The sequence below is a fragment of the Jiella flava genome, assembly GCF_017349315.1.
GTDB lineage: Bacteria > Pseudomonadota > Alphaproteobacteria > Rhizobiales > Rhizobiaceae > Jiella > Jiella flava.
In genome coordinates, this window is sequence record NZ_JAFMPP010000012.1 from 1 (window position 1) to 115,343 (window position 115,343).

Annotated in this window: 97 protein-coding genes and 1 pseudogene (1 of these 98 running past the window's edge); 59 read left to right on the top strand and 39 right to left on the bottom strand. The window is 64.2% G+C overall.

Annotated elements, in window-relative coordinates:
* On the top strand, window positions 1-433 hold a 433-nt coding region (locus tag J1C48_RS13520), incomplete at its 5' end, for a transposase (RefSeq protein WP_207258441.1).
* A 176-nt stretch (window positions 434-609) separates the two neighbouring features.
* On the opposite strand, the gene J1C48_RS13525 is transcribed toward J1C48_RS13520, so the two are convergent.
* The 4 genes from J1C48_RS13525 to J1C48_RS13540 all read right to left on the bottom strand — a co-directional run bounded on the left by J1C48_RS13525 (window position 610) and on the right by J1C48_RS13540 (window position 7,383).
* Complete coding sequence (locus J1C48_RS13525) at window positions 610-2,289, bottom strand: formate--tetrahydrofolate ligase (RefSeq protein WP_207258442.1); 1,680 nt, start codon at window positions 2,287-2,289, stop codon at window positions 610-612.
* Between the two features lie 356 nt (window positions 2,290-2,645).
* Window positions 2,646-5,789 carry a bifunctional proline dehydrogenase/L-glutamate gamma-semialdehyde dehydrogenase PutA gene (putA, locus tag J1C48_RS13530; RefSeq protein WP_207258443.1) on the bottom strand — a complete coding sequence of 1,048 codons (3,144 nt, stop codon included), beginning with the start codon at window positions 5,787-5,789 and terminating at the stop codon, window positions 2,646-2,648.
* A gap of 140 nt (window positions 5,790-5,929) precedes the next feature.
* On the bottom strand, window positions 5,930-6,310 hold the full coding sequence (locus J1C48_RS13535; protein ID WP_207258444.1) for a thioredoxin family protein: 381 nt from the start codon (window positions 6,308-6,310) through the stop codon (window positions 5,930-5,932).
* Between the two features lie 161 nt (window positions 6,311-6,471).
* The gene (locus tag J1C48_RS13540) at window positions 6,472-7,383 is read right to left on the bottom strand and encodes a class I fructose-bisphosphate aldolase (protein ID WP_207258445.1); all 912 of its coding nucleotides are present in this window, start codon (window positions 7,381-7,383) and stop codon (window positions 6,472-6,474) included.
* 436 nt (window positions 7,384-7,819) lie between these two features.
* Between J1C48_RS13540 and J1C48_RS13545 the strand changes: the two genes are divergently transcribed.
* The 16 genes from J1C48_RS13545 (at window position 7,820) to J1C48_RS13620 (ending at window position 29,028) form a co-directional block, all read left to right on the top strand.
* The gene (locus J1C48_RS13545; protein WP_207258446.1) at window positions 7,820-9,265 is read left to right on the top strand and encodes a homospermidine synthase; all 1,446 of its coding nucleotides are present in this window, start codon (window positions 7,820-7,822) and stop codon (window positions 9,263-9,265) included.
* 194 nt (window positions 9,266-9,459) lie between these two features.
* Window positions 9,460-9,831, top strand: a complete 372-nt coding sequence (locus J1C48_RS13550; protein WP_207258447.1) for an Omp10 family outer membrane lipoprotein — start codon at window positions 9,460-9,462, stop codon at window positions 9,829-9,831.
* A gap of 357 nt (window positions 9,832-10,188) precedes the next feature.
* Window positions 10,189-11,250 carry a ferrochelatase gene (gene hemH / locus J1C48_RS13555; RefSeq protein WP_207258448.1) on the top strand — a complete coding sequence of 354 codons (1,062 nt, stop codon included), beginning with the start codon at window positions 10,189-10,191 and terminating at the stop codon, window positions 11,248-11,250.
* 109 nt (window positions 11,251-11,359) lie between these two features.
* Complete coding sequence (locus J1C48_RS13560) at window positions 11,360-12,409, top strand: SPFH domain-containing protein (RefSeq protein WP_207258449.1); 1,050 nt, start codon at window positions 11,360-11,362, stop codon at window positions 12,407-12,409.
* On the top strand, window positions 12,406-12,867 hold the full coding sequence (locus J1C48_RS13565) for an NfeD family protein (protein WP_207258451.1): 462 nt from the start codon (window positions 12,406-12,408) through the stop codon (window positions 12,865-12,867). The genes J1C48_RS13560 and J1C48_RS13565 overlap by 4 nt, the downstream gene beginning before the upstream one ends.
* A gap of 195 nt (window positions 12,868-13,062) precedes the next feature.
* On the top strand, window positions 13,063-14,508 hold the full coding sequence (puuE, locus tag J1C48_RS13570; RefSeq protein WP_207258453.1) for an allantoinase PuuE: 1,446 nt from the start codon (window positions 13,063-13,065) through the stop codon (window positions 14,506-14,508).
* Entirely contained in the window at window positions 14,505-15,524 is a 1,020-nt protein-coding gene (gene alc, locus J1C48_RS13575) for an allantoicase (RefSeq protein WP_207258455.1), read from the top strand. The genes puuE and alc overlap by 4 nt, the downstream gene beginning before the upstream one ends.
* Window positions 15,524-16,054 carry an ureidoglycolate lyase gene (locus tag J1C48_RS13580; protein ID WP_207258456.1) on the top strand — a complete coding sequence of 177 codons (531 nt, stop codon included), beginning with the start codon at window positions 15,524-15,526 and terminating at the stop codon, window positions 16,052-16,054. Before alc ends, J1C48_RS13580 begins: the two co-directional genes overlap by 1 nt.
* Before the next feature lie 221 nt (window positions 16,055-16,275).
* A complete protein-coding gene (locus J1C48_RS13585) occupies window positions 16,276-16,515 on the top strand; it encodes a hypothetical protein (RefSeq protein ID WP_207258457.1) in 240 nt (79 codons plus the stop codon).
* A gap of 426 nt (window positions 16,516-16,941) precedes the next feature.
* A complete protein-coding gene (gene pgi / locus J1C48_RS13590; RefSeq protein WP_207258458.1) occupies window positions 16,942-18,588 on the top strand; it encodes a glucose-6-phosphate isomerase in 1,647 nt (548 codons plus the stop codon).
* Window positions 18,589-21,075: a glycogen/starch/alpha-glucan phosphorylase gene (locus J1C48_RS13595; RefSeq protein WP_207258459.1), complete on the top strand. Its 2,487-nt coding sequence runs from the start codon at window positions 18,589-18,591 to the stop codon at window positions 21,073-21,075.
* Window positions 21,076-21,432: 357 nt separating this feature from the next.
* Window positions 21,433-22,704 carry a glucose-1-phosphate adenylyltransferase gene (glgC, locus tag J1C48_RS13600; protein WP_207258461.1) on the top strand — a complete coding sequence of 424 codons (1,272 nt, stop codon included), beginning with the start codon at window positions 21,433-21,435 and terminating at the stop codon, window positions 22,702-22,704.
* A 7-nt stretch (window positions 22,705-22,711) separates the two neighbouring features.
* Window positions 22,712-24,157, top strand: coding sequence for a glycogen synthase GlgA (gene glgA / locus J1C48_RS13605; RefSeq protein WP_207258463.1), 1,446 nt, complete (start codon window positions 22,712-22,714; stop codon window positions 24,155-24,157).
* An 8-nt stretch (window positions 24,158-24,165) separates the two neighbouring features.
* Window positions 24,166-25,794 (top strand): alpha-D-glucose phosphate-specific phosphoglucomutase, encoded by a 1,629-nt coding sequence (locus J1C48_RS13610; RefSeq protein ID WP_207258465.1) that lies wholly within the window; start codon window positions 24,166-24,168, stop codon window positions 25,792-25,794.
* Between the two features lie 47 nt (window positions 25,795-25,841).
* Complete coding sequence (gene glgX / locus J1C48_RS13615; RefSeq protein WP_207258466.1) at window positions 25,842-27,890, top strand: glycogen debranching protein GlgX; 2,049 nt, start codon at window positions 25,842-25,844, stop codon at window positions 27,888-27,890.
* A gap of 172 nt (window positions 27,891-28,062) precedes the next feature.
* The gene (locus tag J1C48_RS13620; RefSeq protein ID WP_207258467.1) at window positions 28,063-29,028 is read left to right on the top strand and encodes an AEC family transporter; all 966 of its coding nucleotides are present in this window, start codon (window positions 28,063-28,065) and stop codon (window positions 29,026-29,028) included.
* Here J1C48_RS13620 and gluQRS read toward each other — a convergent pair.
* A complete protein-coding gene (gene gluQRS / locus J1C48_RS13625) occupies window positions 28,997-29,935 on the bottom strand; it encodes a tRNA glutamyl-Q(34) synthetase GluQRS (protein WP_207258468.1) in 939 nt (312 codons plus the stop codon). The genes J1C48_RS13620 and gluQRS overlap by 32 nt on opposite strands.
* A gap of 54 nt (window positions 29,936-29,989) precedes the next feature.
* Between gluQRS and J1C48_RS13630 the strand changes: the two genes are divergently transcribed.
* Both J1C48_RS13630 and J1C48_RS13635 read left to right on the top strand, forming a co-directional pair.
* Window positions 29,990-30,742, top strand: coding sequence for a DNA-3-methyladenine glycosylase family protein (locus J1C48_RS13630; RefSeq protein ID WP_425523506.1), 753 nt, complete (start codon window positions 29,990-29,992; stop codon window positions 30,740-30,742).
* 94 nt (window positions 30,743-30,836) lie between these two features.
* The gene (locus J1C48_RS13635; RefSeq protein ID WP_207258470.1) at window positions 30,837-31,397 is read left to right on the top strand and encodes an HNH endonuclease; all 561 of its coding nucleotides are present in this window, start codon (window positions 30,837-30,839) and stop codon (window positions 31,395-31,397) included.
* A 132-nt stretch (window positions 31,398-31,529) separates the two neighbouring features.
* Here the strand turns inward: J1C48_RS13635 and J1C48_RS13640 are convergent, their stop codons facing one another.
* From J1C48_RS13640 to J1C48_RS13650, 3 genes are all read right to left on the bottom strand, one after another.
* The gene (locus J1C48_RS13640; RefSeq protein WP_207258472.1) at window positions 31,530-32,933 is read right to left on the bottom strand and encodes a cytochrome P450; all 1,404 of its coding nucleotides are present in this window, start codon (window positions 32,931-32,933) and stop codon (window positions 31,530-31,532) included.
* Entirely contained in the window at window positions 32,930-34,153 is a 1,224-nt protein-coding gene (locus J1C48_RS13645; RefSeq protein WP_207258474.1) for a hypothetical protein, read from the bottom strand. The genes J1C48_RS13640 and J1C48_RS13645 overlap by 4 nt, the downstream gene beginning before the upstream one ends.
* Before the next feature lie 203 nt (window positions 34,154-34,356).
* The gene (locus J1C48_RS13650; RefSeq protein ID WP_210345402.1) at window positions 34,357-35,757 is read right to left on the bottom strand and encodes a cation:proton antiporter; all 1,401 of its coding nucleotides are present in this window, start codon (window positions 35,755-35,757) and stop codon (window positions 34,357-34,359) included.
* A 269-nt stretch (window positions 35,758-36,026) separates the two neighbouring features.
* On the opposite strand from J1C48_RS13650, the gene J1C48_RS13655 reads away from it, so the two are divergent.
* Window positions 36,027-36,485 carry a DUF4112 domain-containing protein gene (locus J1C48_RS13655; RefSeq protein WP_207258477.1) on the top strand — a complete coding sequence of 153 codons (459 nt, stop codon included), beginning with the start codon at window positions 36,027-36,029 and terminating at the stop codon, window positions 36,483-36,485.
* Between the two features lie 7 nt (window positions 36,486-36,492).
* Here J1C48_RS13655 and J1C48_RS13660 read toward each other — a convergent pair whose 3' ends face one another.
* Entirely contained in the window at window positions 36,493-37,713 is a 1,221-nt protein-coding gene (locus tag J1C48_RS13660) for an alanine racemase (protein ID WP_207258479.1), read from the bottom strand.
* Window positions 37,714-37,881: 168 nt separating this feature from the next.
* Here J1C48_RS13660 and J1C48_RS13665 point away from each other — a divergent pair, with 168 nt between their 5' ends.
* Complete coding sequence (locus J1C48_RS13665) at window positions 37,882-39,159, top strand: amidase (protein WP_207258480.1); 1,278 nt, start codon at window positions 37,882-37,884, stop codon at window positions 39,157-39,159.
* A gap of 761 nt (window positions 39,160-39,920) precedes the next feature.
* Here the strand turns inward: J1C48_RS13665 and metF are convergent.
* Both metF and J1C48_RS13675 read right to left on the bottom strand, forming a co-directional pair.
* A complete protein-coding gene (metF, locus tag J1C48_RS13670; RefSeq protein WP_207258482.1) occupies window positions 39,921-40,832 on the bottom strand; it encodes a methylenetetrahydrofolate reductase [NAD(P)H] in 912 nt (303 codons plus the stop codon).
* Window positions 40,833-40,843: 11 nt separating this feature from the next.
* Window positions 40,844-41,857: an ArsR/SmtB family transcription factor gene (locus J1C48_RS13675; protein WP_207258484.1), complete on the bottom strand. Its 1,014-nt coding sequence runs from the start codon at window positions 41,855-41,857 to the stop codon at window positions 40,844-40,846.
* A gap of 139 nt (window positions 41,858-41,996) precedes the next feature.
* Between J1C48_RS13675 and J1C48_RS13680 the strand changes: the two genes are divergently transcribed.
* The 6 genes from J1C48_RS13680 to J1C48_RS13705 all read left to right on the top strand — a co-directional run bounded on the left by J1C48_RS13680 (window position 41,997) and on the right by J1C48_RS13705 (window position 49,818).
* The gene (locus J1C48_RS13680) at window positions 41,997-42,491 is read left to right on the top strand and encodes an SAM-dependent methyltransferase (RefSeq protein WP_231081793.1); all 495 of its coding nucleotides are present in this window, start codon (window positions 41,997-41,999) and stop codon (window positions 42,489-42,491) included.
* Window positions 42,492-42,500: 9 nt separating this feature from the next.
* A complete protein-coding gene (locus tag J1C48_RS13685) occupies window positions 42,501-42,875 on the top strand; it encodes a DUF2293 domain-containing protein (protein ID WP_207258487.1) in 375 nt (124 codons plus the stop codon).
* Window positions 42,876-43,452: 577 nt separating this feature from the next.
* A complete protein-coding gene (locus J1C48_RS13690) occupies window positions 43,453-44,616 on the top strand; it encodes a M20 aminoacylase family protein (protein ID WP_207258491.1) in 1,164 nt (387 codons plus the stop codon).
* Between the two features lie 307 nt (window positions 44,617-44,923).
* On the top strand, window positions 44,924-46,537 hold the full coding sequence (locus J1C48_RS13695) for an OpgD/OpgG family glucan biosynthesis protein (RefSeq protein ID WP_207258493.1): 1,614 nt from the start codon (window positions 44,924-44,926) through the stop codon (window positions 46,535-46,537).
* A 469-nt stretch (window positions 46,538-47,006) separates the two neighbouring features.
* On the top strand, window positions 47,007-48,398 hold the full coding sequence (locus tag J1C48_RS13700; RefSeq protein WP_207258495.1) for a protoporphyrinogen/coproporphyrinogen oxidase: 1,392 nt from the start codon (window positions 47,007-47,009) through the stop codon (window positions 48,396-48,398).
* 250 nt (window positions 48,399-48,648) lie between these two features.
* On the top strand, window positions 48,649-49,818 hold the full coding sequence (locus J1C48_RS13705) for a CobW family GTP-binding protein (RefSeq protein WP_207258497.1): 1,170 nt from the start codon (window positions 48,649-48,651) through the stop codon (window positions 49,816-49,818).
* Between the two features lie 15 nt (window positions 49,819-49,833).
* Here the strand turns inward: J1C48_RS13705 and J1C48_RS13710 are convergent, their stop codons facing one another.
* On the bottom strand, window positions 49,834-50,058 hold the full coding sequence (locus tag J1C48_RS13710; RefSeq protein WP_207258498.1) for a sulfurtransferase TusA family protein: 225 nt from the start codon (window positions 50,056-50,058) through the stop codon (window positions 49,834-49,836).
* Between the two features lie 105 nt (window positions 50,059-50,163).
* On the opposite strand from J1C48_RS13710, the gene J1C48_RS13715 reads away from it, so the two are divergent.
* The 3 genes from J1C48_RS13715 (at window position 50,164) to aroQ (ending at window position 52,906) form a co-directional block, all read left to right on the top strand.
* Window positions 50,164-50,718: a DUF924 family protein gene (locus J1C48_RS13715; RefSeq protein WP_207258500.1), complete on the top strand. Its 555-nt coding sequence runs from the start codon at window positions 50,164-50,166 to the stop codon at window positions 50,716-50,718.
* A gap of 284 nt (window positions 50,719-51,002) precedes the next feature.
* Window positions 51,003-52,229: a GNAT family N-acetyltransferase gene (locus J1C48_RS13720; protein ID WP_207258501.1), complete on the top strand. Its 1,227-nt coding sequence runs from the start codon at window positions 51,003-51,005 to the stop codon at window positions 52,227-52,229.
* A 224-nt stretch (window positions 52,230-52,453) separates the two neighbouring features.
* Window positions 52,454-52,906 carry a type II 3-dehydroquinate dehydratase gene (gene aroQ / locus J1C48_RS13725; protein WP_207258504.1) on the top strand — a complete coding sequence of 151 codons (453 nt, stop codon included), beginning with the start codon at window positions 52,454-52,456 and terminating at the stop codon, window positions 52,904-52,906.
* Window positions 52,907-52,951: 45 nt separating this feature from the next.
* Here the strand turns inward: aroQ and J1C48_RS13730 are convergent, their stop codons facing one another.
* From J1C48_RS13730 to hemC, 6 genes are all read right to left on the bottom strand, one after another.
* Window positions 52,952-53,713 carry a glutamine amidotransferase gene (locus tag J1C48_RS13730; protein ID WP_231081794.1) on the bottom strand — a complete coding sequence of 254 codons (762 nt, stop codon included), beginning with the start codon at window positions 53,711-53,713 and terminating at the stop codon, window positions 52,952-52,954.
* A 167-nt stretch (window positions 53,714-53,880) separates the two neighbouring features.
* Complete coding sequence (locus J1C48_RS13735) at window positions 53,881-54,345, bottom strand: tellurite resistance TerB family protein (protein WP_207258506.1); 465 nt, start codon at window positions 54,343-54,345, stop codon at window positions 53,881-53,883.
* A gap of 104 nt (window positions 54,346-54,449) precedes the next feature.
* Complete coding sequence (locus tag J1C48_RS13740; protein ID WP_207258508.1) at window positions 54,450-56,099, bottom strand: heme biosynthesis protein HemY; 1,650 nt, start codon at window positions 56,097-56,099, stop codon at window positions 54,450-54,452.
* Window positions 56,100-56,115: 16 nt separating this feature from the next.
* Window positions 56,116-57,804: a COG4223 family protein gene (locus J1C48_RS13745; RefSeq protein ID WP_207258510.1), complete on the bottom strand. Its 1,689-nt coding sequence runs from the start codon at window positions 57,802-57,804 to the stop codon at window positions 56,116-56,118.
* A gap of 388 nt (window positions 57,805-58,192) precedes the next feature.
* Complete coding sequence (locus J1C48_RS13750) at window positions 58,193-58,900, bottom strand: uroporphyrinogen-III synthase (protein WP_207258511.1); 708 nt, start codon at window positions 58,898-58,900, stop codon at window positions 58,193-58,195.
* A 16-nt stretch (window positions 58,901-58,916) separates the two neighbouring features.
* Window positions 58,917-59,852, bottom strand: coding sequence for a hydroxymethylbilane synthase (gene hemC, locus J1C48_RS13755; RefSeq protein ID WP_207258513.1), 936 nt, complete (start codon window positions 59,850-59,852; stop codon window positions 58,917-58,919).
* A gap of 271 nt (window positions 59,853-60,123) precedes the next feature.
* Between hemC and tsaD the strand changes: the two genes are divergently transcribed.
* The 5 genes from tsaD to J1C48_RS13780 all read left to right on the top strand — a co-directional run bounded on the left by tsaD (window position 60,124) and on the right by J1C48_RS13780 (window position 63,389).
* On the top strand, window positions 60,124-61,242 hold the full coding sequence (tsaD, locus tag J1C48_RS13760) for a tRNA (adenosine(37)-N6)-threonylcarbamoyltransferase complex transferase subunit TsaD (protein ID WP_207258514.1): 1,119 nt from the start codon (window positions 60,124-60,126) through the stop codon (window positions 61,240-61,242).
* On the top strand, window positions 61,239-62,219 hold the full coding sequence (locus tag J1C48_RS13765) for an NAD(P)H-dependent glycerol-3-phosphate dehydrogenase (RefSeq protein WP_207258515.1): 981 nt from the start codon (window positions 61,239-61,241) through the stop codon (window positions 62,217-62,219). The genes tsaD and J1C48_RS13765 overlap by 4 nt, the downstream gene beginning before the upstream one ends.
* 108 nt (window positions 62,220-62,327) lie before the next feature.
* Window positions 62,328-62,618 carry a YciI-like protein gene (locus J1C48_RS13770; RefSeq protein ID WP_207258516.1) on the top strand — a complete coding sequence of 97 codons (291 nt, stop codon included), beginning with the start codon at window positions 62,328-62,330 and terminating at the stop codon, window positions 62,616-62,618.
* Between the two features lies 1 nt (window position 62,619).
* The gene (locus J1C48_RS13775) at window positions 62,620-63,057 is read left to right on the top strand and encodes an EVE domain-containing protein (protein ID WP_207258517.1); all 438 of its coding nucleotides are present in this window, start codon (window positions 62,620-62,622) and stop codon (window positions 63,055-63,057) included.
* A gap of 104 nt (window positions 63,058-63,161) precedes the next feature.
* The gene (locus J1C48_RS13780; RefSeq protein WP_207258519.1) at window positions 63,162-63,389 is read left to right on the top strand and encodes a DUF3072 domain-containing protein; all 228 of its coding nucleotides are present in this window, start codon (window positions 63,162-63,164) and stop codon (window positions 63,387-63,389) included.
* 32 nt (window positions 63,390-63,421) lie between these two features.
* Here the strand turns inward: J1C48_RS13780 and rpe are convergent, their stop codons facing one another.
* The 9 genes and pseudogenes from rpe to J1C48_RS13825 form a co-directional block, all read right to left on the bottom strand.
* Window positions 63,422-64,108, bottom strand: coding sequence for a ribulose-phosphate 3-epimerase (rpe, locus tag J1C48_RS13785; protein ID WP_207258521.1), 687 nt, complete (start codon window positions 64,106-64,108; stop codon window positions 63,422-63,424).
* Window positions 64,105-65,166, bottom strand: coding sequence for a CbbX protein (gene cbbX / locus J1C48_RS13790; RefSeq protein ID WP_207258523.1), 1,062 nt, complete (start codon window positions 65,164-65,166; stop codon window positions 64,105-64,107). The genes rpe and cbbX overlap by 4 nt, the downstream gene beginning before the upstream one ends.
* Before the next feature lie 233 nt (window positions 65,167-65,399).
* A complete protein-coding gene (locus tag J1C48_RS13795; protein WP_207258525.1) occupies window positions 65,400-65,822 on the bottom strand; it encodes a ribulose bisphosphate carboxylase small subunit in 423 nt (140 codons plus the stop codon).
* Between the two features lie 88 nt (window positions 65,823-65,910).
* Window positions 65,911-67,368 carry a form I ribulose bisphosphate carboxylase large subunit gene (locus tag J1C48_RS13800; RefSeq protein ID WP_207258526.1) on the bottom strand — a complete coding sequence of 486 codons (1,458 nt, stop codon included), beginning with the start codon at window positions 67,366-67,368 and terminating at the stop codon, window positions 65,911-65,913.
* Window positions 67,369-67,555: 187 nt separating this feature from the next.
* Window positions 67,556-67,717, bottom strand: a complete 162-nt coding sequence (locus tag J1C48_RS19275; RefSeq protein WP_207258527.1) for a hypothetical protein — start codon at window positions 67,715-67,717, stop codon at window positions 67,556-67,558.
* A gap of 108 nt (window positions 67,718-67,825) precedes the next feature.
* Window positions 67,826-67,965 (bottom strand): annotated as a pseudogene (locus J1C48_RS19280) (fructose-1,6-bisphosphate aldolase); the annotation flags it as partial.
* 109 nt (window positions 67,966-68,074) lie between these two features.
* Window positions 68,075-70,084 (bottom strand): transketolase, encoded by a 2,010-nt coding sequence (gene tkt / locus J1C48_RS13815; RefSeq protein ID WP_207258529.1) that lies wholly within the window; start codon window positions 70,082-70,084, stop codon window positions 68,075-68,077.
* Between the two features lie 28 nt (window positions 70,085-70,112).
* Window positions 70,113-70,988 carry a phosphoribulokinase gene (locus J1C48_RS13820; protein ID WP_207258530.1) on the bottom strand — a complete coding sequence of 292 codons (876 nt, stop codon included), beginning with the start codon at window positions 70,986-70,988 and terminating at the stop codon, window positions 70,113-70,115.
* Between the two features lie 204 nt (window positions 70,989-71,192).
* On the bottom strand, window positions 71,193-72,230 hold the full coding sequence (locus J1C48_RS13825) for a class 1 fructose-bisphosphatase (protein ID WP_207258531.1): 1,038 nt from the start codon (window positions 72,228-72,230) through the stop codon (window positions 71,193-71,195).
* 128 nt (window positions 72,231-72,358) lie between these two features.
* Between J1C48_RS13825 and J1C48_RS13830 the strand changes: the two genes are divergently transcribed.
* Complete coding sequence (locus J1C48_RS13830; RefSeq protein WP_207258532.1) at window positions 72,359-73,324, top strand: LysR family transcriptional regulator; 966 nt, start codon at window positions 72,359-72,361, stop codon at window positions 73,322-73,324.
* A 103-nt stretch (window positions 73,325-73,427) separates the two neighbouring features.
* Here J1C48_RS13830 and fni read toward each other — a convergent pair whose 3' ends face one another.
* A complete protein-coding gene (gene fni, locus J1C48_RS13835; protein ID WP_207258535.1) occupies window positions 73,428-74,501 on the bottom strand; it encodes a type 2 isopentenyl-diphosphate Delta-isomerase in 1,074 nt (357 codons plus the stop codon).
* 324 nt (window positions 74,502-74,825) lie between these two features.
* Between fni and J1C48_RS13840 the strand changes: the two genes are divergently transcribed.
* Both J1C48_RS13840 and J1C48_RS13845 read left to right on the top strand, forming a co-directional pair.
* Entirely contained in the window at window positions 74,826-75,740 is a 915-nt protein-coding gene (locus tag J1C48_RS13840) for a polyprenyl synthetase family protein (RefSeq protein WP_207258538.1), read from the top strand.
* Between the two features lie 77 nt (window positions 75,741-75,817).
* Window positions 75,818-76,354 carry a sterol desaturase family protein gene (locus tag J1C48_RS13845; RefSeq protein WP_231081795.1) on the top strand — a complete coding sequence of 179 codons (537 nt, stop codon included), beginning with the start codon at window positions 75,818-75,820 and terminating at the stop codon, window positions 76,352-76,354.
* 33 nt (window positions 76,355-76,387) lie between these two features.
* Here J1C48_RS13845 and J1C48_RS13850 read toward each other — a convergent pair whose 3' ends face one another.
* The 6 genes from J1C48_RS13850 to J1C48_RS13875 all read right to left on the bottom strand — a co-directional run bounded on the left by J1C48_RS13850 (window position 76,388) and on the right by J1C48_RS13875 (window position 84,376).
* Window positions 76,388-77,362, bottom strand: coding sequence for a phytoene/squalene synthase family protein (locus J1C48_RS13850; protein WP_207258540.1), 975 nt, complete (start codon window positions 77,360-77,362; stop codon window positions 76,388-76,390).
* 4 nt (window positions 77,363-77,366) lie between these two features.
* Complete coding sequence (locus J1C48_RS13855) at window positions 77,367-78,878, bottom strand: phytoene desaturase (protein ID WP_207258543.1); 1,512 nt, start codon at window positions 78,876-78,878, stop codon at window positions 77,367-77,369.
* Window positions 78,875-80,047, bottom strand: coding sequence for a lycopene beta-cyclase CrtY (gene crtY, locus J1C48_RS13860; protein WP_207258545.1), 1,173 nt, complete (start codon window positions 80,045-80,047; stop codon window positions 78,875-78,877). The genes J1C48_RS13855 and crtY overlap by 4 nt, the downstream gene beginning before the upstream one ends.
* Window positions 80,048-80,066: 19 nt before the next feature.
* Window positions 80,067-81,314 carry a nucleotide disphospho-sugar-binding domain-containing protein gene (locus J1C48_RS13865; protein ID WP_207258548.1) on the bottom strand — a complete coding sequence of 416 codons (1,248 nt, stop codon included), beginning with the start codon at window positions 81,312-81,314 and terminating at the stop codon, window positions 80,067-80,069.
* A gap of 34 nt (window positions 81,315-81,348) precedes the next feature.
* On the bottom strand, window positions 81,349-82,926 hold the full coding sequence (locus J1C48_RS13870; protein ID WP_207258551.1) for an ATP-binding protein: 1,578 nt from the start codon (window positions 82,924-82,926) through the stop codon (window positions 81,349-81,351).
* 157 nt (window positions 82,927-83,083) lie between these two features.
* The gene (locus J1C48_RS13875; RefSeq protein WP_207258554.1) at window positions 83,084-84,376 is read right to left on the bottom strand and encodes a glycerate kinase type-2 family protein; all 1,293 of its coding nucleotides are present in this window, start codon (window positions 84,374-84,376) and stop codon (window positions 83,084-83,086) included.
* Between the two features lie 922 nt (window positions 84,377-85,298).
* On the opposite strand from J1C48_RS13875, the gene J1C48_RS13880 reads away from it, so the two are divergent.
* Window positions 85,299-85,439, top strand: coding sequence for a hypothetical protein (locus J1C48_RS13880; RefSeq protein WP_207258557.1), 141 nt, complete (start codon window positions 85,299-85,301; stop codon window positions 85,437-85,439).
* A 27-nt stretch (window positions 85,440-85,466) separates the two neighbouring features.
* Here J1C48_RS13880 and J1C48_RS13885 read toward each other — a convergent pair whose 3' ends face one another.
* Both J1C48_RS13885 and J1C48_RS13890 read right to left on the bottom strand, forming a co-directional pair.
* Complete coding sequence (locus tag J1C48_RS13885) at window positions 85,467-86,114, bottom strand: DNA-3-methyladenine glycosylase I (RefSeq protein ID WP_231081796.1); 648 nt, start codon at window positions 86,112-86,114, stop codon at window positions 85,467-85,469.
* 72 nt (window positions 86,115-86,186) lie between these two features.
* Entirely contained in the window at window positions 86,187-86,381 is a 195-nt protein-coding gene (locus J1C48_RS13890; protein WP_207258559.1) for a hypothetical protein, read from the bottom strand.
* Window positions 86,382-86,875: 494 nt separating this feature from the next.
* Here J1C48_RS13890 and J1C48_RS13895 point away from each other — a divergent pair, with 494 nt between their 5' ends.
* The 9 genes from J1C48_RS13895 (at window position 86,876) to J1C48_RS13935 (ending at window position 97,278) form a co-directional block, all read left to right on the top strand.
* Window positions 86,876-87,607, top strand: a complete 732-nt coding sequence (locus J1C48_RS13895; protein WP_207258560.1) for a L,D-transpeptidase — start codon at window positions 86,876-86,878, stop codon at window positions 87,605-87,607.
* Between the two features lie 241 nt (window positions 87,608-87,848).
* Entirely contained in the window at window positions 87,849-88,568 is a 720-nt protein-coding gene (locus tag J1C48_RS13900; protein WP_207258562.1) for a L,D-transpeptidase, read from the top strand.
* Window positions 88,569-89,028: 460 nt separating this feature from the next.
* A complete protein-coding gene (gene cpaB / locus J1C48_RS13905; protein WP_207258563.1) occupies window positions 89,029-89,865 on the top strand; it encodes a Flp pilus assembly protein CpaB in 837 nt (278 codons plus the stop codon).
* Between the two features lie 11 nt (window positions 89,866-89,876).
* Complete coding sequence (locus J1C48_RS13910) at window positions 89,877-91,493, top strand: type II and III secretion system protein family protein (protein WP_207258565.1); 1,617 nt, start codon at window positions 89,877-89,879, stop codon at window positions 91,491-91,493.
* Between the two features lie 19 nt (window positions 91,494-91,512).
* Window positions 91,513-92,220, top strand: coding sequence for a CpaD family pilus assembly protein (locus J1C48_RS13915; protein WP_207258567.1), 708 nt, complete (start codon window positions 91,513-91,515; stop codon window positions 92,218-92,220).
* Between the two features lie 14 nt (window positions 92,221-92,234).
* Window positions 92,235-93,497, top strand: a complete 1,263-nt coding sequence (locus tag J1C48_RS13920; protein ID WP_207258570.1) for a CpaE/TadZ family protein — start codon at window positions 92,235-92,237, stop codon at window positions 93,495-93,497.
* A 135-nt stretch (window positions 93,498-93,632) separates the two neighbouring features.
* The gene (locus J1C48_RS13925) at window positions 93,633-95,126 is read left to right on the top strand and encodes a TadA family conjugal transfer-associated ATPase (RefSeq protein WP_207258572.1); all 1,494 of its coding nucleotides are present in this window, start codon (window positions 93,633-93,635) and stop codon (window positions 95,124-95,126) included.
* A 4-nt stretch (window positions 95,127-95,130) separates the two neighbouring features.
* Entirely contained in the window at window positions 95,131-96,138 is a 1,008-nt protein-coding gene (locus J1C48_RS13930) for a type II secretion system F family protein (RefSeq protein ID WP_207258575.1), read from the top strand.
* 153 nt (window positions 96,139-96,291) lie between these two features.
* Complete coding sequence (locus J1C48_RS13935; protein ID WP_207258576.1) at window positions 96,292-97,278, top strand: type II secretion system F family protein; 987 nt, start codon at window positions 96,292-96,294, stop codon at window positions 97,276-97,278.
* On the opposite strand, the gene J1C48_RS13940 is transcribed toward J1C48_RS13935, so the two are convergent.
* The 3 genes from J1C48_RS13940 to J1C48_RS13950 form a co-directional block, all read right to left on the bottom strand.
* Entirely contained in the window at window positions 97,235-99,280 is a 2,046-nt protein-coding gene (locus J1C48_RS13940; protein WP_207258577.1) for a sensor histidine kinase, read from the bottom strand. The two genes, J1C48_RS13935 and J1C48_RS13940, sit on opposite strands and share 44 nt — an antisense overlap.
* Window positions 99,281-99,382: 102 nt before the next feature.
* Window positions 99,383-100,099: a response regulator gene (locus tag J1C48_RS13945; protein WP_207258628.1), complete on the bottom strand. Its 717-nt coding sequence runs from the start codon at window positions 100,097-100,099 to the stop codon at window positions 99,383-99,385.
* Between the two features lie 5 nt (window positions 100,100-100,104).
* Window positions 100,105-101,823: a sensor histidine kinase gene (locus J1C48_RS13950; protein ID WP_207258578.1), complete on the bottom strand. Its 1,719-nt coding sequence runs from the start codon at window positions 101,821-101,823 to the stop codon at window positions 100,105-100,107.
* A gap of 691 nt (window positions 101,824-102,514) precedes the next feature.
* Between J1C48_RS13950 and J1C48_RS13955 the strand changes: the two genes are divergently transcribed.
* From J1C48_RS13955 to J1C48_RS14005, 11 genes are all read left to right on the top strand, one after another.
* A complete protein-coding gene (locus tag J1C48_RS13955) occupies window positions 102,515-103,324 on the top strand; it encodes a polysaccharide deacetylase family protein (protein WP_207258579.1) in 810 nt (269 codons plus the stop codon).
* 3 nt (window positions 103,325-103,327) lie between these two features.
* A complete protein-coding gene (locus J1C48_RS13960) occupies window positions 103,328-104,197 on the top strand; it encodes a GNAT family N-acetyltransferase (protein ID WP_207258580.1) in 870 nt (289 codons plus the stop codon).
* A gap of 34 nt (window positions 104,198-104,231) precedes the next feature.
* Entirely contained in the window at window positions 104,232-104,414 is a 183-nt protein-coding gene (locus tag J1C48_RS13965; protein WP_207258581.1) for a hypothetical protein, read from the top strand.
* Between the two features lie 357 nt (window positions 104,415-104,771).
* Window positions 104,772-106,028: a glycosyltransferase family protein gene (locus J1C48_RS13970; protein WP_207258583.1), complete on the top strand. Its 1,257-nt coding sequence runs from the start codon at window positions 104,772-104,774 to the stop codon at window positions 106,026-106,028.
* A complete protein-coding gene (locus tag J1C48_RS13975; protein ID WP_207258585.1) occupies window positions 106,025-107,197 on the top strand; it encodes a glycosyltransferase family 4 protein in 1,173 nt (390 codons plus the stop codon). The genes J1C48_RS13970 and J1C48_RS13975 overlap by 4 nt, the downstream gene beginning before the upstream one ends.
* On the top strand, window positions 107,197-108,336 hold the full coding sequence (locus J1C48_RS13980) for a glycosyltransferase family protein (RefSeq protein ID WP_207258587.1): 1,140 nt from the start codon (window positions 107,197-107,199) through the stop codon (window positions 108,334-108,336). Before J1C48_RS13975 ends, J1C48_RS13980 begins: the two co-directional genes overlap by 1 nt.
* A 145-nt stretch (window positions 108,337-108,481) precedes the next feature.
* Window positions 108,482-110,464: an ABC transporter ATP-binding protein gene (locus tag J1C48_RS13985; RefSeq protein ID WP_231081797.1), complete on the top strand. Its 1,983-nt coding sequence runs from the start codon at window positions 108,482-108,484 to the stop codon at window positions 110,462-110,464.
* On the top strand, window positions 110,461-113,163 hold the full coding sequence (locus J1C48_RS13990) for an ABC transporter ATP-binding protein/permease (protein ID WP_207258591.1): 2,703 nt from the start codon (window positions 110,461-110,463) through the stop codon (window positions 113,161-113,163). Before J1C48_RS13985 ends, J1C48_RS13990 begins: the two co-directional genes overlap by 4 nt.
* A gap of 193 nt (window positions 113,164-113,356) precedes the next feature.
* Window positions 113,357-113,827: a cyclic nucleotide-binding domain-containing protein gene (locus tag J1C48_RS13995; protein ID WP_207258592.1), complete on the top strand. Its 471-nt coding sequence runs from the start codon at window positions 113,357-113,359 to the stop codon at window positions 113,825-113,827.
* The gene (locus tag J1C48_RS14000) at window positions 113,824-114,648 is read left to right on the top strand and encodes an MBL fold metallo-hydrolase (protein ID WP_207258593.1); all 825 of its coding nucleotides are present in this window, start codon (window positions 113,824-113,826) and stop codon (window positions 114,646-114,648) included. Before J1C48_RS13995 ends, J1C48_RS14000 begins: the two co-directional genes overlap by 4 nt.
* Before the next feature lie 367 nt (window positions 114,649-115,015).
* On the top strand, window positions 115,016-115,343 hold the 5' portion of the coding sequence (locus J1C48_RS14005; RefSeq protein WP_207258594.1) for an adenylate/guanylate cyclase domain-containing protein. The gene runs 899 nt beyond the window's last position; only the first 328 of its 1,227 coding nucleotides appear in the window; its start codon is at window positions 115,016-115,018; its stop codon lies off the right edge, out of view.

Genomic DNA, 115,343 nt, shown 5'->3' on the forward strand with positions numbered 1-115,343 from the left:
GCGGGCCGATGCGCCATTCGGCAAATGGCAGACCCAGACCTTCGTGGCGGGCCTGCGCTGCCATGAACTTGTCGCACCATGGGTCATCGACGGCGCCATGGATGGCGAGGCGTTCGATCTCTACGTGTGCACGCAACTGGCGCCGTGTCTTTCGCCCGGTGACGTGGTGATCATGGACAATCTCAATGTCCACAAGAGCCCCCGGGCGGCCAAGGCGCTCGCCGAACGGGGCGCCTGGCGCCTGCTCTTGCCGAAATACTCGCCCGACCTCAATCCCATCGAAATGGCTTTCGCCAAGCTCAAGGCCCTTCTGCGCAAAGCCAAAGCCCGGACCACCGACGACCTCTGGCGAGCCCTCGGCGATATCTGCGACCTCTTCGAGCCCGACGAATGCTGGAATTATTTCAAGACCGCAGGATATGTTGCCGATTAATCGCCCGACGCTCTAGAGCGGGATGCGCCCGACAGGACGTCCACTCTGATTGATCCGACGCATCGTGGGTTGCAGAAAATCGAATCCGATTTCCGGCCGATGCTGGAGGGCGGCGCAGAGCCGCTCTTCAAAGCGATGATGCGCCTGACGAGCGGCGGCGCGTTCGCCCTCGCGGGTCAGAACAGCCCTTCGATCTCGCCTTGCCCGTTGAGATAGATCGCCTCGGCCGCCGGCTGCGACGGCAATCCGGGCATGGTCATGATCTGACCGCAGATCGCGACGACGAAGCCCGCGCCGGCCGAAAGCCGCACCTCGCGCACATGCACGATGTGTCCGTCCGGCGCGCCGCGCAGCGTCGGATCAGTCGAAAAAGAATACTGAGTCTTGGCCATGCAGACCGGCAGGTCGCCGTAGCCGGCATCCTCCCAGGCGGCCAGCTGGTCTAACACCGCCTGATCGGCGGTCACCGCGGCGCCGCGATAAATCTTCCGGACCACCGTCTCGATCTTCTCGAACAGGCGCATCTGATCCGGATAGATCGGCTTGAAATCGGCCGTCCCGCCATCGGCGAGGGCCACCACCTTCTCGGCAAGATCGGTGATGCCGCTCGAGCCTTCGGCCCAGTGGCGGCAGAGGATGGCCTCCGTCCCCAGCCCCGCCGCATAATCCTTGACCGCCTGGATCTCGGCTTCGGTGTCATTGACGAAGTGGTTGATGGCGACGATGACCGGCACGCCGAAGCTCTTTACGTTCTCGACATGGCGGCCGAGATTGGCGCAGCCGGCCTGAACCGCCTCGACGTTTTCCGCGCCCAAATCGGATTTGGCGACTCCGCCATTCATCTTCATCGCTCGGACCGTCGCGACGACGACGGCGGCTGCTGGCTTCAGCCCGGCCTTGCGGCATTTGATGTTGAAGAACTTTTCCGCTCCGAGATCGGCGCCGAAACCGGCCTCGGTCACGACATAGTCAGCAAGCTTCAACGCCGCGCGAGTGGCGACCACCGAATTGCAGCCATGGGCGATATTGGCGAAGGGACCGCCATGGACGAAGGCCGGATTGTTCTCCAGCGTCTGCACCAGATTGGGCTTGATCGCGTCCTTGAGCAGCACGGTCATCGCGCCGTCGGCCTTGAGATCACGGGCGGTGATCGGCGTCTTGTCCCGGCGATAGGCGACGATGATGTCGCCGAGGCGTTTTTCCAGATCGGCGAGGTTCTCGGCGAGGCACAACACCGCCATCACTTCCGAGGCGACGGTGATGTCGAAGCCGGTTTCGCACGGAAAACCATTGGCGACGCCGCCGAGCGCGGTGGTGACGTGGCGCAGCGCCCGGTCGTTCATGTCGAGCACCCGCCGCCAGGTGATCCGGCGGGAATCGATCTGCAGCTCGTTGCCCCAATAAAGGTGGTTGTCGATCATCGCGGCGAGCAGGTTATGCGCCGTGGTGATCGCGTGGAAATCGCCGGTAAAATGGAGGTTCATGTCCTCCATCGGCACGATCTGGGCATAGCCGCCGCCGGCCGCACCGCCCTTGACGCCGAAACACGGGCCAAGCGAGGCCTCGCGGATGCAGATCAGGGCGTTTTTGCCGATCGCGTTCAGCCCGTCGCCGAGGCCGACGGTCGTCGTCGTCTTGCCCTCGCCGGCCGGTGTCGGATTGACCGCCGTCACCAGGATCAATTTGCCGTCGGGGCGTCCAGCCAAGGCGCTTAAAAACGGGGCGGAAATCTTCGCCTTGTCATGGCCATAGGGGATGATGTCGTCTTCGGCCAAGCCGAGACGCGCGGCGATATCCTTGATCGGCTTCTTTTTGGCAGCCCGGGCAATGGCGATGTCGGAGTTGAGGTCGCTCAAGGTTTTCTCCCTATGATGGACTGTTTTGTGGGCAGCATACGCAAGCCGCGAAATCATGGCCACAAAGACCCTCACGGCCGGAGATTCGCAACCGCCACACGACACGGAAACGATTTACGCGAGGGATGCCAAGAAAAATGGGAGAAGAGAAGCCCGGCGAGGGAGGACGCCGAGCTTCTCAACACTCAGATTTCCGATCGGCGGGCGCCAGGAGGAGGACACCCACACCCCGGTTCGTCACGTCCTCGAGGCGAGCAGCGATTCCCCTGGGAGACGCGGAACCGACCGCCATTCCAAACCTCGACTTGACGAAATAACCCTAGCACATTTTTCGCGTTTAAGCTGTGACCTCGACGCTACGAGTCCATTGCAATCAGGCTGGCATTGCCACCCGCTGCCGCCGTGTTGACCGAGACCACCTGCTCTCTGGCAAAACGTGCAAGATAGTTGGGCCCGCCCGCCTTCGGCCCGGTCCCGGACAGGCCGGAACCGCCGAAGGGCTGCGAGCCGACGGTCGCACCGATGATGTTGCGGTTCACATAGACGTTGCCGACCGACAGCCTTGCGATCACCTTATGCGCGGTCTCGTTGATGCGGCTGTGGATGCCGAGGGTCAGGCCGAAGCCGGTCGCGTCGATGGCATCAAGGAGCGTGTCGAAATCCTTGGCCTTCCAGCGCACGACATGGAGAATCGGACCGAACACCTCGCGCTCGAGCGCTTCGGGGCGATCAAGCGCGACGATGTGGGGCGCGAAATAGTGCCCCTTGCCGACGAGATCGGCCGGCACTTCGCCACGGTAGCGGACGGTCTGTTCCCGCTCCATGCGAGCAATGTGGTCGCGGAGCATGGCGAGCTGCTCGGCATCGATGACCGGCCCGATATCGGTCGCGAGGTCGCGCGGATCGCCGACCGTCAGCTCCTGGGCCGCGCCGGCGATCATCTCGAGAATCCGGTCGGCGACGTCCTCCTGCAGAAACAACAGGCGCAGCGCCGAGCAACGCTGGCCGGCCGACCGGAAGGCCGACATCACCACGTCGTCGGCGACCTGCTCCGGCAGTGCCGTCGCATCGGCGATTAAGGCGTTGATGCCGCCGGTCTCGGCGATCAGCGGCGCGATCGGGGCATTGCGGGCCGCGAGTGCCCGGTTGATCGCAAAGGCGGTTTCGGTCGAACCGGTGAAGGCGACGAGCGCCGTCGCCTCATGGGCGGTCAGCGCCGCGCCGGTCCGCCCGTCGCCCGGCGCGAGATAAAGATGCTGTTTGGCAAACCCCGCCGCGTGCAGGATCTCGACGGCGAGGGCCGCGATCAGCGGCGTCTGTTCGGCCGGCTTGGCGATCACGACGTTGCCGGCCGCAAGTGCCGCGGCAACCTGTCCGGTGAAGATCGCCAGCGGAAAATTCCAGGGGGAGATCGCCACGGCGACCCCGCGCGCGCGATAGGTCAGGCGGTTTTCCTCGCCAGTCGGCCCCGGCAACTCGCAGGGAGCCGAAAAAAGACGCATCGCCTCGTCGGCGTAAAAGCGCAAGAAATCGACGGCCTCACGCAGCTCGGCCACGGCATCGTCGAGGGCCTTGCCGCCTTCGACCGTGAGCACGGCCAAGAGGTCGGCGTCCCGGCTTTCCATCAAGGCTGCCGCCTTGCGCAGCGCCTCCGCACGTTTTGACGCCGGCACGGCTTCAGCCGCGCGGACATGGCGAGCCGCCTCGGCGACGAGGGCGCGAGTCGCCGAGGCGGAGAGATGATAGCTGGTGCCGAGCGACGCGCCATCGACCGGCGAGTGGATCGCGACCGCCTCGCTGGCGCCGGCGGCTTGCGCGGTCGTCGCCCCGCAACGCGCCTTCAGGCCTGCAACCTTCACCCTGCTGCGCTCGGCAATCAGCTCGGCCAGTGCCTGCCGCTCGCCAGTCTCGATCCCGGCGGAGTTTTGGCGCGGCGAGAACAGATCCTTCGGCAGGCCGATCTTCGGATGACGTGCCGGCCCCGTTTCGAGGATCGCGCGTGGACGCTGGAGAAGCTGCTCAACCGGGATGTCTTCGTCGCCGACCATCGCCACGAAGGACGAATTGGCACCGTTTTCAAGAAGCCGGCGCACGAGATAGGCGAGGAGATCGCGATAGCCGCCGACCGGCGCATAGATGCGGCAGGCGATGGGCGTCTTCGCCGCGCCGCGCCGCAGCGTCTCGTAAAGCGCTTCGCCCATGCCGTGCAGGCGCTGGAACTCAAAGCCGGTCAGGTCGCGGCCGGCCATCTCCAGGATCGTCGCGACGGTCAGCGCATTGTGGGTGGCAAATTGCGGATAGATCCGCGCCCGGCGGTCAAGCAGCGCCTTGGCGCAGACGAGATAGGACAAGTCCGTCGCCGGCTTGCGGGTATAGACTGGATAGCCCTCGAGCCCCTTTTCCTGGGCGCGCTTGATCTCGGTGTCCCAGTAGGCGCCTTTGACGAGACGCACCATCATTCGAATGCCGGCGGCCGCAGCCAGCGCGTCGACGTGTTCGATCACCGCCAAAGCGCGCTTCTGATAGGCCTGGACGGCGAGACCAAAACCCTGCCAGCCCTTGAAGTCGAAGCGTTGGACGAACGCGTCGATGACGTCGAGTGATAGCTCCAGCCGTTCGGCTTCCTCCGCATCGATCGTCAGATTGAGATCGTAGCGTCGCGCTTTTTCCGCGAGAGCCTCGACCTTCGGCAATAGCTCAATCAGAACCCGCTCGCGATGCAGCGGATGATAGCGCGGATGCAACGCCGACAGCTTCACCGAGATGCCCGGACGATCCGGCAGCGCCTTGTTGCCGGCCTTGCGACCGATCTTTTCGATCGCGTCCGCATAGGAGCGGTAATAGCGCTCGGCATCCGCCATGGTGCGGGCGCCCTCGCCCAGCATGTCATAGGAGTGGCGATAGCCCTTTGTCTCGAAACCGCGCGCCCGCTCGAGCGCGTCCTCGATGGTTTCGCCAAGCACGAAATGCCGGCCGAGGAAGCGCATCGCCTGGCGCGTCGCCTGACGCACCGCGGGCCCACCGATCCGTTTGACCAGCCCCGCCATCACGCCCTGCGGCGTCTCGCCCGGCCGGATGATCCGGGCCGAGATGCCGAGCGCCCAGGCCGACGCCGCCGTCAGCATGCGGTCTTCGCCGCCTTCGTGATGGACCCAATCGCCGGCCCCGATCTTTTCTTCGATCAACCGATCCTGGGTGGCGGAATCGGGGACGCGCAACAAGGCCTCGGCGAGGATCATCAGCGCCAGGCCCTCGCGGCTCGACAGGCCGAATTCCCGCAAGAAATCCTCGACACCGCCGATCCCGCCGGAAGCCTTGCGGATGCCGGCGATCAGCGCGCGGGCACGGGCATCGACCTTCTCATCATCGAGCTCCCAGCGCCCGGACGCCTTCAAAAGCGCCGTGACGGCCGCCTGATCGTCCGGCGCGAAGGGCTGCGAAAAGGATTGCGGAAAGGCGGCGGCCGCGAGCGTTGAGGCGGCGTTCACAGAAGCGGACATGACATCTCCAGCGCGTCGGCGAGGGGAAAACGTAGCGTTGAAATTGCTGAAGGTACGGAGCTTTCCGGTGCTCCGCAATGCCAGACTTTCGTTCCCCCATCATGCCCAAATGCGCGTCGGCCAAAGCCGAGCAGAGGGGCTCAAGGACGAGATAAAAGCGGCGGTTCGGATCGCTTCGGGGTATCGGCCTTGATGCGGCCGGCCGCCTGATCGCGATCGAAAGGGCGGCGCTTCAGAAGCTGTTCGATCTCCGGATAGAACCAGCGACGGCCGGGATAGCCTTCCAGCCGGCCAATCTCATGGCCATCGTCACCGATCAGGACGAAGGTCGGCGTGAAGACGGCCGGCGTCAGCCCGGCAATCCCCCCACGCCGATCGGCGAAAATATTCACCCGCCGCAGCGGCGCGATCTTGCCGATCCGGCTGTTCGGATAGTCAGGCGCGATTTCGGTATCGAATTTGCGGCAGAACGGGCACCCGGCCTGTTCGAACATCAACAGTTCGGCGGAGAAAGCCGGCATGGCGGCAGAAAAACCCGCAAGACAGAATGCGGCGGCGATCCCCAACCGCCGCATTGCCCGTGTGAGAAGCCGCCATGTCGCCATGACGACACAATAGCATGTCCGCAGCACGTCCGGCGGTCTGCAGGGTCCGCCGCGACGTTTCGCGCCAAAGCACGGGATCAGGCGTAGATGTCCATCACTTCGTTGAGAAGCGCGATGGCCTCTTCCTTGGAGCGCTGAAAGGAGTTGCGGCCGATGATCGAGCCGTTCCCGCCGCCGTCGCGGATGCCTTGCACCTCGTCGAGCAGTTCCTGACGATTCTTCGCCGCGCCGCCGGAGAAGACCACCAGACGCTTGCCGGCAAAAGCCGCTTGCATGATGTGGCGGACACGATCAGCCGCCGTCGCCGTGGCGATGCCGTTCTGCTCGTAGACCGGCTTGGCGGCGTCGAGATCGACATGGGCGGTCGGCAGCTTGACCTTGATGATCGTCGCCCCCATCAGCGCGGCCATGTGCGCGGCGTAGGCGATAATGTCGAAGCCGGTCTCGCCGTCCTTGCTCACCTTACCGCCCCGCGGATACGACCAGACGACCGAGATCAGGCCGCGCGACTTTGCCTCGTGGCTGATTTCGCGCAGCTCCTCGATCATGTCGTAGGAGCTGTCTGCGCCCGGATAGATGGTGAAGCCGACGCCGACGCAGCCGAGGCGCATCGCGTCCTCGACCGTGCCGGTGATGGCCTGATCCTGGTTGGAGACCAGCGAGTTACCGCTGTTGACCTTGAGGATCAGCGGGACCTCGCCGGCATAGGTATCGGCGCCCTGCTCAAGCAGACCGAGCGGCGCGGCGTAACCGGAAACTTTCGATTCGATCGCAAGCTCGTAGAGATAATGTGGATCATAAGCCACCGGGTTGGCGGCAAACGAGCGTGCCGGCCCGTGCTCGAAGCCCTGGTCGACCGGCAGGATCACCATCCGGCCAGTTCCCCCCAAGCGTCCATGCATCAACAGCCGAGAGAGATTACTTTTCAGTCCCGGTGTCTCTCCTTCGTACCAGGAGAGGATGTTCCGCACGACCTCAGTTCTGAGCATGATAACGATGTCCTTCGGCAAACGACAGGGAAAAGCTCGGCGATGCCGATGCTTCTGATTTCTTTTGTAGGCATCGCGAGCGAAGGTCCAGCCGTCAGGCCGTGTCCGAATCGATTAAATTTCATTCGCTTTGCTCAAAACTTTGAAAAAATCTTCTTGACCGCCGCAGCAAGAGCAGTCTGGCCGCAACGGAAGCCTGAAGGCGGCACGCTCTCGTGCTGACGAGAGGCAGGCCTGCAACGCCGCCCGCGCGATCAGCAACAGCGCCCCTCACGCGGGCTGTCGCCGCGCGAAAGATCGGCTAATTTCGGGTGGAATCTGACAATCGGCTTTTATTTGACACGGAAACGGTCTAGCGCCGCGCCATCCATCTCACGTCCCAGTGGCGACGGAATGTTCCTCACGCACTCATGCGCCCAAGGAGTTGAAAACGAACATGGCTGAAAACGAGCATCCGATTCACGCCAAAATTACCGGACCCGTCGTGATGATCGGCTTCGGCTCGATCGGCAAGGGAACACTGCCCCTGATCGAGCGCCATTTCGATTTCGACCGTTCGCGCTTCGTCGTCGTCGACCCGGACGATTCGAGCCGGTCGCTGCTCGACGAACGCGGCATCCGCTTCGTTCACGAGGCGGTGACCCGCAAGAATTACGAGGAGCTGCTGACGCCGCTTCTCACCGAAGGTGAAGGCCAGGGGTTCTGCGTCAACCTGTCGGTCGACACCGGCTCGCTCGACCTCATCAAGCTCTGCCGCGAGCTCGGCGTTCTCTATATCGACACGGTCGTCGAGCCCTGGCTCGGCTTCTATTTCGATCAGAACATGTCGAATGCCGAACGCACCAATTACGCGCTGCGCGAGACGGTGCGCAAAGAGAAGAAGAAGAACCCCGGCGGCACCACGGCGGTTTCCTGCTGCGGCGCCAATCCGGGCATGGTCTCCTGGTTCGTCAAGCAGGCGCTGGTCGACATCGCCCGCGACACCGGCATGGAGTTTTCAGAACCCGCCTGGGACGATCGCGCCGGCTGGGCGAAGTTGATGAAGAAGGCCGGCGTCAAAGGCGTCCACATCGCCGAGCGCGATACCCAGCGCGCCAAGACGCCAAAGCCGATGAACGTGTTCTGGAACACGTGGTCGGTCGAGGGCTTCCTCTCCGAAGGCATGCAGCCGTCAGAGCTTGGCTGGGGCACCCATGAGAAATGGATGCCGAAGAACGCCAGCCGCCACAAGAAGGGCTGCCAGGCCGCAATCTTCCTGGAACAGCCGGGCGCCAACACGCGAGTGCGCAGCTGGTGCCCGACGCCGGGGCCGCAATATGGTTTCCTGGTGACCCACAACGAGTCGATCTCGATCGCCGATTACTACACGCACACCAACAAGGACGGCGAGGTCACCTACCGCCCGACCTCGCACTATGCCTATCATCCGGCCAACGATGCGGTGTTGTCGCTGCACGAGCTGTTCGGCGCGGCGGGCAAAATCCAGCCGGAGCTGCACGTCCTCGACGAGACCGAGATCGTCGACGGCATCGACGAACTCGGCGTGCTGCTCTACGGCCATGCCAAGAACGCTTACTGGTACGGCTCGCAGCTCTCCATCGAGGAGACCCGGCAGCTCGCCCCGTATCAGAACGCCACCGGGCTGCAGGTGACATCGGCGGTTCTGGCCGGCATGGTCTGGGCGCTGGAAAATCCCGAGGCCGGCATCGTTGAGGCCGACGAGATGGACTATAAGCGATGCCTTGAGATTCAGATGCCCTATCTCGGACCCGTGAAGGGCTACTATACTAACTGGACCCCATTGGTGGATCGGCCGGGCCTCTTCCCCGAGGATATCGACGAAAAGGATCCTTGGCAGTTCAAGAACATTCTCGTCCGCTGAGCGTGCTCGAACCAACACATCGTCGAACCTCTCCTAACGGATACCGGGGAAAAGCGTTGACTGACCGGTCTTTTCCCCTTGACCGCCGGCCCTGCCCGTTCTGAATCATTGAACGATGTTTGGACGGGCGGGAGGCATCATTCGCTCAGACATGCCGTTTGTTCCGCCGATGATGACAAAACGAGGATTTGACGATGGTGACAGGTAAAACGCCGATCCTAGCGGCGATGATGGCCCTCGCTTTAACGGCGTGCCAAAGCGACGACGACGTGCGGATGGCGGCCGCGCCCCGGCCGGTGGGCGTGGAGGGGCAATGGAGCGCCATTGGCGGCCCGCTGGCCTATACCGCAACCTTTAACAACGGCCGCTTCGCCTCGGTCGAGACGGCCACCGGCGGCGTTCTTGCCACCGGCACTTATCGCAATCTCGGCCCGGGCCAGATCAACATTCTCTACACCTCGCGGCTGAAGAACACCGAGCAGTCGGCGAACTGCAATCTGGTGCGGGCCAACCGCCTTGCCTGCGCGGCGTCGAACGGAACGCGTTTCGAATTCGCCCGCTCCTAACCTTCTACGTTAAGTCGGACTGAGGCTGGATCGACCCCAGAGACCGCCGGGAGCGCGACCGCTCGGCCAATTCCCGGGCGGTCTTTTTATTAGACGCATTCAAATCGATGCCGAATCCCTTATATCGAGACCTGCTGCTCGCGGGATCGGTGCGTGGCGCGGCGTTCCTAGGCATCGGCCGGAAAATCGGAATCGATTTCGAAAAGCACGATGCATAAGATCAACAAGATTGCGCGTCTTCCGGGCGTCCGATCGGACGCCCGGCGGCTCGCGCAACGTTGATCGCGGAGCGGTGTCACTGGCCTCTCCGCCTGCAACGGAGACGATTGAAACACAAGCTGTACTCGGGATGGCAGGATGAACGCCCTTTCCAAGACGGTCGCCGAACGCGTGACCGGCCCGCTTCCAGCCGATCATCCCCCGGTCAAGGCATCGAAGATCGGCGTGCTCCTGGTCAATCTCGGAACGCCGGATGGCACCGATTTCAAATCGATGCGGCGGTATTTGAAGGAATTCCTGTCCGACAAGCGGGTCATCGAATGGCCGCGCATCGCCTGGTATCCGATCCTCTACGGCATCGTTCTCAACACCCGGCCAAAGAAATCCGGCGCCGCCTATGCCGAGATCTGGAACACCGAGCGCAATGAGTCGCCGCTGCGTACCTTCACACGATCGCAGGGGGAAAAGCTGGCGATGCGCCTGGCCGGCCACGGAGACATTGTCGTCGACTGGGCGATGCGCTACGGTAGCCCGTCGATTGCCGAGCGCAGCGACTACCTGATGACACAAGGCTGCGACCGCATCCTGGTCTATCCGCTCTACCCGCAATATTCGGCGTCGACGACGGCGACGGTGAACGACAAGTTCTTCGAGCACATGACGGGCCAACGCTGGATGCCGGCAGTGCGCACCGTTCCCCCGTATCACGACGAGCCGGTCTATATCGATGCCCTTGCCCGTTCGATCGAAGCCCATCTTGCGACCCTCGACTTCGAGCCCGAGCACGTCATCGCGTCCTATCACGGCATCCCGCAGAGCTATTTCCGCAAAGGCGACCCCTATCACTGCCACTGCCAGAAGACCTCGCGGCTCCTGAACGAACGGCTTGGCTGGCCGACGGGCCGGCTGATCACCACCTTTCAGTCCCGCTTCGGACCGGAGGAGTGGTTGCAGCCCTATACCGACGAGACGGTCGAAAAACTGGCAAAGGACGGCGTGAAGGCGATCGCGGTGCTCAATCCGGGATTTGTCTCCGACTGCCTGGAGACCCTGGAGGAAATCGCCGGCGAGGCGGGCGAAATCTTCCGCGAGGCGGGCGGGGAGAACTTCACTCACATCCCCTGCCTCAACGATTCCGACGCGGGGCTGGACGTCATCGAGGCAATGGTGCGGCGCGAGTTGCGCGGCTGGATCGACTGAGACCATCCCGAGCTCGGCTTGCTTTCAGCGAAAAGGACACGATAGTCGGGCGGACGACATCTCAACGCCCCGACGTCGATCCGATGCAGGCCCAATCTGGGAGATCGCAATGCTGACGCCAGACACCATAACGTTCACACCCGGTATTATCCTTGTGATCGTCCTGCTGGTCTTCGGCATCGTCGTCCTCGTCTCGACGATCAAGATCGTACCGCAGGGCTATAACTACACCGTCGAAAGCTTCGGTCGCTATACCCGGACCCTAACGCCCGGCCTCAACATCCTGGTGCCCTTCATCCAGCGCGTCGGACGCCAGATGAACATGATGGAGCAGGTGCTCGACATTCCGACCCAGGAGGTGATCACCCGCGACAACGCATCCGTCGCCGCGGACGGGGTCGCCTTCTACCAGATCCTCGACGCCAAGTCGGCAGCCTATGAGGTATCAGGTCTCGACAATGCCATCCTCAACCTGGTGATGACCAATCTGCGCTCGGTCATGGGCTCGATGGATCTCGACGATCTCCTGTCGAACCGCGACACGATCTCGGAAAGGATCCTGCGGGTCGTCGATCAGGCCTCGCATAGCTGGGGCATCAAGATCACCCGCATCGAGATCAAGGATATCAACCCACCCAAAAACCTCGTCGACGCCATGGCGCGGCAGATGATGGCCGAACGCGAGAAGCGGGCCGAGATCTTAGAGGCGGAAGGGGCCCGCAACGCGGCGATCCTGCGCGCCGAGGGCGAAAAGCAGTCGCAGATCCTGCAAGCGGAGGGCAAACGCGAGGCGGCCTATCGCGAGGCCGAGGCCCGTGAGCGCCTGGCCGAAGCCGAGGCGACGGCGACACGGCTCGTCTCCGAGGCGATCGCGGCCGGCGATGTGCAGGCGATCAACTACTTCGTCGCGCAAAAATACACCGAGGCACTCGGCAAGATCGCCCAGGCGCCGAACCAGCGCGTCGTTCTGATGCCCCTCGAAGCCTCTTCGCTGATCGGTTCGGTGAGCGGCATCGCCGAGATCGCCCGCGCGGCCTTCGGCCCCGATCGCGGCGACGGCGCCCCGCCGAGCCCGCCGCGCCCACGGCCGGAGCGACCAAGCTTCCGGGTGCCGGATAGCAAAACCGGCGCCCCCTGGCAGGGCGGCGGATCGTCATGAACGCCCTCGCCCAAACCGTCGTCGACTACGGCTGGTGGCTGACCGGTCTGATGATGCTGATGCTCGAAGTGGTGGTGCCCGGCGTTTATCTGGTGTTCTTCGGCATCGCGGCGCTGATCGTCGGAACCAACGCCTTTCTCCTCGCCCAGACGGGCTGGTTCGGCTTCGGCCAGCAGGTCATCGCCTTCATCGTCCTGTCGGCGGTCTGCATCTATCTCGGCCGGCGTTGGTACGGATCGAACGACGGCATCGCCGGGGACACCTCACCCCTCAATCGCCGCACCAGCCGGCTGATCGGCCGCGAGGCGCGGCTGAGCGACGCGATCGTCGACGGCCGCGGCCGGATCGCGCTCGAAGATTCCTGGTGGAGCGTCGCCGGACCGGACCTCCGTGCCGGGACCCGGGTAAGGATCACCGGCGCGGACGGCGCAGTGCTCAAGGTCGAGCCGATCGAGTGAGCGGACGCGCCGTTCCCGATTGATCCCAAGCCCATCTGCCGCTACCCCTACAGTATCGGGCTTTGCGGAAAATCGGAATCGCTTTTCGGCAGAGCCCGATGCGTCGAATCAATCAGAGTGCGCGTCCCATGTGCGTCCTGTCGGACGTACGATGCGCCAGCCGGTCCGCATGTTTCCTCACGAAGTGACTGATCCATGACAGAGCGCTATCCCCGCGATCTCCTCGGCTATGGCCGCCATACGCCGGATCCGAAATGGCCCAATCCCACCGGTGACGGCCACGCCAAGATCTGCGTGCAATTCGTGATCAATTACGAGGAAGGCGGCGAGAACGCCATCATCCACGGTGATGCCGCCTCCGAGGCGTTTCTGTCGGAAATCGTCGGCGCGGCAGCCTGGCCCGGCCAGCGCCACATGAACATGGAGTCGATCTACGAATACGGCTCCAGGGCCGGCTTCTGGCGCTTGTGGCGGCTGTTTACCAGCCGCGACATGCCGGTCACCGTCTATGGTGTGGCGACCGCGCTTCAGCGCAATCCCGAAGCCGTCGCCGCCATGCAGGAGGCCGGCTGGGAGATTGCCTCGCACGGGCTGAAATGGATCGAGTACAAGGACTTTTCGGCCGAGGCTGAACGCGAGCACATGCGCGAGGCGATCGCTCTGCATACGGCGATCACCGGCGAGCGGCCGCTTGGCTGGTATACCGGCCGTTCCTCGCGGCACACGCTGGAGCTCGTCGCCGAGGACGGCGGGTTCCTCTACGCCTCCGACGCCTATGCCGACGACCTGCCCTATTGGCAGGAGACGCAGTCCGACCCGCTGCTCATCATTCCCTATACGCTCGACACCAACGACATGCGGTTCGCGACGCCGCAAGGCTTCAATTCGGGCGAGCAGTTCTTCACCTATCTGAAGGACGCTTTCGACACGCTCTATCACGAGGGCGTCGAGGGCCGCGCGAAGATGCTGAATGTCGGCCTGCACTGCCGGCTGATCGGGCGCCCGGCCCGGGTCGCGGCGCTGGCCCGATTCCTCGACTATCTGCAGTCCAAGCCCGACGTGTGGGTCGCCCGCCGGATCGACATCGCCCGTCATTGGCGCGATCACTTCCCCTACCGCGACAGTTTTCGGCCAAGCCGGATGGGGATCGCCGACTTCATCGCGACCTTCGGCGCCGTGTTCGAGCACTCGCCCTTCATCGCCGACCGGGCCTTTCTGCATGGCCTGCACGACGCCCATGATTCTCCGGCCGGTCTTGCCGGGGCGATGGTTCGGGCGTTTCGCGAGGCGAGCGAGCGAGAACGCCTCGGCATTTTGAAAGCCCATCCCGACCTCGCCGGCAAGCTCGCCCTCGCCGGCGATCTGACCGAACAGTCGCGCAGCGAACAGGCCGGCGCCGGCTTGACGCAGCTTTCGCCCGAGGAACTGGCCCGCTTCACCAGGCTCAATGAAACCTATAAGGAGCGCTTCGGGTTTCCCTTCATTATCGCTGTCAAAAGCCTCGATAAAACAGCGATCCTCTCGGCTTTCGAAGCTCGTTCAAAGAACGAGCCTGCGGCCGAGTTCGCCACCGCTTGTCGCGAAGTCGAACGGATCGCGCGGCTCCGTATTCAATCAATCTTCCAAGAGACGTGCCGATGAGCTTTGAACGCTTCATCACCGCCCCTGCCCTTCCCGAAGCCGCCGAGCTGACGCGGCGCTTCGTTGATCTTGCCCAGCCGCGGCTCGGCACGGACGTGATTTTTGCCACCGATGATTTCTTCGCCGATAAGGCGCGGATGATCGATCCCGCCCTGCCGGTTTTCTATCCCGACCGCTTCGATGATCACGGCAAATGGATGGACGGCTGGGAGTCCCGCCGCAAGCGCGTGCCCGGCCATGACCACGCGGTCATCCGCCTCGGCCAGCGTGGCCGCGTCGCGGCGATCGACGTCGACACCGCCTTCTTTACCGGCAACTTTCCGCCCGAAGCGATGATCGAGGCGGCCGACACCGCGGACGAGCCAAGCGACGATGCGTGGCGCACCATCGTGCCGCGCGCCGCCTTGAATGGCAATTCGCACAATCTCTTCACCGTCGACGACGACACGCCGGTGCGCTGGCTGCGGCTTCACATCTATCCCGATGGCGGTGTCGCTCGGCTGCGTGTCTTCGGCACAATCGAAAAGGATTGGAACGAGGTGGCGAGCGACGAGCGGATCGACCTCGTCGCCATGGAAAATGGCGGCACGGCGGTCGCCTGGAACGATGCCCATTACGGCCATCCGGCCAACATGCTCGCGCCCGGCCGGGCGCCGGTGATGGCCGACGGCTGGGAGACCGCCCGGCGCCGGGTGCCTGGTAATGATTGGTGCGTCCTCAAGCTCGGCACCGCCGGCATGATCGAGCGGATCGCCATCGACACCCATCACTTCAAGGGCAACTATCCCGACCGCGTCACCCTGCGCGGCGGCCAGCTCAATGGCGAGACGACGACGGCGGCGATCGATGCGGCAAGCCAGAGCTGGCCGCTGATCGTCCGCGAGACCAAGCTGCAGGCCGATCACGTGGCGAAATTCTCCGCCGATCCGCTCGGCGCGCCGATCACCCATGTCCGGCTCGACATCTTTCCCGATGGCGGCGTTTCACGGTTGCGGCTTTACGGCAAAAAAGCCTGATGGCCGGGAGCGTTCTGCGGCCGCAGCCGCTGACCAAAGCGGCCTTCGCCCGCTTCGGCGACGTCATCGAGATCGACGGCGCCGAGGAGCGATTGATCAATCAGGGCACCACTCGGCGCTTTCACGATCTCGCCGCGGTGGCGGTCGCGAAAGACGGTGGCCATCCGCTGATCTCGATCTTCCGCGGCAGCGCGTTTGCCTTGCCAATCACGATCGCGATGTTCGAGCGCCATCCGCTCGGCAGTCAGGCCTTCTTCCCCCTGAATGGCCGGTCCTGGCTGGTGGTGGTGGCCACCGACGACGGCGGGCGCCCCGGCGAGCCGACGGCCTTTCTGGCGACAGGCTGTCAGGGCGTGAATTACGCGCCCGGCGTCTGGCATCACCCGCTGCTTGCCTTGCATGAGAGTTCGGACTTCCTGGTCGTCGATCGCGGCGGCGGCGGCATCAATCTGGAAGAGGTCACGCTCGACCAGCCCGTCATCGTCGAGGGCTACAGCATCGGCCCGAAAATCGGAATCGATTTTCGGTAAGCAAGACGCGTCGATTGAGAGAGTGAGAGCGCCATGCATCCGATAAGACGCAGGGCGCTCAAACTGCCGCCGACCGGTCGCGGCACCGATCCTTCCCCTTCCGCAGCGAAACCATGCCGGCCTTCGCCCGTTACCCGCAGCATGATCCGCTTCGTATGCGCAGCGACCGAGGCGGTGCGCCGTAACCGGGTATGTTTGACATACGGAAGGGAGTTTCCATCATGGCCACTGATGCGATGCGCTACGCGCGTTTCGACCACCCGAAACACGGAACCTACGACCATCCGGAAAAGGTGTTGAAGGACGAGGCATTGTCCGAAAGCGAAAAGCAGACGGTCCTTGAGGACTGGGCAGCCTCGCTGAAGCACATCCTTGCCAACGATCCGCATGCATCGGATGCCCAGGCGACCAAGGAGTCGCTCGACGAGGTGATCGAGAGGCTCGCCGCCGGCCGCACCTGACGCGATCAGGCAAGACGACGATCCGATGGCGGCGGCTGACCGAGCGGCCATCCTGGGCGCGGATGACGGCGTCCGCTCCACCCCCGTCAGCGGCGTCAAACGCTCGAGCGACGCCGTGAATTCTCGGCGGAGAGGTTCCACGCCGTCATAAACCCCAAGATCGTGACCGTCGGCTGAGCGATCCGAACGCGCCGACGGATGAGATCCGATTTCGCCTGGTGGACCGACCCGAAACGCCTGATGAGAATTCGACAAATTCTCGTCAACGTCGGTAAAAAGACCAATTTGGCGGCAGACTTGCCGGCTGCCTCTCCCGAGGCATAGGAGAGAAAGCGTCGTCGTCCTTGCCCTTCGACTGATCGTCGAATTAAAGCGGTGACGAGATCCGGCCGAGGCGGCCGAATGTGTGAATGGAAACGGCAGATCATGACGACCCAACAGCAAGCATCCGAGACGAAAACCACCCTTGAGACGCGCGCAGCGGCGGCACAAGAGGTCGGCATCAAGCGCCTGTTCGCCAATGATCCGGCGCGCTTCACGGACTTCTCGGCAAGCGCCGCGGGCTTGCTGCTCGACTACTCGAAGACGGCGATCGACGCGACCACGCGCGCGGCGTTGTTTGCCCTTGCCGAGGAAGCCGAGGTCGAAGCCAAGCGCGACTCAATGTTCGCCGGCAAGCGGATCAACATCACTGAAAACCGCTCAGTCCTGCATGTCGCCCTGCGCGCCGAGCCGGCCGACGGCTATCGCGCCGACGGTGACCCGGTCAGTGCCGAGGTGATGGACGTTCTGAACGCCATGGCGAATTTTTCCACCAAGGTGCGTAACGGCGAGATCACCGGCTCGGGCGGCGACCTGATCACCGACGTCGTCAATATCGGCATCGGCGGCTCCGATCTCGGCCCGGTAATGGCGACGCTGGCGCTCGCGCCCTATCACGACGGACCGCGCACGCATTTTGTCTCGAATGTCGACGGTGCCCATTTAGCCGACACGCTGAAGGGATTGGAGCCGAAGACGACGCTGTTCATCATCGCCTCGAAGACCTTCACCACCATCGAGACAATGACCAACGCCGAGACGGCGCGGCAATGGATCGTCTCGGCGCTCGGCGAAGCCGCCGTCGGCGATCATTTCGCCGCGGTTTCGACAGCCCTCGACAAGGTCGACGCTTTCGGCATCGCCAGCGATCGGATCTTCGGCTTCTGGGAATGGGTCGGCGGGCGCTATTCGATCTGGTCGGCGATCGGCCTGCCCTTGATGCTGGCGATCGGGCCGGACAATTTTCGCGCCTTTCTCTCCGGCGCGCGCGAGATCGATCAGCATTTCAAGTCGGCGCCGATGGATCAGAACCTGCCGATCCTGCTGGGCCTCGTCGGCTACTGGCATCGGGCCATGATGGACTATCCGACCCGTGCGATCATCCCTTACGATCAGCGGCTGTCGCGCTTTCCTGCCTATCTCCAGCAGCTCGACATGGAATCGAACGGCAAGGGTGTCGGCCTCGACGGCAAATTGGTGCCGATCAGCGGGCCGGTGGTCTGGGGTGAACCCGGCACCAACGGCCAGCACGCCTTCTTCCAGCTGATCCATCAGGGCACGGAAATCATTCCGATCGAGTTCCTCGTCGGCGCCAGAGCCCATGAAGGCAGCGGCATGGCCATGCACCAGACGCTCCTGCTTGCCAACTGCCTCGCCCAGAGCGAGGCGCTGATGAAGGGCCGCAGTCTCGACGAGGCCCGCCAGCAGTTGCTCGAGGCCGGCAAGAGTGCCGACGATGCCGAGCGCATCGCGCCCCATCGGGTGTTTTCCGGCAATCGTCCGTCGGTCACGATCCTGTATGCCAAGCTCGATCCGAAGACCCTCGGTGCGCTGATCGCGCTCTACGAACACCGGGTCTTCGTCGAGGCGCAGCTCTTCGGCATCAACGCCTTCGATCAGTGGGGCGTCGAACTCGGCAAGGAGCTGGCCAACAATCTCGTCCCGGTCGTCACCGGCGAAGCATCGGCCGACGATCGCGATGCCTCGACGAAGGGGCTTGTCGCCGCCATCCAATCTCTGAGGAGCGCCTGAATGTCAGCCACGCCCAAGATCGAACCCCGCGGCGCGACCGTCCCCGAGCCTCGCCAGAACGACCCGGACACGCTGGCTCGCCAGATTCTCGAAAAGCTGACCTACTCGATCTGCAAACATCCCGAGCAAGCGCGCAAATATGATTGGTTGCGGGCGACGACCCTCGTTGTACGCGACCGGATCATCGACCATTGGTTCGCCTCGGCCAACAAGACCCGCGATACCGGCGACAAGCGGGTCTATTACCTGTCGATGGAGTTTCTGATCGGCCGCCTGCTGCGCGATGCGATCAACAATCTGCAGCTCACCGGCCCGATCCAGGAAGCGCTGAAGCGCTATAATGTCGATGTCGAGCTGGTCGAGATGCTCGAACCGGACGCCGCCCTCGGTAATGGCGGCCTCGGCCGCCTCGCCGCCTGTTTCATGGAATCCATGGCCTCGACCGGCGTTCCGGGCATCGGTTACGGCATTCGCTACGTGCATGGCTTCTTCCGCCAGGAAATCGCCGAAGGCGCCCAGGTGGAGCTGCCCGAGACGTGGCTCATGCACGGCAATCCGTGGGAGTTCGAGCGCCGCGATTCGACCTATGAAATCGGCTTCGGCGGCAAGGTCGTCACTCAGAGCGAGCCGGGCAAGCCGCCCCGTCAGGTCTGGCGCCCGACCGAGCGCGTGCTCGCCGTCGCCTTCGACACGCCGATCGTCGGCTGGCGCGGCGAGCAGGTGAACACGCTGCGCCTGTGGAGCGCCCAGGCGATCGATCCGATCCTGCTCGACGCCTTCAATTCCGGCGATCACATCGGTGCCTTGGTGGAATCGAACAAGGCCGAGGCGATCACCCGCGTGCTTTATCCGGCCGATTCCCACCAAGCGGGCCAAGAGCTGCGTCTGCGGCAGGAATATTTCTTCTCCGCCGCCTCGCTGCAGGACATCATTCGCCGGCACGTCCAGGAACACGGAACCCTCGACACGCTCGCCGACAAGGTGGCGATCCAGCTGAACGATACCCATCCGGCGGTCTCCGTCGCCGAGTTGATGCGGCTTCTCGTCGACGTCCACGGCTATGAATGGGACAGGGCCTGGCAGATCACCCGCGCGACCTTCGGCTATACCAACCACACGCTTCTGCCCGAGGCGCTCGAACACTGGCCGGTCAATCTCTTCGAACGGCTGCTGCCGCGCCAGATGCAGATCATCTATCAGATCAATGCCGGCATCATCCGCGAAGCCTCGCAGGACAAGGGCTTCGACGACACGCAGATCGCCGCGATCTCGCTGATCGATGAGGGTCATGGCCGCCGCGTCCGCATGGGGCAGCTCGCCTTCGTCGGGAGCCATGCGATCAACGGCGTCTCGGCGCTTCATACCGAGCTGATGAAGCAGACGGTGTTTCGCAATCTGCACGAGCTCTATCCCGAGCGGATCCAGAACAAGACCAACGGCGTCACCCCGCGCCGCTGGCTGATGGAGTGCAATCCCGGCCTGACCAAGCTGTTGACCGAAGCGATCGGCCCGGCCTTTCTCGACGACATCGAAAAGCTGAAGGACGCCGATAAGCTTGCCGACGACGCTGGGTTCCGGGAGAAGTTCGCCGCCGTCAAGCGGGCCAACAAGATGCGCCTCGCCGATCTGATCTCGGATCGGCTGGCGATCACGCTCAATCCGGATGCGATCTTCGACATCCAGGTAAAACGCATCCACGAATACAAGCGCCAGTTCCTCAACATCATCGAGGCCATCGCGCTCTACAATCAGATCCGCGCCCATCCCGAGCGGGACTGGACGCCGCGGGTCAAGATCTTCGCCGGCAAGGCCGCGCCAAGCTATGTGCAGGCCAAGGAGATCATTCATCTCGCCAACGACGTGGCGCGGCTGATCAATGGCGATCCGGCAGTGCGCGACCTTCTGAAGGTGGTGTTCGTCCCGAACTACAATGTCAGCCTCGCCGAAATCATCATGCCGGCGGCCGATCTGTCGGAGCAGATCTCAACGGCCGGCCTCGAAGCATCGGGCACCGGCAACATGAAGTTCGCGCTGAACGGCGCGCTCACCATCGGCACGCTCGACGGCGCCAATGTCGAGATGCTCGAGCATCTCGGCGAAGAGAATATCTTCATCTTCGGTCTGAAGGCCGACGAAGTTGCCCAGCGGCGGCGCAACGCCCATAGTGGAAGGTCGATCATCGAGCGCACGCCGCTTTTACGTGAAGCGCTCGATGCCATCTCATCCGGCGTCTTCGCGCCCGACAACCCGGCGCGCTATCACAATCTGGTCTCGAACCTCTACAACAACGATTGGTGGATGATCTGCGCCGACTTCGACGCGTATTGGAAGACCCAGCGTCAGCTCGACGTCTTGTTCCTCGATCAGACGGCTTGGCACAGCAAGGGCGTGCACAACACCGCACGTATCGGCTGGTTCTCCTCCGACCGCTCGATCCGCGAATATGCCAAGGACATCTGGCAGGCCGGCCCTGGACAGAATGCCTGATCCAAGGCGCGGCGCCAGTGCGTTGACACTGCGGTTTCGCGGGGCATCGGTTTTTCCGATACGGCAAGGCCTGGCCCTCCAGCATCGGCCCGACAATCGGAATCGATTTTCGGGCCGATGCGTCGATTCAAAGGGTGAGAGCGACCTTTCTGCGTCCGATAGGACGCAGGGCGCTTTAACGCGGCGCAACCGCCACGCTTGTCGTAAAAGTCGCGGGGCGAAGGCGAAGCCCGCATCCTCTTTGACGCAGACTGCCCTATCTTTGTTGTCGTAATCGCGGAAGCAGACAACGCGATGGCGCCAACGACCTCACGATGCTTGAGGATCGAAACGGCAGCCGTCGCCCTGGGAGGACGAATGCCCGATTCACGATCGATCGCGCCGCTGGCGCGCGATACCATGGCGTATGTGCTCGCGGGCGGACGCGGGAGCCGGCTCCTCGAAATGACCGATTCCCGGGCCAAGCCTGCGGTCTATTTCGGCGGCAAAACCCGCATCATCGACTTCGCCCTGTCGAACGCGATCAATTCCGGCATCCGGCGAATCGGCGTCGCCACCCAGTACAAGGCCCACAGCCTGATCCGCCATCTGCAAAATGGCTGGAACTTCCTGCGACAGGGCCGCAACGAGAGCTTCGACATCCTGCCGGCGAGCCAGCGCGTGTCGGAAGACCAGTGGTATGCCGGCACCGCCGACGCGGTCTATCAGAACATCGACATCATCGAAGCCTACGCACCGAAATACATCGTCATCCTGGCCGGTGATCACATCTATAAAATGGACTACGAGATCATGCTCCAGCAGCATGTCGACGCCGGCGCCGACGTGACCGTGGGCTGCCTTGAAGTGCCGCGAATGGAGGCGACCGGCTTCGGCGTGATGCATGTCGACGAAAGCTTCCAGATCACCGAATTCGTCGAAAAGCCGAAAGATCCGCCGTCGATCCCCGGCCGGCCCGACGTCGCGCTGGCCTCGATGGGCATCTATGTCTTCGAAACCAACTTCCTGATGGATCAGCTGCGCCGCGACGCCTCCGATCCCCATTCCCAGCGCGACTTCGGCAAGGACATCATCCCCCATATCGTGCGGCACGGCAAAGCCGTCGCCCATCGCTTCAACCGTTCCGTCGTGCGTTCGGCGATGGAGCCGGATACCGAAGCGTATTGGCGCGACGTCGGGACGATCGACGCTTATTGGCAGGCCAATATCGATCTGACCGACGTGGTGCCACCGCTTGACATCTATGATCGCGATTGGCCGATCTGGACTTATGCGGAAATCGTGCCGCCAGCGAAATTCGTACATGACGAGGATGGGCGGCGTGGGATGGCGATTTCGTCGCTCGTTTCCGGCGACTGCATCATCTCCGGTGGCTCGTTGCACCGCTCGCTGCTGTTCACCGGGGTGCGCGTCCATTCCTATTCGCAGCTAGACCATGCGGTCGTGCTTCCCCAGAGCCACATCGGCCGCAGCGTCCGCATCCATAACGCGATCATCGATCGTGGCGTGCACATTCCGGATGGGCTGGTGATCGGTGAGGATCCCGAGCTCGACGCCAAGCGCTTCCGCCGAACCGAAAGCGGCATCTGCCTCGTCACCAAGCCGATGATCGACCGGTTGAGTTACTGAATTCTCCATGCGCGTTCTCTCGATTGCTTCGGAAGTCTTTCCGCTGATCAAGACCGGCGGGCTCGCCGACGTCGCCGGCGCCCTGCCCTTTGCCCTCACCGACCATGGCTGCGAGGTCACCACGATGCTGCCGGGCTATCCGGTGGTGATGCGCGCGCTCGACCGGGCGAAGGTGACAATCGAGACCCATCGGCTCGATCGGGTGCTCGGCGCCAACGCGCAGATTCTGTCCTGTACTCTTGATAGCTTGCGGCTGTTCGTGCTCGACATGCCGGACCTCTACGATCGGCTCGGCGGCCCCTACACTGATGCCGAAGGGCACGACTACGCCGACAACTGGATGCGCTTTGCCGCCCTCGCCAAGGCCGGCGCCATGGTGGCGCAAGGCGCGGTGGCAGGCTTCGAGCCGGAGATCGTTCACGCCCATGACTGGCAGGCGGCGCTGACGCCGGTCTATCTTGCAGCGTCCAATCGGCCGCGGCCGAAGACCGTACTGACGATCCACAACCTCGCATTTCAGGGCAACTATCCGGCGGCGATCTTTCCGCAGCTCGAACTGCCGGCGGCCAGCTGGTCGATCGAGGGCGTCGAATATTATGGTAATGTCGGCTTCCTGAAAGGCGGCCTGCACGCCTGCGACGTGGTCACCACCGTCAGCCCGACCTATGCCAAGGAGATCGTCACCGACGGCGGCGGCATGGGGCTCGATGGCCTGCTGCTCGGTCGCGGCACGCGGCTCGTCGGCATTGTCAACGGCATCGATACGACGATATGGGATCCGAAGACCGATAGGGAGATCGCCGCGCCCTATTCGGCGACGGCGCTCAAGCCGCGAACCCACAACAAGCGCGCCCTCGAAGGCGAATTCGGGCTGCGGCGCGAGGACGGGCCAATCTTTGCCGTGGTCAGCCGCCTGACCTGGCAGAAGGGGCTCGATCTCGTCGCTGGCCTTTGCGACGAGATCGTCGCGCGCGGCATTCGCCTGGTCGTGGTCGGGACCGGCGAAGGCATTATCGAAGGCGCCTTCCAGGCCGCTCATGCCCGGCATCCGGACCGGATCGGCGTGCGGATCGGCTATGACGAACCGCTCTCCCACCGAGTGCAGGCGGGCGCCGACGCGATTGTTATCCCCTCCCGCTTCGAGCCCTGCGGCCTGACGCAGCTCTACGGCCTGCGTTATGGCTGCCTGCCGATCGTCACCCAAGTCGGCGGGCTTGCCGATACGGTGGTCGACGCAAATTATGCTGCCGTGAGCGCCGGGGCGGCGACGGGCGTGATCTTTTCGCCGCCACAGCGCTCCGCGCTGTTGGCGGCCATTGATCGCACGCTCGACCTTTACAGCGACGTCGGCCTCTGGCGGAAAATGCAGACGGCCGCCATGAAAGCGGACGTTTCCTGGGCCAAAAGCGCTCGGCTTTATGCGAAGCTCTACCGGGATCTGACAGAAGAGTAGACGAGACGATGATCGAGACGATCACCACCACCCCATACGACGATCAGCAACCCGGCACGTCGGGCTTGCGCAAGAAGGTCCCGCATTTCCAGCAGCCGAACTACGCCGCCAACTTCATTCAGTCGATCTTCGATGCGCTGCCCCTGGATGGCGGCGAAACGCTGGTGATCGGCGGCGACGGCCGCTACTACAATCGCGAGGTCATCCTGATGGCCATTCGGCTCGCCGCCGGCAATGGCTATGGCCGGGTGATCGTCGGCAAGGACGGCATCCTGTCCACCCCGGCAGCCTCAAATCTCATTCGCCAGCGCAAGGCCTCGGGCGGTATCATTCTTTCGGCGAGCCACAATCCCGGCGGCCCGAAGGGCGATTTCGGCATCAAATACAATGTCGGCAATGGCGGCCCGGCGCCGGAGCGGGTCACCAGCGCCATCTTTGAAAAATCCAAGACGATCAGCCGCTACCGGGTGTGGACCACGCCGGCGCCGGATATTTCAAAGCTCGGCGAGACCAAGCTCGGAGACATGATTGTCGAAGTGATCGATCCGGTCGCGGACTACGCGGCGCTGATGGAGACACTCTTCGACTTCGAGAAGATTCGCGCCCTGATCGCCTTGGGCTTTCGCCTGCGCTTCGACGCCATGCATGCCGTCACCGGCCCCTATGCGCGGGAGATTTTCGTCAACCGTCTCGGCGCGCCGGCCGACTGCGTGGTCAATGCCGAGCCGAAGGAGGATTTCGGAGGCGGGCATCCGGATCCAAACGCCGTCCACGCCGCCGATCTGATCGCCCGGCTGATGGCCGAGGACGGGCCGGACTTCGGCGCCGCCTCCGATGGCGATGGCGACCGCAACCTGATCGTCGGCAAGGGCATCGTCGTCTCGCCTTCGGATTCGCTGGCGGTGCTCGCAGCCAACGCCCATCTCGCGCCGGCCTATGCCAAGGGGATTGCCGGCGTCGCGCGCTCGATGCCGACCAGCCAGGCCGCCGACCGGGTCGCGCAAAAGCGCGGCATCGGCATCTATGAGACGCCGACGGGCTGGAAATTCTTCGGCAATCTCCTCGATGCGGGCAAGGTGACGATCTGCGGCGAGGAATCGGCCGGCACCGGCTCCGACCATGTGCGGGAAAAGGACGGCGTCTGGGCCGTGCTGCTCTGGCTGAATGTCCTGGCCGAACGGCGTGAGAGCGTCGCCGCCATTTTAGAAAAGCACTGGGCGGAATTCGGCCGCAACTTCTATCAGCGCCACGATTATGAGGAGATCGATTCCAAGGCCGCCAACGGCCTGATGGAATCCCTGCGCGACCGTCTCGCCTCGATGGCCGGCCAGCGCTTCGGCACGCTCGTCGTGTCCGAGGCGGACGACTTTTCGTATCAGGATCCGATCGACGGCTCGATCGCCACCAGCCAGGGCGTGCGGATCGTCTTTTCCGGCGGCTCGCGGATCGTCTACCGCCTCTCCGGCACCGGCACAAAGGGCGCGACGCTGCGGGTCTATATCGAGCGGTTCGAGGCCGATCCGGCCAAGCATTCGCTGCCGCCGGAAGAGGCGCTGAAGGAGCTGATCGACACCGCCGACGTCATCGGCGAGATCAAGAAGCGCACCGCCCGCAGCGAACCCGACGTCGTCACATGAGCCCGGAATCGATTCCGCTTCTCAGGCCGATCCTGTAGCACCGGGGCATGAGCGTTTCGATCACCTCAGAGCGCGGTCTGCCGAAACGACTTGGCGCGACACCGACAAAGCGCGGCGTGGAGTTTGCCGTCACCTCCGAAAACGCCGATTGGATCCACCTCTGCCTGTTCGACGAGAGCGGCACGCGGGAGGTCCAGCGCCTGCGCCTGCCGGGGGCCGCCGACGGCGTGCGCTTCGGCTTCGTGCCCGATCTGAAACCCGGCGCGCGCTACGGACTGCGGGCCGAGGGGCCTTTCAATCCGGCGGCCGGGCATCGCTTCGATCCCTCGAAGCTGCTGGTCGATCCCTATGCCATCCGGCTCGACCGGCCTTTCATCTACCACCCCGTCCTCGCCGCTCCGGCAGATCAGCGGCTGGACAGCGCGCCCTATGTTCCCCGCGCGATCGTCTGCGATCCTGAGCGGCATGCCGCACCGCTGGCCTCGTCGACGCCGGGCTTTGTCTACGAGCTGCATGTGCGCGGTTTTTCCCAGCGCCACCCGGCCGTGGCGGATCCGATCCGTGGCACGCTTGCCGCCCTGTGCGAACCGGCGCTGCTCGACCACATCGCCGCGCTCGGTGTCGACACCGTCGAGCTGATGCCGATCGCCGCCTGGATCGACGAACGTCATTTGAGCCAGCTTGGGCTGACCAATGCCTGGGGCTACAATCCGATCACCCATATGGCGCTCGATCCGCGCCTTGCTCCCGGCGGCCCCGGCGACCTTCGGCGGGTGGTCGACGGGTTTCATCATCGCGGCATCCGCGTGCTTCTCGACGTCGTCTTCAACCACTCCGGGGAAGGCCCGGCCGAGGGGCCGACGCTCAGCTATCGCGGCCTCGACAACGCGCTCTACTATCGCCACGCCGAGGACGGCGCGCTGATCAACGACACCGGCTGCGGCAACACCTTTGCCTGCGATCGCGAGCCGGTCGCCCGGCTCGTCCTCGACACCCTTCGTCATTTCGTCGAGACGGCCGGGGTCGATGGCTTTCGCTATGATCTCGCGCCGGTCCTTGGCCGCGACGCCGAAGGCTTCTCGCCGGCTGCGCCGCTGTTGCGGACGATCGCCGACGATCCGCTGCTGAAGGATTGCATCCACATCGCCGAATCCTGGGATATCGGCCCCGGCGGCTACCGGGTCGGCGAATTTCCACCGCCCTTTTACGAATGGCAGGATCGCTTCCGCGACGACGTGCGTCGATTCTGGCGCGGCGATCCGGCGATGGTCGGCGATTTGGCGACGCGCCTGGCCGGCTCGGCGGACATTTTCGGCGGTGCCAGGCGCCGGCCGTCGGTCGGCGTCAACATGATCGCGCCCCATGACGGCTTCTGCCTTGCCGATCTGACCGCCTTTGTCGACAAGCACAACGCGGCGAATGGCGAAGACAATCGCGACGGCCACGGCGAAAATTTCAGCTGGAACCAGGGCGTCGAGGGGCCCGTCGCCGACCACCAGATCCAAGCGCGACGTCAACGCGACGTCCGCGCGCTGCTCGCCACGCTCTTCGTCTCGCGCGGCAGTCTGATGATCGTCGCCGGCGATGAAATCGGCCGCACCCAGCGCGGCAACAACAACGCCTATTGCCAGGACAACGAGACGCTCTGGCTCGACTGGGCGGCCGCCGACCTGTCACTCGCCGCCTTCGTCGCCAGGCTGGCCAGGCTGCGCCGGGACCATCCGGCGCTGTCGGCCGACCGGTTTCTCACCGGTAATATTGTTGAGGGCGATGTCGAAGATGTCGTCTGGCTGACCGAAGCCGGCACGCCGATGCGCGACGTTGATTGGCACGATCCGACCCGTCATTGCCTCGCCATGAGCGTCTATGCGCCGCGCCGCAGCACGGACGATAATAGCGAGCGGGCGTTGATCTATCTCAACGCCGCCGCCTCGTGCGTCGAGGTGCGCCTGCCGGCGGCTCGGCCCCGCCATCGCTTCACGCTGTTTCTCCGGTCCGACGAGCCCGGCGCCGAGACCCTGCTGTTGCCCGCCGACGGCACGCTCACGATCGCCCCACGCGCGGTCTATGTGATCCTTGAACAGCACGGCGGATAGGGCACGGCAGATCGGACGCTGCGGCACGCACGCACTGGACGCCCTTGCCGGGCGGCGCTACGACGCGTAGCAGGAAGACGCGATCAGGCGACCGGTGACAGATGGCGCGTGGCCGCCTTTGCCCTCATTTCAACGGCCCATCCTTCTCGGGTCAGCCATCCCGCCCGCCTTTATGCAAACCATCTTTAATATCATTGTCCCGATCTTCAGCATGATCGCCCTTGGCTATGCCGCGGCGCGCACCGGCCTATTGTCGGAAGCGGTCGGCGATGGGCTCGCCCGCTTCGTCTTCGTCATCGCCGTGCCGGTTCTTCTGTTCCGCACGCTGGCGACGATGAGCTTCGGCAGCGCCAATCCGCTGGCCCTCTGGATCGCCTATTTCGGCGGTGTGGCGGTCTCCTGGACCCTCGGCACCCTGACGATGCGCAAAATCGCCCGCACGGATCATCGCACCGGCGTCATTGCCGGCATCTCGGCGAGCTTTGCCAACACGGTCTTTGTGGCGATCCCGACGCTGCAGCGCGCCTTCGGCGATGCCGGGTTGCAGCCGCTGCTGTTGATCATTTCGATCCATCTGCCGGTCATGATGATCACCTCGACCCTTTTGATCGAACGAGCGGCCGCGCTCGATGCGGCCGTCGGCTCGCCGCTCGCCCGCGAGCCGATCCCATTGTCGCGCATGGCGCGACGGATGGCGGTCAATCTCCTGACCAATCCGATCGTCGTCGGCATTCTGATCGGCCTGTGCTGGCACGGCCTCGGCTTACCGCTCGAAGGGGCCGTCGACGAGATCACGAAGCTCCTCGGAGGGACAGCGGGCGGGTTGGCGTTGTTCGCCCTCGGCATGTCACTGACCCGCTACGGGCTTCGTGGCGACCTTCTCGCCTCGTCGCTGATCACCGTCCTGTCGCTGGTGGTGATGCCGCTCTGCGTCTGGCTGTTCGCGACGCAACTCGGCCTGCCGCCGCTTTGGCTGAAGGGCGCGGTCATCACGGCGGCGGCGCCGGCCGGCATCAACGCCTATCTCTTAGCGACCTATTTCAAGGCCGGCGCGAAACTCGCTGCGACGACCATTCTGATCTCAACCATTGCCTCGGTTGTGACGCTCAGCGCCTGGCTGAAGATCCTCGGGGTATAGTGGCGGTCTTGGCGGCGCTGCGACCGGCAAGACCGACCATCCGGCGCAGATCCTCCGCGGTCATCCCTGCCTCGCGCAGCGCCCGGATCGCGGTGTCGCCAGCGCTTTTCGACAGCTTGCGGCCGTCCTCGCCGAGAATTAGAGCGTGGTGATGGTAGCGCGGCACCGGCAGCCCGAGCAGTGCCTGCAACAGGCGGTGAATGCTGGTCGCGTAGAACAGGTCGCGGCCGCGCACCACGTCGGTGACGCCCTGAATGGCATCGTCGACCACGACCGACAGATGATAACTCGCCGGGATATCCATTCGGCCGAGCACGACATCGCCCCATTCCAGCGGCCGGGCGACGATCTTGCCGCTCTCGCCGAGCGGTGAGGCCCCATATTCGTCCCAGCTGAGCGCCGGGACCATCTCGATCGCCCGCTCGACATCGAGCCGCCAGGCGAACCGTTCGCCCTCGCTCATCCGGTGTTCGCGTTCCGCCGTGCTGGCATGGCGATCAAGCCCCGGATAAAGCGGCGCGCCATCCGGATCGCGAGGCCACGGGCGCCCCTCCTCAGCCTCGTAGCGCTCGACATACGCTTTCACCTCGCCGCGGGTCATGAAAGCCGGATAGACGATTTCCTCGGCCGCCAGCGCCTCCAGCGCAGCGCCGTAATCGGCCATGTGCTCGGACTGGCGCCGGGGCGGACCGTCCCAGTCGACACCGAGAAAGTTGAGATCGTCCTCGACCTGCCGCTCGAAGGCCGGCGTGCACCTTGTCGTGTCGATGTCCTCGTGTCGCAGCAGGAAGGTCGCGCCAGCTGAATGGGCCATCTCGAAATTGACCAGCGCCGAAAAGGCGTGGCCGAGATGCAGCTCGCCGTTCGGACTGGGCGCGAAACGGAAGACGGCGTCGTTTCGAGACATGATCGGCGATTCCCTCGTTGGCCCATCCTGCTATGGTTCGATTGCGAGAGGAAAATGACGAAGGCGGCCGCAATCATGATCCGAACCGAAGCCGATATCGCCGCAGCGCTCGACGCTCTCTTGTCGGCCGATGCGCGCCTGGTCGCAATCCTGAAAGCCGCCGGCACCGTGCCACTGCGGCGCTCGCGCGCCGGCCTCGAGGGGCTGATTGCGATCATCGTCGCCCAGCAGGTCGCGAAGGCCAGCGCAGACGCGATTTTCGGCCGTCTCGCCACAGCCGTTGATCTGCGCGATCCCGATGCGATCCTTGCCGCGGACGAAGAAACCTTGCGCGGCGCCGGCCTGTCGCGGCCGAAATATGCGACGATCCGCACGCTCGCATCGGCGATCGCCGAGGGTCAGGTCGATCTTCAACGATGCGAGAACGCCCCCGCCGAAGCCGCCATCGCCGAACTCGTGGCGCTGCGCGGCATCGGCATATGGACGGCCGAGTGCTATCTGTTGTTTTGCGCCGGCCATCGCGATATTTTTCCCGCCGGCGATCTGGCGCTGCAGGCTGCCGTCGGTCACGCCCTTGAACACGAATCACGCCCCTCCGCCAAAACCGTTGCAACGATCGCCGAAACCTGGCGACCGCATCGTTCCGTCGCCGCCCGCCTGTTCTGGGCTTACTATGCAGCTATCCACAGCCGCGAAGTGGTTCCGGCGGCCGATGCGATCAAGCCGTCAACGCCGCAAATTTCCACAGCAAAAGCCGGCCGGGCGAAGCGAAAGCCGCGGCCAAGCGCCGCCAAGTCCCTGTCATGACTGGCTTCAGGCTTCACAAAGGCGACATGTTAGAGCACGATAGTCCGCACCGACGCATGGCGACTTGAATAGGCGAAAGCCTAAGGAGAATGCGGTGACGATCGCGGTCAGTCAGGACTTATCCCCAGCCCTTGTCCTCAACGCCGACTTCCGGCCGTTGAGCTACTACCCTCTCTCGCTCTGGTCTTGGCAGGACGCCATCAAGGCCGTGTTTCTGGACCGTGTGACGATCCTCGCCGAATATGAACGGGCGGTGCGAAGTCCGACCTATTCGATGCGCCTGCCCTCGGTCGTCTGCCTCAAGACCTACGTCAAACCCGCGAGAAACCCGGCCTTCACCCGCTTCAACGTCTTCCTGCGCGATAAATTCCAGTGCCAGTATTGCGGCTCGCCGCACGAACTGACCTTCGACCACGTCATTCCCCGCTCCAAAGGCGGTCTCACCACCTGGGAAAATGTCGTCGCGGCCTGCTCGCCTTGCAATCTGAAGAAGGGTGGCCTGATGCCGAAGCAAGCCGGTATGATCCCCACGCAGACGCCTTACCAGCCGAGCGTCCACGATCTGCACAACAACGGCCGGCTGTTCCCGCCGAACTATCTGCACGACAGCTGGCTCGACTATCTCTACTGGGATTCCGAACTCGATCCGGAGTGATCAAGGCGGCACGCGCCTGCTCGAATTCGGCCCCCGACGAGAACCCTCGGCCAATCCGCCGCTCGGCCGTGCCCTGTCTGCCGCACGACCCGGCGACAGTTCGGGGGCAATCCCACTTCTCCCGCCCCGCCTTCAGCGCGCCGAATTCACGAAAAGCTGGATGCCGTTGTCGGAGCGCACCGTCAGCCGCGACACCGGCTGCGGGTCGTGACCAGGGACAGGGGCGACCTCAAAACGCCGCATGATCTCGGCAAGGACCAATACCGCTTCCTGCAGGGCGAAGGCTGCCCCGACGCAGACCCGCGCACCCATCGAGAACGGCATATAGGCGCAGCGCTGCGCCTGGCGCGTCTCGGGCCGTTGAAACCGATCCGGCTGAAACTCGTGCGGGCACTTCCAATATTCGGTGTGGCGATGCATCAACCAGATCGGCACGACGACCGGCGATCCGCTCGGGATCTCGTCTTCGCCGAGCTTTTCGGGCTTGTCGGTATCGCGCGAGAGATAGGCGATCGGGGGATAGAGCCGCAGCACCTCGCGAAAAACGTTGCGGGTGCGATCGAGCCGCTTCATGTCGGAAAATTTCGGCGCGCGCTCGCCGAGCACCGTCTGCGCCTCGCAATGCAGCTGCTTTTGGACGTCCGGCCGATGGGCAAGGCAGTAAAGCGCCCAGGCCAGCCCCGCAGCCGAGGTCTCATGGCCCGCCAGAAATAGCATGGCGATCTGATCGAGCAGTTCCCCGCCCTCGAACTTGGTCCGGGTCACCGGATCTTCAGCGGTCATCAAAACCGATAGAATGTCGTTCTTTGGGACCTCGCGGCCCTCACGGACGGCCTTCAACCGACGCTGCAGCGGACCGTTCAAGACGTCGCGGATCTCCCGCGCCATTTTGCGGGCCCGGCGGTTCGACCAGAGCCAGTGGATGGGGACGCCGACGAGGCCGATCATGCCTTGCGCAAAGGCGATCGCCTGAAACTCCTCAAAGGCGGTGAAGATGCGCCGCGCATCCTCGGTCGACATCGGCTCGGAAAAGATTGTGCGAAAGATCACGTCGCCGGCGAAATGCGTCATCTCGGCGTCAATGGCGACGGGCTTGCCGCTGTCTGCCTCGGCGGCGAGGCGGGCGATACTGGCATCGCAAGCGTCGCGCATGAGCGTGAAGACGTTGCGCACTCCGGCCTGGCCGAACGCCTGATCGACGATCCGGCGATGCCGCTCCCACGCCTCACCGTTGGAGACGAAGATGGAATAGCCGGAGAGCTTACGCATCATCCGTTCCATCAGCTTGCCCTTCGGAAACTCGGCAAAGCGGCGGACCAGAATCTCGCGAATGAGCTCAGGATCGCGAACGTTGTAGAGCGTGCGCGGCTTCATCAACGGCAAGCTCGGGATGCGGTGGCGGCTGATGCCGATAAAACCATAGCTGCCCTTCAAGAACAGGCCGAGGCTTGATCGGAGATGGCCCCGGATCCGCTCCAGCGGACCGGGATGGCCGTCCTGCGCCAAAGGGAGGACGGGGCGGAAGTCTTCGCTCATGGTTGGGCGATGCTCGTTTCGATCGGTCTTGGCCGGGTGACGAGTTCGAAATAGTCGAAGCCGGCACCACGTTCGGACGGTTTGAGATACTGAAAATGAAAGTCGAGGGGGCGCATGCGAATGTGACGGAAGGTCTCGGCTTCGAGACTGTCGTGGAAATCCGGCTCCCGGCTGATCACTCGTGAGGGCTCGCCGCGAAGATCGATGCCCTCGATGAGCGGAATCCGGCAGCTCGATCCGGGGTCGGAGCCGGAGGTGACATCGAGAAACCGCACGCACTCGCTCGTCGCGAGCGCGGCCAGATCCTGCCGGAATCCCTCGTCCCCGCCGAGAAGCGTGTAGAGCGGAACGGTGTGGCCGAGCGCCAAAAGGACGATGTTCGGCCCCCTTTTCCCCTCCGGCAGCCGCTGCAACAACCGCGCGCCGGCACGCACTAGAAAAATTGCCCCAAGGCTGTGGCCGACGATCAAGATCTCGTCGACCGCCCCCGTTCGCCAGATGGCGAAGATTCTTTCGGCAAAGGCTTGCGCCCTCGCCTCGTCACGGTCGAAGCGTCCATCGGCGAGGCCGCGCAGATAGCCGAGAAAGCGCGTCACCCACCAGATGTTCAACCACGCCTTCAGGCGCCGCCATCCGCGCGCCAAGACCCACAGCATGATCACGGCCGCGCCCGCAGCGATCGCCAGCGCGACATTCTGAGCGGCGCCGAGTTCGGCGACCAGAGCCAAGACCACACGGACGGTCAGAAAAACGGCAAGCGCGGCGACGAGCGCCGCCGTCACGACGAGTGCCGGGGTCATCAAGATCGCCACATAAAGGGCCCAAGCCGGCCGGCGGAACCGCTTCAAGATACCGAGGCGCCATGTGGTGAACGCGAAGCGGAAGGATTCGAGCGCCAATCGCAACTGCTGGCCGGGAAACCAGTAGCGGCGGACGATGTCGGTCCATAACAACATCTCATAGCGGGTGACGACGCGGCCACCGCTGGCCTCATCGTCGGCCGTCACCGTCCAAGCGGCAGCAGCGAGCGCTTCGGTCTCCGTCTCAGTGATCGCGAGTTTGCGGGACCACCGCCGACTGGCCGCATCCAGCCCGTCGCGAAAATGCCCGTGATAGATCCCCGCGCCCCGCGGATCGAAACCATGCAGATAGAAGACGTGGCGCCGGAAATCGGAAGGGCGGTTCGTCTCGCACCGCTCCTGATCTTCCGTCTGCGTCATCGACTGCGTGTCTCCGGTTCGAGGCGTGGCCGGCCCGATCTGCACAGACCGCCGCCATTCAAGGCGACGCGACGCCGCTTGAAAAGGTCGTCGTCAAAACCCGCGTCGGCCGCCGCGGACTATGCCAAGGAGGCGTGCGGAATCAAGGTATGAAAAGGAAACGGCGAAGATGGGTCGCAAGGCGTATGAGGTCGGCGAGGCCGTTACTCGCCCGCAGAATCTCTGTCGGGCGGGCGTTCCAATGCCACCTTGTCATGCGCCTCGGTCTTGTCACGGCGCGCCACGGCCCTCAGCGCACGGCGTCGCCGAAACGCCCGGCGGAGCGCGCGGCCGCGCACCCGCAGCCAGAAGCCGAGATCCTCGACCGTCTCGACCTGACCTTCGTAGATTTCTGCCAGGGCCTCGCGGAACTCGTGATAGCCGAACCGTGCCTCGCCTTCGAGCCGGCGGGTCAGCGCCATCCAGGCGGGCGAAACGAGTAGCGTGATTGCGGTGACGGCGAGCGCCAAACGATAGACGTCGGTGCCGATCGCGCCCGACGCGAAGGCCGCCGCCGCGAGCACGAAGGAGAACTCGCCGATCTGCGCCATCGAAAGCCCCGCCTCGACCGCCGTCTTGTGCGGCAGCCCCGCCAAGCGAATCAGCAGCACATTGAGAAAGGTCTTGGCGAGAACGACGACGATCGCGGCGATGAGCACAAGGCCCCAATTGTCGACGATGTAGTCGAGATCGATCAGCAGGCCGATCGACAGAAAGAACACCACCAAGAGGATGGACTGGATCGGCTCGACCACGTGGATCACCGGCGAGCGGAGCGTCGAGGCGCCAACCACCAGCCCGGCGATAAACGCGCCATAGGCCGGCGACAAGCCGACAAGCCCCGAAATCGATGCGGCCGCGAAACAGAAGGCGAGCGAGCCGAGGGCGAGGATTTCCACGTTATCCTCGATCGCCGCCGCAAAGGACGGTTTCAGCTTCGGCCGGCGGCCAAGATACCAGAGCAGGCCGGCCAGGACCGCCACCGCGACGACGATCTTCATCACCAAGCTCACCCAATCGACCTTTTCGGTGCCGCCGAGCGAGGTCGAGATGATCAGCATCGGCACCACCGCGAGATCTTGGGCGATCAGCACGCCGACCGCGATCCGCCCCGGCTCGGTGCGCAATTCGCCGATATCCTCCAGCATCTTCATCGCGACGACCGTCGACGACAATGCGATGATGAAGCCGAGAATGATCGCTTCGGCGAGGGTCGCGTTGGAGATCAGCTTCAGGCCGAAGGTGATCGCCATCGCGGCCGCGAGCTGTCCGCCGGCGATCTTCACCGCCGGCTTCAGCGTCGCGACAAAGGCCTTCAGAGACAGCTCCATGCCGATGAAGAACAAAAGCATCAACACGCCCATCTCGGCGAGCATGGTGACATTCTCGTCGGAGGTGGAGACAACGCCGAGGCCCGAAGGACCGAGCAGCACGCCAGCCAGAATGAAGCCGACCAGCGGCGGCTGTTTCAGACGCATCAGCCCGAGACCGGCAAGCACCGCGACGAGAATGACGAAGGCGATGGCGGTCAGGTCGCCGGCATGTCCGGCTGCAGTCTCTTGCAACGAAGCTCTCCAGTCCCAGTCAGTCTGCCATAACTGTCACCGACGCCCCTGGCGATGATCGATCGCCATGATCCGCCGACAATCCATTTTGCCATTTTGCGGTCCCGTGGCCGCCCGGCGCAACGGCACGGCGGAGTTCGAAAAGGCGCCGGCTTCTTTCCTTAACGGTAACGGGATCTTTTTCCCGAGAAATCACGCCCCCATATGACATGTCGAGAGCGCACTTCGCCGTCTCTCGCCGTGACCTTGCAGGAAGGCCGATTGCACCCATGAGCACCACCTATGCCGAAAACCGCGCTTTTGCCGGCAGTTTCGACGATGCTGATCGTCTTCGACGGCTGCGGCGCATTTCGAAGGTCGCCCGCCTGATGGACACGGCGATCCGCATTCCCGGCACCGGCATCAGCTTCGGCGGCGATTCGATCGTCGGCCTCGTTCCCGGCATTGGTGATGCCGGCGCCGCGCTCGTCTCGCTGTGGATCGTCAACGAAGCCCGCCGGCTCGGCATGCCCACGCGCAAACTGGTCAAGATGCTCGCCAATGTCGGCATCGACACGTTCGGCGGTGCTGTGCCGATCGTCGGCGACATCTTCGACGTGTTCTTCAAAGCCAATCGGAAGAACCTCGCCATCATCCTCGAGCACTTTGACGAAGACGTCGCTCTCGACGAAAGCGACGAACCACGGCCGATGAAGGACATCACACCCAACGCCCGCCGGGCTGCCTAAGCCGTCGTTAGTCGGCCATGGTTTCAAGGCTGGCATAGCCCTCGGCCGCCTCGCCCTCGTGGAACGGGGTGGTCACCTCGACGAAGGTGTCCGGATAAAAGCCGTTGAAGCGCGTTCGCAGCGACAGCGAATAGGCGCCGATATGGCCGATCTCGATCCAATCGCCGGTGTCGACCGTCTCGGGTAGCCAGAACGGCCGCGACAGGATATCGACGGAATCGCAGGTGGCGCCGCAAACCTTGAACGCGCCGATCTTGGCGGCGTTGCCGCTGCGATTGATTCGGGCAGGATCGGGAATGAAACGCGCCGGCAGGGTGATCTTGCCGGTCCACGAATCCGACAGCGACGCCCAGATGCCGTCATTGATGTAGAGCCGCCGGCCCTTCCTCAGCAGCACCCGCACGATCAGCGAGAAGGCCCGCGCGACGATCACCCGGCCGGGCTCGGCAACCAGCGGCAAGTCGCCGAAACCCCATTCTTCGAGATCCGCCGTCAGCCGCGCCATGATTTCCGAGCTCTTCGGCATGTCGCGCTGCTTGCGCCGCGGATCGGCACCATATTCGGCCGGAAATCCCCCGCCGACGTCGAGCCCGGCCAAGGGCACATCGGCGCGATTGCGGACCCAGTCGGTCGAGGCGAGTGCCCGCTCGTAGGTGTCGGGATCCTCGATCTGCGAGCCGACGTGAAAGCAAATCCCGACCTTGAAGCCAACCCGATGGCAGCGCTGCAGCAACTCGACGGCATGGGCGGGCGCCGCTCCGAACTTCTTCGACAATTCGTAGGCGGCATGTCCCTTGGTCTGGATGCGGATGAACAGGGTGACCGTCGCCGGATCGATGTCGAGCGCGCGCACGACGCGCAGGATCTTGGCGACCTCGTCCTCATGGTCGAGGGACAACGTGCGGATACGATAGGTTTCCAGCGCGAGCCGGATGTCGGATTGTGCCTTCACCGGATGCATATAGAGCATCTCGGCATCCGACTTTGCCGCGCGCACCGCCGCGAACTCCCCGGGCGAGGCGACGTCGAAGATCGAGATACCGGCCTTGGCCAGCGTTTCGAGCACCATCGGCTCGCCATTGGTCTTGACCGCATAGGCCGTTTTTCCGGGAAATGCCGAAACGAAAGCCTTGGCATCGGCCGTGAGAACCGCCGGGCGAAAACAATAGACCGGCGCGTCTGGACGAAGGGACAGGGCGGCATCCTTGGCCGTCGCAAAGCTCTGCAAGCTGATGTCTCCCGCAAGGTGGCGGGGCAGAACATGGGGCACAGGGCCGAAAGGTCGAATAAGACACCCAGTAAGCAGGAGATGGTTTGCGCTTGCGGATACCGTCACGCCGACGCAACCTGGTGACGGTGCCGCCTTCCGCCGCGATCAGATCGAAAGGAATCGGCCATGCTCGACCGGCATCCGCTCGCACCGATTTCGCTGCGCCGCATCCTTGCCGCCCTTCAAGCAGGCACAAGCACCCCGGCGGGCGAAATCAGCGCCGCCAAAGGCCGGATCGCAACGGGTGACGGTCCCGTCCGCGCCTTTCTGCGCCTGGCGCCGGAGGCATCGCTCGCAGACGCCGCCACGGCGAAAGGCCCGCTGGCGGGAATCGCGATCGGGGTGAAGGACATTTACGACACCTTCGACATGGCGACCGAACACGGCTCACCGATCTATCGCGACCATCGTCCGGTCACCGATGCAGCGCTCGTCTCGCTGGCTCGGCATGCCGGCGCGGCGATCATCGGCAAGACGACGACCACCGAATTTGCCAGCCTCGATCCGACACCGACGCGCAATCCGCGCCATCTGGATCACACGCCCGGCGGCTCGTCTGCCGGCTCGGCCGCGGCGGTCGCGGCCGGCATGGTCCCCCTCGCCTTCGGATCGCAGACCGGCGGATCGGTGATCCGCCCGGCCTCCTTTTGCGGCGTCGCCGGCTTCAAGCCGAGCTTTCGGCTGCTGCCGACGGTCGGCATGAAGACCTTCGCCTATACCCTCGACACCGCAGGACTCTTCGCCGCCCGCGTCGAGGATCTGAACCTCGCCGCGTCGCTGATCACAAACCGGATCTTTGCCGAATCCGATCGCGCCGATGCATGGGGCCTCACCGTCGGCCTTTATCGCAGCAGCGTCGACGGCGCGGTGGATGAGGCGATGACCGTCGCCGTCGACGAGGCTGGGCGGCTGTTTGAAGCCTCCGGCGCCCGGCTCATCGACGTCAGCGAACCGGCAGCGCTATCCGCGGCCCGCGAGGCCCATGCGAGCGTTGAGGGCTTCGAAGCGGTGCTGGCGCTTTCGGGCGAATATCGCCAGCACCGACAACAACTCGGCCCCAAGGTCGGCGCGATCCTCGATCAGGGGGCCGCGATCGAGGTGTCGGCCTATGACCGCGCCCGCCGCACCGCCCGGATCGGCCGCAAGGCGGCGTCGGAACTGTTTGAAACCGTCGACGTCCTGATCGCGCCCTCGGCGCTGGGGCCCGCCCCCGCAAGTCTCCGCAGCACCGGCGACGCCCAGATGAACAAGCTTTGGACGCTGACCGGCAATCCCGTCGTCACCGTTCCCGGCTTTGCAACCAGGAGCGGTCTACCGCTCGGCGTGTCGGTGATTGCGCGCTTCGGCTGCGACGCCAAAGCGCTTTCGGCCGCCGCGCTGCTGCAAAGGCTGATTTGCGCCTGATCGGGACCAGACCCGCCATCGCGAAGAAAGCCGCCGCGCAAATCTGTCCAGAATTGGGACCAAGCGGCAAAATAATTGCGGCGGTCTTCGCGCTTGCATCGCCTGTGTTGCAAGCGGTCAACATTTTTGCGCCGATTGTATCCCGCGCTGCAGCGACGATTGTGCCTTTACGGCGCGCCGTCTTCCGTTAACCTCCATCGCGGAATGCAACGAGGAGCCTCAAATCATGCAACTCACGCGTTCACTCAACCTCATCATGATGTGCGCGGCCTTTGCCTTCCTCGCAGCCATGGTGGCGGGTTACATGCCCTAGCGTGCCGTGCGTCCGAAAGGACGCGCCACAGCATTCAAGTGGCGCATCGTGCTTTTCGAAAATCGATCCCGATTTTCAAGCCGATGCGTTAGAGCATGGTGCCGAAAAGTTGCATGACTTTTCGGGTCACATCATGCGGCAAAACAATGGCTTAGAGCGGAATGGCGATTCCAGTTTATCGCATTCCGCTCTAGAGTGCACCTGATCCGGCGCTGCCGCAAAAGCCGACGGAGGGCTGCGGAACGGGCGGATCGAACGGTTCCTGCCTTCGACGCAGGCGAAGAGACGAAAGGCCGGGAGCGATCCTGGCCTTTCTTCGCTTGTGCCGCCACGATGTGATCGAGGGTGGCGCGCGTCGACGGGTCGCACGGATGGTGTTGAGCCAACGCATTGGCGCGAAAATCGATACCAAATTTCGGGCTGATGCTGGAGAGGCCGCCGCCCCGCCTCAGGCGGCTGCGGCAGCCGGTGTTCCTTCCGCCGGCCGCACCGCGCGCAGCCCGAGAATGTGGCAGATCGAATAGACCAGATCGGCGCGATTCATGGTATAGAAGTGGAAATCGCCGATGCCGCGCCGGGTCAGGTCGATCACCTGCTCGGCACAAAATGCGGCGGCGACATGCGAGCGGGTCTGCGCATCGTCCTCCAGACCGTCGAAGCGCCGTGCTAGCCAGTTCGGAATGCTTGTGCCACATGCGCCGGCAAAGCGGGCGATCTTGGTGAAGTCGTGGATCGGCGCGATGCCCGGGACGATCGGGATGTAGATCCCGGCCTTGCGGACGCGCTCGACATAGCGTTCAAAAATATCGTTGTCGAAGAAGAACTGGGTGATCGCCCGGGTGGCGCCGTTATCGACCTTGCGCTTCAACAGATCGATGTCGGTCGCAAAATCCGGACTTTCGGGATGCTTCTCCGGATAGGCCGACACGGAGATCTCAAAATCGTCGATCGCCTTCAGCCCGGCAACCAGCTCCACCGCGTTACGATAGCCGTCCGGGCGCGCGACATATTTGCCGCCGACGCCGCTCTGGCTGTCGCCGCGCAAAGCGACGAAATGCTTCACGCCGGTGTCACGATACTGCCGCACGACCTCGTCCACCTCCTCGCGGGACGCGTCGACGCAGGTCAGATGCGCCGCCGGCAAAAGCCTCGTCTCGTTGAGGATCCGCTCGATCGTATGGTGGGTGCGCTCACGGGTGGAACCGCCGGCACCATAGGTCACCGACACGAATTTCGGCTGCATCGGCGCCAGCCGCTCGATCGATAGCCACAAATTCTCCTCCATCTTGTCGGTCTTCGGCGGGAAGAATTCAAAGGAGACGTTGATGCCGGTGTTCGACAGGGCGTTGACTTGACTCATGACCGCATTCCTCAACTTGCAATTGATGTTTCCACACGATCGTCGTCCGCGACGAGGCGCCGCGTATCTTCGGCGATGACGATCGTGACGGTCAGGCCGGCCGCATCGGCGGCCTTCGATTCCAGATGGACGAGCGACGCGACTTTTAAGCCTGCGGCATCCACGTAGGATTTCAGCGCATCGTTCGAAAAACCAAGCCGCAGATGCGCGTATTCGCTGCGCAGAAACTCCAAGTCATGGGGGGCGAAATCGATGATGGCGAGCCGCCCGCCCGGCGCCAGCGCAGCCGCCGCCTCGCGGACCGCCCGGCCGGGCTCGTCGAGATAATGCAGCACTTGGTGAATGACCACGAGATCGAAGCCGCCCCGCTCGATCGGCAGATGGTAGACATCACCGAGGCGGACGAAGGCGTTGGCGATCTTGGCCTCATCGATCTTCGCCCGGGCCACGGCCAGCATTTCGCGCGAGGAATCGATACCGACCGCCCGCTCGACCCGCGGCGCGAGCACCTCCAGCATCCGACCGGTGCCGGTGCCGACGTCGAGCAAGGTGTCGATCCGCCGCCGTCCGAGCGCCTTCAGAAGCGCCGCTTCGATCTCATCATCGGAGACATGCAGCCAGCGGATGCGGTCCCACTGGGCGGCGTTGCGCGCGAAATAATCCGCCGCCCGCTCCGATCGCCGCGCCCGAACCTCGTCCAGTCGCTGCGCATCACGGCTGAGGATCGGATCGCTCGGATCGATCCAGCCGACCAGCGCCCGCATCACCGGCAGCGCCGCCGGATCGTCACTCGCCCGAAAAAATGCCCAGGAGCCCTCCTGGTGACGGGTGATCAGCCCCGCTTCCGACAGGAGCTTCAAATGCCGAGAAATGCGGGGTTGCGATTGGCCGAGAATGGTCGTCAACTCGCTGACGGTCAGATCGGCATCAGCCAGAAGGACGAGCAGCCGCAAGCGGGTCGGCTCAGCCACAGCGCGCAGCAGCTCGACAAAGGGCTCGAACGGGAACTTGCGGACATCCAACATGGCAATCTCGATCATGATATAAAGATATGTTTATGTGAAAACGATCGCCGATGCAAGTCTCTTTTCCCGCCCCCGGCCGTCGGCCTATGATCACGGATCCTCTCCTCTTTTCCTTCTGGATCGATCGAAAGCCTGGACCGTGACCTTGCCTCTTCCCAGCTCCAAGCGCTTCGGCGAAGTCGCGTTTTCCGGCTCGCAACCGACCTTCGACGATGCCGGCCTGGTGTTCATCGGCCGGATCCGCTCGCCGGTCACCGATCGCGCGGCCTGCCCGAAGAACCGCCGGGCCGCACTCGAAGCAGGCGTAGCGGGTCACCTTGAGGTCGACCGGCCTTGGCGGGAGGCGCTCGTCGGGCTCAAACCCGGCGATCATATCTTCTGCCTGAGCTGGCTGCATGGCTCGGCCCGCGACCTGGCGCTGCAAAAGCCCCGGCATGCCGAGACCGCGCGCGGCACCTTTTCGCTCCGTTCGCCGGTTCGGCCCAATCCGATCGGCCTGCATCTCGCCGAGATCCTGACACTCGACATGACGACCGGCATCGTCGAGATCGATGCAATCGACAGCCTCGACAACACCCCGCTTCTCGACATCAAACCCTATTTCGCCTCGGTCGATCGCCCGGCGGAAGCTTAGGCGGGCGCAATGGCGACGGAGCGGCAAAGACAGATCGCGCGGGCGCTGACAGCGGCGATCCCGCGCGCGCCCTTCATCGACGCGCAAGCCATTCGCGAGGCGGCACGTTCGCGGCACATGCGCACGCTGTCACCGGAGGTGGCGGTCTGGCTTGCCGCCGTCGCCCGCATCCGTCACGAACACACCGACTACGACGCCTTGATGGACGAAGGCTACGACCGCGATGCGGCGCGGTTCTTCGTGCTCGACGACATCAACGCCGTGCTGGACAAGTGGGGCGCCCGCCGACGGCTGGATGCAAGCGATAGCGATGCGGAGCCCGACCGCGATCCGGCGGCCGCGGACAACGACAGTTCGTCCATGGACGACGAGGTGACCGGCTGAACCAGCGATGAGGCCAATCCTCCTGCTGCAAACATCCGCTCGAAACGTCGGTCATCTTATCACGATGGGTCAAATTACGATGGGTCAAAACCGGGGCTGCGGCGCACGATCGATCCCGATATCCCCGGACACCGGGCGGACCGAGATTCATGTGTGCCGCACAGCCCGACCGGGCATGCAGCCCGATGAAATAACAAAGGCCCGTCCGGGGGAGGATCCGAACGGGCCTTCTAAATTCAGCAAACATTTGGGAGGAGGTGTTTGCTGAGGTAATTTTTGACACGAATGCGCCGATGGCGCCATGGCGACCACGACATGGCTGCCATACCAGAACCGCATGGATCGCCCATCACACCTGAAAAGCCGCGTTACCCGCCCAAAACCTGCGGCACAGGCTCTATACGCGCGAAAGATCCGTGTGCGACAATCCTGCCTGCGTGCGTCCCAATCGGCCGATCGGCTCGGGACTTTGCAACGGCCCCGGCGGCACGGCGAAGGTCCGCAGCATCTCAATTCGACGCCCGGGGCGGACGCAACTGTCAAGCGCGCCGAAGCCACCATCAAGCGAGGCCCACCAATGAGCGTCATTCCCGAGATCCAAGGATTTTTCAGCGATCTGACGGCGATCCGCCATGATCTTCACGCCCATCCGGAAATCGGTTTTGAAGAAAAGCGAACCGCCGCCATCGTCGCGGAAGAGCTGAGAGGCTACGGCCTCGACGCGGTACATGAAGGCATCGGGGTCACCGGCGTCGTCGGAGTTTTGAACGGCACGGCCGGCGCCGGGCGGACGATCGGTCTTCGCGCCGACATGGATGCCCTGCCGATGGAGGAGCACACCAACCTTGCCTATCGCTCGCAAAATCCCGGGCGCTTCCATGGCTGCGGTCATGACGGACACACTACCATGCTGCTCGGCGCCGCCCGCTATCTCGCGGCAAACCGCGACTTCAAGGGCACCGCGATGTTCGTCTTCCAGCCGGCAGAGGAAGGTCTTGGCGGTGCCCGGGCGATGATTGCCGACCGCCTGTTCGAGCGTTTCCCCTGCGACGAGATCTACGGCCTGCACAATTCACCGGAATTCGACCTTGGCGAAATGGCGATTTTTCCCGGCAAGGCGATGGCCGGCGCGAAGTTCTTCGACATCGCGATCAAGGCCAGCGGCAGCCATGCGGCCATGCCCAACAAGGCGCGTGACGCCGCCGTCATCGCCATGACCCTCGGCCAGAGCCTGCAGACCATCGTCAGCCGCAATGTCGATCCTTTGAAGCCCGCCGTTTTGTCGATCACCAAGATCAATGCCGGCAGCGCCTACAACGTCATCCCGGAAACCGCCGCTCTCGCCGGCACCATCCGCTTCTTCCATGACGATGTCGGCGACCTTGTCGCCAGCCGCATGCACGAGATCGCCTCAGGTCTCGCGCAAAGCTTTGGCTGCGAGATCGACGTCGATATCCGCGACGTCTTTTCGGTCCTCGAAAACCATCCCGCCGAGACCGAGGCGATGCGCCAAGCCGCCTGCGAGATCGTCGGAGACGATAAGGTTTACACCGGGGCGCGACCGACGATGGGCAGCGAAGACTTCGCCGACATGCTGCATGTCGTGCCCGGCGCCTATTGCTGGGTCGGCCATGGCGGCACGGTGCCGCTGCACAATCCCGGCTTCGTTCTCGACGATGCCATCCTGCCAATCGGCGCGAGCCTGCTCGCCCGCATGGTGCAGCGTCGTCTGGCCGCCTGACCCGCCGCGCCGCGTGCCGCAAAGACGATGAGGATTTCAGCCAAGGATGTCAGCAAGCTTCCGCCGATCCGGAGACCACATTACCTAAGGATAACCGCCCGGCGGACATGGCCAGATCTCTGGCGTGCGATGCCCACCTCGAAGCTTCGTGGCGGCAGGCACAGTATTGCCCATATTATCATCACGCTCACTGAATGCATTAATAAAATGCAACAAACGCCTTATCAATGCCAAAATGCGCCCCACCTTGCGCTCATTGAAATTGGGCACCGCAACAGTGCTCAGTCATGTGTAGGGACGATTTTCAATGCGCAACAACATCCCAGCGTCGGCTGGGCCGGATTCCGCGGGAGAGCCGTCCGGCCTTAACCGGCGCAGCTTTTTGACCGCAGCCGCCGCGCTCGGCCTTCTGCCCGCTACCGGCCGAGCGTTCGCCGACGACAAGCTCCTGTCCTTCGAGGCTCCCAAAGCCTTTTCCTTCGAACTCCTGGCGGATCAGGCGCGCCAGCGGGCGATGCAGCCCTATGTGCCGCTCCAACCGCGCGATCCGAAAGTCCTCGACCAAATCGACTTCGACGCCCATTGGAAGATCAAGTACAAGCCCAAGGCGACCCTTAACGTGGCTGGCGGCAAGGCGCCCGTCCGGCTGTTTCCGCTCGGCCGCTACTTCCAGCTGCCGGTCGGCATCCATGTCGTCGACGGCGGCCAGTCGCGCGAGCTGCGCTACGATGCGGCCGTCTTCGACATGCCCGGCGACAGCCCCTATCGCCAACTGCCGAAGGATATCGGCTATGCCGGCCTCAGGGTGATGGCCCCCGACCAGCAGACCGACTGGCTGGCGTTTCTCGGCGCGGCCTATTTCCGTTCAGCCGGCGAGCTCAACCAATACGGCCTGTCGGCCCGCGCCCTTGCCATCGACGTCGCTATGCCGACCCCCGAAGAGTTTCCGCGCTTCACCGACTATTATCTGGAGCCCTCGAAAACGATCGGCCGCGATCTCGTCATCACCTGTCTGATCGATTCTCCCAGCATGACCGGTGTCTTCCGGATGGATGTTGGCAAGCACGGCCCGGTGGTCATGGATATCGACAGCCGCTTCTTCGCCCGCAAGAAGATCGCGCGCCTCGGCCTGGCGCCACTGACCTCGATGTTCTGGTTCTCCGAGACCGACCGGCCCGATCGCGTCGACTGGCGGCCGGAGATCCACGACAGCGACGGACTGGCGCTGTGGACAGGCGCCAATGAGCGCATCTGGCGGCCGCTGAACAACCCGGGCGAGGTGCGCACGTCGAGCTTTGCCGATACCAGCCCGAAAGGCTTCGGCCTTTTGCAGCGCGATCGCTCCTTCGCCAATTACGAGGACGACGGCGTCTTCTACGAAAAGCGGCCGAGCGTCTGGGTCGAGCCGACGGGCAGTTGGGGCAAGGGCGAGGTGCAACTCGTCGAAATCCCGACCGACGACGAGATCCACGACAACATCGTCGCCTATTGGGTTGCCGATGAACCGGTCGAGCAAGGCGACGAGATCCCGCTCTCTTATCGTCTGACGTGGTCGAAGGACGCGCCCTATCCGCCCGAGGTCAGCACCGTGACCGCCACCCGCATCGGCCGCGGCGGCATTCCGGGCCAGCCACGCCCCAAGGGCGTCGTCAAACTGGCAGTGGACTTCGACGGCGGTTACGTCGCCAAGCTCGATCGTGATGCCAAGGGCGTCGAAGCCGTCGTAACGTCATCGCGTGGCACGATCTCGAATGTCGACTGCTATTCGGTGAAGGTCGGCACAGCCTGGCGAATGACCTTCGATCTGAAGACCGACAGCACCGATCCGGTGGATCTGCGAGCCTATCTCAAACGCGGCGAGCAGACGCTGACCGAGACCTGGCTCTACCAGTTCCTGCCCAAGCCCAATTCGGAGGCCTGATCGCAGGCCTCGGCCTGGAGCGCCGCTGCGGCAGCGGCGCTCCAGATCATGACGCGCGCAAGCCGAAGCTCGGTCGTCGCGGTGCGACAACAGGTAGGGGCGTTTCCAAGCCGCTCACGCTGAGGCGCATGGGCCCATCACGGCAGCGGAAGCGGAACGGACGCCGCCATCGCCGCCTGAAAGCGACCGCTTCGGAAGTCTGTTCCGAGGCGGTTTTGCTATGCCTCGTCGCGCGGCCATCTGGGAGAGCGCTGTGCTGCGGCAGCCCGAGGGCCTTTGCCGGCCCACTGCAACCCTTCATTAACGATGACCAGCATTCGTCGGCAACGCAAAATACTCACAGTCCATTACCGAAACGGAATCTCAAGAATAATTGGTCAGCTTACCGACTTAACGGAAAATTGCCGTTTCTCGAACGCCGATCGAGTTCCAGGTGAAGATCCGGCATCATAGCGGGACGGAGAGGAATATGCGGCCGATCGCGATTCTGGGCGCCGGCATAGCCGGCCTTACCGCAGCTGCTGAGCTGAAACGACTTGGACTTCCCGTTGCCGTCTTCGAGGCAGGCAAAGCGGTGGGCGGCCTGATGGCTTCGTTCAAGGATCCCGCCGGCTTCAGCTATGACTTCGGCGCACATTTCGTGAACAATCGCCTTGCCGCCACGCTCGGAGCCGCCAATATCTGCCGGACAGTGCGCCATTATGGTGAGGCCGTCTATCTCGGCGGCGTCTCGCGCGGCTATCCGTTCGGCCTGATGCGCTCGCCGCGCTTTGTGCAAGGCGCGATCGCCTCACGATTTCGCAAGCACGAGATCGTCACCGCCGAAGACTGGTTCCGCCACCACTATGGCGATGCGCTGGCCGAGGCCGTGGCGATTCCGATCGCCGAGGCTTGGTCCGGCGTCCCCGCGTCCGAGCTATCGCCTGCGGTCGGCGAGAAAATGTCGAATGGCGCACTGAAGACCCTCTACCTCAAGGCCGCCGCACGGGTGACCGGCCGCGCCGTCTGCATCGGCTATTCCCACGAATTGCGGGAAAACGCCGGAATCTACCATGTCTACCCGGAAGGCGGCGTCGCCCGCCTGCTCGAACCGACACTGGAAAACGTTCGCGACGTCATCCACCTGGAATCGCCCGTCGAAGCGATTTTGGTCGAGGACGAAAAGGTCGCAGGCGTCCGGGTGAACGGCAAGGTGATCGAGGTCTCGGCGGTGATCAGCACGGCACCGGTTCACGTCTTGCCGAAACTGCTCGACGGTAGCAGCAGGCTCGATCACCTGGCGCGATTCCGCTACCGCCCGATGGTCTTCGTCAACATCCATTTCGAAGGCCGCCACCATCTGCCCGACACGATGCTCTGGGTGCCGGGGGGCAAATATCCGTTCTTCCGGCTCACCGAGACACCGATCTCGATGCCGTGGCTCGCCCCCGAGGGCAAGACGCTGATCACCTTCGACATCGGCTGCGCGGCCGGCGATGCCTCTTGGACGATGCCCGACGACAAGCTCGCCGAAATCTGCCTGGACGGTCTTTGCGACATCTATCCGCATCTGCGCGGAAAATATCTCGGCATCGGCGGCATCATGCGCACGCCGGTTGCCTATCCGGTTTATCGTCTCGACTACGAGGCCGAACGTCAGGCCTTCGCGCGCTCGACAGGCATCGCCGGTCTTTACAGCATCGGCCGGAATGGCGAATTCGCCCATATCTTGATGGAAGATGTCTACTGCCGAACCTTGCGCCGGATGCAAGACGTCCGTCATTATGTTCGACAGGATGTCGACATAGCCGGACTCGAAAGACTGTCCAACCTCATGGCGACCGCCGATAGCGTCAAGCCAGGAAGCATCGCCGCCGCCTGATGATCAGCGAGTCGGCAGACGTCAGACCCAGCCGGCCGGTGCCATCGCTCAGCCCCCCCCCCCCCGTGGTGACAGAAGACATCGTACAAGCTTTGGCCGACAGCGCCCTGCGTCCGATTGGACGCAGAAGGGACGCTCCAACTCGTTGATTCTACGCATCGTGCTTTGCCGAAAATCGATTCCGATTTTCCGGTCGATACTGTAATGAGGCTGCGCCTTTCCTCAATTCGCCGCAGCACAGGACGACACGATGGCGCCTCAAAGCATTTCAGCGGCCCCCATCCGGCTGACACTGCTCACCGGCTTTCTCGGTGCGGGCAAGACCACCCTGCTCAATCGCCTGATCGGCGATCCGGCCCTTTCCGGTGCGGCCGTCGTCGTCAATGAATTCGGCGAGGCCGCCATCGATCCGATCCTAGTCGAGGCGGTGTCGAGCGACGGGGTGATCTCGCTGTCGAATGGCTGTCTATGCTGCACCGTCCGGGGCGAACTGATCGACACGCTCTGCGACCTGGCCGAAGCGAAGAACGGCGAAGGCGGCGCGCCGTTGCAGCGCGTGGTCGTCGAGACCACCGGTCTTGCAGACCCGGGCCCGATTCTTTCGGCCCTCATGTCTCACCCCACCCTCGTCGAGGCCTATACGCTTGACGGCGTCGTCACGGTGGTGGACGGCGCGCACGGCGCCAAAACCTTGGACGACCACGCCGATAGCCGGCGGCAAGTGGCCGTCGCCGATCGCATCGTTCTGACCAAAGGCGACCTGGCCTCCCCTGCGGCACTTCAGGCCACCAGGACCGCGATCCGCGATCTGAACGCCCGGGCCCCGATCGTCGACGCGAGCACGATCACCGGCGCCGAAGGCATTCTCGTAGGCTGCGGCCTGACCGCGACGCTCGCCCGCGGTGACGACATCGGCGTCTGGCTTGGCGAGCCAAGCGATCAACCCGACGCTCATTGCGACCACGAGCACGACCATTATTACCACCATGATGGCGATCACAGCCATGGCCACCACGATCATGAGCATCATCTGCGCCAGGACGGCATCCGCTCGTTCTCGCTGGAGACGGATCGTCCCGTCACCTGGCTTGCGATCACCGGGTTTCTGGAAATCCTCAACGGCACGGCCGGCCAGAAAATCCTGCGCATGAAAGGCATTGTCAGGCTGGCCGAAGACCCCGACCGACCACTTGTACTGCATGGCGTCCAGGGCTTTTTGCATCCCCCCGCGCGGCTTGCGGCCTGGCCCGCCGGCGCCGGGGGCAAGACACGTCTGGTGGTCATTGCGCAAGACCTTGAGGAGAGCTTCGTCCGCGATCTCTTCGCGGCCTTCACGGGTGGCGTCGCACCGGACACCGCCGACCGCACGGCGATCGAAGAAAATCCGTTGGCGATTCCGGGCCTGCGCTTCGGTCCGTAACGATGGCCAATGATCTCAGGCGCCTTTCGAAACGATCTCAAAGCGCGTGACACCCGCGTCCTGAATGACCGCTTTGAGGCAGTGACCGTCGCTCTGGCACAGATGCGCGATATCGACCGCCGCCAACGGGTCGTCGGCGAGCACCCGAATCGACATGCCGGGCTGAAGCCCGGCCAGGCTGGCCCGGGTGCGAAGTGCCGGCAAAGGGCAGCGCAAACCGCGCAGATCTAACTCGATCATCACCGTTGACCTCCCCCTGTCATCGGGCGTCGCAATCCCTATTTCCTTAACGGCAGTCGGCGAGGCCGGCCATCGATCATTGTCCAGCCGGAGACGTCTCATCCCATGTCGCGACCCTACGCTCCCGATCCGCAGACGGTCGTCGAGTTTTGGCGCGAGGCTGGTCCGAATCGGTGGTTCAAGAAGGATACCGATTTCGATCGGACGATCCGCAGCCGCTTCGGCGATCTTTACGAAATGGCGGCGCGCGGCGACCTTGATTTTTGGGCTGAGGACGCCACGGGCATGCTGGCGCTGATTATTCTGCTCGACCAATTCCCCCGCAACATGTTTCGCCGCTCGCCGCTGGCCTTTGCGACCGACGAGAAGGCCCTTGGCCTCGCACGCAGCGCATTGGCCCGCGGCGATCATGAAACCGTCGCCGAGGATATCAACCAATTTCTTGTCATGCCGCTGATGCATTCGGAAGCGCTGCAAGATCAAGAAGATTGCCTGGCATGGATGACACGTATCGGCAACGCCGAGAATGTCGATGCTGCCGAAGACCATCGCGACATTATTGCGAAATTTGGCCGATTCCCCCATCGTAATATCGTCCTCGGCCGAGAAACCACTGCAGAGGAAGAGGCGTATCTCGATGCAGGTGGTTTCCTGGGCTGACTGACGCGGCACCGAAGGGTTCCGCAAGACGGAAAATTTGCAAGCGTTCGCAATGCGTCACGAGACATGTTTCTTATCGTTACTGCCCCGTCCTTGGGTCCGACATAAAATTGCAAGCCCCGTTGGCGATATTGCATTTGGAGAAATAGTTTCAGCGGCATCACCGTCAGCACCGAAATCGCCTAACAATGGAGACCGTCGCCGATCGGGCGATCACCAATATGAAGCCGGTAGCCCAGTCTTTTTTCGATCGTCTCACGAACACACCATCGCCGGCCGAACGCATGGCTGCGAATGATGGAACGCTGACCACGGTGCCGCCTCTTCTCGACCTGGCTGTGCCCAGCAGCGGCGGACGCAGGCGCTTCACCGTCTACAAGCCCGAATCCGCCTTCGCCTTGATCGAAGAACTGCAGTTCCTTTGCCGCCGGGCGATCGAGCCGAATGTCTTCTTCGACTCACGCTTCTTCGTGCCGGCGATGACCCGGCTCGACGAGCGCAGCGTCAAGGTGATGGTGTTGCGCGACGAGGGCACCGCCCATAGCCGGCTTCGGCTGTTCATGCCCTATACGGTGGAGCGTTGCGCGCGGTTTTCCGGTGTCTCGATGCTCCGCGCCTGGGCCCACCCCTTCGGCCGCCTCGGCACCCTGCCGCTCGACGGCGACGATCCGCGCGAAACGCTTCGCGGCTTCTTCAACATGCTCGTCTCGAACGAAGCCAAGATGCCTGAAGTTCTCGTCCTTCCGGAGACCCGCGTCGACGGCCCCTTCGCCGCCGCCCTTCGCGATGTCACCGCGGCCGCCGGCCTGCCGATGGCGACGACCAACAGCTTCACCCGTGCAGGCTTGACGAAAGGCGGCCCCGACGAGTTTCTCAATATCGGCCAACTCTCCTCGCGCCGGCGCCGTGAGTTGGCGCGGCAGCGACGCCGGCTGCAACGTCACGGCCCGGTCAGTTTCCACGTCTCGCGCGACCCCGAGCAGGTCCGCGTCGCGCTCGAGGACTTTCTCAATCTCGAGGCCAGCGGCTGGAAGGGCCGCGCCCGCAGCGCCATGGTCCTCGATCGATACCGCGCGGCCTTTGCGCGCGAGTCGGTCAACTCTCTCGGCGAAGACGGCCGAGCCCGGGTCTATACGCTGCGCGCTGGCGATCGGGCAGTGGCAAGCCTCGTCGCGTTGATTCAGGGCGGTCACGCCTTCGCCTGGAAAATGGCCTATGATGAGGCGTTCGCCGTGGCCTCGCCGGGCCAACAGCTGATCGATGAGACGACGCGGGCGATCCTGGCCGATCCGGCGATCAAAGCGGCCGATTCTTGTGCCATGCCTGATAATTTCGTAATGAACCGCTTCTGGCCGGAGCGGTTGCCGGTGGCGACCTTCGTCATCGGGCTCGCGCCCGGATCGGACAAGGCCGTTGCCGCAGCGGTGAGGAGCATCACCCGGCAGACGCGCACGCAAAATCTGACTCGTCTTGCCCGTCTTTGGCTGCGCGATCACCTGCCCCATCGTTAGAGCATGGTGCCGAAAAGTTGCATGACTTTTCGGGTCACATCATGCGGCAAAACAATGGCTTAGAGCGGAATGGCGATTCCAGTTTATCGCATTCCGCCCTAGCGCTGGCGCATGCCGAAACCGCCCGCCACTCACCGAGTCGGACGCAACGCGCCCTGACACCGCCCTGATACGCAGCCTGCAATTTGCTTGCCATCACAGCGTGAGGCGGGCTAACTCGCGCCATGGCGAAGATCTTCTGCATCAACGGACCGAACCTCAATCTGCTCGGCAAACGGCAACCCGACGTCTATGGCTCAGAGACGCTGAAGGATGTCGAGACGCGCCTTGTCGCGCTGGCGGACAGCCTTGGCCATACGCTTCGCTGCCTGCAGTCCAACCGGGAATACGAAATCATCGACTGGATCCACGAGGCGCGGGAGACGGCTGCCGCCATCGTCATCAATCCCGGCGCCTTCAGCCACACCTCGATCGCCATCCTCGACGCCCTCAATGCCTTTGACGGTATCGTGCTCGAAGTCCACATTTCGAACATCCATCGGCGCGAAAGCTTCCGCCACCACTCCTTCGTCTCACATCGGGCGGAAGGCGTGATCGCGGGATTTGGCACCAACGGCTACGATTTCGCGCTGACGCGCGCTGCGCAGCTGATCACGGATCAAACGGCAACGCTCTGACCGGGCCAGACCGGCGAAAGAGAAAGCCGTGTGTTTGTTGCCCGTTCAAGAGGTCGCCGCTTCGACCCTCCGACCGAAGCTGCGCGCCAAAAACGCTTCCAGCCACTTGAGCACCGGCCCATCATGGATCGCCCGGCCCTCGAAATGAGCGCGACGCGACTGGGCCCCGGGCAGATTCAGCCGTTCGTGGCCGCGTGTCGTCCAGCGATGGACCATGGCCAGCGTCAACTCCGCATGAAACTGCACGCCATAGGCCGCCTCGCCATAGCGGAACGCCTGGTTCGGATACCAATCGCCCTCGGCCAGCAGCGTCGCGCCGCGCGGCAGTTCAAACCCCTCGCGGTGCCACTGATAGATCATCGACGGCCAAGGTTGTACCAGCTGGCGGCCGGCCAGCGTCGCCCGCAGCGCATAATAGCCGATCTCAGCGAGCCCATCCGGATGGGCCGTCACCGGTGCCCCGAGATGCTTGGCGAGCATCTGGGCCCCGAGGCAAATTCCAAGAAACGGCCGTTCTTCCTTCAGCGGAACCTTGATCCAGTCGAGTTCGGAGCGAATGTAGCCATCGGCATCGTTGGCGCTCGGTGGCCCACCGAAGATGATAGCGCCGCGATGCCCGTCGAGCGTTTCCGGCAGCGGCTGGCCCAGCACCGGGCGGCGAATGTCGAGCCTGATGCCATGACGCCCGAGCACTTGGCCGACCCGGCCCGGTGTCGAATTTTCCTGATGCAGCACGATGAGGATGGGTCGTTCGTCGCGCCCGTCGAGAACATAGTCGACTGGGGGCTGCATCAAGGCAGGGACCATTTCGTTCGTCGTCGTCTGATGCTGATAAGCCATGAAAGAATGCGGCGACCTTTTGGGTGCTTGTCGATCAACGGTCTACGAAGACATGGGCGCAAGACTCCGCCTCCGTCAACGTCAGAAGCAAGAAACATGCCGTTCACCCTATGCGTGAAGGCTTGCGCCAGGCACTACTCGCCCTGTCGGCCGGCCGCTTCATGTTTCATTAGCATGCGATCGCGGGTGGACACGCCGAGCAGCTCGGAAATCCGCCAGATCAAATTGTCTTCGAGCTCGTGCACCTCGCCATCGGCATAGGTCACCTCCCACAGCAACTCGATGAAACGGATCCGTTGCTCTTCGCTGAGCTCACGCTTGAGGATCGAGGTGAAGTGATACAGGTCGACGGATTGCTGATCCGCGCGCCGCCCGTCACTGGCGAGTCGCGTCGCCTCCTCGACGGAGAGCGAAAACTCCTCGCCGAGAATCGCAATCATCCGCTGGCGTTCGCCATCGGTGACGACACCATCGGCCTCGATGATGTGAAACAGCAAGGCGGCCGTCGCCACCTGAACGGAATCGGCGGGGCCTGCCCCCCGCTCGTCCTCATCGATCAAAGCGATCGAGCGGAAAAACTCTTTGATCGAATCGAGCATCTCTCTCCATCTTCGGCTCGGAACTTATTTCTGTAGGCCAGCGGCCGGCAGGCACTGTCGGCGCCGCCGGGCTGGGCGACCCCGCGCCGCCGCGGCCCGCCGGCTCATCCGAACCGCGCTTCCTTGCGTTCTTGGCTGGTCCGGCTGGGCGCATCCGTCTTGGCAGCGCCCGCCGCAGCCTTGGCGCCGTTGGCACTTTCGGCGGACACGACAGCCGCACCGTTTGCCGCCGATTTGCCGTCAGACGTAGCCGGCTTGTCGATCGCACTCGGCATGTATTTCGGCTGCGCGGCCGGCGGCGAGGATGCGTCACGAACCGATGCCTTGTCCGCCTTCGCCGCATTCACCTCGGCCGTCGCCGCGACGGTCTTCGGCGCCGCGTCGTGAATGCCCGCCGCAACAGTGGTGTCGATGGTCTTTTGCGACTGCGAGGCCGCATCGAGAACATGACCTTGCGCCGCGACGGCCCGCTGTGGCGGCGCCTTCCACTCGAATGCGTCGAGACGCCCGGTCACGGGTGAGACCGGCGCCCAATGTTCGGAAGTCACGCCGTCGGTGGTCCAGGCCGGATCGCGCGGCGCACGGATCGCCTTGGCCAGCCACTCGCGGACGCGGCCGACCTCGCCCGTCTCCTCCTCTTCGATATCGGCGAGGACGAGATAAACGCTTTCGCGCGGCTCCAGCTCGGCCGCTTCAAGGGCCGACTGGCGCGCGAGCGTCAGATCATGGGCATCGAGCGCGGCGCGGGCGACGCACATGGCCGATTCGACATGGCCCGGCCGCAGGCCCGCCAGATGCCGCGCCCGCTTCAGCCGATCCTCGACGGAATCGCCGGCCCGGGCCGACACATAAGCCTCGGCGACTTCCGGGTGCGGGCCATAGGTCCAGGTCTTTTCCAACACCTTCACGCCCTTGCGCAGATCCCCCAGCCGGAAGCACGCCTTGGCGGCGACGAGGGCGGCCGGGACCAGCTCGGGCGCCAGATTATGCGCTTCGAGCGCCGCCGCTTTGGCCAGCTTCGGCTCGGCCTCGAGCGTATCCATCGCCTTGGCAGTCAGAAGAACCGCACGGGTGCGCTTCGACTCGTCCCTATCGATCAGCCGGGTGTTCTTCTGCGCTTCGAGGATATGCAGTGCCTCGTCCCATTCGCCGGCAAGCGACTTGCCTTCGAGGACCGCCCCCCCGGCCCAGGGCACATGTGGCGCAAGCCGCACCGCCCGCTCGGCATAGAACCGCGCCGCGTTTTCATCCCCGACCCGTTGAGCTTCGAGATAGAGGCCGCGCATGGCGAGCAGCCGTGTCTCCGGATCACGCTCCATGTTCTGGAACACCGAACGAGCACGGGCATGATCGCCCTCGATCATCGCCGTTTGGGCGTCGAGGAAGCGGACCAGCGGCTCCTTGCGGGCGCCGAGCAGCTTCTCGCTGCGCTTGGTCATCCGCCGCGCCAGGATCGCGTCACCCGCACCCGCCGCGATGATGCCGCTCGACAGTGCGCTGTAGCCCTTGTTGCGACGGCGCCCCTCCCACCAATTGCCGATGGCGTGGGGAGTGCGGAAGAAGGCCGAAATCGCCCAGACCAGGATCAGGGCGGCGGTGACCAAAGCGCCAAGCACAATCAGGAAGACCATCAGACTGGTCTGGACGGTCTGCCCTTGCCAATCGAATGTGACCGAGCCGGGATGGTCCGCGAGCCAGCTGAACCCGAGCGACGCAGCCAGGACGATAAGGAGAAAGGCGAGAATACGCAGCATTGAGTCTATCCTGGGACTAACCCTGATTGGCGGGTTCGGCGGCGTTCGGCGCGGCCTTCTGGCCACCGGCGACCGCGCCGCTCAGCGTGGTCGCGACAATGTCTTCCGCCGTCACCCGGGCCTTCACCTGGTCGGCGAAGTCCTGGCTGGCTGATTTGGCGTCATCCGGCAGTTTTTCCCACTCGGCTTCGAAGGTCTTCAGATCGCCCGAGCCGATCGCCGCATCGAGACGCGAGAGAACCGCCGTGTTGCCCTGCTTGGTCTCCGGCGCCGGGCCGGAGGGTCGGACCTGCACCAGCGCACGCAGCCCAGCCAGCATCTGATCGCCCACCGGCGCGTTGGCCGCGGTCGGTGACAGCGCGCGTGAGATTTTGGCGCGAACTTGCGGCCAGGCATCGGCCAGTTGGCGCTCGGAAGGCACGCCGTCCGCCGCATAGCGCCGCAGGCTCTCGGTCGCCTGCCCGGCGCCGGCCACAGTGGCATAGGTTTCGAGCTGTTGGGCAAACGGCCCGCCGGCATCGATCGCTGATTTCAGATTGGCCGCCGACAGCGCGATTTCGGCCCGCTTGTTGCCCTCTTCGATCGCCGTCACCCGCTTTTCGAGGTCGGCGACGACGCCGTCGATCTTCGAACTGGCCGCGCTCGCGGTCTCCTTGGCGCCGCTCGCGTCGCTCGCCGCCTGAGTGGCCTTATCGAGTGCGGTCTGCGCCGTCGACTGAGCACCGTTGGCGGTCTGCTGGGCGTTGGTCGCCGCCTGCTGTGCCGCACCAGCCGCCGCGTTGGCGGCATTCGCCTGCTTCACCGCATCCGAGGCGTCGCGCACGGTGCGATCGCTGGAATCCATGACCGCGGTCGCCGATTGCTGCGCGGAATTGGCGGCCTTGGTGGCGTTTTGGGCTGCCTGTCCGGCGGATTCGGCGGATTGCTTGATCGCCGCAAGATCCGCCGTCGAGCTTTCGAGCGCGGCGATGCGCTTTTCGAGGCCCGACACATCGGCGCCGCCGCCAGCCTGACCGGATGACAGCTGCGCACGCAGCTTGGCGATCTCGTCATTGATGGTGTTCAGGGCATCGGTTGTCAGATAGTCATTGACGCTGCTCTTCTGCCCGCCGCCAAGCCCCGGCAGCCAGCCATTGGCGATCACCAGCGACGCCCCCCCAAGCGCCAGCACGGCGCCAAGAATGGCCGCACCGAAGACCGCGCCGACACCGGCGCCGCCCGGCCGACCGGGTGGCGGCGCCGGCGGCACGGTCGATCGGGCGGCGCTCGAAGGGCCGGTCGACGCATTGTCCGTCCCCGGGCTGGCAGAGGAGGCGCTGCCCGTATTCGTGCCGCCCATCGTCGCAGCCGCAGGCTTCGGGGCTGTCGCACCCGGAGCAGCCGCCGCGCCCGCCGGCTTGGCAGCCGAACCGGTCGCCGAGGCTGGCGCTGCGGGTTTGGCGCCAGCCGCACCTGCGGCAGCGGTTGTGGCGCCTAAGGGGCTCGGCACCGCTTTGGCCGGCGTCGCCGCAGCGATCGCCAGACCGGTCTTCGTCGGTCCACCGACGGGTTCACCGGAGGTCTTTGCCGCCGTCGCGGGTGCTGCTGAAGCCGGCGCTGGCGGTGCCGCAGCGGCCGTCGCTGCGACAGGTGCAGCCGTTGACGCTGTTGCGGTGGGCTTTGACGGGCTTGCCGGCTGCGGACGGCCGGACGTCGGCGAAGCCATCGGAGCAGCCTTCGCGGTCGGAGCCGATGACGTCGCCGTCGTGCCGGCGGTTGCCGCAGTCTTGGCGGGCGCAGGCGGCTGCGCCGCGGGCGCGGATGGCGTTTCGGCAGGGCTCGGCGATTCGGATCGTGCGGCTTCGGCCGTCTTGTTCTCGTCGCCTGCGCTCACTGTCGTCTTCTTTTCCGCCTTGAGATCGATCGTCTGGCCACGCGTCTTCGTCGGTCTGGATCGCCGGGGACGGTTGGTCATTGCGTCAGCTCCATGCTCGCAAGTCGCGGGAATACGACCCGTTTAGCCGATCGCGCGCCCGTTCTTTTCTCGCTCATTGGTCCATTATTCGCGCGCATGGCGCAAGCGCCGAGTTCCTATAGCACTCTGATCTAGGTTATCAGAGGCATTCGAAAAGCGAGCCAAGGCGCGGCAGGTCTGAAATCTGCACCGTCGCACGCATCGGCTCTGGCAAGGCCTCGGCGATTCGGGTCGAGAGCGCCAGCAGCCGCGGCGCCGGCGCGAACGCCTCCGGCACGGTTTCGACGAGCCGCGCATAACCCTCAGCCTGACCGGCCGACAGGAGCAACACCGCGTCCGGCGGGCCGGCAACAAGCACGCTGCGCACGATGCCAGCGGCGAGCGCGACGGGAACGATGTCGTAGACCTCCCAGATCCGACAGCCGATATCGACCTTGGCAAGCGCGCGCTCCAGCGTTCCGGTCCGCCGCCGCCCTGCGGCATAGAGCAGCGTGTCGCCCGCCCCAAGCCCGGCTGTGCCAGCGAGCGCTCCCATCGTCGCAGCCGCCCCCTCAGCGACATAAACATTGGAGAATCCCGCGTCGCGCGCCGCATCGCCGGTCGTCTCGCCGACCGCCAACAGCGCTCGTCCATCGCCTGGAAACATCTTGGCAAGGGCCGGGATCGCGCGCACGCTGGTCGCGGCAAATCCTGCGAAGCCGCGACCGTCCGCCATGGGTTCGAGCGGCGAGTCGATCTCCACGGTGCGCTCCAGCGGCAGGATCAATGGCTGGTGACCATGGGCGACGAGATCGCGGGCGGTGCGTTCGGCTTCTGCGGCCTCGCGAAGGATCAACACCCGTGCCATCCCGCCGCCCGCCGTCTCAATTGGCCCAACCGGCGAAGAAATTCGGCCCGGCAGCCTCGAGGACGTCGCGCCCGGCAAGCCGGCCGAGCGCCTCGGCCTCCGTCGCTAGCCCCGTGCGGCGGGTTTCATGCATCTCGCTACCGTCGGGTTTCAAGATCATGCCGTGCAGCGACATCGTGCCGTCGGGCCGAAGCGTCGCGCGGGCGGCGATCGGCGTGCGGCACGAGCCGTCGAGCTCGGCCAGAAACGCCCGCTCGGCGGTCAGCGCCGCGGTGGTCTCGGCATCGGCGATGCCGCCGACGAGCGCCTTCACCCGGTCGTCGCCGATCCGGCTTTCGATGCAGATCGCGCCCTGCCCGGGAGCCGGCGGGAAGTGCTCCGGATCGAAGATTTCGGTCGCGACGCCAGTCATATCCATCCGTTTCAGTCCCGCGAGTGCGAGCAGTGTGCCGTCGGCCAGGCCCTCGTCGAGCTTGCGCAGCCGGGTCTGCACATTGCCGCGAAAGATGATCACGTTGAGGTCCGGACGCAGCCGCTTCAGCATCGCCTGACGGCGCAGCGAGGCCGAGCCGATGGTCGCGCCCTGCGGCAGTTCGGCGATCGTCGGCGCCGCCCGGCCGATGAAAACGTCGCGCACGTCCTCGCGCGGCAGATAAGCGGAAATCTCCAGCCCCTCGGGCAGGGCCGTCGCCATGTCCTTGGAAGAATGGACGGCGATGTCGATCCGCTCCTCGATCAGCGCCAGCTCGATTTCCTTGGTGAAGAGGCCCTTGCCGCCGACCTCCGAAAGCGGTCGATCGAGGATACGATCGCCCGACGTCGAGATGACGGTGATCGAGAACGCTGATTCCGGCAGAGCGTGGGCGCTCATCAGCCGGGCCCGCACTTCGCTCGCTTGGGCCAGCGCCAACTGGCTGCCGCGCGTGCCGATTCGGATCAGTTTCTCGGTCAAGATCACCCCGTTGCCGTCAAAAGTCCCTGCCGCCTCTGATGCGGGGCGACCGATCGCAAGCCCGCCCGGCTTGCCATGTTAAGATCAGATCGCGCATAGCATGATCGCGATCAAGGGCCGGATGCAAGCGGCCGGTCAACGTCGGCCTTGGCGTCGGCCGGGGTGTCGGCTCGGGGCCCGATGCCCTGAAGAGCCGCCTCGGCGTGCCAGACGATGGCGATCGCGTGCCATTTGCCCTTGCAAAGCTCTTTAAAACGAAGACGTTGAAGCGATGACACATCCCGCAGGCCGCGGCACCGCCACAGATGGACCGACGATCCTCGGGATCGAGACGAGCTGCGACGAGACCGCGGCGGCCGTGGTGCGGCGCGGCGTCGACGGGCGCGCGATCATCCTGTCGAATGTCGTCCTGTCGCAGATCGCCGAGCACCAGGCTTTTGGCGGCGTTGTGCCGGAGATCGCGGCCCGAGCCCATGTCGAGGCGCTCGACGGCATCATCCGCGCCGCGCTCGACGATGCCGATCTTGGCCTTGGCGCCGTCGACGCCATCGCCGCGACCATCGGCCCCGGGCTCGTCGGCGGGCTGCTCGTCGGCGCCATGACCGGCAAGGTGATCGCCGCGGCCAGGGGATTGCCCTTCATCGGCGTCAACCATCTCGAAGGCCACGCGCTGTCGCCGCGCCTCTCCGACGGCCTTGCCTATCCTTATCTTCTGCTGCTCGTCTCCGGCGGTCACAGCCAGATCCTGCTCGTCTCCGGGCTCGGCGACTACGAGCGCTGGGGCTCGACCATCGACGACGCCCTCGGTGAAGCCTTCGACAAGACCGCCAAGCTGCTGTCGCTGCCGCATCCCGGCGGCCCCAATGTCGAAGCAATGGCGGCCAAGGGCGACGCGACGCGCTTCGCGCTGCCCCGCCCGATGAAGGGCGAAGCGCGGCTCGACTTTTCTTTTTCCGGCCTCAAGACGGCACTGCGGCTTGTCGCTGAAGCCCATGCGCCGCTCGTCGATCAGGATGTCGCGGATTTGTGTGCGAGCTTCCAGCGCGCCGCCGCCGAAACCGTCGCCGACCGCATCCGCCGGGCGCTGGCCCGTTTTCGCGAGCGCTTTCCCGAAATCGCTCAGCCGGTGCTCGGCGTTGCCGGCGGGGTCGGCGCCAATGCCGACATCCGGGCGGCGCTCAAGGCCGAATGCGAGAGCGCCGGCGCGCGCCTCGTCGCGCCGCCCGCGGCGCTCTGCGCCGACAATGGCGCGATGATCGCCTATGCCGGGCTCGAACGCGTCGAGGCCGGGCGGACCGATCCGCTCGACGTCGCGGTGCGCTCGCGTTGGCCGCTCGACGAAAAATCCGCGCCGCTGGTCGGCCACGGGCGCCGGGGAGCCAAAGCATGACGACGATCGCAGTCGTCGGCGCCGGCGCCTGGGGCACGGCGCTGGCTTCGCTCTATGCGCGCGGTGGCGCCAAGATCAGTTTGCTCGGCCGGGATCCGGCGATCGCCGCCGCGATCAATACGGCCCATGAGAACCCGCGCTATTTGCCGGGGATCGACTTGCCGCCGTCGCTGCGGGCAACCATCGATCCCGCCGAGGCCCTGACCGGTTGCGATCTCGTGCTCTTGGTGGTGCCGGCTCAGACCATCGCGGCGACGGCCGCAGCGCTCGCCCCGCATCTGCCGGCGGATGCGGTTCCGGTTCTGTGCGCCAAGGGAATCGAGCGCGAGACCGGCCGTTTCATGTCCGAGCTGGTCGCGGCCGCGTTGCCCGGCCGGCCGATCGGCGTTCTATCCGGCCCGAGCTTTGCCAGCGACCTCGCCCGCGGCCTGCCCACGGCGGTGACGGTTGCGGCCGCGAGCGAGACGCTGGCCGATAGCCTCGCCCGTGCCCTGTCGACCGAGACCTTTCGCTGCTACGCCAGCAGCGATTTGCGCGGAGTCGAGGCCGGCGGCGCTTTGAAGAACGTTCTCGCGCTTGCCGCCGGCATCGTCGTCGGCCGCGGGCTCGGCGCTTCGGCCCAGGCGGCGCTCGTCACCCGTGGCTTCGTCGAACTGCGCCGTCTCGGCGAAGCGCTTGGCGGCCGGCCGGAAACGCTGATGGGGCTCTCCGGCCTCGGCGATCTGGTGCTCACCTGCTCCTCGCCGCAGTCCCGAAACTTCTCCTATGGCGCTGCGCTCGGGCGCGGCGACGATCTGGCCCGCCTCAAACTCGCCGAGGGTGTCTTCACCGCCGCCATTGCCGCGCGCCTTGCCAGGGACAGCGGCACCGAGGCGCCGATCATCGCGACCGTCGCTGAGGTTCTGTCCCGCAATCTAACCATCGACGAGGCAGTGCAGCAGCTGCTCGCCCGACCGTTGAAACGCGAAGTCGGTTGAAAGCGCGGCAATCCCGAGATAGCTCGTAAGGTGATTTTTCGCTCGCCGGCATCGGTCGCTTTTCGCGGCGCCCACCCGCCTGCCGGCCCATTTCCGGGAACCTCTCTCATGCTCTTTGCCATTCTTTGCACCGACAAGCCGGGGCATCTGCAACTGCGGATGGACACCCGTCCGACGCATCTCGCCTTTCTGACCGGCCTTGGCGATGCGCTGAAATTTGCCGGCCCGTTCCTCGGCGACGACGAGAAGCCGAACGGCAGCCTGGTGGTGATCGACGCCGAAACGCTCGACGCCGCCAAGGCCACCGCCGCCGAAGATCCCTATGCCAAGGCCGGTCTGTTCGAGAGCGTCGACGTCAAGCGCTGGACCTGGGCGATCAAGAATCCGGACGCCGCCTGACATGCGCTACTGGCTCTACAAATCCGAACCCATCACGTGGTCCTGGGAGCAGCAGAAGGACAAGGGCGAGGCGGGCGAGGAGTGGACGGGCGTCCGCAACTACCAGGCCCGGAACTTCATGCGGGAGATGGCGATCGGCGATCGCGGCTTCTTCTACCATTCCAACGACGGCAAGGCGGTGGTCGGCATCGTCGAGGTGGTGAAGGCAGCCCATCCCGATTCCAGCACCGACGACCCGAAATGGGAGTGCGTCGACATCAAGGCGGTGATGGACGTGCCAACGCCGGTGACGCTCGATCAAGTCAAGGCCGAGCCGAAACTTTCCGAAATGGTGCTGGTCAACAATTCCCGTCTCTCGGTCCAGCCGGTCAAAGAGGACGAGTTTCGCCTGATCTGCGAGATGGGCGGCCTCGACCCGAAAGCGGCGATGAAGGGCTGAGCCGCAGGCCGATGCGGTGCGGCGATTGGGTCGCATCGCTTCGGGGAACGACTCGGGCAAAAAGAACTTTTCCGGAACAAGCCCCTCATATCCGGAGATGCCCGATGACCAAATTCTCCCCGAAGACCGACGAGACGTCCAACACCCAGAAGGATCCGTCCGACTGGACCACTGGCGGTGAGCCGATGACCGGCGCCCAGGCCTCCTATCTGAAGACACTGTGCGAGGAGACCGGCCATCCCTTCGACGAGAGCCTGACCAAGGCCGACGCGTCGAAGCTGATCGAGCTGTTGCAGGACGAGAGCGAACGGGTGAGCGGCGGCGAGACCTGAGCCGCCGTTCGGATGACGGGAACGCCGCCGCGTCAGGCGGCGTCGGCCAGCGCCCCCGCCGCCGCATCGCGGATCGCCGCCATATTCGCTTCGTAGTGAGCCGGCGTTCCGCCCTTGAACACCGCGGAGCCGGCGACGAGCGCGTTGGCGCCGGCCGCAACCACTTTCGGCGCGGTTTTCGGCGAGATGCCGCCATCCACCTCGATGTCGATCGGCCGATCGCCGATCATCGCTTTCACCCGGGCGATCTTGTCGCAGACGGCGGGGATGAATGCCTGGCCGCCAAAGCCTGGATTGACCGTCATCAACAGGACGAGGTCGAGCCGGTCGAGGACGTATTCGATCACCTGTTCCGGGGTCGACGGATTCAGCGAGACGCCGGCTTTCTTGCCCAGCGCCTTGATCGCCTGCAGCGAGCGATCGAGGTGCTTGGTCGCTTCGGCATGGACCGTGATGATGTCGCAGCCGGCCTCGGCGAAGGCTTCGAGATAGGGATCGCACGGCTCGATCATCAAATGGCAGTCGAAGATCTTGGCCGAGGCGCCCCGGATCGCTTTGACGATCGGGGGGCCGAAGGTGATGTTCGGCACGAAATGCCCGTCCATGACGTCGAGATGGATCCAGTCCGCCCCCGCGCGGTCGATCGCCGCGACCTCGTCGCCGAGGCGCGAGAAATCGGACGACAAAATGGATGGCGCGATGACGATCGGGCGGGTCATGACGGTCTCTCCTCTGGCCCGTCGCCGGGCCCCCCATCTTCGGGGGAAGTCGAATCTGCGGTCTGTCCCGGCTTTTGCCGGAACACCCGGCTGACCGCAATGTCTTCGGCGGCGATCTGAGATAACGCATTGGCATCCAGCGGCCCGGCATCGGATTCGAACAGCCGATTGGCCTGCCGCAGCCGCGCCCGATCGAGCGCGTTTCGGATCGAGCGCGCATTGGCAAAATGCGGCTGCACCCGCCGATGTTCGATATAGCTCACCAGAATCCGCTCGGCCTCGACGCTCAAGTGATAGTGCTGGCGCTCCAGCATCCCGACCGCGATCTGCAGAAGCTCCTCGTCGGTGTAGTCGGGAAAGTCGATGTGGTGGGCGATCCGCGAGCGAAAGCCGGGATTGGACTCGAAAAACTTGTCCATCCGATCGGCATAGCCGGCGAGGATCACCACCAGATCGTCGCGGTGATTCTCCATCACCTGTAAGAGGATCTCGATCGCCTCCTGGCCGTAGTCTCGCTCATTTTCCGGCCGGTAGAGGTAATAGGCTTCGTCGATGAACAAGACACCGCCCATCGCCTTCTTCACAATGTCTTTGGTCTTAGGGGCGGTATGGCCGATATATTGGCCGACCAGATCGTCGCGGGTGACCGAGACGAGATGGCCCTTGCGGATATAGCCGAGCCGGTGGAGCAGATCGGCCATCTTCAGCGCGACGGTCGTCTTGCCGGTGCCGGGATTGCCGGTAAAGCTCATATGCAGCGTCGGCGTTTCGTAGGCGAGGCCGAGCCGCCGGCGCGCCCGCTCGACGAGGAGGAGCGCGGCCGTCTCGCGGATCCGCTTCTTGACCGGCTTCAGACCGACGAGCTCACGATCGAGCTCGTCGAGAACGTCCTTGACGCCGGCCTCCTCATATTCACGGTGAAGGTCGACCGTGGTCGCAGGCGGTTGCTGCAAAGCGTCGGCCCCGCCTTGCGAGGTGCCGATGTCCAACTTGGACTCGTCCGGTGGACCCGCATCTTTCGATTTCGCGCCCGTGTTCAACTGATCGAGGTAGCTCATGAAATGACCTCCGGTTGGATTGAGGCTCCAGGACGGCCGGCGAGGCGAAGGTCATTTCGATTCGCCAAGTCGGTCTCCAGCATCGGCCCGAAAATCGGAATCGATTTTCGGCAAAGCACGATGGGTCGATTCAAAGGGTTGAGCGACCTTTGTGCGCCCGTTCGGACGCAGGGCGCTCTAAAGCTCTGCGACGGGCTCTTTGACCCAGGCGAAGCCGGACCCTTTCGGCTCCCTCACACCGCGTAGCGCTCGCCCTCCGGCTTGGCGTCGGCATAGGGCTCGGTGGTGTAGCGCATGTTGCGGCCGTGGCCTTCCTGCCGCCTCAAGCGGAAGCCGGGCTCGTTCTTCGGCCGATTGACCAGGAAGGACAGCTTCACCGACTCCCAGCCGGAGGACGAATCGAAGGCCGACAAGCGGATATAGCGGTCGCCAAATGCCTTCCGGCAGCTTGCCAGCTCCATCATGATGCCGGCCGCGTCGGCGATGTCGAACATCGGCTGTCCCCACATCTCCCAATAGGTGTTGCGGGGATGGGGATCGTCGGTGTGTTCGAGATTCACTGCCCAGCCATTGTCCAGGCAATATTGGATCTGCTTGGTGATCTGCGCGTCGGAGAGATCGGGCAGAAACGAGAATGTTCCTTGGGTAATCCGCATGGGTTCGTTCCTTTTCAAATGATCGCTGACAGAACCCGCGAGCCCGCCGCGTCGATGGAGCGGGGCCGACAAGCCCCGCCCGCTGCGGTCAAGCGGCCGTCGCCGTCACCGCATAATCCGGCGTGTCGGTCGAGGCGTAGTTGAAGGTGACGTCCTTCCAGGTGTCGAGCGCCTGCTTCAACGGCGTACAACTCTTGGCCGCCTCGTTGAGGATGTCCGGCCCCTCATTGACGATGTCCCGACCCTCGTTGCGGGCCATGATCATGCATTCGAGCGCCACCCGATTGGCGGTGGCGCCGGCGGCGATGCCCATCGGATGGCCGATGGTGCCGCCGCCGAACTGCAGGACGACATCCTCGCCGAGAAGATCGATCAGCTGATGCATCTGGCCGGCATGAATGCCGCCCGAGGCGACGGGCATCATCTTGTTCAGCGAGGCCCAGGGCTGGTCGAAGAATAGGCCGTTTTCCAGCCTCTTCTCGGTGAACTCGTTGCGGCAGACGTCGTAATAGCCCCGGGTCGTCGCCGGATCGCCTTCGAGCTTGCCGACCACCGTGCCGGCGTGGATGTGATCGACGCCGGCAAGCCGCGCCCATTTGGCGATGACGCGGAACGACACGCCGTGGTTCTTCTGGCGGGTGTAGGTCGAATGGCCGGCGCGGTGGAGATGCAGGATCATGTTGTTCCGGCGGGCCCACTTGGCCATGGACTGAATCGCCGTCCAGCCGATCACGAGGTCGATCATCACGATGTTGGAACCGAGCTCGGCGGCAAATTCCGCCCGCTCATACATGTCCTCCATGGTGGCGGCGGTGACGTTGAGATAGGTGCCCTTGATCTCGCCGGTCGCGGCCTGTGCCTTGTTCACCGCCTCCATGCAGTACAAAAACCGCTCGCGCCAATCCATGAAGGGCTGGGAATTGATGTTCTCGTCGTCCTTGGTGAAATCGAGCCCGCCCTTCAGCGCCTCATAGACGACGCGGCCGTAGTTGCGGCCGGACAGGCCGAGCTTGGGCTTGACCGTCGCGCCGAGCAATGGCCGGCCGAACTTATCGAGGCGCTCGCGCTCGACGACGATGCCGGTCGCCGGCCCCTGGAACGTCTTCACGAAGGCCGTCGGCAGGCGCATGTCCTCTAATCGCAGGCCTTTGAGCGGTTTGAAGCCGAAGACATTGCCGATGATCGACGCGGTCAGATTGGCGATCGACCCCGGCTCGAACAGGTCGAGATCGTAGGCGATATAGGCGAAATACTGATCGCTGCTGTTCGGCACCGGATCGACCCGATAGGCCTTGGCGCGATATTTTTCGGCCGCCGTCAGCCGGTCGGTCCACACCACGGTCCAGGTTGCCGTCGAGCTTTCACCGGCCACCGCAGCCGCCGCCTCGACCGGATCGACCCCATCTTGCGGCGTGATCCGGAAACAGGCGATGAGATCGGTGTCCTTCGGCTCGTAGTCGGGCTCCCAATAGCCCATCTGCTTGTATTTCAGGACGCCGGATTTATAGCGCTCCTTGCCAGTGAGGGTCTGGGTTTCAGCATCCATGTCGCGGTCTCCTTGTGTTGAATTTGCTTGAAATCTCGGCTCCATCCGACAAGTCTTGGCGCAGGCTTGCGGACAAACTCCCTCCCATCGCCGCGAAGGTCTCTCCGCGTCGTCGCCCTGCGTGATCTCGATCGATCTCAATCCACCCGTCCGGCCAGCATCGCCGGACCGGGTGAGCCGCCCTCGCCTATGCGGCGGCGGCCGCCGTCATCTCGATCCGCGGATCGAGTTCGCCCGACTGACATCGGGCAGCCATCTGGTCGAGCGCCAGCGGCCTGATCTTGGCCGCCTGACCGGCACAACCGAATTGCTTGTAGCGGTCCGGGCAGAGCCGCTTCAAAGAATCCATGGCGAGCGCGCCCTGCGTCCGGTCGGACGCAGAAAGGTCGCTCTCACCCTTTGAATCGACGCATCGTGCTTTGCCGAAAATCGATTCCGATTTTCGCGGCGATGCTGTCGGACCAGGACCTTGCCCGGACCGAACGCCTCCGGCCGCTCCACCGCCACCCGGCGAAACTGCCCGGTCATCACCATCCGGCAGTCGGTATCGATATTGACCTTGCGCACGCCGTGCTCAATGCCGCGCACGATCTTCTCGTGCCGTCATCACCGATGGACGAAACGCCCGCCGCGCGCCGTGATCTCAAATTTGCCACCTGGCTTCGGGGCGGCGCGCGCCGCCCCGAAGCGTCTCGTTCGCAGAGCCTTAGCTCTTCACCATCTCACCGGCCGCCTTGATAACCGCGTCGACGGTGATGCCGAAATGCTCGTAGAGCTGCGGCGCCGGCGCCGAGGCACCGAAGCTCTCCATGCCGATGAACCGGCCATCCTCGCCGATCCAGCGATCCCAGCCAAGCCGCCCGGCAGCCTCGATGGCGATGCGCGGCGCGGTGCCGAGAACCTCCTTGCGATAGGCCGCGTTCTGCTCCTCGAACAGCGCCCAGCAGGGCATCGAGACGACGGCGACCTTCAGGCCCTGCGCCGCCAGCTTGTCGGCGGCCTCCAGCGCGATCGAGACCTCGGTTCCGGTGGACAGGATCGTCAGATCCCGCGCGCCGTCGGTGTCCTTCAGCACATAGGCACCCTTGCGGGTGCGGTTTTCCGAGACATCGCCCGAGCGCACGGTCGGCACGCCCTGCCGCGACAGCGCCATCACCGAGGGCCGCTTCTTCTCGCCGAGCGCGATTTCCCAGGCTTCGTTGGTCTCGACCGCGTCGGCCGGCCGGAACAGAAGCAGGTTCGGCGTCGCGCGATGGATCGCCAGATGCTCGATCGGCTGATGCGTCGGACCGTCTTCGCCAAGACCGATCGAGTCGTGGGTCATGACATAAACCACCCGCACCCCCATCAGCGCCGACAAGCGGATCGCGCCACGGGCATAATCGGTGAAGCACATGAAGGTGCCGCCATAGGGGATGAAGCCGCCATGCAGCGCCAGACCGTTCATCGCCGCGGCCATGCCGTGCTCGCGGATACCGTAGCGCACGTAGCGGCCGGCATAGTCGCCCGGTTTGACGTCGCTCAGGCCCTTGGTCTTGGTGTTGTTCGACGGCGTCAGATCGGCCGAGCCGCCAATGGTCACCTCGCTCGCACCGTTGATCACCTCGAGCGCCATCTCGGAGGCCTTGCGGGTCGCGACCTTGGGCTGATCGGCAACGATTTCGGCGCGGGCCTTGGCCATCAGATCGGCGAGGTTGCGCGGCAGGCTGGTCGCGTATTGCGCCTCGAAGGCGGCCTTGTTGTCGGCGCCGTCGCGCTTCTTCTCCCAGGCGAGGCGCGCCTCCTTGCCCTTTTCGGCGGCCGCCCGCCAGGCACCGAGGATCGGCTCCGGCACGACGAAGGGCTCGGCCGTCCAGCCGAGATGCTTGCGGGTCGCCGCGACCTCGGCCTCACCGAGAGCGTTGCCATGCACCTTGTCGGTGCCTTCGAGATTGGGCGCGCCGAAGCCGATGATCGTGCGGCAGGCGATGAAGGCCGGCTTGTCGCTGTGCCGGGCCTCGGCGATCACCCGCTCGATCGCGTCCGGATCGTGGCCGTCGACCTCATAGACATTCCAGCCATGGGCAGCGAAGCGTTCCTTCTGGTCGATCGACGTGGACAGCTTGATGTCGCCATCGATCGAGATGTGGTTGTCGTCGAAGAGGACGATGAGCTTGTTCAACTTCAGATGGCCCGCGAGATCGATCGCCTCGTGGGAAATGCCCTCCATAAGGCAGCCATCGCCGCAGAAGACATAGGTGTAGTGATCGACAAGGTCCTCACCGAAACGGGCGGCGAGCATGCGCTCGGCGAGCGCCAAGCCGACGGCCATGGAAATACCCTGGCCAAGAGGTCCGGTGGTCGCTTCGATACCGGCGGCATGACCGTATTCCGGATGCCCAGCGGTGCGGCTGCCGAGCTGGCGGAAATTCTCGATCTCCTCGATCGTCATCTCCGGGAAGCCGAGCAGGTACATCACTGCATATTGCAGCATCGAGCCGTGGCCGTTCGACAGGATGAACCGGTCGCGATTCGGCCATTCGGGCTGGCTCGGATCGACGCGCAGAAACTTCGAGAACAGAACGGCGGCGATGTCGGCCATACCCATCGGCATGCCCGGATGGCCGGAATTGGCTTTCTGAACGGCGTCCATGGAGAGCGCCCGGATGGCGTTCGCCATGTCGCGGAGGGACACGTTCGCCATCTCGTTTGGCGATTTGTCAGCAGTTTGAGACATGAAGTCTTTCCTTGGGAGTTCTTCGAGCTCATGACGCGCGGCGCTTTTTCTCCATCAGTTGGAGGATCAACGGCGTCAAAATGAGCTGCATTGCGATGTCGAGCTTATTGCCAGGAGCGACGATGGAGTTCGCCCGTGACATGAAGCTCCCGTGGATCATAGACAAAAGATATGGAAAATCGATGCCACGTGGATTGGCGAAGCGAATAACGATCATCGATTCATCCGCCGTCGGAATCCAGCGGGCAATGAACGGATCGGAGGTGTCGACGATCGGCACGCGCTGGAAGTTGATATCGGTGCGGGCAAACTGCGGACAGATGTATTTAACGTAGTCCGGCATACGCCGCAGGATCGTGTCCATCACGGCTTCGGTCGAATAGCCTCGGGTCGCCTTATCGCGGTGAATCTTCTGGATCCATTCGAGATTGATGACCGGAACCACCCCGATCTTGAGATCGGCGAGCGGCGCGAGATCGACGGTGTCGGTCTTCACGCAGCCATGCAGCCCCTCGTAAAATAAGAGATCGCTGTCGGCCTGGAGAGATGCCCATTCGGAAAAGGTTCCGGGCGCCGCGCCATAGATTTCCGCCTCTCGGTCGTCGTGGATGTAGTGGCGGGTCCGCCCCCGGCCCTTGCGGCCGTAATCCTGAAACACCTCCTGCAACTCGTCCAGAATGTTGGCCTCGGGGCTGAAATGCGAAAAGTCGCGGTTGCCGTTGCTTTCCTCCTCCAGCATCTTGGCCTTCATCGCCTGCCGGTCGTAACGATGAAAGGCGTCGCCTTCAATGAAGGCTGCACTGACCTCTTCGCGACGAAAAATCTGGTCGAAGATGTTTTTCACCGAAGTGGTGCCGGCTCCTGACGAACCGGTGATGACAATGATCGGATGCTTGGCGGACATCTCTCGTTCTCCTCCCCCCAAAAGCGGAATGCGATGAACCGGAATCGTCATTCCGCTCAAAGCCGTTGTTTTGCCGCATGATGCCGTCCGTCCAAAAGGACGCACGATCTGACTGCGTTGACGCATCGCGCTTGCCGAAAATCGATTCCGATTTTCGGGCCGATGCTGTCGCCGCTGCGCCTCCCAACGCAGCGGATTGCAGCCTTATGCTCTGAACAGGCTTCGCTTGCCGAACAGCGGCGAGCGCTCGGCGAGGGCCGACGGATCCGCAATGTAGCGGGCCACCCGTTCGACCTCCCGTTTCGATCCGAACACCAGCGGCGTGCGGTCATGCAGGCCCTTCGGTTCGAGATCGAGGATCGGCGTTGTGCCGTCCGTCGCCTTGCCGCCGGCATGTTCGACGCAGAAGGCAATCGGATTGGCTTCATACATCAGCCGCAAGCGGCCCTTGGCATACCCCTTGCGGCCGTCGCCCGGATACAGGAACACCCCGCCCCGCGACAGGATGCGGTAGCAATCAGCCACCAGCGAGCCGACCCAACGCATGTTGAAGTCACGCTCGCGCGGGCCCTCGCTGCCGGCCAGAAGATCGTCGACATAGCTGCGGATCGGCTGGTCCCAGTGGCGATAATTCGACGCGTTGATCGCAAATTCCTTGGCCTTGTCGACAATGACGATCGAACTCGACAATTCGATGAAGCCGCCGAAGCTCGGCGAGAAAATGAAGACATGGGTGCCGTTGCCCATCGACATGACGAGGAGCAACTGCGGTCCGTAGATGAAGAAGCCCGCGCCGAGCTGCCGCGATCCCTTCTGTGTGAAGACGATGTCCGGATTGGCCCGATGCGCCTCTTCGACGGGCAGAATCGAGAAGATCGTCCCGATCGACACGTTGGTCGAAATGTTGGACGAACCGTCCAAGGGGTCGATGGCCATCGCCAGCCGGGCGTCCGGCTTCAAGCGAACCGCGCTCTCCTGTTCCTCGGAGCCAAAGAAGGCGAGCGGCGAGGCTTTCGCGGCCTTGATGAAAACCTTGTCCGCGACGACGTCCAGCTCCTTCTGGATGTCACCATCGGCGTTGGTCCCGCCATGGGCCTGGCCGAGGCCCTCGCCGCCGGCGGCGATCGTGTTGCGCAGTTTGATCGCGGCCCCGCAAAGATTGCGGATGGTCTCGGCAACCTCCTGCTTCAGCGGGTCGTCGCCGCATTCCGATCCGAGATGGGCGTCGAGTGACGATGCCATTCATTCCTCCGTTGAGCTGCAGAGTTCTGCGCCCCGCTCGCTCTTTGGTTGGGAGCATGGGCGCGCCGTCTGATTAAGTAAAATTTATTATCTTTACGCAATTCATAAAACAAGATAACCACCCCTGCATGCGGAACCTCACACTTCGCCAATTGCGCGCCGTCCAAGCCGTCAGCCGCCTGGGCACGATCGCCGCCGCCGCACGTCAGCTCAGCCTGACGGCACCAGCTGTAACCATACAGGTAAAACAGATCGAGGACGATGTCGGATTGGCATTGTTCGACCGCACCAGCGAGGGCATGCGGCTGACGGTGGCCGGCAAGGCTGTCCTGGCCTCGGCGACGGCGATCGAGACGACGCTGCGCAGCCTCGCGGAAGAAATCGACTCGATCAAGGGCGTGCGGAGCGGGACGATCAATCTCGGCGTCGTCTCCACGGCCAAATACTTCGCGCCGAGACTCATCGCCGCGTTTCGCGGCGCCTATCCGAAGATCGAAGTCAAGCTCAAGGTCGGCAACCGCCACGACATCGTTTCCGGACTGAAGGACTACAAGCTTGATCTGGCCTTGATGGGACGAGCGCCGACGGAGTTTCCGGTCGACGCCGTGTGTTTCGGCGACCATCCGCTGGTGATCATCGCCGATCCCGCCCATCCGCTTGCCGGCGAACGCGACATCGAGCCCGAGCGACTTTTGGCCGAGACGATCATCATCCGCGAACCGGGCTCGGGGACGCGCCTTGCCCTCGAAGGGCTCTTCATCAACGATCTCGACCGGTTGCAGGCCTGCAGCGTGGAAATGGGCTCCAACGAGACGATCAAGCAGGCGGTGATGGCCGGGCTCGGCATCGCCTTCATCTCGGCCCACACCATCGCCTTCGAGGTCGAGATGGGCCGCTTGAGGGTGCTCGACGTGCGGCAGATGCCGATCCGACGCAAGTGGTATGCGGTCTGCCGGCAGGAGCGCATTCCGGCGCCGGCCGAACGCGCCTTCAAGGCGTTTCTGCTCGAACGCGGAGCCACCCATCTGCCGCTCGTCGAGCAACTCTATCCCGCCGGCGCGATGCACGGCGCGCCCGAGAGCGGAATGCGATGAACCGGAACTGCCATTTCGCTCTCAGTCTTTGTTGAGCCGCATGATGTGACCCGAAAAGTCATGCAACGTTTCGGCATTATGCCCTGGACGGCGCCGGTCGGTCTTAAGCGACGAAGGCCGGCGGATCGATCAGCCGCGCCTGCCGGAGCGCCGCCAGATCCGCCGAGCCGGTACAGAAGCAGGCGATCCGCAGCTCTTGGATCACCCCGGTGAAATGCGCAACGACGGCCTCTGCCGACTGGTCGGCAGCCGCGAGCGAGGCGGCCGCCTGCCCGGCAATGTCGGCGCCGAGCCGGATGGCTCTTGCAACCTCGAGACCGGTCTTCAGGCCGCCGGAGCCGATCACCGTGGTCTGCGGACAGGCCGCCCGCACCCCGGCGATCGCCCGCGCCGTCGGGATCCCCCAATCGGCGAAGGTCATCGCGGTCCGCTTCAAGGCGGCATTTTCCGCGCGCGCTGCCTCGACCGCGGCCCAGCTCGTCCCGCCGGCGCCGGCAACGTCGATCACCGAGACGCCTTCCTCGACCAGCCGGCGGGCGAGCCCGGCGGAAATCCCGGCGCCAACTTCCTTGACCACCACGGGGAGCGGCAGGTCGCGCGCGAGGGCGCCAATGCGCGTCAGAATGCCCCGCCAATCGGTGTCGCCGCCGGCCTGCACCGCCTCCTGCAACGGATTGAGATGGACGATCACCGCATCGGCGTCGATCATCTCGACCGCCCGTGAAATTTCCGCCCGGCCGTAGCCGAGGCGAAGCTGTGCGGCGCCGACATTGGCCAGAATCGGGACCGACGGCGCCCGTTGCCGCAGTGTGCGATCAAGGCCGCCGCTCGCCCGGCCTTCGATGGCGATCCGCTGTGAACCGACGGCAAGCGCGATTTTGAGCGCCTCGGCCGCCTCGGCAAGATGCGCGTTGATCCGGCCGGCGCGCGCCGGACCGCCGGTCATCGACGAAATCAGCAGCGGCGCCGCGAGCGTTCGGCCGACAAAATCCGTTGCAAGGTCGATCTCGGACAGCGCCAATTCCGGCAAGGCGCAATGCTCGAAACGGATGTCTTCGAGCCCCGTGAAAACGCCTTTGCGTGGAATGTCGACGGCGGTGTTCAAGACGATGTCGATGTGATCGCTCTTGCGCTCCGCAATATCTTTGGCCGGGCCGCAATCAGATGGGTTGCTCATGGTCTGTCCGTCATAGGCCAGAGGGTCGGATCGTCGCATTGGCGACTTCGCCCCTGCCGGAAGTCTGCGATCTCGCTATTGTCCTTGGCGAAATCCTTTGCAACGATACCTGATGTTGCACCGGCCCGCACAGGACACGCGCAACGGGGCGAAATGTGAGTCGAAATCGATGACCGTCGGCAGGTTTTCCATCCGGCAGACTGTTCCATGTGGGGCGCGGTGCGCTCGCGCTTTCGCCGCTGCCGGGCATGCCGCGAATGACGTTTGGCCGCAAGTCGCGGGGCGCTCGTGCACCACCAAGATCAGCTCACAGGGGCCCGCGCGATGACCCCGGATTTGAAACGTGGCCTTTCGCTCCGGCGCCAAATGATCGATGAGCGGCTGCGCCGCCTGGTTCCCCGCGCCTTGCCCGGCCAGACGCAGCTCGACGAGGCGATCGCCGCCAGCGTTCTGGCGCCCGGCAAACGCCTGCGCCCGATGATGACCGCGATGATCGCGACCGATCTTGGCGGCGACGTCGCCACGGCGATCGACGCCGGCTGCGCGATCGAGATGGTGCACGCCGCTTCGCTCACCCTCGACGACCTGCCCTCGATGGACGACGCGACGCTCCGCCGCGGCCGGCCGGCGGTGCATGCAGCCTATGGCGAGGACGTCGCCGTGCTGGCGGCGATCGCCGCCCTTTCCGGCGCGTTCGAAACGCTCGCCAAACTCTCTGGCGCGAGCGACGTGGTGCGCGCCCAATGTGTGGTGATTCTCACCCGGGCGGTCGGCGTCGCCGGCCTCGTTGCCGGCCAGTTCGCCGATCTGCGCGATGGCGCGCACGCCCGCGACGTGACCGACATCGCCACCACCAACAGCCTGAAGACAGGCTCGTTGTTTTCGGCCGCCGTCGAAATCGGCGCGGTGGTCGCCGGTGCCGATCAAGCCGCGCGCCTGAAGCTGCGTAGCTTCGCCGCCGAACTCGGCCACGCCTTTCAGCTGCTCGACGATCTCCTCGACAACGACACCCATGAGGGCCTCACCGGCAAGGATGTCGGCAAGGATGTCGGCAAATCCACCATCGGTTCGGTGATCGGCAGCGACTCCGTCGTCGATCGGATCAGGGCCCATGTCGCCGAGGCGCACCGTACACTCGATCAGGTCGTCGGCCCGGAGAGCTTGATGCATGGCTGCGTCGACCTCATCTTCGAACAGGCACTGCCGGCGGCCGATCCGCTGCTGGCCAGCCAGGCATGATCGCCGCCGCGGCCTTCTTGGCAGAACGCCCCGCAGCGCGCATTCTGCACCAGCGCTTCGGGCGATGGGAGTGAGACGTGACGCCGCTTGAATATCTCGGCCTTGCCATCGTCGCGATCGCCGTGTTCCTGATTATGGAAGGCGTCGCCTGGGCGGCCCACAAATACATCATGCACGGCTTCGGCTGGGGCTGGCACAAGTCCCATCACGAGGACACCGAGGGGATTTTCGAGAAGAACGACCTCTATGCGGCGGTGTTCTCGGTGCTTGCCATCGTTCTGTTCGCCGTCGCCTCGCAAGGGCATCCGCTGATCGGCGCGATCGCCATCGGCGTGACGCTCTACGGCGCCTTCTATTTCATCGTTCATGACGGGCTGGTTCACCAACGCTGGCCGTTCCGCAACATTCCCCACCGCGGCTATGCCAAGCGCCTCGTCCAGGCCCACCGCCTGCACCACGCGGTGGAGGGCAAGGATGGCTGCGTGTCCTTCGGCTTTCTCTACGCCCCGCCGGTGGAAAAACTCTCGGCCGAGCTGCGCCAGCGCGGCACCGTCGCGGCGGAAAAGCGTGGGCGCAGCGCCAGCCCGGTGAATAAAGCACCGACAATCCATTGAAGCAAAAGACGAAGCAAAGTCGGTAAGGCCAGCCTATCGCGGCCGCGTCCAAAGTTCCGGCGGACGCGGCGCCGACGGACCAAGGCGGCTCGATGCGACCTTCGCTGCCCCCTGGCCGACATGGCGAAGCTTCGCCAAGGTGCCGGTCGAAACACGGTCGCCATACGCCGCGGCGCCGGCGGATTTGAGCTCCATGCCGATCTGACGATAGACGCCGTGAGCGGTCGCGACCGCCCAGGCGGAACGCGGCGGCAGTGCCGACAGCCCGACAAGCGCCGAACGGTAATAAGGCTCGGCACAATCGACCAGCCTGATCGCCAGCGCTCCGACGGCTCGCCGGCGCGTGGGATCGCTGAGATCCGAAGGCTTCAGCTTAGCCTCATCGAGCCACACCGCCGGCAGATAGACGCGGCCGGCCCCGGCATCTTCGACGATATCGCGGGCGATGTTGGTCAGCTGGAAGCCCAGGCCGAGATCGCAGGCCCGATCGAGCGTCGCCTCACCATCGGCGCCCATCACCCGCGCCATCATCACGCCGACCACGCCGGCGACATGGTAGCAATAAGCGAGCGTCTCCTCGATCGTCTCGTAAAGCCGCCCCTCCACATCCATCCGGTAACCGGCGAGATGATCAAGAAGCAGCTGCGGCGACAGATCATGCCGGGCCACGACATCGGCAATCGACAGGAAGCTCGGATGCAGCGCCCGCTCGCCGGCAAGGGCGCGCATCGTGTCGGCCTCGATCCGGTCGAGCCGTTCGCGGGCCTTGGCCGCGCAATCGGCCGGCGCACGAGCAAAGCCAAGGATCTGTCCATCAACCGCATCGTCACAATGGCGGCACCAGGCGTAGAGCATCATCGCACTGCGGCGCGTTTCCGGCGCAAACAGCTTCGCCGCCGCCGCAAAGCTCTTCGAGCCCTTGGCAATCGTCTCTTCAGCATGCGCGGCAAGGTCGTCGCGCGCAATACCTTCGATCGGTAACGGCAAGGGTTCTGAGGCAGACGACATCTGTTCAGCCCACACCATCCGCGATCATCAGCCCGGCCGTCGCCTTCGCCGAACCGACGACCCCCGGGACACCCGCGCCCGGATGAGTGCCGGCCCCGACGAAATAGAGATTGGCGATCTTGTCGTCCCGGTTATGGGGACGAAACCAGGCGCTCTGGGTCAGCACCGGATCGAGGGAAAAGGCCGATCCGAGATGCGAATTCAATTCGTCGCGAAAATCAATCGGCGTAAAAATCCGGCAGGTCACAAGGTCGGCGCGCAGGCCGGGAATGTAGCGCTGTTCGAGATAATCGAGGATGCGGTCGCGATAGCGCGGTCCCTCGCTCTGCCAGTCGATCTCGGCATGGCCGAGATGGGGAACCGGCGAGAGCACATAGAACGCCCCTGCCCCCGCCGGCGCCAGCGACGGATCGGTAACACAGGGATTGTGCAGGTAAAGCGAGAAATCGCCCGGCAGGTCGCTGCCGTTGAAGATCTCGGAAATCAGTTCACGATAGCGCGCGCCAAAACAGACCGTGTGATGGCGGATGTCGGGCCGATGGGTCTTGAGGCCGAAATAGATGACGAAGAGAGACATGGAAAAGCGCTTCTTCTTCAATCGCCTCGCTTCGGATGCTCCACGATCGCTAGACCCGAGCAGGCCGCCATAGGTGTGAACGACATCAGCGTTCGATGCGACCATGTCGGCGGCGAACCGCCGTCCGTCCTTGAGCCGCACGGCACGCGCCCGGCCGCCCGCCATTTCGATCTCGGCGACCTCGGCCGACAGCTCGATCCGCCCGCCGATGTCGGTGAAAAGACGCACCAGACCGCGAACCAGCGCGCCGGTGCCGCCCTTGGCGAACCAGACGCCCCACTGGCGCTCCAGAGCGTGAATGAGGGCGTAGATGGAGGAGGTCGCGAACGGGTTGCCGCCGACCAGCAACGAATGGAAGGAAAAGGTCTGGCGCAGCTGCTCGTCGCGAAGGAATTCGCCGACCTTTGAATAAACGCTCCGCCAAGCTTGCAGGCGGGCAAGTTGCGGCCCGGCGCGGATCATGTCCCGGAAAGAGAGGAACGGCACGGTGCCGAGCTTCTCATAGCCCTCGCGAAACACCTCGCGGGAATAGGCAAGGAACCGGCGATAGCCGTCAACATCCGCCGGCTCGAAAGCTTCGATCTGGCGGTCGAGTTTGGCCTGGTCGTTGACATAGTCGAAAAAGCGACCGTCCTCCCAGCAGAGGCGATAAAACGGCGAGACCGGCAAGAGCGTCACGTAGTCCGCCATCTTGCGCCCTGCCGCGGCAAACAGCTCGTCGAGGGCCGTCGGATCGGTGATCACCGTCGGCCCAGCATCGAAGACGTAGCCGGCGTCTTCGTAGACATAGGCCCGCCCGCCCGGCTTGTCGCGCTTCTCGACAAGCACCGTCTGGATGCCGGCGGCCTGCAGGCGGATCGCCAAGGCGATACCGCCGAAGCCGGCGCCGATGACTACCGCCTGGCGTTGCTTGGCATCGATGTCGAGCGCCGCGCTCATGCAAGTTCTCCGGTCAGGCGATGGCGAGCGAGAACGCGGATCGCGTTGCCGAATGGAACGGGCGGTTTGCCGGTGAGAATGCGCAGCTTGTCGCGCGTCTTCAGCCGGGCCGCGTAGAATCGGGCGACCAGCGGCGCGTCGAGCCGGTAGAAATGTTCGAGGATGCGATAGCGCTGGGAGGCATCGCCAGCGAAATAGAGCAGCCGGTTGAGCATTCGGAAGAAGCCCCGCGCCTTCCAGGTCGCGATCGAATGGGCGCGGGTTTCGGCGAACAGCGTGGCCGCCGAATGATCGCGAAGCGCGGCGAGACGGTCGGCAAGCTTGACCGCATCGGGCAGCGAATAGCCGGTGGTCGGATGAAACAGCCCGGCTGCGAGCCCCGAGGCCGCCACCCCTTGCTTATCGGCCCAGAACGCCGCGATGTCGCCATCGATCGCGATCGGAAGAATGCCCTCCTCCTCACGCAGGATCTCCGCCGCCTGCCAGCCATGGGCCGCGACATAGGCGGCAATCGAAGCGGCCAGGCGCGCGCGATCGAGATCAGCGCCATCGGCATAGTAGGTGTCCTCGATCAACAGGCGCGTGGCGGTGAGCGGCAGTAGATAGACGAAGCGATAGCCGTCCGACTGTGGCACCGTGGCGTCCATGATCACCGGTCGCGCGACGCCATGGGGCGCCGTCATCGCGATTTCCTGGCCGAGGAATTTCTGGAAACCGAGGCGCATATGCGGGCTCTCGGCATGGCCCCGCCCATCAATAACCGCGCCGGCCGTGACGGGCGGGCCGGCCTCGAATTCGAGCGCCGTCGGTGTGACGGCGCGGACAAAAGCCTTGCAGTGAATGCGACCGGCGAGCCGGGAGGCCAGAACCTCACGAAACCGCTCCGAGGTCACGCTGCAATAGCCCGTGCCGAGATGCTTCCGGCGATTTGGAAAGCGCACCTCGTTGTCGTCCCAGGCGTAGCTGATGAACGGCTGCATCCAGGCGTGTTCGGCAGCGGTGAGATCGCCGGCGTGAAAAGACCAGGTGTGGTTGCCACCGAGAGCCGGCCCGGCCTCGAAGATCGCGATCGTCAGATCGGGCCGGGCCTGCGCCAGCCGCCAGGCGATCAGCCCGTTGGCAAGACCGCCACCGACGAAGGCGATGTCGAGCCCATCCCGTTCGACCATTCGCCCTGCGCCTTTCCGTTCAAGTCGCCACCACCGCCGCTTCGATCAGATCGGCTGCCCGCGCCACGCCGCCGGGGGCCTCGATATCGCGACCGATCGCACGCGCATTTCGTGCATAGCTAGCCTCGCTTAGCAACCGCTCAAGGCAAGCGGCAATCGCGCGCACCGTCGCATGGCGCGGGGACAGCCTCAGGCCGACCTCGTGATGGACGATCCGCGCGGCGATCCCCGGCTGATCGAAGGCCATCGGAATCGCCAGCATGGGTGTCGCTGCTTCGAGGGCGTCGAGAACCGTATTCATCCCGGCATGGGTCACGCAGAGATCGGCCTCATGCAGCATCGCGCGCTGGGGCAGAAAGTCGGTGACGAATGCGGCGTCAATTGTCTTGGCCTGTGCCGGGCTCAGCCGGCCGCAATGGGCGACGACGCAATCGGCGCCGATCCAGCGGCAGGCCGCCGCGATCTTGCGGAACAGCCCCGCCCGGTGACCCTGCAGCGTGCCGAAAGAGGCAAAGACCAGTTGGCGATCGAAGGCTCGGCGCAGCGGCAGCGGCGCGGCCGAGCCAGCCACAGTCCGGATCGGCCCGACGGCGTGGCGGATCGGCGATGGCGGGCGGGGAAAGTCGAAGCTTTCGGTGAGTTGGCTGATCTGGCACCGCGGCGACAGACAATCGGAGAGGCTCTCCAGCCGCCCCAGCCCGAACCGACTGGCCCATTTGGCGATCACCCGCCGCTGCTCGGCAAGCAGCCATCGCGCGATCATCACGCCGCCGCGATTGCGCTTCAGCCCCGCCTCGCTCGAATCATAGGGCCAGGACAGGAACGGCAGCGGCACGCTCGGATCATCATGCACCGGCAGCGCGGCGGCAAGCGAGATCTGCGGCAGGCGCAGGTGGCGGGCGAGCAGCCCCGCCGCCGGCTCCATCTGGTCGCCGATCACCGCCTCGACACCGAGCGAGCGCAATAGCGCCGGGCCACCGCGGCAAAATTCGTCGGTGAGCTTGGCAGCATCATGCACCGTCCGCAGCACCGACAGCGGCCCGCCGCCGCCGGCTGCGCGTGCGGTCAGGCGCGCGAGCGCACGCGGCGAGCGCACGCCGACGGTCTGAACGCTCATTCCCACTGTGTCGCCGCCCACCATCGGGCCGGCCCCGGCATTGACGACGAGGTGCAGGCGGTGTCCGCGCCGGAAAAGTTCAGCCCCGAGGGCCTCGAACAGCCGGAGGTGACTGTAATAGGGCGGGCAAAGCAGCGCGAAACAGGTCATCGCCGCGCCCTCACGCCCGGCAGAGCGCCTCGCCTCATCCGCTCTGGCGGGCAAGCCGCGCGGCGCGGCGGGCGCGGGCTTCGTCGATGCTGTCGAGCTTGACCTCCGGCAGCTTGGTGCGCCAGTCGGTGCCGGCGATCGTCACCACCCGGTTGCCGCGAAAATCGCGATCCGCCTTGATCAGCCCGCGCTCGTCCATGAAGGAGAGCAAAAACCGGCCGCGCGACGGCGAATGGCTGCCATAGGCCCGCGCCAGCGCGTCGTCCGAAGGACATTCGGCCTCGTCGCGGGCGGCCCGGGCGAGCATCATGAAAACGCCCTGCATCTCCTCCGGCAACTCGCTGGCCCGCTCGATCACCGCTTGCCATTCCGGGTCGTCGGTCTCTTCGCCGATGCCCGCCCGTGCCAGCGACAGGCGCCGGCGAAACACCGTCATATCCGTCGCCGCGCCGGAGATCCGCTTCAGGCGGCAATGGGTGAGAAACTCCTGATAGAGCACCGGCACCGGGCGGAAGGCCGCTTCCGGATCCTCCAGCATCTCGGCGAAGATCGCGTCGACGGCCGCCGAGCGCTCTTCGGTGGATCGCGGGTCGTCCTCTTCGACGGGCTCGCTGATCGACGGGCTCTGGCTGACCCGTTCGAGAATCGCTCGGGTCGGCACCACAGGGCTCGCCGCTTCGGGTCGCGGCTGAGCCGCGGGCGGCGGCGGAAAACCGGGAACGCCCCGTCGGGCCTGACGCCGCTCGGCGTCTTCTTCCTCGGGGCTCTTGGTGAAGACGAGGTCGGCCAAATCCTCGGGCGCCAATTGCGGCAAGGGGGCGAGCGTCGGGCGACCGGCCTTGGAGCGGGTCTCGGTCGGGCCGATCCGCACCTGCTCGGGGCGGCGATAGAGCGCCGGGCCGAGGGCGACGAATTCGCCGGTGTTGAGATCGCGGAACCGCTCGGCGGCGCGCCGGTCCATGCCGAGAAGATCGGCAGCCCGGGCCATGTCGATATCGAGGAAGGTGCGGCCCATCAGGAAATTGGAGGCCTCCGCCGCGACATTCTTGGCGAGCTTAGCCAGGCGCTGGGTGGCGATGACGCCGGCGAGGCCACGTTTGCGGCCCCGGCACATCAGATTGGTCATCGCCCCGAGCGAGGCCTTGCGCGCCTCTTCCGAATATTCGCCGGACATCGACGGCGCGAAGAGATGCGCCTCGTCGACGGCGATCAGCATCGGAAACCAGAAGGCGCGATCGGCATCGAACAGGCCGTTCAGAAAGGCCGCCGAGCAATGCATCTGCACTTCGGCGTCGAGCCCTTCCAGATCGAGAACGACCGAAGCCCGATGCTGGCGAATGCGATTGGCGATGCGCGTCAACTCGGCGGGCGTGCGATTGGCATCGACCACGACGTGACCATAGCGCTCGGCAAGCGTGACGAAATCGCCTTCTGGATCGATGATCGCCTGCTGGACGTGACCGGCGCTGCGTTCGAGCAGCCGGCGCAGCAGATGCGATTTGCCCGACCCGGAATTGCCCTGGACGAGCAGCCGCGTCGACAAAAGCTCTTCCAGATCGAGTTCCGCGGGCTCGCCGTTGCGGGTCGTGCCGAGATCGACGGCGACAGTCATCCTCTGCCTTTCGATGGGGTTCAGATTTGTGGAGACAGGCCATTCCCGAAGCGGACGCGCCACGTTCTGACCATAACCTATCACGGCGAGTTCGCCGAAGGGCGAGGTAGCCTTGCCCTTTCCACAGAATCGCAGAGTCGACGATCTATCGCCACGCTCAGCCCACCAAAATCACCCGGCAATCATTGACGTTGGTGTGGGTCGGGCCGGGCTGCAAAAGATCGCCGATCGCCTGAAAGAAGCCGGTCGAATCGTTGTTCGCAAGAGCCTGTTCGGGATCGAGACCGGCCGCACGGGCGCGCTCGAGCGTCGAGGGCAGGACGAAGGCACCAGCGGGATCGGTGGCAAGACCGGTGCCGCCGTCGGTGCCGTCGGTATCACCGGAGACCGCGATGATACCGTCCGCGCCATCCAGCGCGACGGCGAGCGCCAAAGCATATTCCTGGTTCGGACCGCCCTGCCCGTTGCCCCTGATCGTCACGGTGAGTTCACCGCCGGACAGGATGGCGAGCTTGTCGCCCCTCGCCTTCGCATCGAGCGCCAGTCGGGCATGGGCCGCAGCCACCTCGCGCGCTTCGCCTTCGACGTCGCCGCCGAGATTCTCGACCCGGTAACCGGCCTCGCTCGCCGCGCATTCGGCAGCGGCCAGCGCCTCGGCCGGCGTCGCGACGATTGTGAAGGGGGCACCTTCAAAGGCCGCGTCGCCGGGCTTCGGACTTTCGTTTGCGGGATCGTTCAGCGCCTTCTCGCAGCTCTCCGGCAAAGCGATCGCGCGCTTCGAAATGATCGCCCTGGCATCGGCGAGAGTCGAGGCGTCGGGCACCGTCGGACCAGAGGCGATGACGCTCGGGTCGTCGCCGGGCACGTCGGAAATCGCCAGCGTTACCAGCCGTGCGCCGTCGCGCCGCGCCGCCGCGGCCAGCCGTCCGCCTTTGATCTGTGACAGATGCTTGCGCACGCAGTTGATTTCGTCGATGCCAGCGCCGCTGCGCAGCAGGGCCTTGGTGACCGCCTGCTTGTCGGCGAGGCTGACGCCTCCGGCCGGCGCCAGCCAGTTCGCCGAGCCGCCGCCGGAAATCAGCGCGAGGACGAGATCGTCAGCTCCCGCCTCGGCGGCCAGCGCCAGCACGTCCTTCGTCGCCGCCAGCCCGGCTTCGTTCGGCAGCGGATGTCCAGCCTCGACGACGCGGATCGGCTCCGCCGGCAGCGCATAGCCATCGCGGGTGACCGCGATGCCGGTGATGCGGCCGGCATCCAGCCCGAGCGCGCCGCAATAATGCTCGACGGCAGCATTCGCCATCGATGCGGCCGCCTTGCCAGCCGCCAAGACGATGATCCGGCCGACCGGCGGCTCCGGCAGATATCTGGCGAGGATCGCCCGCGGATGGGCCGCTTCCACGCAAGCTTTGAAAATCGTCTCCAGCCGACGCACCGCCTGTTTTTCGTCCATCGTTCCTCAAATCCTCCCGATTTATTGCTCGCCGGACAGCGACTCCCCCGGGCCATCAAGCACTTATCGCATGGCAACAACGCAATGGGCCGTTCAGAGTGCCCGAGACGCGATACGAACCGGGGCTCCGTCATGTTCCAAGACTTTGACGCCGTCGATCTGGCTCGCTTCCAGTTCGCCGTCACCGTTTCCTTTCACATCATCGGTCCCGCTTTTACCATCGGTCCCGCAGCGTAACGCACTAAGCCCGAAAGCTTGTGGCCTGAGACCGGCAAGCCCGTCTACAGCATCGGCCCAAAAATCGGAATCAGATTTCGGAAAGCACGATGCGTCGATTCAAAGGGTGAGAGCGACCTTTCTGCGTCCGAAAGGACGCAGGGCGACCTAGTGGTCAGATTCGGACATTTGATCCCGTGCTGTGGAAACCGCTCAGCACATGTCGGAATCGAAAAGACCACGAGCCAAGGTTATGATCCTCGTCGATTTTTCGAATTTGACATTTCATTCAACAGACGATCCCAACTGGGATTCAAATATCAAATTCAATCCACTACATGGACACATTTCGCGATTGGATGAAAATCTTCGCCGGTCCCGTCGGCATGCGCGTCATCTCCGGTATCGTCATGCGCCACCAGTTTGGCACGAACGAGTCGGCGCTTTCGATAACGATGTGGGTGGCCATCATCGTTGACCTTTTCTGTCAACGCGCGGCATTTTCCTGTTGTGCTTCGTCGGCCTCGAGATCAACGTCGGGCCGACCAACCTTCCGCCCGACGTGACGATCTGGCGGGCGGCGGGGCGGATTCGAGCCTCCTCGTCCGGCTGGTCGGCACGGCGGTGCGGATCTCGACTGTTCACATCGATATAGGCGTTGCCGACCGAATCGTCCGTGGCAAAAAACGCAAGGAGAATGCGACCCGTGCCCCCTGAAGACGTCCGAGACCGAACCGCCGAACGCCCGCCTTGGGAGCGGATTTTGTGGCTCGTCATCCTGTGTCTGACCGGAATCGGCATCTTCGGTGCCGTCGTCATCGCGCTGCGGCTGATCCTGATCGGGTGATTCGGCGGCGCTGGCCCAACGGCCCGCTCATGTCGGTCGCACGAAAGCCGCCCGCTCCGCTTCGCAGGCAGCGCGCACCGAACAGCCCTCGAGATGGTCGTTGACGAAGCCCATCGACTGCATGAAGGCGTAGACCGTCGTCGGGCCGACGAAGCTGAACCCCTCGCGTTTCAAGGCCTTGGACAGCCTGGTCGAGGCCGCGCTCTGCGGCGTTGCCCGCACGAACGCTGCGGTCACGACGGCCGGGCGTTCCTCTGCCCCAGGCTCGAAAGCCCACAAAAACGCCGCGAGCGAACGGCCGCGATCGCGCAGGCGCTGGGCCTGGCGTGCATTGTTGATCGCCGAAGCGATCTTGCCGCGATGGCGGATGATGCCGGCATTCAACACCAAACGATCGACGTCGGCATCGCCCATGCGCGCGACGCGCTCGATCGAAAAGCCATCAAAAGCCGCACGAAACGCCTCCCGCTTGCGCAGGATCGTCAGCCAGGACAGCCCCGCCTGAAAGCCTTCCAGACAGAGCTTCTCAAACAGACGATCGTCGTCGGCCGCCGGCCGCCCCCATTCCCCATCGTGATAGCGGCGATAGAGTGGGTCGGCGCCATGCCAGGCGCAACCGACGGCGCCGTCGGGCCGGCGCACCAGGCCTTCGGGGAGACCATTTTCATCACTCAAAGCTTGGGTCATCATGGCAACGAGTGATGGCAGGTCGACGCCGGCGTCGCAAGCGGCTGCAGCGGCTGCGTCTCAGGCGTCGGTCAAGCGGCGAGAGCTGCAACGATAGCGTTTCAGCGACCACTTCGGCCGCGCCCGCATGTAGTTCGCAGCGGCCGCTTGGCCGAACAGGGCGCATTGCATGATCGAGCCGTCGAAAGCGACGTTTTCCCTATGGCAATCGGTAGGGTTGGAATTCAGGCACAACAGCAAGGTCAGGGCGATCATCGATCCACTCCGTCGATGGAACCGCGCCTCCCACGCAGCAAGGTTAAAGGTCGCTCGCCACCCAGCCCCGCTGCCCACGATCAGGCGTATTTCCCCGCGACGCACGCCTCCCCGTCCCCTTGGGCGTGTCTCATTAATGTGATGCCGAGCCAGGCAGACCAGCGATCATCCCAGTCTCAACCGACGCGAAGCGAGGCTAGCAAACAGGCCACCCGGCAACAATGCCTAACTCTTGCACATATTTTTTATTTGACCACTTCTTTATCATGCAGGCTTGGCAAATGGAAACTGCACCGCCTTCGACCAACGCCACGCTTCAACGTCGACCGCAGCAGCGAGCCCGGCGCAACCGGACGTTAACCCTATAAAGCGGTTTCGAAACAGCGTTACCGCACCCTGCCGCAAGGTTAACCAAACGCTTGGGCTTTCGCGCGAGCTTCATTGTGAGATGCGGCGCCGTGATCGGCGCCCGAAGCACATTTGAGGAGAGACCGATGCTTAGACGCGTGGCCTTCACCGCCCTGGCTCTGACCGCGGGCCTTGCCGCCCTGGGCAGCGGTGCTTCCGCTGAAGATCGCGGAGCCTGGCGACCCGAGGTGCGGATTGCGGCCGAGACCCGCACCCCCTGGCTGATCGAATTTGGCGACCCGAGCGGCGTCGTTCTCGGCGCCCGCACGCCGGACAGTGGCACCGCCATTCGCAGCGCCACCCTCGAAACGCGCATAGCGGCCCCTGCCCGCGTGCGCGCCATCGACCCGCATCACGCAATCGACCCGAAGTTCCTGCCACAGACGGTCGCTTATCGTGGCCGTGAAAAGCCGGGCACGATCATCATCAATTCCGACGCGCATTTTCTTTATCTGGTCGGCCCGAACGGCACGGCCCGGCGCTATGGCGTCGGCACCGGCAAGCCAGGATTTGGCTGGCGCGGCATCCACCAGATCAGCCGCAAGGCCGAGTGGCCGGGCTGGACACCACCAGCGCAGATGATCGCCCGCGAACGCGCCAAGGGCCGCATTCTGCCCGTCCATATGCCCGGCGGCATTCAGAACCCGCTCGGCGCCCGCGCCATGTATCTCGGCTCGACGCTGTTTCGGATCCACGGCACCAATCAACCCTGGACGATCGGTCAAGCGGTTTCGTCGGGCTGCATCCGGATGCGAAACCAGGATGTCGTCGACCTCTATGACCGTGTCAAACTCGGCACGCGCGTCGTCGTGCGCTGAGGCAAACCATAAAACATCACGAACTTGTGACCGCACAGGCCATCAACGGCTGGATCGATCAGAGAACCAGACCGTTCGAAATATGGCAAAATCTTGATCCGATGATGGCCCGACTGGCTCAATATTGGGCGGAACCGCCCTCGCTAACCGACCCGGCGCAAATGACCGGGCGGTTCAACAACAACAACAACATCCTGCGTGAATGCGGGCTCATGGCTGGAGATCGAAACTCATGCGATCGATGAACAAACTCGTCCTTGGCGCGGCCGTCGCGGGGATGGTGGCCGGCGTTGCCAACCAGGCATCGGCCGAAATGGTTCAACGTTATAACTACGCGACCTTCTCGTTCGAGACCGTCGACACCGACGCGATTGCGCAGAAGCGCAATCTGATGAGCAAGCGCCCGGCGCCGCAGTTCATGCGCACCGAAGTGCGCCTGAGGACCGCGGAGAAGGCGGGGACCATCATCGTCGATTCCAGCAAGCGCTACCTCTATTACGTCGAGGGCAACGGCATGGCGACCCGCTACGGCGTCGGCGTCGGCCGCGAAGGCTTCGGCTGGTCAGGCGTGATGAAGGTCGGCCGCAAGGCCGAATGGCCGGGCTGGACGCCGCCGGCGCGCATGATCGTTCGCGAGCGCAACAACGGCCACATCATTCCGGACTACATGGCAGGCGGCCCCAACAATCCGCTCGGCGCCCGCGCGATGTATCTCTACCGCGACGGCCACGACTCGATGTTCCGCATTCACGGCACCAACCAACCCTGGACGATCGGCCAGCGCATGTCGTCCGGCTGCATCCGGATGATGAACCAGGATGTCGAGCATCTTTACGGCCGCGTCCCGGTGGGCTCCAAGGTGATCGTCATCGGCCCGAACGCCACCAATTCGAGCCAATATTACGCCGATCTCGGACCGGCCGAGAAGCCGAACCTCCTGCAGGCGATTTTCGGCGGCTAAGCTGACGTCTGTGCACCGAACGACAGTTGCGCCTGTCGGCCAGTCTGGGGCCAGCGGGCGCTTTTCTACAGCATCGGCCCGAAAATCGGTATCGATTTTCGGCAAAGCACGATGCGGCGATTTAAGAGCTTAGCGACCTTTCTGCGTCCGATAGGACGCAGGGCGCATCTAGAGCGGAATGCGATAAACTGGAATCGCCATTCCGCTCTAAGCCATTGTTTTGCCGCATGATGTGACCCGAAAAGTCATGCAACTTTTCGGCACCATGCTCTAGACCAGCGCTGTTGCCCGGATTTTCCCTCATCGTGCCTTTCGGAAAGCTGGAGCCGCACAGCCTTCTGCGTGAAAAGATTGACGAATCCCTGCAGCTGGAGAGGCTTTGTTAACCATACATTGAGGTTTTGTGCCCGATAACGAGCGTGAACAGCCGGAAGACCGGCACGTTTGCAGGAGTTTTCGGATGAGCCTTGCACGTTTCGCAGTCGTCGGAGTGGCGGCCGTCGCCGCCGTCGGCGCCGGACTGCTGGCGATGAATCTCAGTGAAAACAAGCCGCAAGAGCCGGTGATCATCACCACCGCGCCGGCGCAGCCGCCCATCCGCCTGGTCGACGTTCTCGTCACCAAGACCGCCGTGCCGATGGGCAATCTGGTCAGCGGCCATCTGGGTTGGCAGAAATGGCCCGAAGACGGCGTCGGTCCTGATCTCATTCTCAAGTCGAACAAGCCGAACGCTGTCGACTCGTTTGCCGGCGCGATCGCCAAGCAATCGTTCTTTGCCGGCGAGCCGGTGCGCGAGTCCAAGCTGATCCGCCCCGATCACGGCTTCATGTCGGCAATCCTCGATGAGGGCAAGCGGGCCGTCGCCGTGCGCATTTCGGCGGACACCGCGGCGGGCGGATTCATTCTTCCCAACGACCATGTCGACGTCATCATGACCCGCCGGGTCGACACCTCCGATGGTCCGGGCGGGGTGGGGCAGCGACAGCGCACCACGACCGAGACAGTGCTGAAGAATCTCCGGGTTCTCGCCATCGATCAGTCGGTGCAGGAAAAGGACGGCGAGAAGGTGGTGCTCGGCCAGACGGCGACGCTTGAGGTGACCCCGCAACAGGCCGAGGCGTTGACCGCCGCCCAGCAGATGGCTGACCGGCTGGTTCTGTCGCTGCGTGCGTTGGCCGATTCCGTGCCCGGCTCGCCCGGTTATGCGCGCTTCCTGCTCGAACAGAAACAGGCCGATCCTAACAAGATCCGCGTCGTTCGATACGGCCGGATCGACGACGTGACCACGACGCAGTGAGGGTAAAACCGATGTCGTTCCTCTTTCGCTCGAACCGCCTGCGCCCCGCCGTCTTGCGTCCGTTGCTGCGCCCCATTCTGGTTGCCGTCACCGCGATCGCGACGACCTTGAGCCCGGTCATGCCGATGGCGTCCGCTTCCGCCGAGCAGACGGTGATCCAAGTGCGCCAGGGACATCAGACGATCCGCCTTGGTCTTAACAAGTCGAAGGTGATCGTTCTTTCGCGGGATGCGCACGATATTCTGGTTGCCAATCCGGCGGTTGCGGACGCGGTGACCCGTGACGCGCGCCGGATCTATATTTTCGGCAAGAAGATCGGCCAGACCAATATCGTCGTTTTCGATCAATCGGGCGGCCAGATCGCCTCGATCGATCTGGAGATCGAGCGCGATATCACCGGCCTGGAAGCCTCGATCCAAAAATATATCCCGACCTCCGACGTCAAGGTCGAGATGCTCAACGACAACGTCGTCCTGACCGGCTCGGTCGAGACTCCCCAGGACGCGGCGAAGGTCGAGCAGCTTGCCAACATCTTCGTCACCGGCGGCGAGGGCACGACCGGTCAATATATCCAGTCGGCCTCGGCGACGGGCAGCGGCACCGGCAGCGGCGCCGATGTCGCCTTTGCCCAGGAACAGCGGCGCAAGAGCCAGATCGTCAATCTCCTGACCATCGCCGGCCAGGACCAGGTGACGCTGAAGGTCACCGTCGCGGAGATCCAGCGCTCGATCGTCAAGCAGCTCGGCCTCAACGGCAGCCTGTCGTCGGCGATCGATGGCGTCAGTTTCGGCGTAATGGGCGACAATCCCTTCGGTCTCGGCAAGGCTCTGTCCGGCAGTGGCGGCGGGATCGCCGGAACCATCGGCAACACTTCGCTCGATTCCGAAATCTCGGCGCTGGAGCAGGCCGGGGTGATGCGCACCCTCGCCGAGCCGAGTCTGACGGCGATCTCCGGCGAGAAGGCGAGCTTCAAGGTCGGTGGCAGTTTCTCAACGGCATCCGGCAAGACCGAAACACCGGAGAAACGCACGCCGATCTTGAACAATGCCGGCAATATCGTCGGCTATGATACCACGCCTGCCACCGTGACCTACGACCATAAGGACATCGACTACGGCATTGGGCTCGATTTCACCCCCGTCGTGCTGTCGGCCGGCCGGATCAATCTGAAAATCCGCACCAGCGTCTCGGAGCCGACTTTCGAAAGCCCGTTCAACATTCCGAAAGGCGTTGCCCCCGGCATCAATCTGATCGGTCTGCGCAAGCGCCTCGCCGATACCACCGTCGAGCTTCCGTCGGGTGGATCGCTGGTGATCGCCGGTCTGGTGCGCGACGAAGTCCGACAGGTTCTCTCCGGATTGCCGGGGCTGTCCAAGCTGCCGGTGCTCGGCTCGCTGTTTCGCAGCCGCGATTTCCAGCGCTACGAGACCGAACTGGTGGTGATCGTGACGCCCTATCTGGTGCGGCCGGTCGCCCGGCAGGCGCTGGCGCGGCCCGACGACAATTTCAACGTCTCCAGCGATGGCTCGGCGGACTTCCTCGGTCGTCTCAACCGCATCTATGGGCACATGGAAACCGATCTGCCGCCTGGCCGATATCACGGTGTCGTCGGCTTCATCTACAAGTGAGCGCACGGGGATATTGATCATGACGACGCAGACTCTTCTTCCCCGCCGCATCGCGGGCGTCAGGCCGGCGCTCGCTGGCGCCGCGCTCGCGTTGCTGGCGGGTTGTGCCAACGTTCATCACGTCGAGGTCGGCGCGATCCCGGACGACTATCGCACCCGCCATCCGATCATTGTCTCCCAGGCCGAGACGGCGATCGATATTCCGGTGACCACGTCGCAGGATCGCCTGACGCTGTCGAGCCGCAGCCGGGTGCGGGAATTTGCCCAGGAATTTCGCGTCCAGAAGATCGACACGATGCGGGTTCTCGTGCCCTACGGCTCGGTCAATGAGCGGGCCGCCGAAGCCGTCTCGCGGGATGTCGTCAAGACCTTGCGCCAGTATCATGTCGGCCGAGGCCAGATCATCATCTCGCCCTATTCGGCAGTCGGTGATACCGGGCCGACGCCGATCCGGCTCGCCTATTCGACGCTCGTCGCCAAGACCGGGCCTTGTGGGCGTTGGCCGGAAGACCTCGCCGACACGTCGGAGAACAAGAACTACTTCAATTTCGGCTGTGCCAGTCAGCAGAACCTGGCGGCGCAGATCGCCGATCCGCGCGATCTTCTCGCTCCGCGCGGCATTGATCCTTCGGATCCGGAGCGCCGCACCACGGTCATCGACAAGTACCGCAACGGTGAAAACACCAGCGCGGCAGAGCAGGACGCCCTGTCCAACTACGATTGGTAATGGAAGAGAAGTCGATGGATCAGACGCGCAACGATGACGGCGCTTTCCCGGCGTCCGACCCGCAGGCTCAGGTCGACAAAATCCGTCCGATTCCGCGGATTTCGATCCAGGCCTTCTGCGAGACCGAGTCGGTGTCCCATCCGATCGAAATGGCCGGGGCGGACCGGCGCATGGCCAAAGCCCATCTGAAAGTGCAGATGGGAGGTATCAAGGCGGCGATCGAGCACTTCCAATCGGCGCCGACGCCCAATCTGGTGATCCTGGAATCGCGTCAGCGGCCGCAGGAGCTGATCGGCGAACTCGAGCTTCTGGCCGATGTCTGCGATCCCGGCTCCAAGGTCGTGATGATCGGCCACCACAACGACGTGGCACTTTATCGCGACCTGATCCATCGCGGCATTTCCGAATATCTCGTCGCGCCGGTCTCGCTTGCCGACGTGATGAGCGTGATCGGCGACCTGTTCACCGCCGAGGGCGCCGAACCGCTCGGCCGTACGATCGCCTTCGTCGGCGCCAAGGGCGGGGTTGGCTCCTCGACCATCGCGCACAATGTCGCCTGGTCGATCGCCAAGCTGTTTTCAAGCGACGTGGTGCTCGCCGATCTCGATCTCGCCTTCGGCACCGCCAACATCAATTTCGACCAGGATCCGGCTCAGGGCATCGCCGAGGCTCTGTTCTCGGCCGATCGGATCGACGACGTCTATTTCGACCGGCTGCTGGCCCAATGCGCCGACCATCTCTCGCTCTTGGCCGCCCCGTCGGTGCTCGATCGCACCTATGATTTTCCGGGCGACGCCTTCAATGCCCTCATCGAAATCGCCCAGCGCGGCGCGCCGGCCGTGGTGCTCGACGTGCCCCATAGCTGGAACGAGTGGACGCGCTCGGTGCTCTCGCGCGCCGACCAGGTGGTGATCACGGCAACGCCTGATCTCGCCAATCTGCGCAATGCCAAAAATCTCGTCGACAACTTGGTGAAGTTGCGGCCGAATGATTCGCTGCCGTTTCTGGTGCTCAACCAGTTGGCCATGCCGAAGCGGCCGGAGATTTCCTCGGCCGAATTCAGCGAGCCGCTGGGAGTCGAGCCTTTGGCCGAGATCGTGTTTGATCCAGGGGGCTTCGGCAATGCCGCCAATAGCGGCCGGATGATTGCCGAGATCGATTCCAAACATCCGGCGGTCTCGGTGTTTCACCACATTGCCCATGTGCTGACCGGCCGCGGTGAGGCGAAAAAGCAGAAGAAGGGCGGACTGCTCGAAAAGCTGCGGCTGCGCGCCTGACAGGGCAACGGCCTGCAAGATCCCCTTGGGGTGCCGGAACCGTTATCGGCTTCGTCACCCAAGGCGGTTGAACGAACCCGCCGCCGGAACCCCGTAAATCCGGTGGTCGGCGTCAGATGATCGGGGAGTGAGACAATGTTCGGCAAGCGCGGAAATGAACGAGCGCCAAGCCAGGGCGCGGCGACCATGCCCCGGCCGGCGCCGCCGCAGCCGGCGTCCGCAAGCCCGCGCCCGGCCACGCCGCCGCCACCGGCGCCAAGTGCGCCGGCCGCGCCCGCAGCCACGCGGACAGCTGCGCCGCCGGTGCCGGCGCCCCGGCCCACCGCCGACAAGTCGCCGGAATATTACGATCGCAAGAGTCAGGTCTTTGCGGCGCTGATCGACACCATCGACCTGTCGCAGCTTGCCGGCATGGAGCAGGAGGCGGCGCGCGAGGAAATCCGCGACATCGTCAATGACATCATCGCGATCAAGAACTTCGCCATGTCGATCGCCGAGCAGGAGGAGCTGCTCGCCGACATCTGCAACGACGTTCTCGGCTACGGCCCGCTGGAGCCGCTGCTCGCGCGCGACGACATCGCCGACATCATGGTCAATGGCTCCCGCCAGACCTTTATCGAAGTCAATGGCAAGGTCGAGGAGACGGCGATCCGTTTCCGCGACAATCAGCAGCTTCTCAACATCTGCCAGCGCATCGTCAGCCAGGTCGGCCGACGCGTCGACGAGACCTCGCCGATCTGCGATGCCCGTCTTCCCGATGGCTCGCGCGTCAACGTGATCGCCCCGCCGCTGGCGATCGATGGCGCCGCGCTGACCATTCGTAAGTTCAAGAAGGACAAGCTCACCCTTGATCAGCTCGTGCAGTATGGGTCGATCACACAGCCTGGTGCGGAGATCCTGCAGATCATCGGCCGGGTGCGCTGCAATGTGGTGATCTCGGGCGGCACCGGCTCCGGCAAGACCACGCTGTTGAACTGCCTCACCCGCTATATCGATGAAGACGAGCGCATCATCACCTGCGAGGATTCGGCCGAACTTCAGCTCCAGCAGCCGCATGTGGTGCGCCTGGAAACCCGTCCGCCCAATATCGAGGGCGAGGGTGAAATCACCATGCGCGATCTTGTCAAGAACTGCCTGCGTATGCGTCCCGAGCGGATCATCGTTGGCGAGGTGCGCGGACCCGAGGTCTTCGATCTGTTGCAGGCGATGAACACCGGTCACGATGGCTCGATGGGCACGATCCACGCCAACTCACCGCGCGAGTGCCTCAACCGCATGGAATCGATGATCGCGATGGGAGGCTATTCGCTGCCCTCGCGCACGGTCAAGGAGATCATCACCGGGTCGGTCGATGTGATCATCCAAGCCACCCGCCTGCGCGACGGCTCGCGCCGCATCACCCACATCACCGAGGTCATCGGCATGGAGGGCGATGTGATCACCACCCAGGACCTCTTCGTCTATAACATCGTCGGCGAGGATGCGGCGGGGCGGATCGTCGGCCGCCATCAATCGACCGGTATCGGCCGGCCGGCCTTCTGGGATCGCGCCCGCTACTTCAACGAGGAACAGCGGCTGGCGCGGGCATTGGATGCCAGCCTGCCCGAAGCCACCGAGGCGGCGATCTGATCCGATGGAAGCCGGCGCCCTCATCCTCTTCGTGCTGCTCTCGACGGTCGCGGCCGGCGGTCTCGCCTTCGCCGTGCTGCAGCCGCGTCTGGCCCGCGACAAGCGTGTCGCGCAGCGCCGCAATGTCGTCAGCCGCAATGAGAGCGATCGCAAGGCCCATAAGGTTCAGCGTGATCGCCTGCAGGAGCAGGTGAAGCGCCGCAGATCGATTCAGAACTCGCTGAAGGAACTGGAGGCACGGCAAAAGGAGCGTGACAAGAATCTCTCCAAACTGCCGTTGAAACGGCGAATGGAGCAGGCCGGCTGGAAGATCAGTGTCGGCCAGTTTGTCGCCATGAGTTTCGGTTTTGGTCTCTTTGCGACGCTGATATCCGTGGCTTTTGGGTTGCCCTTGCTGGTGATCTTCGGCATTGTCGTGATCGCGGGTCTCGGTCTGCCGCGATTTCTGCTCTCCCGCTCACGCAAGAAGCGCTTCCAAGCCTTTACGCAGGAATTCCCCACCGCGATTGATTTGATCGTGCGCGGCGTGAAATCCGGCTTGCCGCTGAACGACACCCTCAAGATGATCGCCGGCGAAACCTCCGAGCCGGTGCGATCGGAGTTTCGCCGGGTCGTCGAGAGCCAGCAGATGGGCATGTCGATGGCCGACTCGGTCGAGCGCCTGTACCGCAACATTCCGACGCCCGAGGTGAATTTCTTCGTCATTGTGATTGGCATTCAGGCTCAGGCGGGCGGCAACCTGTCCGAAGCGCTTGGCAATCTGTCGCGGGTGCTGCGCGAGCGCAAGAAGATGCGCGACAAGGTTCAGGCGGTATCGATGGAGGCGAAGGCCTCAGCCGGCATCATCGGTGCCTTGCCGGTGGTCGTCTTTGGCCTCGTGACCTTGACCAACCCCGCCTACATTAGCCTGCTCTACACCAATGTCTACGGCAAGATTCTGCTCGGTATCAGTGCAATCTGGATGCTCCTCGGTGTCCTGATGATGAAGAAGATGATCAATTTCGATATTTGATGGCGTCTGAACGGGACGCTTTGAAAATGCAAAATGACCTCACGATCGCCGCGCCTCGACATCGCCGCGCCGTCCGGTCGCTGTCACACAACGATGCGGTGCCGGGGTGATATCGGCAACGCTGATCCGCCACGGTTCGGAAAGCGGCACGCCATGCAAGACGTCTTTCAAACGCTCGGCCTGTCGAGCCAGTTCGTTCTCAGCGCGATCGTGGCTATCGGCGTGTTCACCACGTTGCTGGCGATCGCCGTGCCAATCCTTGCCGGGAACAAGTTGAAGTCGCGGATGAAGGCCGTCGCGCTCGAGCGCGATCAGATCCGCGCCCGCGAGCGCGCCCGCCTCGCTTCGGAAAAGGAGCGGGGCCGGGGATTGCGCCAGGAGCACAATCGCGGCTTTGCCGGCATGGTGGTCGAGCGGCTCAATCTGCGCAGCGCGCTCGTCGACGACAAGACCGTCGCCAATCTGAGGGCCGCCGGCTATCGCGGCCAGCGGCCGCTGACAATGTTTCTGTTCGCACGCGTGACGATCCCGCTCGTTTTTTTCGCGATCGCGGCATTTTACATCTTCGGTCTTGGCCTCTTGGCGAGCTGGCCATTCCCCGTCCGGTTGCTGGTCTTTTTGATCGCTGGTTATCTCGGTTTCTACATACCTGTCATTCTGGTCAACAACACCGCCCAGAAGCGTCGCCAGTCGATTATGCAGGCGTGGCCGGATGCGCTCGATCTGCTGTTGATCTGCGTCGAATCGGGGAGCTCGATCGAGGCGGCCTTCCGCCGGGTCGCCGAGGAGGTCGGCATTCAGTCGATCCCGCTGGCCGAGGAACTCACCCTTTTGACCGCAGAGCTGTCCTTTCTGCCTGACCGCAAGCAGGCCTATGACAACCTCTCCAGCCGCACCGGGCTCGAGGGAGTCAAAGCCGTTTGTACAGCGCTAATCCAGGCCGAACGTTACGGCACGCCGATCAGTCAGGCGCTGCGCGTCATGGCGCAGGAAAACCGCGACATCCGCATGAACGCCGCCGAAAAGAAAGCGGCCGCTCTGCCGCCGAAACTGACCGTGCCGATGATCGTGTTCTTCCTGCCGGTCCTCTTCGTCGTCATCCTCGGGCCGGCCGTGATTCGAGTCTTCGGTCTGGAGTGAGATCGCTTCGCCCGCCGGCTATGGCGTCTGCATGGCGCGCTGCGGTCTCCGTTTCCGGGCGCTCGCGGGGAATGTCGATGGTGAAGCACGTGCCCTTGCCGACGGTGCTGTCGACCTTAATCGAGCCGCTGAGCATGCCGGTCACCAGATTATAGATGATATGCAGGCCGAGGCCGGTCGAGCCGGAGCCCCGGCCGGTGGTGAAAAACGGGTCGAAGATCCGCGCCTGGTGTTCCGCCGCGATCCCGCGGCCGTCGTCACAGAAGGTGATCGCGACCCGATCGGCGCCTTTGGGTTCAACCTTGACCGAAACGGTGCCGCTGTCGCCCGGCGCAAAGCCGTGAGCATAGGCGTTGGTGAGAAGGTTGGTGAGAACCTGGGACAACGCGCCAGGATAGGAGATCATGACGATGTCCGGCGCGCAGTCCACCGTCATGCGGTGGGAAAACCGCCGGCGCATCGGACCGAGGCTGCGGAACAGGTCGTCGAGGAAGTCACTCATCATGAAGGCACGGCGTTCGCCGCTCGCCTGATCGGCCGCGACCTGTTTGAAGCTGGCGACGAGTTCGGCGGCGCGATCGAGATTGGCGTTGACGAGGCGGGCGCCCTCGCCGGTGCGGGCGATGAAATCGTCGAAGGCCTGACGGGTGACTTTTCCTTCGGCGGTTGCCTGGCCGAATTTCTCGGTCTCCTGGCGCATCACCGTGGCGGTGGTGAGGGCGACGCCGAGCGGCGTGTTGATCTCGTGGGCGATGCCGGCGACGAGCTGGCCGAGGGATGCAAGCTTCTCCCTTTGCAGGAGTTCGCTCTGGGTCCGTTTGAGCTTGGCAAGCGTCGTGTCGGTCTCGTCCTTGGCACGCCGCAATGCTCCCTCGCGCTTTTGCAACTCCGCGAGAAAGTGGTTGGTGGCACGGGCCATTCGGCCGATCTCGTCGCTCCGCTCGGCTTCGGGCAAGGCGCCCTTTGCGGGTTCTGCGGCACGCACCCGCATGTCCTGTTCGAGCCGTTTCAGCGGCCGGGTAATCGAGCCGGCGACGACGAGACCGAAGACGACGGCAACCGCAAGGCCGATGGCGGCGCTGAAGGCGAGGATCTGGCGGGCCTTGTCGCCCGCCGCTTCCGCATGGCGGGACAGGCTGGCATTGAGATTGGAAACCTCGAAGACCATGCCGTTGGAGGCAGCCACCATACGCCGCAAGATGGCGTTCTGGATTGCGAAATCAGCCCGCGCTCCGGTGAGCTCCCGCTGCCAGGAATCGAGAGCTTCCAGCATGCCGGAGCGCTGGGACGCGGCGACTAGCAGATCGCCGATGGCGCGCCGCAGCCTACCACTGCTTGCCGCCAGATCAGCGATGGCGGCGAGCTTGTGGCGGCGCATCGCCTCTTCACTTTTGTCAGCGAGCAGGATGGTCTGCACGGCGACGTCCTGCGCCTTCGCGGGCGTTGGCGGATTGATTGCTTGCAACGCAGAGGCAATATTTTGCCGCTGCGGACCGGCGGCCGCGTTGCTCGTTTCAGAGCCGCGTGCGCGGACCGCTTCGACGAGCGCCCTCAATCGGCCGAGTTGGTTATTCATCCGCCGGGTACGCCGATCACTGGCCGCGATCACCGTCTCCAACTCCCCCATCGCGGTGCGAAACCGGTTAAGGGCGTTGATCGTCGCGGTGATCGCGTCGCGTTGGTCGGGATCTGAGACGGTCCGATCGAGCTCTCCGAGGCCTGCCGAGGCAGCGCCGGCATTGGCAAGAAACGAGCCGAGATGGGTGCTTCGCTCCATCGGCTCGGCCTGGATGAAGTCGGTCTGGGCGCTCATCGCTGAGACGACGTGGCGAAAGACATTGGAGACCGTCAGGGCGCCGCGCCGCGCATGATCCGCCCGATCGAAAAGGACCGTGGCGGCGATGCCGAGCGCCACGGCGAGAACGATCGGAATCGCGCCGACCAGAAAGACTTTCCGCGTGATCGAGAGCCGGAATATGGTCGTGTCCTTCCCAGCCATCATTCTATCTCAGCCTCGCCCGGCCGCTGAAACCGGGCATGTTTCTGAAGCATTTCTTCGCCGTTGCCCCAGCGCCGGCCGAGACCGGCGCGGGCGATGCCGGTCTTACTCCGGCGAGAAGATGTAGCCGACGCCACGCACCGTGCGGATCACCGTCGGGCGGGCCGGATCGGGCTCAATCTTTTTGCGGATCCGGGTGATCCTGACGTCGACGGCACGATCGAAGGGCTCGTTGTCGCGGGCGCTGGCGAGGTCGAGCAGGCGTTCGCGCGACATGACGCGGCGCGGATTTTCGGCAAACGCCTTGAGCAGGATGAACTCCGAATGGACGAGCGGATGTTCCTCGCCGTCGCTGCCGCGTAGCGACCGGGTGTCGAGATCGAGCCACTTGGTTCCAAAGCGGATCTCGCGGCGGACGGGCGACGGTTCGGGTGGTGGCATGCTGGCCGCATGACGGGACCGGCGCAGCACCGAGCGGATCCGGGCGAGAAGCTCCCGCAGCTCACAAGGCTTGGCGAGATAGTCGTCGGCGCCGAGTTCCAGGCCGACAACACGATCGACGAGGCTTGCTGTCGCGGTCAGCATGATCACCGGAACCGGGCTCTCGGTCTTCAGCCGGCGGACGATCGAAAGGCCGTCCTCACCCGGCATGTTGAGATCGAGGACGATCAGATCCGGTTGTTCGATCGCCATTTGATCGCGCAACGCCTTGCCACCATCGAGAAGACGGACACGAAAGCCGTTCATGGCGAGATAATCACCGATCAGTTCGCGCGTCTCGACTTCGTCGTCGACAACGAAGAGGATGGGCTCGGCACGCATGACCATCAGGACTCCCGAAGCGGAAGTAGGATTGAAAAGCTGGCACCGCCGAGCGCACCCTTCTCTTCGACGACGATTTCACCGTCATGCAGCTCGACGATTTTGGAAACGATCGACAGGCCGAGACCGGTTGAGCTTTCGCCGCCGGTCGGCTGGGCCGACAATCGTTGAAAGCGCCCGAACAGGCGCAAGGTGTCCTGGGCGTTGAGACCCGGACCGGAATCGGCCACCGTCACCCGGGCATTGCCGTTGCTGCGAACGGCCTCGATCCTGATATCGCCACCGGGCGGGGCATATTTCATCGCATTGCTGACGAGGTTGTCGATCGCTTCCGCAAGCCGGTCGGGATCGCCCTCGATCATCAAGCGCTCGGCGATCGAGATCGCGAGGCTTTGGCCCTTGCGATCGGCGATCGCGCGGCTGAGTTCGGCCGTCGTCTCGGTGATCGCCGCCAGATCGACGCTGCGCCGCTCAATGGTGATGTCGAGGGCATCGGCCAGGGCGTCGGCGATGGATCTCTCGACGATCCGGGTCATCCGTTCGGCCGAGGCGCGGATATGATCGAGCTGCTTGGCAAAGCGCTCGCGCATCTCGGTTTCGATCGTTTCGGTCAGACTGGTCAGCATCTCGGAGCGTCCAAGGACGACCGCGATCGGATTTTTTAGATCATGGGCGATGGTGCCGAGGATTTCGTTCTTGAAGGCGTTGACCCGCTTCAACAAGGCGCGTTGCGCGCGCAGTCGTTCATTGGCGCCGGCAAGTTCAAGCGTGCGTTCGGCGACACGCGCTTCCAGTTCTTCGTTGGCCAGACGCAATTCGTCGTAGAGCCGCGCATTGTCGAAGGCGATGGCGAGCTTGGCCGAAAACACCGAAACCAGCGAGGCCTGGGTTTCCGACAAGTCGTCGGCGGTGGCGAGCGCGACCAGGATTTCCGCGCCGCTGCCGGTTTTGACGAACAGGCAAACGAGGCCGTCGTGCCGGAAGGGCTTACCGGCGCTCGCCGCATGGGCGAACAATCGGCTGCGATCGAACGGCATGCAGTCGGTGGATTCGAATTTGCCGAGGCTGGCAAGGACATGAGGGTCGGCGCCGTTGGTCTCACGCATGATCAAGATGCCGTCGGTCTCGATCTCGAGCAGCGCGCTGATCTGGATCAACACGCCATGGGCCAGGGTCTGGAGCGAACGATCGTCGAATAGCGAGGCGGATGCGCCGACGATCATCTCAAGGCCGATTCGGGTGTCGTCGAGGCGCTTCAGCTGGTCGAAACCGCGCAGCGCCGTCGTCAGCGTGGTGAACAGTTTGTCGGCCGTCAACTCGGTCTTCGCCTTGTAATCGTTGATGTCATAGTCGACGACCACTTGGCGTTCCGGTGCCTGGCCCGGCTGGCCGGTTCGCAAGATGATGCGGATCAGCTCGTTCTTCAGCTCTTCGCGGATGCGTTTGGCCAGTTTCAGTCCGGCATCGTCGCTCTCCATCACCACGTCGAGCAACACGACAGCCGTGTCGGGATGGGCCTTCAGAAGCTCAAAGCCCTCCTCTGCCGAGCGGGCGCCGACGATTTCCAATCCATATCCTTCGAGGACGAAATGGCGGAGCGCGAAGCGTGTGCCCTCGTGGACGACCTCGTCGTCATCAATGACGGCGAGCTTCCAACCAGGCTCGATCGCCGGCTGGCGAAGGGGGTCGTCAATCGTCGCAAATTCCAGGAAATCACTTGGCATCGGCGCGGCGATCGTCGTTTCGCTGGTCGGCGAGAGATGTGTCCGCTAGTGCTCCGGAAGGTAGACCAGCCGGATTATCAGCAGAACTTGGATGAGAAGCGCGAAATTGTTCGATCATCGTCTCTCGAAAGGCATTTTTTGACATTTAACCGGCAAGCGACTCAAAATTCAAAGGCATTTTTCCGTAACGGCAGTTTAAGGGCGAGCTTGATCTCACATGATGATCGGTCACCGCTTGAAAGACTGCGCCGGACAATGCTTGAGGGTTTTCGATGAAGCGATTGGGTTCTCAGAGAAAAAGAGATCCATCTCAGTCCTGGCGAGTGATGGGAAACGGCGCCCAAATCCTTCAGAATGGAGCGATTCATTTGGGGTGGCGGAATGGGAGGCGTGTTGGAGGGACTTCGCAAATGCGTTTCATGGCGTTATCCAACCGGCTCGACTGGCTGCTTCGACATCGAAGCTGGCGATGGATGGGGGCAGTGCGGCCGTGTTTCATCGCTGCTTCATGGCAAGGCGATCGGATTTTGTCGGTGTTTCGTCGCGGGACGGGTCCAACTGTCGATCGGGCCGGCCCAGCATTGCCCATCATATGCCCGTCGTAAGATGGCGGTCCGCACACCAAACGAGACGGAAGCGGCCGCGCCTTTGCGGTTAAAACGCTGGGCACTGGTGGCACTTGGGGATTTGCATGCAAGCATTCGACGCACTCGATGAAGAACTCGACCGCTGGACCGCGAGCGGCCGCACGGTGGCGCTATGGTGGCGCGACGACGATGCGGCGGGCGCCAGTGCGCAGCTGACGCGGCTGATCGGCGCCGCGCGGCGTCACCGCTTGCCGCTGGCGATCGCCGCGGTGCCCGCGACGATGCAGCCGGATCTCGTCGGAGCGCTGGCGGTGCCTGGGATCACGGTGCTGCAGCACGGCTTTGCCCATCGCAATCACGCCGGTGCCGGCATGCGGGCGGTCGAATGCGGTGGCGATCGCGCGACCAAGGCGGTCCTCGACGAGCTCGGCGAGGGCATGCGGATCTTGATGCGGACGTTCGGCGCGAGCTTCCTGCCCTTCATGGTGCCGCCGTGGAACCGGATTGATCCGCTGGTCGCGGCGGCCCTGCCGCAGCAGGGCTATTTCGGCCTGTCCGGGTTTGGGCCGCGCCTCTATCAAGGCGCCGGCGGCGGCGGCGCGACCGACGGCCAGCCGCTGGCGCTGCCGCCGCGGCTGGCGGCGATCAACGCCCATCTCGACCTTCTCACCTGGAAGGGCGGGGCGCGTTTTGCCGGCATTGAGAAGCTGATCACGCTCTTTGCCGAGCGCTTGGCCGATCGCCGGCTGCGGCGAACCGATCCGGACGAGCCCTTCGGCCTTCTCACCCATCACCTCGACCATGACGAGGCGACCTGGTCGTTTCTGGAGCGGCTGCTCGGGCGACTCGGGGCGCATCCGGCAATCCGCTTTCAGCCGATCACCACTCTTCTTGCCGAAACTCCGATGGGCTGAGCGATGGCGGCGCACATTCGCCCAGCGGGCCTTGAGGACATCGACGCGGTCGCGGGGCTTCTCAATGAACGGATGAACGCCCGCATTCCAATCGAGCGATGGCGGCGGATCCTCGATTATCCGTTTCGCCCGCCGGAGGTCGAGCGTGGTTGGCTGGCCGAGGATGCCGGACGCATCGTCGGCTTCATGGGTACGATCTATTCGGACCGGCCCACCGCCAAGGGAATACGGCGCTTCTGCGATCTGTCGTCCTGGTATCTCCTGGCCGATTATCGCGGCAGCGGCGTCGGCGACGATCTCTTGCGGTCGGGCATGGCGAAGCCGGATGTCACCTATCAGACGATGACCGCTCGCCGTGCCACCGGTCGCAAGATCCGCGCGCTCGGCTTTTCGGTGCTCGATTCCACCCGCAGCCTGTTTCGCCCCGGCGCCAATCCCGGCATGGGCGGCTTGCGGCTCATTGCGGACGAGACGGCCATCCGCGAAAAGCTCACGGCGGCCCAGCGCCAAAGGCTCGACGACCATCGCGGCCTTGATATCCATCACGCCTATCTGGAAAGCGACAAGACCGGAACGGGCACCTGGCTCGTCTGGCAGCGCAAGCTGAAGGGCGCGGCGATCGCCTATCACGAGGTGCTGCACGCCTCCGATCTCAGTTTTCTCTCCCAGCATGCGAGCGCAATCGCCGATTGCGTCTGCACCGGTGAGGCGGCGGTGCTTGCCGTCGACACGCGGATGCTCGATGAATGCGCCGACAAGGGCGTCGTGGAGACGATCCCCTTGGCGCGCTGGTATCGCTCGCCGGACGTCGCGCCTCGCGATATCGATCATCTCTACAGCGAAGTGCTGCTGCTCGATCAAAAGCTGCCCTGAACGGTTACGGCGACGGCGGATCGGCACGAGGCTCTTGGCCAACATCGAGTCGGCCGGTTTTGGGGCGATGATCTCGACCGGCATGATGAACAGGCTGATGACCAGCTGGACCCGGCCAGCCAGTTTTTCGCTGCCGGCATTGACACGGGAGATGTCTGCCACGATCTGCGCGGACAGCGGCCGGGGCACGGATCGGTCGATCAAAGTCTCAGCATGAGCGGGCTTGTTTCGGCACCGGGGCGCGGATGATCGTGGCTGCAGGTTCGCCGCAAAGGCCGCCGACGCAAGGCGATGCCGCACGCGACTCTGTGTGACGCATTGGAAACACTCGCAACGGCATCATCTGTCCTTCGGCTTGTCTCTGCCACGAGATGACGGCAATCGCGGCCATGCTTGCTTGATCGGACGATGGCGACGCAATAGGAAGAATCATCGGACGGGCAGCCGGAAACGTGCCGGAGGGCAGCGGTACAACCTTCCGAAACGTCAGTATATGCCCCCCCCCCGGGGACGGTTGAACCGTCGCCCATTCGGGGTCGTCCCAGCGTCAAAACGGGCGGCGACAGGAGTTGCCATGCAGTCTCGGTCTCCCCGCATCCTGATCTACAGCCACGACACCTTCGGCCTTGGTCATTTGCGACGCAGTCGGGTGATCGCCCAGGCGCTGGTCGATCATCGGCCGGAGATTTCGATCCTCATTGTCGCCGGCTCGCCGGTGGTCGGCTCCTTCAGCTTTCCGCCGCAGGTGGATTTCATCCGCGTACCGGGCGTCGTCAAGCTTGGGGCGGAAAGCTACGCGCCTTCCAATCCCGGCCTGTCGATCGAGGATTTGACCGAGATCCGCTCGGCGATCATCACCAAGACCGCCGAGATCTTCGATCCCGACATCTTCCTTGTCGACAAGGAGCCGCTCGGTATGCGCGGCGAGGTCGAGGCGAGCCTGAATTTCCTCAAGTCGACCGGGTGCCGGCTGGTTCTGGGCCTGCGCGACATCATGGATGACCCCTCGCGGCTGAGCGAGGAATGGCAGCGCAAGGGCGCCTTTGCCGCCATCGAAAGCCTCTACGACGACGTCTGGATCTACGGCCTGCCGGAGATCTGTGATCCGCTGGAAGGGATCGGGGTCTCTCAGCGGATCCGCGACCATGCCGTGTTCACCGGCTATCTACCCCGCGCCGACGAGCCCTCGGGCGCACTGCCCGAGCGGATCCGCCTCGGCGAGCAGCCTTATGTGCTTGTCACCACCGGTGGCGGTGGCGATGGGGCGCGGCTGGTCGACTGGGTGCTGCGCGCCTATGAGAGCGATCCGGCGATCGGGGTGCGGGCAAAGATCGTGCTTGGTCCATTCATGGAGACGGGCTTCGCCGCCGACTTCCAGACCCGTGCGGCCAAGCTCGACAGTGTCGATCTGATCACCTTTGCCGCCTCCATCGAACCCTTGTTCGAGGGGGCTGAGGGGGTCGTCGCCATGGGCGGCTACAACACCTTTTGCGAAATCCTCTCCTTCGACAAGCCGGCGGTGATCGTGCCGCGTCGCCAGCCCCGGCTCGAGCAGTTCATTCGGGCGTCGCGGGCTGCCGACCTTGGCCTTGCGCGCATGTTGCTTGACGATGAGGTCGAGGATGCCGCGGTGATGGCGGAGGCAATTCGAGCGCTGCCCGGTCAGGCCGGTCCGCAGTCGACGGCGATCCCGAAGCTGCTCGGCGGTGTCGAGACGATCCGCCGGCTGGTCGATGCGATCATTGCCGATGGTCGCCCCAGCGGCACGACGGGCCGCCGCGAGACGGCGGATGATCTGCGATACCGGATGGCCGGCGTCGGCCGGTCATGAGGATCTCGTTTTATGCGCCGATGAAGGCCCCGGACGACCCGGTGCCGTCGGGCGACCGGCAGGTTGCCCGCCATCTGATCGCCGCCCTGCAAAAGGCCGGACATACGGTGTCGATCGCCAGTCGCTTTCGTAGCTATGATCGCGGCGATCCGCAGCGCCAGGAGCGGCTGGCCGCGATCGGAAGCCGGCTCGCCCGGAGGCTGGCGAGGCGCTGGGACAAACCCGTGGCGAGGCCGGACCTCTGGTTCACCTATCACCTTTATCACAAGGCGCCGGACCATCTCGGGCCGGTGGTCAGCGCGGCGCTCGGGATCCCCTATGTCGTCGCCGAAGTGTCCGTCGCCGGCAAGCAGCGCGGCGGACCGTTTGACCGCGGCTATCGCGCCAGTGTCGACGCCCTGCGCCGCGCCGATCTCGTGTTCAACCTCAATGCCGACGACGCGGCCGGCATCGCCCCGCATCTGCGGCCCGGGGTACCGATGGCGGGCCTGTCGCCGTTCACCGATGTCGCCCCCCTCGCCGCGGCACGGGCCGAGCGCGACAAGGTTCGCGATCATCTGGCCGGCCGGTTTGGGCTCGATCCGGCGGTGCCCTGGCTGGTGACCGCGGCGATGATGCGGGCCGATCAGAAACTTGCCTCTTACCGGCTGCTCGCCGAAGCCCTGTCGCAGCTTGGCGGCGAGCAGTTCGCCCTGTTGGTCGCGGGCACGGGGCCGGCCGAGGCGGAGGTACGCCAGGCCTTTGCGAAGGCGGGCGTCTCCGCCGTCTTTCTCGGCCTTGTTCCCGACAGCGGGATGCCGGCGATTCTCGCCGCGTCGGATCTTTATGTCTGGCCGGCGATCAAGGAGGCCTTCGGCATGGCGCTGGTCGAGGCGGGCGCGGCCGGCCTGCCGGTGGTTGCCGGCAAGAGCTGCGGCGTTGCCGGCGTCGTCGAGGATGGGATCACCGGCCTCTTGGTGCCGCAGAATGAGGCGCTCGCCTTCGCGACGGGCGTTCGCGCATTGCTCGATCTCCGACGTCGCGCGGCATATTCCGACGCGGCCAGGCGGCAAGCGCAGGCGCACCACTCCGTCGAGGCCGCCGCATCGCGGCTCGACGCGGCGCTGCGCGAGGTTTCAGGGCGATTTGCGAGCGGCGAAACGTGCAATGCGATCGTGAGTCAGGTCTGATGCGGGTTCTCTTTCATGTCCAGCATCTTCTCGGCGTTGGCCATTTGCGGCGCGGCGAGTTGATCACCCGCGCGCTGGCCGCCCGCGGCATCGAGGTGACCGTCGCGCTTGGCGGCCATCCGGTACCGGAAATGCCCTTTGCCGATGCCGACGTGGTGGCCCTGCCGCCCGTCTCGATCGAGGGCGCGAATTTCAAGACGCTCTACGATGACGCCGGCCAGCCGATCACCGAGGCCTGGAAGGCGGCGCGGGTGAAGGCGCTCATCGACGTCTATGACGCGGTGCGCCCGGATGTCGTCTTGATGGAGATGTTCCCCTTTGGCCGCTGGCGCTTCCGCTTCGAGCTGGTGCCGCTGGTCGAGCACGTCAAGGCCGACAACCGCCCGGTCCAATGCGTCACCTCGGTGCGTGACATCCTGGTCGCAAGTCAGCGTCCCGACCGGGCGACATTTGCGGCGCGATTTGCCCGCGACCATTTGTCCGCGGTGCTCGTCCACGCCGATCCAACGCTCTTTACCTTCGACGAGACCTATCCCCATGCCGGCGAAATCGCCGATCTCATCCATTATACCGGCTATGTCACCGAGGATGCTGAGCGCGGGCCAGGGGAGCGGAACGGCAAAGTGGTCGTCTCGGCTGGTGGCGGGGCCGCGGCGGGGTCGCTGCTGCGCACCGCACTGGCGGCGCGCGAGCTCTGCCCGCCAACCATTCGTGACCGAGACTGGCACATCCTCACCGGGGCTCGGGCGAGCGACGCCGACACGGCCGCCCTCGTGGCGAAGGCCGATCGGCGCACCATCGTCGAGCGCTTCTCGCCGCGTTTTCAGGCGCTGCTCGACGGCGCTGCGCTGTCGATTTCCCAGGCGGGCTACAACACCGTGATGAATCTGTTGCGAGCCAAGATTCCGGCTGTCGTCGTACCCTATGAGGACGGCGGCGAGACCGAGCAGGCCTTTCGCGCCATGCGGCTGGAACAGCGCAATCTGCTCAACGTGGTGAACGGCGCGGCGCTGTCGCCACAAACTCTGGCGGCTGCGATCGTTTCGGCCGATGCCCGCCGCGATCGGCCGGTCTCGAGGATCGACCTCGAAGGGGCAAGCGCCAGCGCGGCCGCAATCGAACGGCTGATCCGGACCTGAGGGCAATGACGGGCTTGCGGGGCTTCAGGGCGAATTCCTCTGGCGAAGCCGCCCGGGCATCGTAATAATGACCATGTCATGGGATGATCGGCACGCTTGTCGGTGCGACCGCGCCACGGCACAGGATAGGACAGGGGAAAACGGCTTGGCGGGTGACTCGGGCGTGCTTTCGCCGCCGGCAACGACGGCGGTTTTGAACGATCGCGCGGCGGGTGCCCTCTTATCGGTCGAAAACCTGTCGGTCGAATTCCGCTCCATGGCCGGTATCACCAAGGCCGTCACCGGCTTTTCGATGACGATCGCGCCGGGGCGCACCGTGGCGTTGGTCGGCGAGTCGGGATCCGGCAAGTCGGTCACCTCCCAGGCGATCCTCGGCCTGCTGCCGAAGAACGGCGTCGTCACCTCCGGAAAGATCCAGTTCCGCGACAAACAGCTCGGCCTGGTCGATCTCGCCAAGATCCCGCGCGCCTCGCCGCAGTTTCGCTCGATTCGCGGTCGTTCCATTGCGATGGTGTTTCAGGAGCCGATGACGGCGTTTTCGCCGCTCCACACGCTGGGCGATCAGATCGGCGAGATGGCGGCTGCCCACCGCAGCGGGTCGAAGGCCGAGATTCGCGAGCTGACCGCCGAAACCCTGCGTCTGGTGCGCTTTCCCGAGCCGGAACGGGCAATGCGGATGTATCCGTTCGAGCTCTCCGGGGGCTTACGCCAGCGCGCGATGATCGCCATGGCACTGATGTGCCGGCCGCCGCTGTTGATCGCCGACGAACCGACGACCGCCCTCGACGTGACGTTGCAGGCGCAGATTCTCAAGCTCTTGAAGGATCTCCAGGCCGAGCTCGACATGGCGGTGCTGTTGATCACCCACGATCTCGGCGTCGTCGCCAATCTCGCCGAAGAGGTGGTGGTGATGCATCACGGCCGGATCGTTGAATCCGGCCCGGTCGGAACGATCTTCTCGGCGCCGTCGCATCCCTATCTCGTCTCGCTCATGAAGGCCGTACCGGATTTTTCCGACGCCGAGCGTCGGCGTTTGACCCCGATCCGCGAGATCCGGATCGACGCCGACATTCTGGTCAAGCCGAAGGCGCGGGGGCCGCTGGGCGCGCCGCTGATCACGGCGAGAGGTTTGCAGAAGAGCTTCTCGCTGCGCGGTGATCGCCGCCTTGTCGGCCGCGCGCCGGCCCGTGTCATCCACGCGCTGAACGACGTCTCGCTGACGGTGCGTCGGGGCGAATGCCTCGGCCTCGTCGGTGAATCGGGCTCGGGGAAAACGACCCTCGCCCGCGCCCTGATGCGGGCCGTGGCGGTCGATCGGGGCGAGATCGTACTGCATGGCGAAGGGGCGCCGGTCGATCTCGTCAGCGCCGACCGCGAGGCGTTGTTCAAGGTCAGGAAGCGCATGCAATATGTCTTCCAGGATCCGTTCTCCTCGCTCGATCCGCGCATGACGGTCGGGGCGATCTTGTCCGAGCCGCTGGAAATTCATGGGCTCTGCGCCAGCTCCGATCGCCGCGAGCGGGTCGAGCGGCTGCTGGCGGCCGTCGGCCTCGATCAAAGCTTTGCCGGCCGCTATCCGCACAGTTTTTCCGGTGGTCAACGCCAGCGGATCGGCATCGCCCGGGCGCTGGCCCTGGAACCCGAAATCCTCATCTGCGACGAGCCGGTGGCTGCCCTCGACGTTTCGGTTCAGGCGCAGATTCTCAATCTCTTGAAGGATCTGCAGCGCCTGTCGGGCCTGACCTATGTCTTCATCACCCACAATCTCGCGGTGGTGAATCACATCGCCGACCGCATCGTGGTGATGTGCGACGGGGCGATCGTCGAAATGGCGCCGCGCGAGGCGCTGCTGCGCCGGCCGCTTCACCCCTATACCAAGCTGCTGATTGAGGCCGTGCCCCACGCCGATCTCGGCCGGCCGTTGGATTTCAGCAACTTGCCCGAGGTCGGGCTGATCGGGCGCCGCGACTGGCCGGCGCCCTTCGCCGTGCGCCCGGACCAGCCGCTGCCGCCGCTGCTCGAAGCCGGTCCCGACCATTTCGTGCGGGCCAAGAGCCTCGATGGGCTGCTCTTGCGCGGTGACGATCGACATGACGCCGTACGTCTTGACCGCGAGGTCGGCGCATGAAAGCCGACGACGAACTCGACGAAAGCATCTTCCGCTATGTCTGGCGCTACACCAGGCGCCAGCAGATGTGGCTGTTCGGCGTCCTCTTGTTGTCGCTGCCGCTCTATTATCTGACGCTCGATCTACCCAAACGCATCGTCAACGGCCCGATCCAGGGCACATGGCCGGCCGGCCACACCGAGACGCTGTTCGCCTTCTCGATCCCGTTGCCCGGCTTTCTCGGCGGCGGCACGATCCATTTGTTCGACGGCATCGCGCTGGATCGCGTGGGCGTGCTGATCGGCCTGTCACTGACCTTTTTGTTCTTCGTCATCGTCAACGGCCTCTTCAAGTTCTACCTCTCGACCTACAAGGGCAAGCTCGGCGAGCGACTGTTGCGGCGGCTGCGATTTCAACTGGTCGATCGCGTGCTGCGGTTCCCGACGGGACGATTCAAGCAGGTGCGCGGCTCCGAGATCGCCTCGATGATCAAGGACGAGACCGAGCCGGTCGGCGGCTTCGGCGGCAGCGCCTTCGCCGATCCGGCGCTGCTCATGAGCCAGGCGTTGACGGCGCTCGTCTTCATCGTGATGCAGAATTTTTGGCTCGGCCTCGTCGCCGCGCTGATCGTCGCGGTGCAGATCATCATGATTCCGCGGATGCGCCGGCGGCTGGTGGTTCTGGCGCGCCATCGCCAGTTGACTGCGCGGATCCTGTCGGGCCGGATCGGCGAGGTGGTCGAAGGCATCGTCTCGATCCGCACCAACGACACCTCCAATTACGAGCGGGCGGAGATCGGCGAGCGGCTCGGCAAGATCCTGAAGATCCGCTACGACTTCTATCAGTGGAAGTTCTTCGTGAACTTCCTCAACAATCTGCTCGCCCAGACGACGCCCTTCATCTTCTATCTCGGCGGCGGCTATCTGGTGATCACCGGCCGGCTCGACATCGGCCAGCTGGTGGCGGTCATCGCCGCTTACAAGGATCTCCCCTCGCCGCTGAAGGAACTGATCGCCTGGGACCAGTTTCGGGTCGACGTGCAATCGAAATACGCTCAGATCCGCGAGCAGTTCGTGATCCCCGATCTGGTCGCGGCCGAGTTGCAGCAGATCAGCTTCGATGCGCCGCCGCGACTCGATGGCGAGGTGACGGTCAGCAATCTGAGGATCAGCGACGATTCCGGCAATGAGCTGCTTTATCCGACGACGGTGAAATTTGCCCCCGGTGAGAGCGTCGCGCTGGTCGGGCCGCCGGGCGGCGGCGGCGAATATCTTGCCGAGGCGCTGGTGCGGCTGCTGCAGCCGAGCGGTGGGCGGGTGGCGTTCGCCGGCGCGATGCTCGATACCATGCCGGATGCGATCCCCGGCCGGCGCCTCGGCTATTCGGCCTCTGGCCTGTTTCTGCCGCAGTTGAGCGTGCGCGATTCCCTGACCTACGGCTTGAAACACGCGCCGCTGCGGCGCGAGGAGCGGACCGACCGCGCCGAAATGCTGCGGCTCGAAGAAGCCCGGCTGTCCGGCAATATCGACCTCGACATCCGCGACGACTGGATCGACTATGAGGCGGCGGGCGTGTCCGGTGCGGATGCGCTGCCGCAGCGGCTGGCCGACGTGCTGGCGATCGTCGAGCTGCGAACCGAGATCGCTCGCCTCGGCCTGCGCGGCAAGTTGCCGGAGATGTTGGCAGAGGATGTCACCGGTCGCATCCTCGACGCGCGGGCGCGCTTTCGCCAGCGGCTGATCGAAGGCGGCGACGAGGACTATTTCGAGAGTTTCGATCGCCGTCGTTATTCCGACTATGCGACGGTGTTCGAGAATCTCGTCTTCGGCATCGCCGATCCCGATGCGGAGGCCGAGTGGCCGATGGCCGATCGCCCGTCGGTCCGCGCGGCACTCGAAGCGAGCGGCCTCGATGACAAGCTCGTTCGGGTCGGCCGGCAGATCGCCGAGACGCTGATGGATATCTTCGGCGATCTGGCTGCCGACAATCCGCTGCTCGACGACATGGATCTGATGTCGCCCGACGAGGTCGAGATCTATCGCGCGGCGTTGCGCCGAAGCGAGGGCGATGGCAAGCGTGAGACCCTTGACCGGCAAGCGTTTCAACGTCTCGCCTTCGGTTATGTCGAGCCGCGCCATCGCCTCGGCCTGCTCGAGCCCGAGCTGCAGCAGGCGATCGTCGCGGCTCGCGACCACTTTGCCGACGGGCTCGAGGCCGATCTGCGCGGCGCGGTGTCCCTGCACGATCCGGCCGGCATCAACCGGGCGGCAAGTCTGCAGGACAACATCCTCTTCGGCCGTATCATCACGCGCTATGCCGAGGCGGCGGGCCGCATCAACACGGTGTTGGCAGAGACGCTGCGCGAGGCCGGTCTGTTCGATGTGGTGTTCGATCTCGGGCTCGACTTCGATATCGGCAGTGGCGCCAAGCGGCTGTCCGCCGGCCAGCAGCAGAAGCTCACCTTGGCGCGGGCGATCTTGAAGCGGCCGGACGTTCTGGTCCTCAATCGGCCGCTGTCGGCGCTGGATGGCGAGACGCAGCGCCGGATCACCGCTGCCGTCCTCAATGCCCGTGAGGAGCTCGGCATTGCCGGCCAGACCGTCGTCTGGGTGCTGACCCATGCCGATCATGCCGAGCTTTTCGATCGGACCATGGCCTTCCGCGACGGGCGGCTCGACGCAAACGAAGAGCGACGGGCGCCGTCGATGGCGGTCACGTGAGGTCGCGGGCGGCGATTTTTGCCACGTCGCTGGTGCGTCGCGCGCGCCATGCTATTGATCGGGCTGGCCGCGGCGTGCCAAGCTTGGCAACGATCGATGCCGCGCCGGGCGTTGTGTTTGACGGTGCCGAGCGGATAAAGCCCTGGCAAGGAGATGAGGACGTGCCCGGCGTGTCACACGGGGATCGAAGACGATGATGTTGAAATCCGAAATCGATCTTCTTCGGGCGGTCCCGCTGTTTGCGGCGATCGATCCGAGCCGGTTGAAGCTCATCGCCTATACCGCCGAGACCGTCGCCTATCGGCAGGGCCAGGTTCTGTGCCGGCAAGGCGATGCCGGCGATGCCGCCTATGTGCTCATCGAGGGCGAGGCCGACGTCTCGATCGCTGCCGATACGGGAGATTTCGTGGTCGCGGCCCTGAAGCCCGGCGACGTCGTCGGCGAGATTGCGATTCTTTGCGACGTGCCGCGCACCGCCACCGTGCGGGCCACGACGCAGCTGTCGGCGCTCAGGGTGCGCAAGGAGGCGTTTCTGCAGCTCGTCAAACAGTTCCCGGAGGTCGCGACGGAAATCATGCGGGGCCTGGCCGAACGGCTCACCCACACCAATGAGGAGCTGGTGAGGGCGCGCAATCTTGCGGTGGGGGAAGGCCAGCCGCAATGAGCCGTTTCGAGCTGACCGTGTGGGGCGCGCGGGGCTCGATCCCGGCGCCCGCCGCCGCCAACACCGTCTATGGCAGCGACACCAGCTGCATCGAGCTGCGCTGCGGCGAACGGCTGATCTTTCTCGACGCCGGCACCGGCATCATCACGGCCGGCCGCCGGCTCTACGAGGCCCATGTCTTCGATTTCGACATCCTCCTCACCCATTGCCATTTCGACCACATCATGGGCCTGCCCTTCCTGCTGCCGCTCTATAAGGACCATGTCTCGGCCCGCATTTACGCCGGCCATTTCCTCGACGAGACCAGCTGCCAGGAAATGGTCGCGGGATTCATGTGTCCGCCCTATTTTCCGGTCAAGCCGAAGCAGTTCGCCGCGCGCATTGACTATCGCGACTTTCGCCCGCCGCAGGAGCTTGACCTCGGCGACGGCATCGTCGTGAAGACCTTTCGGCTCAACCATCCGAACGGCGCCGTCGGGTATCGCATCGACTATGACGGGCGCTCGCTCTGCTATATCACCGACACCGAGCATCAGCCCGGCACGATCGACGACTCACTGGTCGCTTTCATTGCCGGAGCCGAGGTGATGATCTACGACGCGACCTACACCGACGAAGATTTCCAGCGCTATGCCGGCTTCGGCCATTCGACCTGGCAGCAGGGTGTTCGGCTCTGCCGGGCGGCGAAGGTCGATCGGTTCGTCGCCTTCCACCATGACGTCTCGCGCACCGATTCATGGCTCGCCGAACTCGATGCGCGCATGGCCGCGGAATTCAGTGGCGCCATGGTGGCGCGCACGGGGCTGACCCTGTTCCTCTAGAACGGAAGGCGATGAACCGTAGCCGCCATTTCGCTCCAAGCCCTTGTTTTGCCGCATGATGTGACCCGAAACGTCATGCAACTTTTCGGCCCGATGCTGTAAGGCGCGACGCCCGCATCGGGAGTTGGCACAACGAAAATCCGGCCACCGGACTGGCGGGTCCGCAGAAGAAGGCCCATATGCCTCAACGCATCGCCTCGATCGGCGCTTGCCACGACGTCGAGAAGGGATGGGTTCGAACGCCGCCCCAAAGCCGATGGTGTTGGCGCCGCGGCGCAGACGCGATGAAACATTTCAAAGCTTCGGTGCGAGTCTTCTGCGAGCGAGCGTGAAGCGCGCGCGGACGGGTCAAGAAGGTGGCGGTGCCATGGGGCTTGCCGATCAAGTCAACGAATGGCTTTTGCGCGAGGCTCTCGGAGAGCCGAAGCTGGAAGATCTCTTCTACAATTTGTGTATGAAGCTGCTCGGCATCGGCGTGCCGATTTCACGCGCCCGGCTCAACTGGCCGACGCTGCATCCGTTGTTTCGGGCCGAGATGATCTCTTGGAACCGGCATGACCAAAAGGCGACGCTCGACCACTTCAACCATCAGGAAGCCAACACCGATGCCTGGCAGAAGAGCGTGCTCTGGCACATGCTGGAATATGATCTGTCGATGCTGCGGCGACGGCTCTCCGGCCCGGGCAAACTGCTCG

Bases quoted from the DNA above. Each gene is read 5' to 3' on its own strand.
- J1C48_RS13990 (WP_207258591.1), top strand. From the start codon at position 110,461: ATGAAAGCCGACGACGAACTCGACGAAAGCATCTTCCGCTATGTCTGG.
- J1C48_RS13975 (WP_207258585.1), top strand. From the start codon at position 106,025: ATGAGGATCTCGTTTTATGCGCCGATGAAGGCCCCGGACGACCCGGTG.
- putA (WP_207258443.1), bottom strand. From the start codon at position 5,789: ATGTCCGCTTCTGTGAACGCCGCCTCAACGCTCGCGGCCGCCGCCTTT.
- J1C48_RS13700 (WP_207258495.1), top strand. From the start codon at position 47,007: ATGCGGCCGATCGCGATTCTGGGCGCCGGCATAGCCGGCCTTACCGCA.
- J1C48_RS13870 (WP_207258551.1), bottom strand. From the start codon at position 82,926: ATGACTGTCGCCGTCGATCTCGGCACGACCCGCAACGGCGAGCCCGCG.
- J1C48_RS13715 (WP_207258500.1), top strand. From the start codon at position 50,164: ATGTCGCGACCCTACGCTCCCGATCCGCAGACGGTCGTCGAGTTTTGG.
- J1C48_RS13960 (WP_207258580.1), top strand. From the start codon at position 103,328: ATGGCGGCGCACATTCGCCCAGCGGGCCTTGAGGACATCGACGCGGTC.
- J1C48_RS13840 (WP_207258538.1), top strand. From the start codon at position 74,826: ATGACCCCGGATTTGAAACGTGGCCTTTCGCTCCGGCGCCAAATGATC.
- J1C48_RS13565 (WP_207258451.1), top strand. From the start codon at position 12,406: ATGAACGCCCTCGCCCAAACCGTCGTCGACTACGGCTGGTGGCTGACC.
- alc (WP_207258455.1), top strand. From the start codon at position 14,505: ATGAGCTTTGAACGCTTCATCACCGCCCCTGCCCTTCCCGAAGCCGCC.
- fni (WP_207258535.1), bottom strand. From the start codon at position 74,501: ATGAGCAACCCATCTGATTGCGGCCCGGCCAAAGATATTGCGGAGCGC.
- J1C48_RS13940 (WP_207258577.1), bottom strand. From the start codon at position 99,280: ATGATGGCTGGGAAGGACACGACCATATTCCGGCTCTCGATCACGCGG.
- J1C48_RS13875 (WP_207258554.1), bottom strand. From the start codon at position 84,376: ATGGACGAAAAACAGGCGGTGCGTCGGCTGGAGACGATTTTCAAAGCT.
- J1C48_RS13825 (WP_207258531.1), bottom strand. From the start codon at position 72,230: ATGGCATCGTCACTCGACGCCCATCTCGGATCGGAATGCGGCGACGAC.
- J1C48_RS13970 (WP_207258583.1), top strand. From the start codon at position 104,772: ATGCAGTCTCGGTCTCCCCGCATCCTGATCTACAGCCACGACACCTTC.
- J1C48_RS13980 (WP_207258587.1), top strand. From the start codon at position 107,197: ATGCGGGTTCTCTTTCATGTCCAGCATCTTCTCGGCGTTGGCCATTTG.
- crtY (WP_207258545.1), bottom strand. From the start codon at position 80,047: ATGGTCGAACGGGATGGGCTCGACATCGCCTTCGTCGGTGGCGGTCTT.
- J1C48_RS13740 (WP_207258508.1), bottom strand. From the start codon at position 56,099: ATGCTGCGTATTCTCGCCTTTCTCCTTATCGTCCTGGCTGCGTCGCTC.
- J1C48_RS13800 (WP_207258526.1), bottom strand. From the start codon at position 67,368: ATGGATGCTGAAACCCAGACCCTCACTGGCAAGGAGCGCTATAAATCC.
- J1C48_RS13610 (WP_207258465.1), top strand. From the start codon at position 24,166: ATGATCGAGACGATCACCACCACCCCATACGACGATCAGCAACCCGGC.
- pgi (WP_207258458.1), top strand. From the start codon at position 16,942: ATGACGACCCAACAGCAAGCATCCGAGACGAAAACCACCCTTGAGACG.
- J1C48_RS13730 (WP_231081794.1), bottom strand. From the start codon at position 53,713: ATGGTCCCTGCCTTGATGCAGCCCCCAGTCGACTATGTTCTCGACGGG.
- J1C48_RS13675 (WP_207258484.1), bottom strand. From the start codon at position 41,857: ATGTTGGATGTCCGCAAGTTCCCGTTCGAGCCCTTTGTCGAGCTGCTG.
- J1C48_RS13830 (WP_207258532.1), top strand. From the start codon at position 72,359: ATGCGGAACCTCACACTTCGCCAATTGCGCGCCGTCCAAGCCGTCAGC.
- aroQ (WP_207258504.1), top strand. From the start codon at position 52,454: ATGGCGAAGATCTTCTGCATCAACGGACCGAACCTCAATCTGCTCGGC.
- J1C48_RS13855 (WP_207258543.1), bottom strand. From the start codon at position 78,878: ATGAGCGCGGCGCTCGACATCGATGCCAAGCAACGCCAGGCGGTAGTC.
- J1C48_RS13950 (WP_207258578.1), bottom strand. From the start codon at position 101,823: ATGCCAAGTGATTTCCTGGAATTTGCGACGATTGACGACCCCCTTCGC.
- J1C48_RS13795 (WP_207258525.1), bottom strand. From the start codon at position 65,822: ATGCGGATTACCCAAGGAACATTCTCGTTTCTGCCCGATCTCTCCGAC.
- J1C48_RS13995 (WP_207258592.1), top strand. From the start codon at position 113,357: ATGATGTTGAAATCCGAAATCGATCTTCTTCGGGCGGTCCCGCTGTTT.
- J1C48_RS13850 (WP_207258540.1), bottom strand. From the start codon at position 77,362: ATGTCGTCTGCCTCAGAACCCTTGCCGTTACCGATCGAAGGTATTGCG.
- glgX (WP_207258466.1), top strand. From the start codon at position 25,842: ATGAGCGTTTCGATCACCTCAGAGCGCGGTCTGCCGAAACGACTTGGC.
- J1C48_RS13720 (WP_207258501.1), top strand. From the start codon at position 51,003: ATGGCTGCGAATGATGGAACGCTGACCACGGTGCCGCCTCTTCTCGAC.
- J1C48_RS13735 (WP_207258506.1), bottom strand. From the start codon at position 54,345: ATGCTCGATTCGATCAAAGAGTTTTTCCGCTCGATCGCTTTGATCGAT.
- J1C48_RS13595 (WP_207258459.1), top strand. From the start codon at position 18,589: ATGTCAGCCACGCCCAAGATCGAACCCCGCGGCGCGACCGTCCCCGAG.
- J1C48_RS13705 (WP_207258497.1), top strand. From the start codon at position 48,649: ATGGCGCCTCAAAGCATTTCAGCGGCCCCCATCCGGCTGACACTGCTC.
- J1C48_RS13910 (WP_207258565.1), top strand. From the start codon at position 89,877: ATGTCGTTCCTCTTTCGCTCGAACCGCCTGCGCCCCGCCGTCTTGCGT.
- J1C48_RS13695 (WP_207258493.1), top strand. From the start codon at position 44,924: ATGCGCAACAACATCCCAGCGTCGGCTGGGCCGGATTCCGCGGGAGAG.
- J1C48_RS13710 (WP_207258498.1), bottom strand. From the start codon at position 50,058: ATGATCGAGTTAGATCTGCGCGGTTTGCGCTGCCCTTTGCCGGCACTT.
- J1C48_RS13560 (WP_207258449.1), top strand. From the start codon at position 11,360: ATGCTGACGCCAGACACCATAACGTTCACACCCGGTATTATCCTTGTG.
- hemH (WP_207258448.1), top strand. From the start codon at position 10,189: ATGAACGCCCTTTCCAAGACGGTCGCCGAACGCGTGACCGGCCCGCTT.
- glgA (WP_207258463.1), top strand. From the start codon at position 22,712: ATGCGCGTTCTCTCGATTGCTTCGGAAGTCTTTCCGCTGATCAAGACC.
- J1C48_RS13890 (WP_207258559.1), bottom strand. From the start codon at position 86,381: ATGATCGCCCTGACCTTGCTGTTGTGCCTGAATTCCAACCCTACCGAT.
- J1C48_RS13900 (WP_207258562.1), top strand. From the start codon at position 87,849: ATGAACAAACTCGTCCTTGGCGCGGCCGTCGCGGGGATGGTGGCCGGC.
- J1C48_RS13545 (WP_207258446.1), top strand. From the start codon at position 7,820: ATGGCTGAAAACGAGCATCCGATTCACGCCAAAATTACCGGACCCGTC.
- J1C48_RS13930 (WP_207258575.1), top strand. From the start codon at position 95,131: ATGGAAGCCGGCGCCCTCATCCTCTTCGTGCTGCTCTCGACGGTCGCG.
- J1C48_RS13745 (WP_207258510.1), bottom strand. From the start codon at position 57,804: ATGGCTTCGCCGACGTCCGGCCGTCCGCAGCCGGCAAGCCCGTCAAAG.
- J1C48_RS13580 (WP_207258456.1), top strand. From the start codon at position 15,524: ATGGCCGGGAGCGTTCTGCGGCCGCAGCCGCTGACCAAAGCGGCCTTC.
- gluQRS (WP_207258468.1), bottom strand. From the start codon at position 29,935: ATGTCTCGAAACGACGCCGTCTTCCGTTTCGCGCCCAGTCCGAACGGC.
- J1C48_RS13915 (WP_207258567.1), top strand. From the start codon at position 91,513: ATGACGACGCAGACTCTTCTTCCCCGCCGCATCGCGGGCGTCAGGCCG.
- J1C48_RS13750 (WP_207258511.1), bottom strand. From the start codon at position 58,900: ATGGCACGGGTGTTGATCCTTCGCGAGGCCGCAGAAGCCGAACGCACC.
- J1C48_RS13935 (WP_207258576.1), top strand. From the start codon at position 96,292: ATGCAAGACGTCTTTCAAACGCTCGGCCTGTCGAGCCAGTTCGTTCTC.
- J1C48_RS13925 (WP_207258572.1), top strand. From the start codon at position 93,633: ATGTTCGGCAAGCGCGGAAATGAACGAGCGCCAAGCCAGGGCGCGGCG.
- J1C48_RS14000 (WP_207258593.1), top strand. From the start codon at position 113,824: ATGAGCCGTTTCGAGCTGACCGTGTGGGGCGCGCGGGGCTCGATCCCG.
- J1C48_RS13865 (WP_207258548.1), bottom strand. From the start codon at position 81,314: ATGACCTGTTTCGCGCTGCTTTGCCCGCCCTATTACAGTCACCTCCGG.
- J1C48_RS13640 (WP_207258472.1), bottom strand. From the start codon at position 32,933: ATGAGCGAAGACTTCCGCCCCGTCCTCCCTTTGGCGCAGGACGGCCAT.
- J1C48_RS13535 (WP_207258444.1), bottom strand. From the start codon at position 6,310: ATGCCGGCTTTCTCCGCCGAACTGTTGATGTTCGAACAGGCCGGGTGC.
- cpaB (WP_207258563.1), top strand. From the start codon at position 89,029: ATGAGCCTTGCACGTTTCGCAGTCGTCGGAGTGGCGGCCGTCGCCGCC.
- J1C48_RS13685 (WP_207258487.1), top strand. From the start codon at position 42,501: ATGGCGACGGAGCGGCAAAGACAGATCGCGCGGGCGCTGACAGCGGCG.
- J1C48_RS19275 (WP_207258527.1), bottom strand. From the start codon at position 67,717: ATGGATTCTTTGAAGCGGCTCTGCCCGGACCGCTACAAGCAATTCGGT.
- J1C48_RS13895 (WP_207258560.1), top strand. From the start codon at position 86,876: ATGCTTAGACGCGTGGCCTTCACCGCCCTGGCTCTGACCGCGGGCCTT.
- J1C48_RS13780 (WP_207258519.1), top strand. From the start codon at position 63,162: ATGACCAAATTCTCCCCGAAGACCGACGAGACGTCCAACACCCAGAAG.
- J1C48_RS13645 (WP_207258474.1), bottom strand. From the start codon at position 34,153: ATGACGCAGACGGAAGATCAGGAGCGGTGCGAGACGAACCGCCCTTCC.
- glgC (WP_207258461.1), top strand. From the start codon at position 21,433: ATGCCCGATTCACGATCGATCGCGCCGCTGGCGCGCGATACCATGGCG.
- J1C48_RS13665 (WP_207258480.1), top strand. From the start codon at position 37,882: ATGCTCGACCGGCATCCGCTCGCACCGATTTCGCTGCGCCGCATCCTT.
- puuE (WP_207258453.1), top strand. From the start codon at position 13,063: ATGACAGAGCGCTATCCCCGCGATCTCCTCGGCTATGGCCGCCATACG.
- J1C48_RS13540 (WP_207258445.1), bottom strand. From the start codon at position 7,383: ATGCTCAGAACTGAGGTCGTGCGGAACATCCTCTCCTGGTACGAAGGA.
- J1C48_RS13945 (WP_207258628.1), bottom strand. From the start codon at position 100,099: ATGCGTGCCGAGCCCATCCTCTTCGTTGTCGACGACGAAGTCGAGACG.
- J1C48_RS13690 (WP_207258491.1), top strand. From the start codon at position 43,453: ATGAGCGTCATTCCCGAGATCCAAGGATTTTTCAGCGATCTGACGGCG.
- J1C48_RS13630 (WP_425523506.1), top strand. From the start codon at position 29,990: ATGACGAAGGCGGCCGCAATCATGATCCGAACCGAAGCCGATATCGCC.
- J1C48_RS13765 (WP_207258515.1), top strand. From the start codon at position 61,239: ATGACGACGATCGCAGTCGTCGGCGCCGGCGCCTGGGGCACGGCGCTG.
- metF (WP_207258482.1), bottom strand. From the start codon at position 40,832: ATGAGTCAAGTCAACGCCCTGTCGAACACCGGCATCAACGTCTCCTTT.
- tsaD (WP_207258514.1), top strand. From the start codon at position 60,124: ATGACACATCCCGCAGGCCGCGGCACCGCCACAGATGGACCGACGATC.
- J1C48_RS13585 (WP_207258457.1), top strand. From the start codon at position 16,276: ATGGCCACTGATGCGATGCGCTACGCGCGTTTCGACCACCCGAAACAC.
- J1C48_RS13920 (WP_207258570.1), top strand. From the start codon at position 92,235: ATGGATCAGACGCGCAACGATGACGGCGCTTTCCCGGCGTCCGACCCG.
- J1C48_RS13820 (WP_207258530.1), bottom strand. From the start codon at position 70,988: ATGTCCGCCAAGCATCCGATCATTGTCATCACCGGTTCGTCAGGAGCC.
- J1C48_RS13655 (WP_207258477.1), top strand. From the start codon at position 36,027: ATGAGCACCACCTATGCCGAAAACCGCGCTTTTGCCGGCAGTTTCGAC.
- rpe (WP_207258521.1), bottom strand. From the start codon at position 64,108: ATGACCCGCCCGATCGTCATCGCGCCATCCATTTTGTCGTCCGATTTC.
- tkt (WP_207258529.1), bottom strand. From the start codon at position 70,084: ATGTCTCAAACTGCTGACAAATCGCCAAACGAGATGGCGAACGTGTCC.
- J1C48_RS13770 (WP_207258516.1), top strand. From the start codon at position 62,328: ATGCTCTTTGCCATTCTTTGCACCGACAAGCCGGGGCATCTGCAACTG.
- J1C48_RS13775 (WP_207258517.1), top strand. From the start codon at position 62,620: ATGCGCTACTGGCTCTACAAATCCGAACCCATCACGTGGTCCTGGGAG.
- cbbX (WP_207258523.1), bottom strand. From the start codon at position 65,166: ATGAGCTACCTCGATCAGTTGAACACGGGCGCGAAATCGAAAGATGCG.
- J1C48_RS13550 (WP_207258447.1), top strand. From the start codon at position 9,460: ATGGTGACAGGTAAAACGCCGATCCTAGCGGCGATGATGGCCCTCGCT.
- J1C48_RS13620 (WP_207258467.1), top strand. From the start codon at position 28,063: ATGCAAACCATCTTTAATATCATTGTCCCGATCTTCAGCATGATCGCC.
- J1C48_RS13955 (WP_207258579.1), top strand. From the start codon at position 102,515: ATGCAAGCATTCGACGCACTCGATGAAGAACTCGACCGCTGGACCGCG.